Consider the following 89,171-nt stretch of genomic DNA (forward strand, 5'->3'; position numbering starts at 1 on the left):
GCCAAGGTTGGAGTGAACAAACGGTCAAACTGGCGGGTAAAGATATTGGCGGTTTACACCAGCGACCTGAACATAATGTTCGGCTAAGTGATGTTCCCCAGACAAAATGTTTTGCTGATCTTACTCAGTTTGATCCAACCATTTGGCCAGCCAATTTCGAAACAGAAAAGCTCCAACGAAAACTCATCAAGCAATTTGAAACCGTATTTAGCCGAAACATTTGGCACATCACTATGCCCAGCGGCACGCTTATAGAATGCGTTTTAGATGAAGGTTATGTTGAATCAGGTGAAAACAAAACGCCTATTTGTGAGATCGAACTTGAGCTTGTTAAAGGCAATGTCGCTGACATTTTCAATCTAGCGCAATTTTTGGTTGTTCACTTACCACTGCGGTTTGGCAGTCTGAGTAAAGCCGCGCGCGGTTACATGTTAGTTAATGACAAAACGTTAGAAAGCTACAATTTGGAAGCGATTAATGTCGAACACGACGTGACTGTTGAGCACGGAATGATCCAAATGTTGAGCGAAGGATTAAAGTTTGTTCAGCATCATGAAATGGTCTTTGTTGAACAACATTCATTAAAGGCACTTCGTCGCACCATCGACGGTTTTTCGCAGTTAATTCATATTCTACAATTGTTCTCAAAAGTATTGCCGGTAGCAAGTGCAGAACAGTTAATTAAAGGGTTTAAACACTGTCGAAAAACTCTGAGCTGGGTTGATATCTTTTATCAATTCAAACAGCTCACTAACCGCCCTACACCCTACCGAAACAAGATTAAAGACAGTGAATCGCTAAGCGAATTATTACGACGCCAAATGACTCATGAAGAGCAAATGGCCGACGCGTCAGCTTTTTTCCAAAGTCCAGAATATAACTTGTTGATCCTTAATCTGATCAATTGGTTAACCCATAAACAGTGGCGAACGGAATTGTCGCTAAATCAAATATCAGAGCTAAACCAACCGATCAGAAGGATATCCGAACAATGGTTGGATAAAGCATGGAGCAAATTAAAGCCGCAGTTACTTGAATTAAAAGATGTTACTCAAAGCTCCTATATCGAAAAACTGTATTGGCCGCTTGCAACAGAGCTGTTAACTGGATTGTGTGTTGGCCGCTTGTATGACACCGAAGATTGGCATAGTTTTAGAAATCCTTTAGTTGATCTTTTGATCGGCTGTGAAGAACTTATGCTGTTAAATACATTGGAAAAACTCGTTGATGAAAATTTGGCGACACATCCGAAACTCGAAGTGCATAAAAGTTGGATCGCAAGCAAACAACAAAGTCTGTTAATTGCCGTTAGCGCATCGACTAAAAATTGTTGCAAACTTAAGCCTTATTGGTAATTTAATGAAAATAAACACATTGTACGATACTCAGTTAGCCGCTCAGAGACTGAGTGAATTTGAATCGCAGCATGAGCAAATAACAGCAGCATCAGAAATAATAAGAACCATCGGATATCTGTTTGCTCGCAGTGAGTTTATTTTTCAAACTTGTTTAAAATACCCCCAAGTTTGTTCGGAATTATCTGAACATTTAGCACATGGTAAATCTGTTGATATTCATTTCCCAACTGAATTATTAGCAGAACCAGATGAAAAGACATTTCAAAAGCACCTGCGAGTCTTCCGACACAAAACTATGGTGCTTATTGCCGCCGACGATTTTCTTGCATTGACGTCGATTAAAGAATCGATGTTATTGCTGTCTAAATTAGCAGATGAACTGTATGTCGTAAGCCGAACTTGGTCCATTGAGTCGCTTAAACCTCGATTTGGCCAAGCCTTGAATAAAGAACATGACGAGATAGCGTTAATTGCATTGGGAATGGGAAAGCTCGGTGGTTATGAACTTAATTTTTCCAGTGATATCGATTTGATCTTTTGTTACAGCGAAAAAGGCCAAACTCAAGGCGGAAGAAAGTCCGAAGATTTCCAAATTTACTTCACCAAACTGGCGCAGAAAATCATTCAATTGTTGGATGAAGTTACCGGGGATGGGCAGGTATTCCGAGTCGATATGCGATTGAGACCATTTGGAGAAAGTGGCCCATTGGTGTCGAGTTTTGATGCCATTGAGGATTATTATCAAAATCAAGGTCGAGAGTGGGAGCGATACGCATTACTCAAGGCAAGACCGCTCGGACAGGTCGGCAGCATTTCAAACATAGAATCTTCTCAGCACCAAGTTTTAGTCAAAGTACTTAAACCTTTTGTTTTTCGACGCTACATTGATTTTAGTGTGATCGAATCGTTACGAACGATGAAAAAACAGATCCAAAACGAAGTTAAACGAAGACGAATTGTGCTCAATATTAAATTGGGCAGTGGCGGCATTAGAGAAATCGAATTTATCGTTCAAGCGATGCAAATGCTTAGGGGCGGTAAAGAACCGCAATTACAGCAAGCAAGTTTGCTAAAAACGTTACCTGAATTAGTTACCTTAAATGTATTTAGTGGCGCAGAAGGTAAAGCCCTTGCCGAAGATTATTTGTGGTTAAGGCAATGCGAGCAGTACCTCCAAGCGTTTGGCGACCAACAAACGCAAACCTTACCAACCGAACCTGAACTGCAAACTCGGCTTATCGAGTTATTTGGATTTGTAGATTGGCAGTCGTTTCTTAATCACCTTGCTGAAATTAACAAACGTGTCAGTCAAATGTTTATCAGTGTAGTCGGTGAACCGGAACAAGCAGAAGATAAGTCAAATGACGCTAAGTTGGCCAAGTGGAATGATGTTTGGGAGCAAGACGAAAAGCCTGCTGTGATGGATGATTTTGATCATGCCGAGGTCGTTTGGAAACAAAAATCGGACTTAATCAAACAAGTCAGTGGCGCAAGGGGTCGTGAACGATTAGATCAATTAATGCCTCAATTACTGATGGAATGCGCTGAGCAAAAAGTAGGTAAGGTTGAGTTTACAGAGATTTTAGTTCTACTGAAAAAGATAGCGTCTCGAACAGCCTACCTTGAGTTATTGGTTGAAAACGCAGGGGCGTTGTCGCAACTTATCAAGTTGACGTCGTCATGTCAGTTTATTGGCCAGCAAATAAGTCGATTTCCACTGTTGTTGGATCAACTCATTGATCCGAAGCAGTTATACAAGGTCCCTGATCTAAATAATTATAACGATGATCTACGTCGACAATTATTACGGGTAGAACCCGATGATTTAGAAATGCAAATGGAAGTGCTGAGACAGTTTAAGCTAACCAATCAATTGGTCATAGCAGCTTGTGACGTGGCGGGAGTTGCAAGTTTGATGCAAGTCAGCGACCACTTGACCGAGATTGCTGAAGCCTGCTTAGAACAAGCGACGGGCATTGCATGGCAACAAATGATAAAACGCTTCGGCTATCCTGAAGGCGCAACCGATGACCATAAAAACTTTGCTATTATTGGTTACGGAAAATTAGGGGGTTTTGAATTAGGTTACGGTTCAGACTTAGACATAGTCTTCATTCATGGTTGCCAGTCGTCAAAAGAAACCGACGGCAAAAAGGCAATCGATTCTCGTCAGTTCTATCTTAAGCTAGCGCAACGACTCCTTCATTTATTTACCACTCGCACGATGTCTGGTGAGTTGTATGAAGTTGATACGAGATTGCGTCCGTCAGGTGCATCAGGATTATTGGCGATTAATATACAGACGTTTTATGAATATCAAACAACCGAAGCGTGGACGTGGGAACACCAAGCACTAGTGCGTAGCCGAATTGTGGCCGGGGATGATATTTTGGCAAAACGGTTTGATCAAATTCGACTCAGTATTTTGTCAATGTCACGAGAGAATGACGTTTTGACAAAACAAATTGCAGAGATGCGAACAAAAATGCATGACAATTTGTCGAAGGAAACAGAAGAGCTATTTGACTTAAAACAATCTAGAGGTGGGATCGCAGATATTGAGTTTATTTCTCAATACTTGGTTTTACAGTTTGCTGAGAAACATCCAGAATTGACCAAATATTCCGATAATATCCGAATTTTGAATTGTGCGTTAGAACTGAAATTGATTGAACAGACAGACTTCGATTCGTTGACTCAAGCTTATATCGAATTTAGGGAGCATTATCACAAAGCTTCTTTAAACAACGCCAAAAAGTTGTTGTCGGTGAAGGCACTACCAACTCACATTGGGCAGGTGAGAAGAACCTGGACACGCCTACTTGGTTAACCTAAGTTCATTTTTCCAAGTAATGATCCGTTCTGGTAAATCTTCGCTTTCTGCCAGAGTATCAAGTTGCGTAAAACTACGAGCAATCGTCTTTTTATCCCCTATTGCTTTACTTACTTCTATCAGGCGCAAATAGGCTATTGCTTCACTAACTTTATCCTTCGATTCAACAAAGCTTCGGATAGACGTTAAATAAGTCCGTCTGGATTTAGTATATTGCTTGGCATTTTGGTAGGCCCTTGCCAAGTTAAATTCAGAGATCCCAATTTGCTGTCGGTTGGCATTTTCTTTCGCCCAAAAAATTGCTTTTTTTGAAGCTTCTATGGCAGCCGTTCGTTGATTTAATTGACCAGTGCAGTGACTCAGGTTGGTATAAAGCTCCACTTGAAAGCTGGGGTTATTATATTGGTAATAGTTCTTTTTGATGGTGAGAAGCAGTTGTTTGGTTTCTAAAAACTTTGTTTTCGACTCAGCCACTAATCCCGATTTTTTTAGACGATGTGCTTCAACTAAAATGATATTGGCATAATGGATTAAATAAATAGGGTTTGAAATAGTCGAGGTAAGTTGACTAAAAAGCCCCTTGGCTTTATCTAAATAATAGATACCTTTTTTTTCATTATTTTGCGCAAACTGAGTTTTCGCATGGTAAATACGAGTTAAAAATTGAAACTCTTTGCTCTTTATATTTTTGGAATCAACATACTTAGCCGTCGCCTCATGCAACCTTTGGGTGTAATTTAATTGAAATAGAGATTCAAATTCATAAATTTTTAAAACATACCAAAAGTCTTGGTGTTCCTTGGTCTTAATTAGTTCTGCAGGTAATCGATTTAAACATTCGACAAATTCTGACTGACAAACCGTCCTGATACTCACTTTTGGAGGTGTTTTTTTAGCGGCAATGGCTACTGGCATCGTAACGATTATCAGGATAATGAGGTAATAAAATGTTAGTAATAATTTCATAATATACTGGCTAATAGTTTCGTTGCCTTGATGATAACAAGGAATTCGTTCAATTATTACCAATTGTTTGTTGTTTTTTCCCTCGATAGAAACAAACGGCTTAGAAAGCCTGCACTCTTCCATAGTTCTTAAATCCCGAATATTCGGATTAATATGCCGAAAAAAGGCCACTTCTTGGGTTTTTTCCACTGTAAATAGAAAAAATGTAAAAAAATATGCATTAAATAGTTGAAAATGTTTCCGCCAACCCCACTTAAGTTCCAAGCAAATTTATAACCCTATTTTAATTGATGTTTTGGAGTGTAATCCCATGGGTAGAATTATTGGTATTGATTTAGGTACAACTAACTCATGTGTAGCTGTATTAGACGGTGACAAGCCTCGCGTAATTGAAAACGCGGAAGGTGATCGTACAACCCCTTCTATTATCGCCTACACAGATGAAGGCGAAATTTTAGTTGGCCAACCGGCTAAACGCCAAGCGGTAACTAATCCAAATAATACATTATTCGCGATTAAGCGTTTAATTGGTCGTCGTTTCGAAGATAAAGAAGTTCAGCGTGACATCGACATTATGCCGTTCAAAATTGTTAAAGCTGACAATGGCGACGCATGGGTTGAAGTTAAAAACGAGAAAATGGCTGCGCCACAAATCTCTGCTGAAGTTTTGAAAAAAATGAAAAAGACGGCAGAAGACTATTTAGGTGAAACGGTATCAGAAGCTGTTATCACTGTACCTGCTTACTTCAATGACTCACAACGTCAAGCAACTAAAGACGCTGGTCGTATCGCTGGTCTAGACGTAAAACGTATTATCAACGAACCAACAGCTGCTGCACTTGCTTACGGTGTTGGTAAAAAAGGCAGCGACAATGTTGTTGCAGTATACGACTTAGGTGGTGGTACGTTCGATATCTCAATCATCGAAATTGATGAAGTAGACGGCGAGCAAACGTTTGAAGTATTAGCAACAAACGGTGACACACACTTAGGTGGTGAAGACTTCGATAACCGTGTTATCAACTACTTAGTTGAAGAATTCAAAAAAGAGCAAGGCGTTAATCTTAAAAATGACCCGCTTGCTATGCAACGTGTTAAAGAAGCAGCTGAAAAAGCAAAAATTGAATTATCTTCAGCACAAAATACCGAAGTTAACTTACCTTATGTAACAGCGGATGCATCTGGTCCTAAGCACATGAACATTAAGATCACTCGTGCGAAGCTAGAGTCTCTAGTTGAAGACATGATCCAAGCGACGTTGGAACCATTACGTGTTGCACTTAAAGATGCAGACTTATCAGTAAGTGATGTTAATGACATTATCTTAGTTGGTGGTCAAACTCGTATGCCTAAAGTACAAGAGGCTGTTACTGAGTTCTTTGGTAAAGAACCTCGTAAAGATGTTAACCCTGATGAAGCCGTGGCAATTGGTGCAGCGATTCAAGGTGGTGTACTTTCTGGTGACGTTAAAGACGTATTGTTATTAGACGTAACGCCATTATCTCTAGGTATAGAGACTATGGGTGGTGTAATGACTCCGGTAATTGAGAAAAATACAACGATTCCTACTAAGCAATCACAAACATTCTCAACTGCCGATGATAACCAAGCTGCGGTTACGATTCACGTGTTACAAGGTGAGCGTAAACAAGCATCAGGTAATAAATCTTTAGGTCAATTTAACCTAGAAGGTATACGTCCGGCGCAACGTGGTACGCCTCAAATCGAAGTTACATTTGACGTTGATGCTGACGGTATCTTGCATGTATCTGCTAAAGATAAAGATACTGGTAAAGAACAGAAGATCACTATCCAAGCAAACTCAGGTTTGTCGGATGATGAGATTGAAGCAATGGTTCGTGACGCAGAAGCAAACGCGGAAGAAGATAAGAAGTTTGCGGAACTAGCACAAGCGCGTAACCAAGCTGACGGTCTAGCACATGCAACTGAGAAACAAATCAGTGAAGCTGGTGATGACTTACCAGCTGAAGACAAAGAGACAATTGAAGCTGCGATTGAAGAGCTGAAGGTTGCATCTAAGTCTGGTACGGTTGAAGATATTGAAGCAAAATCTCAAGCGTTAATGGAAGCATCTCAAAAATTAGTTGAGCTTGCTCAAGCTAAAGCACAAGGCGGCCAACCTGGTCAAGCTGGCCCAGAAGCCGGTGCTGAGCAGTCAAATGCCCAGGACGACGATATCGTTGATGCTGAGTTTGAAGAAGTAAACGACGATAAAAAATAAGATGTAATCAGTCCTGTGTTAGCCGATGCTAACACAGGCTTTTTAGGTCATTAACATGGGCGTTTTTAAAACGCCCTGTTTTGTTTTTAAAATATAGGTTAAACGTAGTCATGTCTAAACGCGATTATTACGAAGTTCTGGGAGTAGCAAAAGACTCAACGGAACGTGAGATCAAAAAAGCGTATAAACGCTTGGCGATGAAGTATCACCCAGACCGTACTGCCGGTGACAAAGATCTTGAAATAAAATTCAAAGAAGTAAAAGAAGCATACGAAATATTGTCAGACGAAGACAAGCGTCACCAGTATGATAGTTATGGTCATGCGGCGTTTGAAAACGGACGTGGCGGTGGTCATGGTCATGGCGGCGGTGATTTCAGTGACGTATTTGGCGATGTGTTTGGTGATATATTTGGTGGCGGTGGTCGTCGTGGTGGCGGTGGTCACAGACAACAACGTGGCGCTGATTTACGTTACAACTTAGAAATGAGTTTAGAAGACGCCGTTCGTGGTAAAGAACTCGAAATCAAAGTGCCAACTTGGGTAACATGTAATCCATGTAGCGGAAGTGGTGCTAAAAAAGGCTCGTCTCCTAAAACCTGTAGTACTTGTCATGGTAATGGCCAAGTGCAAATGCGTCAGGGCTTTTTTGCGGTTCAGCAAACTTGTCCAACGTGTAAAGGCCAAGGTCAAGTTATCTCAGATCCGTGTAACTCTTGTCATGGTCAAGGTCGAATTGAAAAGACCAAAACCTTATCGGTTAAGATCCCAGCAGGCGTTGATACAGGCGACCGTATTCGTCTAAGTGGTGAAGGTGAAGCTGGATTAAACGGCGCACCAACGGGTGACTTGTTTGTTCAAGTACATGTTAAAGATCATCCAATTTTTGTTCGTGACGGTAATAACTTGTATTGCGAAGTGCCAATTGGCTTCAGTACAGCTGCACTTGGTGGCGAAATTGAAGTTCCGACATTAGACGGTCGCGCTAAGCTTAAAGTGCCTTCAGAAACGCAAACTGGTAAAATGTTCCGCTTACGAGGCAAAGGCGTTAAGTCTGTTCGCAGTGGTGCTATTGGTGACTTGATGTGTAAGGTTATGATCGAAACGCCGGTCAACTTAAACGAAAGCCAAAAAGAATTGTTGCAACAGTTTAATGAAAGCATGTCTGGTAAATCGTCAAAATACCGTCCAAAAGAGCAAAGCTTTTTTGATGGTGTGAAGAAGTTTTTTGATGACTTAACAAGTTAATCAGGCTTTTATAAATTCAAAAAAACCTCGTTTATCGAGGTTTTTTTATGCCTGTAATAAAGTGCTGATGTTCAATGTGATCTTAATGGATTGTCCCAACGTACATTAATTAACGCAACAGACAGGAATTTAATTATGTACACATCAAATCAACCTAAATATGACAACGTATTAAAGCCAACGATTCTTTGTATTGCAGAGTCGTCACACTATCTTGTAGGTGTAATTGACTCAGCGCATAACCTTTTACCGCTAGATCCCCAAGGTAAAGTTATATCATGCAGTTCATTAGTAGAAGCCAAAATGCTATTACGAAATAAAGGGATTTTGGTTGCGGATATTGAATATCAAACCGCATATGACGAAATGTGTGGTAATGCAGAACGTGCACCATGCCTTCACGTTGTACAGTTGTAATAAAAGGCCTAAGTCAATGACATCTAATACAACAATACCTAATAAAACAGCCTCAATAGAAACACTTTCAAATGTAAATGGCGTAGGGCATTGCCAATATAACGCGCCAAAAAACCAAGTGAGCCCAAAAGCATTACTCAACAGTAAATGGACTAAAGTGCACGTGACTAATAAAGAAAAGCATTTTTTGGTAACGTCAGTCACGTTTGACGAATGGCAAAATGTCGTCGAGTGTAAAATTGAGGCCGTGATTTCAAACAATGAGTACTTATTGGATTGGCGAGAACTAAAGCAAGCAGATAAGTGGCGACTGGGTTGGAATTAGTCTGTTTAGATTAGGCTCAGTTAAGTTCACTCTGTTCTCGAAGCATAAGCCTTAAATACACCAACTTGTTATAGTGATAAATGCAGTCACTCACCACTCAATTGATTTTCCCTGCCAATCTAAAAAACTCAATGTTCCATCTATTTCTGTATTCGCTAAAATAGTGAAAAGTTGCTGGGCGACAAATTTAGGGGTAAACAGTTTTCCCGCAGGCACATTAGAGTGAAATGGTTTGGATAACTCAGTGTCAGTTGTTCCAGGATGAAACGAAATGATTTTGATATTTTTGGCCCGCCTAGCCAGTTCAATCGCGGCATTTTTTAGCATCATGTTTAACGCTGCTTTGGATGCCCGGTAGCTATACCAACCACCAAGTTGATTATCGTTAATGCTGCCGACCCGAGCACTAAATACAACCACTTTGCAATTATGGGCACCAGTCAATGTAGAGACTAATTGTTGAAGCCAAAGCAAAGGGGTTAGCGCGTTGACTGTGACGATTTGTTGGAACGAAGCTGTGTCTATATCCTCTAACCGCTTTTCTGGCTTTATCGTGTCGCTATGGAGTAATCCTTGGCAAATAAAGACTTGAGTAATGGGGAGATTTGAGACTTTTTGAATTTTTCTCACCGCTCGCTTTATTTCGTCAACATGGTAGTTATCAATCTCGATTTTGTGGATATGTGGGCCAATTGTATTTTCGTAAATAGCTAAATCTCGACTCACTAATATGAGTCCTTTGTCAGACTGAGAAAGTACTTCAGCGGCAAGTGCTTTAGCGATGCCGCTATTTGCGCCAATGATTAGGCTTTGTTGCTTTTGCATTACAAGCTCCGTTTTGGCAAGTATCTGTTTTGATGTTAAATAAATTTGCGAGTACTGCGGAAATGGGCTGTCGATATTTTGCGACAACAAGATAAACCCAGTGGCTTATTGGTTTAATTATTGGCCAGTTTAACGGTGCAACCCAAAAGCCCTTTCCTACAAGTGTCCATGCTCGATGGGTCACTTCAAGACCAAGTAATATCTTATCTTGATAGCGGCCATGCAATATCGCCATCGCCTTGGAGAACTCGATATCGGGGTAATGTTTAGCAAAATCCTGTTGGTGCAAGTCAACTAGGTTGATCACATCATGTGTGTCATGTTGTTTTAAATGCCGCATTTCCGATGAGCAAAGCGGGCACTGACCATCGTAAAATATTGTCATCATAAGGTATTGCCTCACTTGTCGGTGTTCTGTTTTACCCGAACTAAATTAGCTTAACTGAGTTTTTAGATTCTGGAGTTACTTCATTTTCAACAATCACATGCCATCAAGTGGAATTTGTTGAGTCATACTTTCTGGCTTGGCGTAGCTTAACCGGCTGAGTCTCTGGGTTTGGTGATAGCTGTCTAGACCAGAAATAGCAACAGTATCGATGGCTTCAATATCAATGTATCCGTCTTGTTTGATAACGGAGGTGTTACAAATAACGTTGGTTATTTTTCCGATAACAAACAAGGTGCCGTTTAATTCAATTGGAATAATTTGTTGAAGTTCTAGGCTGTATTTTAACTCACTTTCAGCAACAAACGGCGCCGAAACGCCTGCAATATAGAAAGGGCTTAGCCCGGTTTCACTAAATTCACTTTGGCTTTTGTCATATCGTGCAGACGTTTGATGTGCTTGTTGCCAAATCGAGCTATTGACTTGGTTGATAGTGTATTGGTTGGTTTGTTCAATATTTTCTAACGTATGTCGAGTGACCGTGTTTGGCCTAACGATAAAACCCATTAATGCTGGAGACGCGCCTAAATGTACCACCGAACTAATCATAGCTAGGTTGGTTTGCCCGGCGTTATCTATCGTACCGACTAAATTCGCGCTTTTATAACCAGACAAACTATTTATAAATTGCGCTCGTTGCCGTGTTGGCATTTCGCTTAATTGATTTTCATTAAAGTGGGTCATGTTGTTATGTTCGTTACCTAGTTCAAAAGTGCTGTCTTCTTACAGTATTACGCACTGGGCAAAAAATAGATCAAATTTGATCAATATGACATTGCAAAACAGTTACCAATTACGTGATAAAAGTTGCTTTGGTGACTCGAAATGAAGGTGGCACAAAGCTTAGAAGCTATTTACTTATTTAAGCGAGACAAATTATTTGGTAGGGCGTTTAAATATATTAACCAAAACCGTGGCAAAATCACCAATAGGCTTGAAGTATAAAGTTACGACCGATTGGTTTATTTTTTTATCTCTTACCCCAAATATTATTGGTTTTGAACATTCATGACTGCAGACTAATGAGTGTGTCATACGGTCCCAAATTGCCAATGTGGTACCAAAGTTTTTGTCTCGGTGGATGAAAGCGCGACTATGGTGAACTTGATGTTGAGCAGGGGAGATAAACCATTTTTCTATTGTTTTTGGCCAACTAAACCAAACATGTGAATGACGCAAATTAGCCCCCAAAACATTAAATGCAAAAATAAACATATTGGCTCCCAAAATGTCGATAACCCGCAATTGGTAGCTAAACAAATAAAATCCCAAGCCTAAAACAAGACCATTAACTAACAGCAGTCGTATGGCATAAAGTGCACTTTCCACCGGATGAATTCGATAAACCGTTACCGGTGTTAAAACCTGCGCACTATGGTGTACCTTATGAAATGCCCATAAAACGGGGATCTTATGTAAAGCTAAGTGAAGTAAAAATCGAGTAAGGTCGTCCATTAAAAAGAGCATAACGGTAAATAGCACCGCCACACCTGTTTTATTAGTGACTACAGCAGGGAGTTCACCAAAAATATTCTCCAGGCCAAACGAGACCCATATTGCAATTGGTGCAACAGCAAACAAAAATGGTGTGATAATAAGAGTTTTAATGACAATGTTAATTATAAAAATGACATAATCATGTACTGCAGAGCGGTGAAGCCAAATACGTTTGTCTAAGACATATTTTAAAAAGCTCGTGTTTTTTTTATGACGGCTACTGACGACAAAAACAATCGCCAAAGTGGCAATAATATAGCCCCAAAACAAACGTTTATTGGGGCTAGTTACGTGCGCTAGCAGGTTGTCGTTTAATAAAGCGAGCCCGTCATAAAAGGTCATAGTTTAAAATCAAAGTTGAAGTAACTTAAGTTTGTCATCTTATCAATTAAAACTGGTATTTATAACCAACAAAAAATTGTTGGGGTTTGCTTGGTCGTGCGCCAAATGGTCGACGTGATACTAAAGCAACGTCGTCTAATATATTGTCTATTTTAAGATAAAGTGTGTGCCCACCAGGCAATGAGTAATTGGCATTTATGTCCACTACTGTACTTGCATCGGTTGATAGTCCTGACAATGAAACATTGTCACCAGCCGCCTCTGGCATGTCACTCGTGTATTTTATAATTGCACTAAGCTGCCATGTTGTTGTCTCTAAGCCGACATTAAGGGCAAATTGATTGTTTGGTAAGTAAGGGACCGGATCACCTTTTTCGATGTCGCCCCACATTTCAAATGTCGAATTAAAGTCGGATTTAAACGCAGAATCGGTATAGGTGTATGTCACAGACCAAGGTAAATCTATAGTGTCGGTAATTATTACTCGACTACCCGAACTGAGCTCTAAACCAGACACTTCAACTTCACCGCCATTATATTCTTGGTCAAGAAGGGCTGTGTTTGTGCAAGACGCACTTGTCGAAAAGGAGCAGCTTTCTTTCAAGTTTTCGAAGTCATTATAAAACAATACAGCTTCAAATTTTGTTTCCCCTTTTTGATAGCGACCACCTAATTCATAATTGACACTCTTTTCTGGCTCGATGCTAGCCGCTTGCTTTGGACTTGTTGGTACATAACCTTGATGTACTCCGGCAAAAATGCCTGTGTTATTATTTAAGGTGTAAAACCCAGACAAACTATATAACCAAGTGGTTGAAGACTTTTCTAACCAGTCTTCGGTGGCGTCGACTTGCCGGTTTTGATATCGACTGTCAACCATTTCACCGCGAACACCGGCTGTTAGTTCTAGGTCATTTAACTTTAACGTATCTTCAAAGTAGACAGAAACCGCATTGCTTTTTTCATAATCGACAGTTGTAAATTCGGTCGTATCATCTATTGGCGTCATAATACCTTGAGTCATCTTAAAATTTTGTTCAAAGTGATCGCGGTCAATGCGGTCTTGATGAACACGTACGCCCGTTTTAATAACGTGTTCTATGTCAAAAATTGCCGTTGAATACGAAAGATCAGACTGCCAGCCCCGGGAATAATAACTGCGGTCGTTGGTGCCGACAATGAGTTGTTCGCTGACGGCAATCGAATCGCGTTCACCGGTCAGTATTTGATAAAAGTCTTCGTATTCCGCTGGATTAGCAATAATGTTTTGCAGCGTTGTGGTGTGATTAAACCCATTTACTTTTTGCCAAGCTCGGGTAAACGTATTGTTATAAAGGCGATTAACCCACATTATAGATTGGTTTGAGATTGAATAGGTCAACATTGACTGATTATGTTCCCAAACCATATTGCCAACCTGACTGACTGCGTAACGACGATAAGGCGTAGAGGCAAAGTCACCATCCGTTAAGCCCATGTAAGTTTCGTTACTGTCTTCATCCGACTGACTTAGTTTGAGTTCGATATAATGATCAACGTCTTCACCAAACAACTTGCCGGAGACTAGGTAATTTAATTTTGCTAAAACGTCGTTTTTGTTAAAACCACTATCTTCGTCATATAAGCTTTTTTCAGCAAAATCGATATCTTTAAAACCGTCTGCAGACAGCGAAAGACCCTCTAACATAAACCCTAATTGACCAGGACCTAAGTTAATTGAGTTGCCCCAATGGGCATGGATTTTCGAATACGCATTTGAGCCGTAGCTTAAATCAATAGTACCTTCAGATGACTCTGGAATAACCCGTGTCGTCATATTTAATGTGCCAGCAACCGTGTTAGGGCCATACTTAATTGCCGCAGGCCCTTTAAATACTTCGACGGATGTCATTAGATTTACGCTTGGAAAATAATAGGCTGCCGGTGCGGAGTAGGGCGCAGGGCCAATCAATATACCGTCTTCAAGAATATTGATCTTTTTACTGCGCTCAGGCGTTACGCCACGAAAACCTATGTTAGGGCGTAAACCGTAACCGTCTTCTTGACGAATATTAACCCCAGGCACTTGCGCTAAAATACGATGTATATCGTCGTATTCCATTTTGTCGAGTGCCAGTTCATCAATCAAGGTCGCTGAACCTGCTTCAGTTCTTAGCTTGTCGGTGCGCCCCAATATTTGCATATGTTCAGTCGCCATTTTTGACTGCTGCTTCTTAACTTCATCGGCAATTATTTGTTGCTTAACCTTTGTCTTGTTAACGTCATCAGTTGTGATGTCTTGGTTTGCTATGGCTGGAGTGTGCCCGACTATTGCCGCGCTAATAATCAGGGTATTTAAAATACGGGTCGTCATTAGTCAGCGTCTCCGGCAGATGTAATTGGCAGTTCTAATGCGAGATAAGTAATAAACAAGGATTTAAGATTATCTGTGACTTTTTTGACCGCTACATAAACGGCTTGAATTTTTTCTGGGTTAGTTGTCACAGCATCATTCATATTGCCATTTATCGCTGTAGCGGGTTGGTTAGAGACCTGAGTGTCAGCCGCTTCATTAAACTGTTCGATTAACGTTATTGCTGCGTCTATGTCGTTTGTCATAGTTGTAGCTAACTCGTCACCATCTACTTCGCGTAGAAAGTCATCAAAACCGATATCTTCAGGTGCATCACTGCCACCGACAAATAACATCCTAAACGCCACTAAATTATTACGAATGTTGGCTAAACCATAATCCGCAATATTTGATTCGACATCAGCAACACATGCCATATTTCCACAACTATTATCAGCCAATCCAATGGGAGCACCGAGTTTGCTGTCTTTGGTTATGCTGTCGATATAAAACATAGCGTCAGTAAGTGCGTTTATTGCTTTATGTGGTGAGGCAAAACTGCTATCAGATTGACCGGAGGTTAACAATTGTGATTGAAAACCGTTCGTTTCGTCAGTCCAGTTTGTATGCAGTAATGTTGCATTTTGGTTAAGGTCATTAGCGACTGCCGTTGCAAACTCACAACGTGCCTTAATTCGTTCTTCTGCTGGACGTTCATTCCAACCTGTGGGGGCCAAACTGTCCTTTGAACACGCATGAGCTAAAGAGTCGTTAAATAACAAATACTCAATAGTTGTTAAGCCTTTACGATTGCTTGTACGACGACTTATATCGTAATCTTCGCCGTTAAATTGGCCAACTTCATTGTGACCAACATCTTGATCTACCGCGCAATAATTGACTAGCGGCCATGAATAAATAACATTTCTTAAATTGTAATCATTTTCAATGAGAGGGCCTACTTGCATAACTTCAATTTTCTGCCAAGTATCCATAGTGTTGCGCCAACTATTCTGGGCGATAGCTAATTCTTCAACTGCCTGTGCTGAGGCAGAATTTGATGCGTCAACCGAGCTACAGTAGTTGTTAATATCTGCAGTTAAGGTTGTTGTATCTTGTTTAAATTGTTCGATGGAAGGTAAAAATACTTTTGTCGTAAGTCCATTTATTAATGCCAGTTGGTCAAACTCTGTTTCCACTTCTGGGGCACTTTGTCCATCTTTAAAGTCCGCTCCCTGTTCGCTCGTTAACGAATCACTGCATGCTGCTGAAACCAATAAAGTAAGACTGAGCGTGATTGATTTAATGTGAGGAACTGACAAAAAATGTCGTGAAAAATTCATCTAACCTTGTACCTTTTGTTGTCAAATTTAAAATACAAAAGGCTGACACATTGGCCAGCCTATCGCTTTTACTGATAAAACTTAAAAAACTACCAGTTTGTAACGTTTTCCGCATCAAAAGCATAAGCTGTTGCGAGTATGCCTTGAGCTTGCAACAAATCGGCTTTGTAGCTGTCTACATTGTCACTGACTAATTCAGGAGCATCGCCAATAAGTTGATTAACTTGTTCATGCTGCGTTGGTGTTAATGGCGAGAACGGACTGAACTGCAAACTGATTGCAAAACCTTTTAGTTCTGACCAGTGCTTAGCCAAATCACTATAAGAAAACGAGTCTGTTGCAAATGTCGCATAATCGCCAAGCGTATCGTTTATGTAATGCACTACTGTTGCTGCGATGGCTTTTTCCCATGCTGCAACGGCAATGTCACGTTGGGCAATTAAATCAGCCATTTGTTGATCAGTTAGTTCAGTACCGGCGGTATCAGCAAGAAGTTTTCTGCCTATTAGGAAGGCATTCATAGCATCTGAGGTAAAGTCGGTTGGCGCTGCATTAGTCACAGTCCCACGGTCACGTTTTGCAGCATTAGCGGCATGGCCAAAAATATACTCAGAAGTGAAATCAATCTCGTCATCACCATTTGTATCGTGCATGCCTTGATAATCGTCACGACCACCTTTTATGGAAATTTCGTCATCTGAATATTCCAAATAGTCACGTGCCGCACCAAAGTAGCCAAACCCTTCGTCAAACTGATGCTCTAAAGCACTGTAACTGCTACCAGCTTCAACAACGTGAGTTGACAACAAACCTTTACCATCAATGTTATTGTCTAAGTAATCATCAGTACCTTGTGAAAAGTTAACTGCACCAAGTAATATTTTTTGGATAAGCTGTTTGTAGTCTAAGCCATCGTCACTTAAATAAACTTTTGTAATGGTATCGCCAAAGGCGTCTGTACGAGCATTGCCATTGAAAAATTCTTCTTCTGCATTGTCTGCAATTAGATTAAATAGGCGAATAATTTCTTGTTCTGGCGTACGGGTTCCTTTGTCGCCAAATGCAACAAATTCTGTACTCCAATCTTTATGCTGACCAGTTGCGTCGTTACCCGCAATTTTACCGCTTAAATCTTTTAAAGAAGAAGAAACGTCGGCTAAAATAGTTTGAACGGCACTTGGTGTCGTCGCAACGGTGAGTGGGTTTTGGCTTGTCTCCAATACATATTCGTCCGAAGTCATTTTGTAAAACGACATCAATTTAGCAATAACTTCGTCACGTGTGGTTAATACATTGTTATTTAGGTCAGTCGTTAGCTGGCTGTCGATGTAATTATTAAGTTCAAGGATCAATAGCTGACGAGCAACTTGGCCGGTATAAGAAACTCGTTCACCAAAGTCATATCTGTCTAAAACGTCGTTCACATCAATAGTGAGGTCACTTGAAAACGAGTTTCCTTCGCTGTCTGTTGTTGTGACATTAACCGTTACTGTACTTTCAACTTCGTAATTTAATGCGATGTCAGAGGCAAGTGACAACTGATCGCCAGAAATTTCAAAACGGGCGTCATCGAGGGTGAAGGTATGCGTATCGTTAGAGTCAGAATCAACCGCCGTTAACTGGCCAATGACTGCGCCAACTTCGTTTTCGTCAACTGAAGTTGTCGCTAAATTTATACCGGTAGGTGCTGAGTTTTTATCATCGTCTGATGAACATGCAGTAATCGCCAAGGTATTAGCCAAAATAGCGAGTGTTACTAAAGATTTTTTCAACATCTGAGTTGCTTCCAATTTTATCGTAATGAGAATCGTTATCAATCCGAACAGGTTAATCAAAAACTTAATGAGAATCAATCTCATTATCTAGATTAGGGCATTTATTTTTTTATATGTTGAAACTAAATTGTTATTTTCTTCTGCTTTTGCGGAGGGGGATTGTTAATTAAGTTTAAAAAGTGGAGTTTTGATGTCATGAGAAATTGTAATAACGGCAAATGTAAAACGGCAGGCACAGTTTAGCTGTAACATCCATTTAGTTCCGACTAACGAAAGAATTTAATTTGATGCAAACCTAAATAAAAATAAAATAAATCTGGCTCAAAAAAATGTAATGTTATATTATATCAATCCTGTTAAATAATAAGGTTTAGTGAAATGAGAGACATCGCTGGTGCATGGTTATCTTTTTTGTGTGTATTACACTGCATTTTGCCTGTGATCTTGTTATCTGGTGGCGTTAGTTTAGGTCTAAATTTTGTTGCTGAAGAAATGCATGAAACCTGGCTACATACTGTTCTGCTATTACCTGTAATTGTTATCTTAGCTGTGAGTATTCCTAGAGCTTACCGTACTCATAAAAACCCGCAACCGGCTATGGTTGGTGTGGTTGGGATCTTAACCTTGATTTTTGGTGTCACTATTGGTGAGCATGTTGAAACTTGGTTTACGGTTGTAGGTAGTATTTTAGTAATATCTTCTCATTTACTTAACCGTCAAAGTTTGAAACGTACTTCAATATCAATGGCACAATTAGCCCAATAAAAAATGTTTAGTGCATGAAGTGAAAACGCACTAAGTAAAAGTTTTATTTCGTACAACATTGACCTAGATATCACGTTTTTTAAGCTTTAATTAAAAAACTAATACGTCGTCCTTTATTTCCGGTAATACACTTAGTTCGGCATAAATTTTACTTTGCCATTTCAAACTTATCTCTTTTAATGTGCCATCTTGTTTTATCGATAAATAAGCGTTACGCCATTGGTTGAAAATTTCTGGATCCGATGACGCAGACATGACGATATAAACAGATGAGGTATTAAGCAGGTAGGTTGGCTTAACTATTTCAATGCCTTGGTCAATCGCCTGCAGGTTGGACAATATGCCTAGAGGTTCGTGAATAATAACGGGAACTCGGCCGCGCAATAACATTTGCAAATTTTGCGCATGGTGCGTGACAGACTGTAAGTTACTAAAGCCTTTTTCAATCAACCACTCTTCTCTTATATCCCCTCTGACAACACCAATAGCATCTAGTTGTCGAAGTGAATTGATGTCTGAAATTTCTATTTGAGTGTCGGGCAAGCTATATACCTGCCAAGCCTTTTTCATGACTTTCCCGATCCATAAATATTGGTTCTGGCGAGATTTTGTTTTTGAAATACTGAACATTACGACGTTTTTGTCACTTTGCAGAATACTCAAACTGCGGGCTTCAGGTACAAATTCAATGGCAACAGCTTGTTGGTTTTCAGTCAGTAGATTAGATTGCGATTGTATGTTCAATTGCATAGCGTTGATGATCTCTGTGACATAGCCATCGGCTTGACCAGACGAGTTTAAATAGTTCGCAGGGGCTTCTTCAACGGTAATGATACGGACTCGTTGCACGGCAACAGAGCTTGATGCCCAAAGCGTAAGCGTCGCAAAAAAAAGGATGAGTTTCATAACATTTCCCCAAGCCACTATGTTTTAAATATAGAAAAGGAAATGGAAATACGCCATTAGATTGGCGCGTAAATAATAGTGTTAATTTAACTTACTGTTAACCTGAGTTATGACTCGTTGCCAGTTGTCGCCGGCAGAGAAAGTAACCGTGCTAGTTTGTCCAGCATTTTCGACATTTACCGCATTCATCTGTTCTCGCCACAACTCAGTGAGTGCCAATTGTTTTATTTCAATCCATTTGAATTGTCTGGTGAGTTTATAATCTTGATAAATCCAAAAGTAACCAGCGTCGTTTTGAGAGCCGACAAAGTTCAGGGGAATTGGCTGTTTTTTTTCATCTCTAATCTGAAAGTTAGACATAATGTAATCGGCAAACTTCTGTTGGGTTTTTGGATCGTCAATAATATCAGATTTACCTTTAAATAATTCCTGAGCCGCTTCTTCTGCATCATGAAGTGAATAGCGGTGCATCACTTCCAGAAAGCCAGTCCGTTCATTAAATAATACAATACTAAAAGCAGACTTCAGTTTATGGGCCGCTGCAGAATTAGACATGAGTAATACAATTAAAAAAGGGATTAATGTAAACCAGCGATATGTCATGAACGTTCCAAAAGTCAGAGAAAAAATAAGGGTTAGATGATCAAAATCAATGTAACTAAAAATGCCCGATAATTATCGGGCATTTGTAATTAAAAACAATCGTTAATAACACATCTTTAAACACAGATTACTAACGATAGTTAAAACCAAAGGGTTTATTCGTCAGACGTATTGTCGTCAGATTTTTTCTCAGTTTTAAGTTCAGTTTTTATGTCTTGCATGATATCACGATACACTTTGCCATCGCGCTTTTTGCTTTTGTAAGCTTCAACACGTGATTTGATAAACTGTTGTGGGTAACGGTTGTTTGCTATATCAACGTCAGCCGTTTCCCAATGTGGATCAATTTGCACACTTGCCAGCTTCTTCGATTTATCCGTCACGATAAGCTTCTTAACGGCTTTTGGTGTGCGTCGCCAAATTTCGGCTGGAATATATTGTTGTTCAATTGAACCATCTTCAAACGTCAACTCAAGCAAGATAGGCATAACTAAGCCACCGAGGTTAGAGAAGTCGATAACATAATAGTTTTTATCTTCTGCTACAGCGCGTTCAAAAGTCGCTTTTTCCCAAGGTTTAAGTTCCTTCAACCATTTTTGATATTTGTTGCGTTCTTTATTTGTCACGGTAAATCGGTCGTTTTCGTCGTAAAAATCGGTCACGTCTTTGTTGGCGTCAACCCAAGTCGTTTTACCTTCTTGTTGATTACGTACTTCAAACAATGGTGTTGGCTTGTCATTTTCTATGTCGCGTAAACGAGCGTAATCAATATCTGGATTTTGAGTGTCTAAACGTAATTGGTATACGCTCTCAATTGCGATATCAACGTGGTCAGTTGTATAGAACCAACCATGCCAAAACCAATCTAAATCGACACCAGAAGCCTCTTCCATGGTTCTAAAAAAGTCAGATGGAGTCGGGCGTTTAAACTTCCAACGTTGCGCGTATTCTTTAAATGCAAAGTCAAAAAGATCACGGCCTAAGATAACTTCACGAAGAATATTAAGTGCAGCCGCCGGTTTTGAGTAAGCATTTGGACCTAGTTTTAATACACTGTCTGATTGCGTCATGATTGGCACTTGCACATTGCCTTTCATGTAATCAGTGATATAACGAGGTTCAACACCCCATGGAATTGTAGGATCCCACTCACGACAAGCGATCGCATCTAAAAAGCTATTAAGACCTTCATCCATCCAAGTCCATTGGCGTTCGTCTGAGTTAACTGTCATTGGGAAATAAATATGACCGATTTCATGGATTACGACGCCAATTAGAAAGCGTTTTTCTGCCTGTGTATAAGTACGACTGCCATCTTTTTGCAAAGTCGTCCGTGGACCATTAAATGTGATCATTGGGTATTCCATACCCCCAACCGGTCCATTTACTGATTGCGCTGTAGGGTATGGATAATCGAATGAATACTTTGAGTAGACTTCCATTGTATGAACAACGGCTTCAGTAGAATATTTCTCCCAAAGTTCGCCACCTTCTTTCGGGTAAAACGACATCGCCATGACTAATGGCTGGTCATCGCCACCTTGGTGATAACCTTTAGCATCCCACATAAATTTACGTGAAGATGCCCAGGCAAAGTCTCGTACGTTTTCTGCTTCAAAGCGCCATGTTTTAGACTTTGATGTACCTTCTTTTTCGTTTTCAAGTGCTTCTTCTGCTGTAACAATAAATACCGGACGCTCAGCATTTTTCGCTTTCTCAAAACGTTTACGTTGAGTTTTAGTTAACACGTCTTTTGGATTATCAAGTTCGCCTGTCGCTGATACAATGTGGTCAGCTGGAACTGTGATTTCAACGTTGTAGTCGCCAAATTCTAGAGTAAATTCGCCACGGCCAATAAACTCTTTGTTGTGCCAACCTTCATAGTCACTAAATGCATGTAAACGTGGAAACCACTGCGCTAGCAAAAATATGTCATTGCCGCCTTTACGAGCGTCGTCTGGGAAGTGTTCGTAACCCGCTCGAGCAGATACAGCATCTTCTTCAACAATATTAAAACCAAAGTTCATCTTGATTGTTGTTGATTTACCCGGTTTTAATGGACGCTTAAGATCAACACGTAAGTTTGTGCCGACGACCGTCATCTTAAGCGGTTTGCCATCACTATCTGAAACTGACAATACGTCGTAACCTAATTCATGGTCGGTCAAAAATTGTTGACGACGCAATTCACCTAGGCTCAATTTAGCTGGCGTGTTTGCATCGCCGGCTGAAGTCGCTGGACCTCTGCGGCCAATTCCAGCAAATGACGTCCCCGCTTCGGCAATTGAATCCGCTTTGTATTTATTCTGTTCAAGTTGCAACCACAGATAGCGAAGGGTATACGGAGAGTTGTTTTGGTACTCAATCGTTTGTTTCGCGTCTAACCTGCGTTTGTCTTCATCAAGTTTAACTTTTATGTCGTAGTTGACTTGTTGTTGCCAATATTTTTCACCGGCTTCGCCAGTGGCTGCTCGATAAACATTTGGGGTCGGTAAGATTTCGTCTAATTGACGGAATTTGTCTTCGAAATCACCTTTGGTTTGTTTAACTGCAGATGCGAATGCATCTGTGCTTGTAATAATTGCCGTTGTTAATGCAAATGATATGCAAAGGACGTGGATCAATTTACTGCTACTACTAGTCATGTTACCTCTAGGTGGTTCAGTTTGGTTTCAGGGGCTTGATTTTGTACAAAATTTTAACAAACTGGAATGAGGATTAAAGGACTCTTAACGTGTTGGTTAGGTTGTTCATCGTGAATATGAACAGAAGGGAAAGTAAGGCTAGCTAGGTTGTATGTATTTTATACAGCTTTAACTCGCCTTGACTCTAGAGTTCAAAACTAGCGCATTTTCATATTTTGTAGCGCATAAATTTTACTCTCGTATTTTTCTTTATCGAGATAATCATCCGCTAATGAACGCGCGCGTTCTAAATAATAATTAGCACGTTTATGCTCACCTAATTGCCAATAATTTTGTGCCAGTCCAAATAAAAACTGATGCTCTTGATTATTTAGCTTTAACGCCTTTTTGAAATGACTGATAGAGGCACGATAATGCCCTTTGTCAAATGAGGTCTTAGCTAACATTGCGAAATAGTAAGGGTTTTTAGTTCGTACTTTTCGAATTTTGGCAAACAAGTCGTTGGCAAGTTCTTGACGACCCGTACTTTGATAAAGGTACGCTAGGCTCTCTTGCAGATTTAAATTGCTTTTATCGATACTAGATGCGTATTGCAATATGGTTTCAGTTTCAGCAATAAAGCCTTTACGTGTGTACAAACTCGCAAGATTACCCCAGGACTCTGTGATTGTGGGGGCCAAAATGGTTGCTTGTTTAAAGTAATGGTATGCTTTGTTTAATTCGTTATTAACCAAAGCGTTAGCACCTTTGTTATTGTAAAAAAGGGCGATAATGTCATTTTTATATAACCTTTTAGACGATCTTTTTGGACCATTTAACATTGGTAAGAAGTCGACGACATAAGTTGACTCATTTTTAAGTAGGATAGAATGAATGATCGGCTCTTTGATATGCAAATTTACATGGCCATTTAACATGCGGACACCATTGTTGTAAGTCCAGTTTTCCTGCACTTTGACATCCATGAACTTGGCTTCCATTCTTGCTTCTTGGGCTAAAACATAAGACAGAATTGTAAGTGACAAACAGTTGGCGGCTCCCTGTTCAAAGGCTTCTGAGGCAGTTAAGTCGGCATTGTGTACGTATCGAATATCTAGTTGATTGGGGTCAAAGAGATCTTGGATCATTTTTTTGGTTCTTGCTGGTATGTCACGAATTGGCTTGAGACGTAGGTAGACGTAACGTTCCATCTGTTCAGTAATTTTGAAAATTTCCTGCTCAGTTTCCAGTGCCGGTGCTGCTCCAAACTCATGATCTAAATAGATATTTTTAGGGGCTTTTGCTTTAAATATAGGTGTGTGTGTTGCGCATCCATACATTAAAACACACGAAAAAATGAGTATGGCGTACTTTATGTGGTTCATATATCACTCCCTAGTTTCCAAATGAGAAACAGTTAGCTACGCTGTAACAAACGTATAATTAAGTATTAGTCGGGAATGACCAAAATGGCAAAAGTTGTTGGGATAGGTGGCGTGTTTTTTAAGGCAAATGACACAGAAAATCTGAATCGTTGGTATCAGGAGGTTTTAGGTATAGAAATAGGCGAATATGGTGCGACGTTTGCGCCGGACAAAATCCCTAAAAATGCGTATACCGCGTTTTCATTATTTAAATCGACAACCGATTATTTTGATGTACCGGGTAAATCGCAACAGCAGGGTTTTTTAATTAATTTCTTAGTGGATGATTTATATGGCGTATTGGCTAATGTAAAACAAAATGGAGGCACCTTAATTGGTGAACCTGAAGAGTTCGATTACGGCAAGTTTGGCTGGTTTGCAGACCCTGAAGGCAATAAAATTGAGTTGTGGCAAGCGATGTAAAGCAAATCGAACAATTTATGCAAATCGGTTTTCGCTTTTAAATATTGATTAATGCCGCAATCAATTTGAAATTTTAATGGTCTTTTCACCTTGTTTTAGTAGAATCGCTTCCTAATTTTTTGCGCTAACACGAAGAGACTATTATCAGCATGGTTACCATTGGGATTGATTACGGCACGTCTAACTCTGAAGTTGTATTATCTGACGGCAAGCACCACCAATTTGTTGAGCTTGATTCTGACTCAAAAACCCCTTTTAAAATTCGTTCTTCAGTTTTTATTTATTATGAAGACGATTTACCAATGCCTCCGGTTGAGGTGATTGAAGAAAAAGTTCAGCACATCAAACGTGGTATTTCAGCGCAGCTTGATAAAGCCAAAGACAAATATGAAGAAGCCACAACGCCTGCGGAGCAACGTCGCTATTTAACTCAAATTGACCAACTTCGTGGTGAATTCCATAATACCCCTAAGTTACAACGTCGCGCGATTAATGAGTTATTAAAACATCAATCAGTAGATGACTTGCCACTTTATAAAATGGTTGAAACCGGTACATTTCTATTCGGTGAAGCTGGCTTTAAACAGTATTTAAAAACACCTGAAAAAGGCCGTTTGATTTACTCACCTAAAAATTTCTTAGGAGCAAGTTTACTGTCAGGTCAACGAGATGCCTTTGTTGGTCTTATTGCCAAACAACTTGGTTTTTTTAAAAGCAAGGCGGAAGCGCAACTGGGCAAGACGGTAGAGGGGGCTGTTGTTGGTCGTCCGGTAAAATACCACGGAACTCGTGGCGAAGATGGAAACCAGCAAGCCATTAGCATTATGCGAGATGCGGCTACCTTAGCCGGATTTAAAAAGATAGATTTCCTAGAAGAGCCTATTGCCGCGGCATACCGTATTGAACAGCAATTAACTGAAGAAAAAGTCGCGCTGGTGGTGGATATCGGTGGCGGTACAACGGATATTTGTTTAATTCGTTTAGGTACGCAACAGCAACATCAATATGACCGACAGCAGGATGTATTGTCAGTAACCGGCACTCGGTTAGGTGGGATGGAATGTGATAAAAACTTAATTTTAAAATCCATTGCTCCATCTATGGGGTTAGGCTCTGAAACCACAAATGGTATTCCAGTACCTCCTCTGTATTACAATGACATGGTTGCAGTAGACGACATTCCTCGTTTAAACAGCTTTTTCTCTGACGAGATGGGATTAGAAATCGCGCAAACGATGTCGGTAGCCAAAGAACCTGAGAAATTAGAGAAGTTGTTAACGGTGCAAGAAGAAAAGTTGTCGGCTCGTTTAGTTAACTCTTCGCGATTAGCAAAAGAGATGTTGTCGGCAAAACCACACATTGTCTTGCCGCTTAAATATATCGATCCTCAATACCAGGTTGAATTAACTGAAGCAGATTTAAAACGTTCGATGATTGGTTGGATGGCGCGTGTAAAGTCATTGATCACAGAATGTTTGAAGAAAAGTCCTGAACAGCCAGAAATACTGTTTATTACAGGGGGCATGAGTTTGTCGCCGGTAGTACAAGCTGAAATCAAAGCGATGTTTCCAAACTTGCCTGTTGTTGAAGCCGATGCGTTTAAATCGATTTCTGAAGGCTTAAGCATTCAAGCAACACGACTTTAACTTAATGTTTTTGGGCTGGCTAAGTATGTATTAGCCAGCTTTTATGTGTAATAACGTCTATGTTAGGAGCTGCGAGCTTCACTCTTTTTTTTCAATTTAAAGCGGCGCGACTTCACTGGCAATCAGTTGTAAGGTTCGATTTCCTCTAAACTCATTGATATCCAATTGATACACCACACGGACTTGTCGAATCGAGTTGTTAGGCCAAACGCCTAAGTCACAATTAAAATGAATGGCATCGATGACGATACCGGTCTCATTGGTTAAAACGAGTTTTAGATGTTTTGCACCAACAATTCGATGACTAATTACGTCAAATTTATCGTCAAATGTCGGCTCGGCAAACCCCTGACCCCAAGGTCCTGCTAGGTTAAGCTGTTGACTAAACTCTGTGGTAAAACAATCACTTGGCAATTCGCCATCAGTTAATGTCACCTGAGTCAACACTTCTTCAGATAGATGTTGGGTTAAAATTCGATTAAATTCAATTTTGAACGCTTCAAGGTTTTTAAGGGGTAAACTTAGACCAGCGGCCATAGCATGACCCCCAAACTTACCAATTAACCCCGGATTTTGAGTATTGACTTGGTCTAACACATCACGAATATGTATGCCTTGAATCGACCGCGCAGAACCCTTAATTTGTTGGTTTTCACCTTCACCATCACCTAATGCAAAAGCCACGGTAGGGCGGTAATACTTGTCTTTTACGCGCCCCGCGACAATACCTATCACACCTTGATGCCAATCTGGTGCAAAGACACAAATACCATTAGGCAAGTCACCGTCTTTAAGTTGCAGGGTATTCACAGCCGCTTCTGCCTCAATACGCATGCCTTGCTCAATTTCTTTACGTTCAGTATTCAAGCCGTTTAAGTCCTCGGCGATTTTTAATGCCTGGCCGTAGTTTTCGGTTAACAAACAGCGTATGCCATAAGCCATATCGTCAAGGCGCCCCGCGGCATTAAGCCTTGGCCCAATAACAAAACCAAAATCTGTGGACTTAACTTGCGTCAGCTCTTTATTTGCAATTTGCAACAGGGCTTTAATACCAGGGCGACATACCCCTTTTTTAATTCGAGCGAGTCCTTGATGAACCAAAATACGATTGTTGCTATCAAGAGGTACTACGTCGGCAACCGTACCTAACGCTACTAGGTCAATAAACTCTGCCATATTAGGCTCAGAGATATTCTGAGATGCAAACCAATCCTGTTGGCGTAAATGATGGCGAAGACCTAATAGTAAATAAAACGCGACGCCAACCCCGGCCAAATTTTTACTGGCAAACTCACAATCTGGTTGATTGGGATTAACAATAGCATCGGCATTAGGAAGCTGTTTACCCGGTAAGTGGTGGTCGGTAACCACCACTTTAACTCCAGCGGCCTTGGCGATTTCGATACCTTCTAAACACGAAATACCATTGTCCACCGTGATGATTACATCGGTACCATCATTGACCACTTCTGTTGCCAATTGCGGACTTAAACCATAGCCGTAATCAAATCGATTAGGGACATTATACTTAACGTTTTGAAACCCAAGCTTGGCAAGACCAAGCATCATCAACGCTGTACTTGTCGCACCATCTGCGTCGAAGTCACCAACAATAGTAATTCGTTGTTGCTTTTTTAGTACATCAAACAATAGTTGGCAGGCGACATCTATGCCTTTCATTGACGAAACGGGTAGCAGTTGACCGGCACTGCGTTTGATATCGGCAATATCAGTAATACCGCGGCCGCGGTAAATGCGTTGAATGACTGGGTGTAATTGTTCGAGACCGACAGACGGAGCGTCAATGTCACGACGTTTGATATTTAACATGGGATCCTAAGTCACGCCGTTTATTGGCGTGACTGGTAAAAAATTGTGTAACTTTAGTAATTAGTTGAGTTCTAAAATCTGTGCTAATTCGCTAGGCGGCTTGTAACCTGGGATCATAGTACCATCTTCAAACATAATGGCTGGAGTGCCTGTTACACCGGCTGCTTGACCTAAATTATAGTGACCAGCGATAGGAGCGCTACATAACGCTTTAGCCACTTTTGAACCTGCCTTTGCGTCAGTCATGGCTTGCTTTTGGTCTTTAGAACACCAAACCGCACTGATATCTTCAAACGAACGGCTGTTCAGTCCGCCTCGAGGAAACGCTAAATAATTAACGGTAATACCTAAATCATTATAATCGTCGATTTGGGCGTGTAACTTACGACAGTAACCACAGGTTGTATCGGTAAATACTGTGATTTGGGCTTTTTCGTTTTTCGCTGGAAATACGATCATCGAATCTTTAAATTCTTTCATGCCATCAATACGCAATGAACTTAGCGCGGTTTCTGTCAGGTTCGTCATGTTGTCGTCGGTATCAAATAATCGTCCTGCAATAAAAAATTGGGTATCTTCAGACATATAGAATACACCGCGGTTGGTATAAATTTGTTTTAAACCTTTTACGGGAGCATCTTCAATTTTTGAAGCAACTAAACCTAATTTCAACATTTTTGCCTGAATTTTGGCATCGACATTAGATGGTGCTGCTTGAACTGTATTGGCAATTAACAAGCTAATAGTAATAACACTGGTGACGATTAGAGACTTTAACAACTTCATTTTAATTCCTGTTATTCCGGTAATACCTATATGACCGGATAATCCGAAAATAGTTTCCGAATAATTATCCGCGAGGGTGATGGTCACGATGTAAGGATTTTAACCTTTCTTTTGCAACATGAGTATATATTTGTGTGGTTGATAAATCACTATGGCCTAGCAACATTTGCACAACTCTAAGGTCAGCGCCATGATTTAACAGGTGAGTTGCGAATGCATGACGTAAAGTATGGGGGGATAGATGACCACGGATCCCAGCTCGGATGGCATATTCTTTAATTCGGTGCCAAAAGGTTTGTCGGGTCATTTGTTGCCCGCGCCGGGAGGGGAAAACTACGTCAGAGGGGGTTGTTAGCAACTCTGGCCGGCCTTCTTTTAAATAGACAGCAAGCCATTCAGCGGCAATTTCTCCCATAGGCACTAAACGTTCTTTTTGACCTTTACCAATTACTCGAACCACATTTTGCATCAAGCTAATATTACCTAATTTTAATGACACTAATTCGGTAACGCGCAGGCCCGTCGCATAAAGTAATTCAAGCATGACCTTGTCTCTGAGTTCAATAGCGATGTCGTGTTGTTGGCAGTTAAGAAGGGACTCGACGTCTTGTTCGGACAAAACACTTGGTAAGGTTTGACCCAACTTTGGCGCTTGCGTCATCGCCGTTGGGTTAGTTGCGCGGGTTTTGGTGGCAACTAAAAATAGAAAAAATCGCTTAATTGCGCTTAGCGATCTGGCAGTAGAACGTGGTTTTAAGCCAAGGTCGGTTCGGTGTGCTAAATAAGACTCAATAGTAAATTCATCGCATTGCAATAAATCGGTATTTTGTGCCTCGATAAATTGATGAAATTTGAGCAGATCGGTTTTGTAAGCCGACAACGTATTGTCACTAAGGCCTTTTTCTAACCAAAGATGTTGCAAAAACAGATCGATTTCGTCTGGTAGCTGTTGGTTTTTATGATCCACAATAATGATTCGACTTCTTTGTTTAAAGGCATTTTGCTAGACTTGCCGGCAATTTCATAGCCTTTTTAAAGAGAAACGTAATGAAGATTGGCTTGTTCTATGGCTCAACAACTTGTTATACCGAAATGGCCGCAGAAAAAATACAACTAAAACTTAACGAATTGTTTGGTTTCGAGTTAGTTGATTTGTACAACATCAAAGACAACGGGTTTGATCACATCACAGAATATGACTTACTTATATTAGGCATATCGACGTGGGATTTTGGTGAGTTACAGGAAGATTGGGAAGCTAAGTGGCAAGATATTGAGACACTTGAGCTTAATAATAAAACGGTTGCACTGTTTGGCCTTGGCGACCAAGATGGTTATGCTGAGTGGTTCCAAGATGCACTCGGTATGTTACACGATGTTGTGGTAGCCCAGGGCGCATCTCCCATTGGATATTGGCCAAACTCTGATGAGTATGACTTTATTGCGTCAAAAGCATTAACTGAAGACCAAAGTCATTTTGTTGGTTTAGCTCTTGATGATGAAGGGCAATACGATAAGTCTGAATTACGAATTAGCCAGTGGTGTGAACAACTGCTGACAGAACTCGCCTAATAGGAATAAAGGGATATGATAAATTTAGTTAACGTTAAAAATCTTACCAAGGTCGCAATGATGTGTGCGACTGTTGGCCTTGTGGGCTGCAATGCCGTTGGTTTAGGCGGTACAGCAAGCGAAGTTAAGTCTGCAGTCGCGCAGTTACCTGACAGCACTGAACAACTTGATAAGGCATTTGCACAATACAGTGAAGCTTTTATAGAGCGTTTCTGGCAATTAAATCCAACCTACGCAGTTTATGTCGGTTATTACAAATACGATGACAGCTTGCCGGTGCCAAACAAACTGAAAATGGCCAAAGAGCTGAACGTGTACCGAGCTGAATTAAAAGCGCTTGAGCAATTTAATGTGGACAAATTGTCGCCACGTTACGCCAGTGATTATTACATTCTTAAAAACCAATTAGAGTCTTATATTTGGTGGTATGAGTCGTTAAAGGCTGATACTTGGGACCCATCTAATTATAACGTGGCCGGTGGTTTTGGCGTGATCTTAAATACCGATTACAAACCGTTGAATGATCGACTCAAAACCATTATCAAGCGCATGGAAAATATTCCTGCCTATTATGAAGCGGCGATTAATAACTTAACCTCACCAACAGTTACCCATACGGAGCTTGCTATTCAGCAAAATAAAGGGGCGTTGGGCTTATTTGAAGGCGCGATTAAAGACCAAGTTCATGGGTCGGAACTCAGTGCCCAGGACAAAGCTGATTTTGACTTAGCATTGCAAAAAACAACGACGGCGATTAATGGTTATATTCAGCATCTAGAGCAGTTGTTGCCGAAATTAAAAGCGGACCCAAAAACGCGTGACTTTCGTATTGGCAAAAAACTCTATGACAAAAAGTTTGAGTTAGATATCTTCTCAGGTTACACAGCCAAACAATTGTTTGATAAAGCGGTGTCTGAGAAATCTCGAGTTCACAAAGAAATGGCTAAAATTGCCGATACGCTTTGGCCCAAATATTTCCCTAATAAAACAGCACCTTCTGACTCACTAATTAAGATCAAAACCTTAATTGATCATGTCTCAGTCAAACATGTTAAACGTGATGAATTTGTATCAAGTATTCGTGAGCAAATCCCAGAGCTAGAAGCTTTTGTGATGGAACATAACCTAATTACGATGGACAAAGACAAACCGCTTGTCGTACGTGAAACACCTAAGTATCAGCGTGGTTTTGCCGGAGCATCTATTAATGCACCTGGGCCATATGACGCTGAAGCAAATACGTATTACAACGTAACACCACTGGATAACATGGACGATGAAGGCGCGGAAAGCTACTTACGTGAATACAATCACTGGTTGTTGCAAGTCTTAAATATTCACGAAGCTGTCCCAGGTCATTACACTCAGTTAGTTCATAGCAACAAGTCGAAAAGCCTAGTTAAAGCTATTTTTGGTAACGGCGCTATGGTTGAAGGTTGGGCAGTCTATACTGAACGCATGATGTTAGAAGAAGGGTACGGCGACTTTGAACCAGAACTTTGGTTGATGTACTACAAATGGAACTTACGCGTGATCATGAACTCAATTCTTGATTACAGCATTCAGGTGCTAGGCATAGACGAAAAGCAAGCCATGGACATGATGGTAAATCAAGCGTTCCAAGAACAGGCTGAAGCGCAGGGAAAATGGCGCAGAGCGACCTTGTCTCAGGTGCAGTTAACAAGTTATTTCACCGGGTATTCGGAAATTTACCAATTGCGCGAAGAATTGAAAGAAGCGACGGGCGACAAATTTAGCCTTGTTGATTTCCACAATCAATTTTTAAGTTATGGTAGCGCACCGGTGCCAATTATTCGTAAATTGATGTTTGACGACTACGTAGCGTCGCATAAATAGCTTAAATGGGTAAATGTCAGGAGAGTGAATTGCTCTTCTGACAAACTCCCATTTAAATCAAACAAGTATGCAAAATAAATTGTTTTAAAATTAAGAGAGAGATAAATGGCACGTGCATCGGCTTATCATATTTTGGTGAAAACCAAAGAAGAAGCGATAAAAATTAAACAGCAATTAAACAACGGCGCTCATTTTCAAGAAATGGCAAAGAAGCATTCTATTTGTCCGTCGCGCAAAAAAGGCGGTGACCTTGGCGAATTTGGTCAAGGCGATATGGTTAAAGCGTTTGACGATGTTGTTTTTAAAAAGTCTTTGTTAGAAGTGCACGGACCGGTAAAAACAAAGTTTGGCTTCCATCTGATCAAAACGGTTTATCGTAGTAAATAATTCGATAAGGGGTCACTTACCCAAGGCATCATGCTGATATCACTAAGTAAATTTAGAGTGGCATTAGACGTTAGAGCAACCTGAGCGAATTTGCATCAAGGTTAAAATTTGACATTCTGAGATGAACCGTTAGTCTCAATTACAGCAACCATATTGGAAGGAGTCTGCTGTAATGGCGCTGTTTATGACGACCAAATTAAAATTTATTATGCCGTTAAGCATAATATTATTACTTATCAGTTGCGGCGATAACTCAAGTAAATCTAACACCGAACCTGTTGTAAAGATCATCCCTGAGCCTGAATCTCCTATCAATGCGGCAAATGCGTCTCGCCTGCTTAACCAGCTCACATTTGGTGCCACACTCGAAGATATAAACTACTTAGTTGAGATTAATCGTAAAGCTTGGTTAGAAGAACAATTTGACGTTACGCCATCTTTGCATGTTCCTTTAATAGAGCCGTTTTCTGACCGCGAAGATTTTTGGCGAAAGTACCGGATGGCAGCTTGGTTTGAACGAGCCATCTATGCCCCTGATCAGTTACGACAGCGTATGGCATTTGTTCTTAGCGAGATTTTTGTTATCTCAGAGTTTAACGATGTTTTAGGCAACGACCCCAAAGCGGTCGCTAATTATTATGACCTGCTCGTCACCCATGCTTTTGGTAATTACCGAGACCTATTAGAAGCCGTTACTTTGTCTCCTGCAATGGGCATTTATCTCAGCATGTTAGGTAATGAAAAACCAGATACTTCCCGCAATATTCGTCCTGATGAAAACTATGCCAGAGAAGTAATGCAATTATTTACGATTGGTTTGGTTGAGCTGGAAAATGACGGTAGCATCAAACTTGACGAAAATGGGGCTCCGATATCGACCTACGATCAGGCCACAATAAAAGGTTTTGCCCATGTATTTACTGGCTGGCATTACAATGGTACTACGGAAGATACTTGGTTTCGCTGGTGGGATAATCAAGATCTTTACGGCACTATGGTGCCGGTTCAGGCCTTTCATGACACTGCTGAAAAAGCGTTATTTAGCGGTGTTTTGTTACCCGCTAATCAAACCGCAGAACAAGATTTAAAAACTGCGCTAGATGCGCTGTTTAATCACCCTAATGTTGCGCCGTTTATTGCTAAACAACTGATCCAAAAATTTATTACCAGCAATCCAACACCTGCGTATGTTGAGCGAATTGCGAATGTTTTTATCGACAATGGCGCTGGCGAACGAGGTGACTTAAAAGCAGTTGTGAAAGCCCTTATTTTAGATGAGGAAGCGATCAACGGGCATATTAGTGCACCAGATACCTTCGGTAAAATGCGTGAACCTATTTTAAAGGCTACCCATTTATGGCGAGCGTTTAATCTAACAACCGACAATGAAATTATCGATATGGGATGGCCTGACTATTATTTTAATCAAGCGCCATTAGCATCGGCGTCAGTTTTTAATTTTTACCGTCCAGATTACAGCCCACCGTCCTTAAAAAACGCTACAGGTTTAGTAGCCCCAGAGCTACAAATAGCAACTGAAACGGCAGTAACTCATACGTCGAACTTTGTCGCATGGCTTGGTATGTGGCACGCATTCAGTGGGGATTTTAGTGAAATAGAAGAAGATAAACGGCAACAGCTTTGGATTGATCTTACCGAATATGTCCCATTAGCTGAAAGTGATCCAAGGCAAATCATTGAGCAACTAAACCTAATTTTAACCGGCGACATATTAACGACCGACGCCATTGATCTACTGGTGGATTATTATGGTGAACTTGAATGGGCTCCAACCCATGAAAGGATCTCTAATATTATCTTTCTAATCATGTCTTCACCTCAATATTCGGTCATACGATAGGAGTTTCCATGGATCGTCGAGCATTACTAAAATCATTGCTGGCCGCGGGTGTGGGGGCAACAACGTTTGGCGCAACCGCAGGGCAAATGAAGTTGCTCAATACGTTTGCTCAACAGCAACGTTTTGATGACTACAAAGCGTTAATCTGTGTGTTTTTATATGGTGGCAACGACTCTTACAATATGTTGGTGCCAACCGAGTCATCAGATTATGGTCGGTATTCGGTTGTAAGACAAAACCTTGCTGTACCTCAAGAATCACTTATTTCATTGAATACAACTTCGTCACTGCCCTATAGCTTGGGTGTTCCGGACTATATGACACCCATTGCTGATTTATTTCATAACCAGCAGCTCGCTTGGATCAACAATGTTGGGCCACTTGAAGCGCGCGTGAATAAGTCTGAAATTAAAGCTAAAACCGCATCTTTGCCACCGCAATTATTTTCCCATAACGACCAACAAAAGTTATGGGAGCGGGCCGACAACAACTTAACCGGTTTATCAGGTTGGGCGGGACGTATCGCTGACTTATTATCGGATGTCAATCCAGCAAGTCCAATCCCATTGAACATTTCCCTTGCGGGCAATAACGTATTGCAAACTGGAGAAACTAAACCTTCTTATGGCATTACCGCTGATGGCGCAGATATGTTTGGAGGTTTAGACCCAAGACATAATTGGAACGATAAACGCATAGCGGTATTCGACCAACTCATCGCCATGGACAAGCATAAAATAGGCGGAGCCTATCGTGATATTGTCAATCGCGCACGTAGTAACGCATTGGTGATAAACCAAGGATTAGAGTCGATACCAAGATTAACGTCGACATTTAACGACAATCGATTTGAAGACGAACTGCACATGGTCACTAAGATGATCAGTGCCCGTGAAACTTTGTCGATGCAACGTCAGGTCTTTTTTGTAGGACTAGGAGGTTGGGATACCCACGACCGACAAAACGACGCTCACCCTGAACTTTTAGCACAATTATCTAACGGTTTAAATTCACTAAACAAAGCGCTTGTTGAATTGGGGGTTAACGATAACGTAACGACATTTACCATGTCTGAATTTGGACGGACCTTAACCAGCAATGGCGACGGAACTGACCACGGTTGGGGCGGGCATCAAATGGTTATGGGCGGAGCGGTCAATGGCGGCCAACTTTATGGCCAAATGCCATCACTGGAGTTAAACAGCGAGGACGATTACGGCGATGGTCGAATTATTCCCACCACCGCAAGTGAGCAGTATTCTGCAACATTAGCTAAATGGTTTGGATTATCAGATGCCGAAATTGCCATGGTATTCCCACATCTGAGCCGGTTTGACTTGGCCGATCTCGGATTTATGGGGTGAGGATTCTACCCGACGCCGTTTTATGTCTAAACGGTGGTTATTGCGCTTTTTCAAAATCGAGAACATAAAAAAACACCAATCAAACTGATTGGTGTTTTCTCAAAAACTTGTAGTAATTATTAAGCTTGTTTTTTAGATCGAAGCGATACTAAACCAATCAACCCCATTGCGAATATAGCCAGTGAAGTCGGCTCTGGAACTGCGTTTATTTCAGCAGTAATGTTGTAACTATAATTACGACCTAAGCCATTATGATAAGTGCTTGAACCGAATGTTGGTGCATTTCCAACACCTTGACTTAAATTACCAGAATGATTATTACTACCACCGCCAGTTAAAAATACCGGGTCACCGCCGATATAAGGGATTACGCTACCAGCGCTAACGCCGTTAACGTCGGCATCTAGAAAACCAGAAGTGATAGTTTCACCTGCCGCTAAGCTAAATTGGCTCAAAGTAGTGGAGAAATCTAAACTTAGGTTACCTGTACTAAAATAATCAACACCTGAATATCGTGTATCACCAATAGCCATAATCGTAAAATCATTGGACGCTGCATTATTAATTTTTACAACAAAAGGTGTTACCTGGCCACGGTTATTTCCAACAGTGAAATTAAAATTATTTAAAGTGACAAGTTCGTCAGCGCCTGAAGTATTTGTATAGGCATCATACTCATTGATAATCATTATGGACTGCCAAGAATCGACAACGCCGCCAGAAAGTGTATCACCTAGAGTGATAATTCCAGCATGACTAACACCAACAAAACAATTCGCAGAGAGGATTAGTCCGATTAAACTGGTTTTTAAAAATCTAAATTTCATTAGTAATTCCTATATAACCCAAATCTAAATCGATGGGTAATTCTAAAAAGTTAATATGTTTAAATCACGATTTATGCCAGTATGTAAAGTGTAATTATTTCAATTGGTTATGTTTTTTTTCGGATTGGAAAATAGATTTTTGTATAATAACCTGACACATTTTTGATTATTATATAATCGTTATTTTTTCTAGCCTTTTTGGGCTGCATCAACGCCAGAAACTAAAATCTGGCCAACCGCTAGTGGGGGTTTTTAAATATCGCAATTTATTGTGCAGGTCTTGTGTGCGATTGGTGTGAAGTAGATTAATTTGGTACTAATAGACAAAGTGCGGTGGTTACGCGTTTGAAGCGGCTCACTTATCCACATTTAAGTGATTACGATATAGCTAACATCAGATGGAGATTGGTATGAAATTTTTAGTTTTCTTGGGGACGGTTCGTGATAGTACTCCTCCAAAGCCTGCTCGTTTAGGGGTAAGAGTTACTGAGGCGATAATAGCGTGTCTTAAAAGCCGATATGAAGAACATGAAATTGAATTGGTCGATGCTTTGGATTACCCACTCGACACCGTTTTTAAGCCTCACTTTGCTTATCCTAAAAGTAAGGCGCCTACCGAACTCAATGACTTAGCGGCTAAAATAGAAGGTGCTGATGGGTATATTATGGTTAGCCCTGAATATAATCATTCAATGAGTCCTGCGCTTGCTAACCTTTTGAATCATTTTGGCAGCTCTTTGTTCTCCTATAAGCCGAGCGCAATTGTGACTTATTCTGCAGGGCAGTGGGGTGGCATGCGGGCTGCAATCGGAATGCGAGCTTACTTGTCTGAACTAGGCTGTTTACCAGTGTCAGCAATGATCCATGTACCAAAGGCTCAGAAGGTTTTTGATGATAATGGAATAGTGCACGATGGCGAAGATCAAAACTCCTGGTTTAATTATTTTGAACGAACACTCAACCAACTGGTTTGGTGGTCACAAGCCGCCCAAATTCAACGAGCAGAATTAGATCCCCATAAGTTTGTTCGTGATTTCAAATCGAGCCCTTCAGAGCGAAATGCGCCTTAATAACTTTTGACATGGTCAATTTTCTACAGGGTTTGAGTCAGTTAATTTGTCGCGGACTCAGCACTCGATAGGGGAGCCCAAAAATCACTTGGGCCGATTAATATTAGCAACTAAGGCAATGTTGTTTTGTTCTGCATGTTAAGTATTGGAAGCGTAAGTTTGGTAAAGTAAATCGTCGCTTGCTTAGCATACCGAGAGGGTAGGAAATACGCCCTCATACGCTGCGTTTGAACCTCGTAATTACGAGCCTCATCCGGTATTATCTAAACCAATAGAATCTGCTTGAACTATGAGAACAAAGGTATGAAGTACTGTGCAATATTGTCGATGGACAGTTTGGAAGATTTTGAAGCGTATGATCATCTAATCGAACCCCATTTGTTAGCTCGTGGGTGGCAAACAAGTACAGTATCGTGGCGTAAAAAAAACGTCGACTGGTCACAATATGATGTTGTATTAATTCGTACGCCTTGGGATTATCAAGAAGATGCAGACGCGTTTTTGGCGGTATTAACTGACATCGAACAATCAACCGCACGACTTGAAAACAGCTTTGAGATGGTTAAGTGGAATATCGACAAGATTTATCTGCAACAACTGGAACAGCAAGGTGTACCTCTAGTTCCAACCATTTGGCAGTCCCGGTTAGGCAATAATGCTATCAACCAAGCGCAATTAGACAGTTGGTTTAGTGAGTCAGGTTCTGAGCAAATGGTATTAAAACCACGAATAAGTGCAAATTCCGACAATACCTTTTGGCTTAAAAAGAGTGAAAGTTGTTACGACATTGAACAGCTAAATAGTGCATTCAGTGAACGTGATTTTATGATACAGCCTTTTGTTCCTGCCGTAATAGAAGAAGGTGAGTATTCACTATTTTATTTTAATGGTGAATACAGCCACGCGATTTTGAAAACGCCAAAAGATGAGGACTTTCGAGTACAGGAAGAACATGGCGGACGTTTAAAATTGATCACGCCAGAGGCTAAGTTAATCGCAAGTGCTGACCACTGCATGTTTGCCATAAAACAAACGCACGAAATGCCACTGTATGCGCGCCTTGATTTGATCAGGTTTAAAAATGATTTTGTCTTGATGGAAGCTGAGATGATTGAACCATCCCTATATTTTAATATGGACCCAGCTTCAGCGGAACGATTCGCTGAAGCATTTGTAACTCGGATGACGGCTCTTTTGAGCTAAATTGAATTAAGTTAAAAGGCGGCTATGCCTAAGTACAATTGGTAACTAAATACCAAATAAGTCTGGATGTGCAATTAGGTTTTAACTCAAAACTTTATGATTGGTTATTCTTTAGGGCGATTGCTTTTTTTGCCCCATTTACGCCTAACGAGCTGAATTTTGGATGGATCTTTTTTCCAGCTTTGGTATTGATTATGAACCCCTTTGGTTAAGCGTTGTGAGTAGCTTTCTAACAAGTCCACACCAACTAATATGGCAACCACTACAAACGACATTAAAATCGCGGCACCAAACGTACCTTTGGCTACTATTACGCCAATAGCGGCTAATACCCAAATGGTCGCGGCAGAGGTTACGCCAACTACAGCCCCATCTTTTGCCAACATGACACCGGCACCTAAAAAGCCAACGCCGGTAATAACTTGGCCAATAATACGAGAAGGATCAGACATCTCGACCGAAACGCTGTCTGCGGCGGCAACAAATATATAGGTACCTACGACGATGAGAGATGAGGTTCTTATGCCCACAGGTTTACCACGGTATTGGCGTTCAAAGCCAATCACAGTGCCACAAAGGACAGCCGTTAATACGGCAAGCCAGCTGTACGGTGATATATCGAAGATCTGTTCAGTTATCAAAATAAGCTTTTTAAAATTAGTGGGTAACGGAATAGGAAACTTTTTTCCCAAATAAATTATGCGACGGTATTTAACTACGAAAGATAAAACTCATTTACGCTTTACGTTGCAATTGTAAATAAGGCGGTTGAATGAGAAACACTCGACACCGCCTGTATACTAATATTGTCTAATTAACGACTTACTCGATCAATTATAGTTATCGTAATCATCATCAAACAGGTCACGTCGTTTTTTTGCTTCAATCTTTTTACGAGCGGCACTGTTGTGTAAACTGCGATAACGCTTTGACTGGTGATGCAATGACGAGTCAAACTCATCATTAAAATCTTCATTTTTCGACGACCAGGATATGTCACTATTGGTTTCGTTGGCTTGTCTAAAATTTCTACTCATTAAAGTTCTCTTAAAATAAACGTAAGTCATTTACGTACTGTAAATAATGAAGACTGTTTGTTAAAAACAAAAGCAATATATATTTATTCGTACGATTAAAATTGTTTGTCGATAGGTTATTTGGGTATAGCCCAAAGTTTATATTCGGTCAAAAAATCGTCACTTTTATTTAATGTTCGACAATAAAAATTGATGCTTATAACAAAAAAAAACAGTTGGATTATTGACCCCACATATGGAATTTTATACGCCTATTATTACTTGCAAATGACTAAGTTTGCATCGAAAAACAATTTTAATTTAAGAGTAAAAGTTAAAGATGACTACCGACAAATTAATGTCTACAACTGAGTTTTGCCACGACCGAGTTTCGGTATTTAATGTTGGAGACGAATTTTGTTCTGAAACCGAAATACAAGCGGTTAGCACCGAGCAACCACAAACACGTTTTCGTGACGCGGTGCGTGTTGTTGCTGATCAGGGCGAGTATTGGTTATTTGATTATGGCGTTGTTGTATTTTGGGGCATGGATGAAGAAGAGATTAAGCGTCTAGTCGCTAAATTTGTAAAACAGTCGGAATCTAACTTAGAAAAAATCGAAGAACACTATCTGTTTGGTTTCGCCAATGAAATAAAAATAAGCAAAGATTTTATTACCTTGCCTGACAATAATCCGTTATCACGTTTGGCGGTTTCACATGCGTTGGCGCAGTCGATTAAGTTGGTAGAATTTGAGCAAAATGCGCAAAATACCATAGTGAATCATTCACATTTACCCGAAACGTTAGCTAAGTCGGGTAAAATCGCTTTGTCTCGTAAACACATCGCCAAAATTCGAGGCATGTTGTTCCGCACAAAAAGCGACATTATTTTGCACTATGGGTTGCTCGATACCCCAGAGTTCTTTTGGGAATACCCAGAGTATGAGCATATATATAATGCGCTCGCTAAATACATGGATATTCATCCGCGAGTTGAATTGTTATCTAAAAAGCTCGAAACCATTCATGAATTGTTTGAAATGTTGGCCGATGAGCAAAAACATCAACATTCGTCGTTTTTGGAGTGGATTATTATCATATTAATCGCTATTGAGATTGTGATCTATTTTGTTGAATTAGCAGCGTAATTTGCCCCTAATGCGACTTTGATTTTTTGGAATAGTACCAGAAAACAAAGTCGTTTTTTTGTTTCTAGGCCTTGTTTAACCTTAACGGCATTGAGCCTATTCGCTATTGAAATGTCCTATAAAAACTAGCAACTTCCACCCCTGACTAAAAGTTTTCGCTGTCTAAATCGTTGAACTAAGAAACTCAGGCTTTACCCGAATAAACGTCATCTCATCACGTCATCTTAAGCTGAATATTTGATTGTTAAAAAAATATTCAAATTCCCCTTGCTTTAAATCTAAATGATAACTATTCTCATTTGTGTTGGGTTGATTTTGATATGTGAGGCATTGATCTCAGCATTCAAGCTCAATGCGGTGGCCACTAACTGGTTTTTAGTATTAAGTCTGCGGACGGTGGCTCGATGAAATTTGTTAAATAATGGATATTGTAATCAGATGCTAAATAAATTTTTATGTGCACCTCATCGTCAGGAACTTACGGATAAACCAGAAAAAGCGAAAGCCTATTGCTGGAAGGGGTTGGAGACAGGTCAAAACTTGTCGGCTTTTGGTCATAAACGTGACGCACTTGCTCACTTTGGCTGTGCTTTCGAAACAGCTGAGATTGTAATGAGCAGTAGGGTAATGCCAGCCCTCGATGCAATTGGAATATTTAATGCGACATCTTGTGCATTTATAGCTTGTTTAAAAGAATTAGGTTATCACGAACAGTCTCAAGCGGTTTTAAATATGTGTATTGACCGACTGTTTGCTGAATCATTGGCTTTTCCCAGATTGACGCCCACTATTCAAACCTTAGTTATTTCATTACAGGACTTTTCACTGCGAAATCGTCGGAGCAGGGAGCAGGTAAGAAAAGAAATTGGTTTTGACTATGATAATTTAAATTACAGTTTTCCTGTTCAATCTACAGCGACAAAGTTACTTCACTAAAAGAGGCCCTAGAATGAATACACATCCTCAAACTGAACAAACCGTTAGTTTACAAATAAATACATCGACATTGCTTAGATTAATTCGAGAAAACGGGGTTAGACTTAACGACATTCATTGTTTGGACAAACAGTCCAAAGAAACGGTTCGACAGTCATTTCTTCAAAGTATGCTGCGCCAAACGACGTAGCCTAAAACAAGATTTTGATAACAGGAATTTGCAATGAAAAAACCAGAGGTTTGGCCGTAAGTTGCAGGTAAAGAGAAGCAAATAAGAGAAGTAAATACGAGAAGAGAAGAGAAGTGCTAAAGCAGCGGCAGAATGTTAACACTGCGGAACGGATCACTCTAATAGTGGTTATTAGGATATTACTCGACTCATTAAATTTCCTGCTAAAACAAGTCGAGTCATAAAAATGTAGGCTAACGCTTTTGGTATCGCGTTAAACCTACTTTTTATTGTAACCTTGAGGTCAAACTACGCTTCAACAGGCTTCTTGAGTGTTGCATTGAGTACGAGATAACCGATTATTCCCGATAACAAGGAACCGATTATTATCCCAAGGCGTTCATCGAACAGCAGATTAACGCCGGTTTCTTCAAATGCTAACGACCCAACAAATAAACTCATGGTAAATCCAATACCACAAAGGGCCGCCGTACCATATAGTCCGCCCCAGGACATGCCCTTAGGTAATTGAGCAAAATTCATCTTGATGCATAACCAACATAAACCAAATATCCCAATTTGTTTACCAGCAAACAAGCCTAATGCAATGCCGATAGGGACATTATGAAACATCTGTTCAGTAGTGACGTTGGCAAAACTTATCCCTGCATTGGCAAAGGCAAAAACAGGTAATACAAAAAAAGCGACAATGGAATGTAGATCGTGTTCTAGTGATTTTAAAGGACTGTGTTCAGGATCGTCTTTGGATCGCATAGGTATAAACATAGCCAGAACAACACCAGCTAACGTGGCATGGACGCCAGATTTTAATGTGGCAATCCACATAATAATACCAATCAAAATATAGGGGCTATTCGAGACGACATTCCGTTTATTTAGTATCGCCAAAATTGGAATACAGAGTGCGACAACAATTAGCGCCAGAAGTGAAATTTTTGACGTGTAAAACAGCGCAATGATGATGATGGCACCGATATCGTCAAAAATGGCCAGAGAAGTTAAAAATATCTTTATGGAAATGGGTACTCGTTTGCCCAACAAGGTTAAAACACCCAACGCAAATGCAATGTCCGTTGCCGCAGGGATTGCCCAACCTTTTGCCGCTACTGGATCCGCACCGTTAAAATAAAGGTAAATAGCGGCAGGCACTAACATACCGCCAATAGCACCCGCGCCAGGAAGAATAATGTTGCGCTTATCAGACAATTCACCTTCAACTAATTCGCGTTTTAATTCTAACCCAACGAGGAAAAAGAAGACCGCCATCAACCCATCATTTATCCACAATAACAGCGGTTTAGCTATTTCTAATGCGCCCACTCTGACTTCGACTGGGGTTGATAAAAAGAGTTGGTAATAAGGTTCTAATGGCGTATTGGCGATGATGATTGCTGCTGTAGCTGCAATAAAAAGTAAAATACCACCGGCGGATTCCATTTTAAAAAACGACGTTATAGAGCTGTGTAAGGGGTTAGACATTTGGGTTCCTTTAATAGATATGCCAACTATAAATAACACATATGTGGAATATAAGACACTTTAATGGCGATGTGTTAAATGTATTTAACGTTAAACCGCATTAATTGGCTTTATCTCAAGTTTAGATTATTTTTGAGTAAGTACCTAAAGTGATTGATAAATATATTAGATGATTTGGTATTAATGCTTACCTGTACAAATGAACTGTCGTATCATTTGGACAGACTTTACAGTTTAACATTCATTACTAAGAAGAAGCTCGATAGCATGACACAAATAAAAAGCATCTTAATCACCGGCTGTTCAACAGGCATTGGCTTCGATACCGCAACAACGCTCCACGGTATGGGTTTTGACGTTTATGCAACGGCTCGCAAAGCGCAGGACGTCGACAAATTGCGAGACTTAGGATTAAAGGCAAAATTATTGGATTTGGCCGACGAGGCAACTATTAAAACATCCGTTCAGTGGGTACTTGATCAAACCGACGGAAAACTCGACGCACTGTTTAATAATGGTGCTTATGGTCAGCCGGGGGCCATCGAAGATTTGCCAGTAGAAGCATTGCGAGCACAATTTGAAACTAATTTTTTTGGCTGGCATCGATTGACCCAAATGGTCTTAAAAATAATGCGCGAGCAAGGTTATGGTCGCATTATCCAAAATAGCTCAGTACTCGGGTTAGTTGCTATGCCTTATCGAGGGGCTTATAACGCATCAAAATTTGCAGTGGAAGGTTACACTGACACCTTACGTTTGGAACTTAGAGGGACAAACATTCAAGTAAGTTTAATTGAGCCGGGGCCAATCGATACTGAGTTTCGAGCCAATGCACTTGAGAAAATTAATGAATATATCGATATTGAAGGTTCAGTTCACAGCAAAGCATACAAACCGCAGGTAGAGCGGTTAGCTAAAAAACAGGTTTCTACCGCGTTTACATTGCCGCCGTCGGCAGTCACTAAATCGGTTATTCATGCTATTACGGCTAAAAAAGCGAAACGCCGCTATTATGTCACCACACCGACTTACTTAATGGCTTGGTTTAAACGCCTGCTACCTACATCATGGTTAGATGCGATACTAGCAAAGAACTAATGTCATGCCGCTTATTTGTGGCGGCAAACAGGACAGTCAGAGCGGCGATTTAATTTGAATTTTTGAGTCGCCATGCCCCAGGCATCAAACAACATAAGTTGATTCAAATTGTTGTACTCGCCCAATATTAAACGCAATGTCTCGGTGGCTTGTAAGCTTCCTAAAACCCCCAAAATAGGGCTAAAAACACCAGCGGTTGAACAGTTTTGTGGGGCGTCAACCGACTCTGGGAACAAACATTCGTAACATGGCGAGTCCGCTGTTGAAAAATCAAAACTAATTAATTGGCCACTCGCTTGAATAGCAGATGCTGAAACAAGTTGTTTCTGGTGTTGTTTACAAGTCGCGTTAATTAAACGCCTGGTTTTTACATTGTCAGTGCAGTCTAAAACCACATCGTGACGTTCAATTAAAGCGGCCAAGTCAAAATTGAATATTGACTCTGCGATAGCGTTAATCACAATTAAAGAGTTTTGTAAGGAGAGCTTTTGCTGAGCAACAATTGCTTTTTTCTCGCCAATGTTATTTTCACCATATAATATCTGACGCTGCAGATTACTGCTTTCAATAGTATCGTGGTCTACCAAAGTTAAGGTGCCAACACCTGCAGCTGTTAGATATTGAGCAGCAGGGCAGCCTAAGCCGCCCAACCCAATAATAAGTACTCGGCTATTTTGGAATGCCAACTGACCTTGCTCACCAATTTTTTCCACCATCAGATGGCGGTGATAACGCAAAAATTGTTTGTCCGTTAGATTTGCCACCGAGTTATCCTTTTGCCAATAACTTATTAAATGCAACTACCGCTTGTTCTGGATCATCCGCTTCGGTAATTGCTGTGACAACGGCAATTGAGCCTACGCCCGTTTTAATTACTTCGGTAGCTCTTTCTAATGTTATCCCACCAATGGCAACCATCGGTATATCGAGGTTAAGTTCAACCAATTTTGCTAAAGTATCGACGCCTTGTATTTGACCGGTCATATCTTTTGTGCGGGTCGGAAAAATAGCGCCAACAGCAAGATAAGAGGGTTGGTATTCTTGTATTTTTAACATTTCGTAATGGCCATGGGTACTCACGCCAAGCTTAATACCGGATTGCTTGATGGCATGTAAATCAGCCATCTGAATATCTTCCTGTCCAAGGTGAACGCCATAAGCTTTGTGCTTAATTGCTAATTCCCAGTAGTCGTTAATAAACAAACGAGCTTGGTATTGTCGGCCCAGTTCTATGGCTTGTATAACAGACTGTTCAAGGTCCCTACCAGTTAAGATTTTTTCGCGATATTGAATGGTTTTAATGCCCGCTTTGAGTAAACGTTCAATCCAAGCTAAGTTATCTACGACGGGATATAACCCCAGTTTTTGCTCGTCTATTTGAGCGAAACCTGAGGTAAAAGTATCAACCGGATGGGCGCTAAGTGCGGGTTCCCAATCAAGCTGCAATGCCAAGTCACTATTTGAAACTAGCACCTTAGGGTAGTCTTGGCGTTCACGCGGCCAAGGTCCTTGCCAAATCGGGCCATACGGACCTTCATAGTCTTTAGCCAGTCTTAACCCCTGATTGATATAGGCTTTTGCAATAGTAAACGCGTCGCGTAACAAATAACCTTGAGCCATCAAACTGGCTAAGGCAGAGGCAAAAGTGCAACCGCTACCGTGGGTATGTTCGGTATCTATTTTGGGACTCGCAAGCCAATAATGTTGATAACCATCGTGGCAATAATCGACGCAGTAACGCTCGTCAATATCGATGTGTCCGCCTTTGATCAAAACCGAGCTTGGGCCTAAATTAAGGGCTTGTTGCGCGGCGTTTTCCATGCAATCCCACGAGAACACATAGACGCCAGTGAGTTGCTGCAACTCTTTGTTGTTGGGGGTGAGTACATCAACAACAGGCAGTAAATGTTGTTTTATTGTGGGGAGTATGTCGTCTTCCGTTAAGTTGCCGCCATTTGAGGCAACAGCAACCGGGTCGTAAACAACAATAGGCGCAAAGTCCCATGTGGTTTTGTAATGGGCGATTTTCTCTGCAACTAATTTGACTTGCTCGGCATTGGCTAAAAGACCAATTTTAATGACGAGAGCCGGCTTCTCTTGTTCGAGAGCGTCAAATTGAGACTGCATTACGTCAATGGAGACGGCATTAATCTCGATAACCCCAGCGCTATTTTGAGCCGTTACTGCGGTAATTATTGAACAGGCTTCAGCGCCCAAATTATGAATGGTTTTGCAATCGGCTTGGATCCCGGCACCGCCGGTACAGTCGCTTCCGGCTATGGTCCAAACAATTGAATTGGATAACACTGACATTACTCCTGATGCCAAAACGGCATACCCATTGTGGGTGTGCTGGGTTGGGCAATTTGTTTTTCTGGCATTCTACCAGCTAAAAACCCTATGCGACCAGCATCGGCAGCATATTTAAATGCCGTCGCCATTAACACCGGATCTGTTGCCTGTGCAACGGCACTGTTTAATAGAATTGCATCGTAACCTAATTCGAACGCCTGCACCGCATGGGATGGTAAGCCTATACCTGCGTCAATGATAAGTGTGGTATCGGGTAAACGATGACGAATGGTTTCTAGCGCATAAGGGTTAAGTAAGCCCTGTCCTGTACCGATTGGCGCACCCCAGGGCATAATGACTTCACAACCTAAATCCGCTAATCGGCGGCACAAAACCAGATCGTCAGTACAGTAAGGGAGAACTTTAAAACCATCCTTGAGCAAAATATCGGTTGCTTTAACTAACTCAAATGGGTCGGGTTGTAAGCTGTATTCGTCGCCAATTAATTCCAATTTTATCCAATCGGTTTGAAACAATTCCCGCGACATTTTTGCCAGATTCACCACTTCTTTTACCGAATGGCAACCTGCTGTATTTGGCAATAAAGTGACATTCAGTTCTTTAATCTGCTGCCAAAATTGTTCGCCACCATTATCTTGAGGAGATTGTCGGCGTAGCGATAAAGTGACAATTTCACTGCCACTTGCTTCAATCGCCTGCCTCATCACTTTAATTGACGGATAAAGTGCGGTACCAATTAATAGGCGACTATCAAACGTATCACCGTAAATAGTGAGTTGAGACATACGTAGTTATCCTCCAAAAATAGGTGATACAACATCGACCTTGTCATTTTCTTTTATCAAGGTTGTTTGATAGTTGTTGTTAGCAACAAATTCGCCATTTAACGCAACGGCAAAAGGTGGCTTAACCGCAAAATGGACCAAAATGGACGATAAGCTTAATGCAGATTTTGTATCTAGTTGTCTTTGATGACCGGCCACATCGGCTAATTCTATCGAATGTGGTTCACCATTAAAAAACAGTTTCATGTTGTTAACCTTTGTATATGATCATCGACATTGATTTGTTACTGGCGCGAAAACAGCTCAATAGTTTCGCCTTGCTCTTCCAATAGTCGTAGAGTTTGATCAACCAAACAGGGCGTTAATAAATAGCCATGACGGTACAAACCGTTAATTTGAATATGCTTAGACTTTATGATTATCGAAGGTTCATTGTCGAGTAACGTTGGTCGTAGTCCGGTTTGAATTTCTATCACTTCCGCTTCAGCAAATCCTTTGTGAATACTATACGCAGCACTTAATAATTCTAAAGTAGAACGTACACTCGGGGCTTTGTTGTCTTCTGATTCTATTTCAGTGGCACCGATGACATATTGGTCGTCGGATTTAGGCACAATGTACAGGGGATATCTAGGGTGCATTAGACGAATTGGACGTGTTAATGTTACTTCAGGCGCTCTAACTCGAACGACTTCACCGCGAACACCACGCAGGGGGTTGTCAGGTTTTAATAAAGTGTGTTTTGCACCTAAACCACGGCAGTCGATGACCCAGTCAAATTGCCATTGTTGCAGGTTATTATTCACATCCGATACTCGATTATCGTCAATACGAACCTCTGTTTCTTCAGAGCATGTGACCTTACTTGATAACAATTTTTTTTCGAGTTCTTGGTACAAGAGTCGATTATCAATATGACCTTCATTTGCTAAGAACAGTGCGGAGCTAAAGTTTGGGGGGATTTCCGGCTCAATTTCTTGTATTTGCTCATTGCGTAATGTCTGGATGTCCTGTGCGTGTCGACACCTTACCCGTTGTGTAAAATGTCGCAGGTCATTAACGTCTTGTCTGTGAGCTAAAATCAATGTTCCGGTTTGTTGGAATTGCGTTTCTAAATCCAATGCGTTTAACATTTGAGGCCATAATGTCAAAGACTGATGACCCATTTCGACGATGTTGGCCGACGCCACAACCGATTCAGCTGTAGGGGCAACCATAGCCGCAGCTATTCTTCCTGTGGCACAAGCATCTGCCAAGTTGCCCTTTTCAAACAGGGTAACTTGGTGAGTTTGACTCAATGACAAAGCGAGGAACCGGCCAACAAGGCCAGCCCCCACAATCGCAATAGTAACCAAAATATCCGCCCTATTTGGCTAGTTGATAAATTTCAGATCCTTTTGATCTAAATTCATCCGACATTTTTTGCATGCCTTCCTGGGCGGCTATTGCGTCAATTGCTTCATTTTCAGCGGCGATTTTTAACTCTCGATCAGCTTCAAAGTCTACCATTTTGATATCTATGTCAGCTTCTAAGCCTTTTGCATAGTCACGCACTTCCTGGCTTATCTTCATTGAACAGAACTTTGGACCACACATTGAACAGAAGTGAGCAACTTTGCCTGACTCCTGTGGCAAGGTTTCATCGTGATATTCACGTGCTCGGTCTGGATCTAAACCTAGGTTAAATTGATCAAACCAACGGAATTCAAAGCGGGCTTTTGATAACGCATTATCACGAATTTGCGCACCTGGGTGGCCTTTTGCAAGGTCTCCGGCGTGTGCTGCAATTTTGTAAGTGATCAAACCTTCTTTTACGTCTTCTTTATTTGGTAAGCCTAAGTGCTCTTTAGGTGTTACGTAACACAACATGGCACAACCGTACCAGCCTATATTTGCCGCGCCAATGCCCGAGGTAATGTGGTCATAACCCGGTGCAATGTCTGTTGTCAGTGGGCCTAAAGTATAAAAAGGCGCTTCATCACAGTGTTTTAATTGCTCTTCCATGTTTTCTTTAACCATGTGTAATGGCACATGACCCGGACCTTCGATCATGACTTGTACATCGTGTTGCCACGCGATTTTGGTCAACTCACCTAACGTTCTAAGCTCGCTAAACTGCGCTTCGTCATTGGCGTCGGCAATTGACCCTGGACGCAGACCGTCACCAAGTGAAAACGAAACGTCGTATTGTTTACAGATTTCGCAAATGTCTTCAAAGTGAGTGTATAAGAAGTTTTCTTGATGGTGGGCAAGGCACCACTTGGCCATTATGGAACCACCACGGGAAACAATTCCGGTAACGCGTTTTGCCGTCATAGGGACAAATCGTAATAAAACCCCGGCGTGGATAGTGAAATAGTCCACTCCCTGCTCGGCTTGTTCTATTAACGTATCGCGGAAGATTTCCCACGTGAGGTTTTCTGCAACACCGTTAACTTTTTCAAGGGCTTGGTAGATAGGGACAGTTCCAATTGGTACTGGTGAGTTACGAACAATCCATTCGCGCGTTTCGTGGATATAACGGCCAGTGGATAAATCCATTACCGTATCCGCGCCCCATTTGGTAGACCAAACTAGTTTTTCCACTTCTTCTTCAATAGAAGAAGTGACCGCAGAGTTACCAATGTTGGCGTTGACTTTAATTAAGAAGTTGCGGCCAATGATCATCGGCTCCGCTTCTGGGTGATTGATATTGGCCGGAATAATAGCTCGACCTCGGGCGACTTCGTCTCGGACAAATTCTGCGGTGATCTCATCAGGCATATCTTTACTGCCAACTACCGCACCAAAGCTTTGGCCGGGGTGTTGCTGAGTAAGTGTTTCGTCTTTAAATTTTTGCAGTTTTAGGTTTTCACGAATGGCGATGTATTCCATTTCAGGTGTGATAATCCCCTGTTTTGCATAATGCATTTGGGTGACGATTTTACCGTCAATGGCCCGACGAACTTTTGGCAGGTTTTCAAATCGAATGTGGTCTAAACCTTCATCCGCTAACCGTTGCTGACTATAACCAGAAGTTGCGCCTTCAAGTACATGAGTATCGTTGCGCGCCGCAATCCATTCATCGCGTAGTTTAGGTAAGCCGACATGCACGTCGATATTGGTATCTGGGTCAGTGTAAGGTCCTGATGTGTCGTAAACACGGATGGGTTCATTCGGTTCCAAAATTGGATTTTTTTCATCCCCGCCCACTAAAGAATCGGCAAGGGCAATTTCACGCATACCAACTTTGATATTGTGCGTTGCACCTTCTACGTATACTTTTTTTGAATTTGGGAAGTTTTGATCCGAGCAATTTTTTAGAAATTCTTCGGCTTGAGCACGGCGCTCACGACGAGTTAATTTAGTCATTTTTTTCTGCCTTAAGTAATGGTTTACAAAAGACGGAGTGTAGATCTCAGGTAGGACAAATTGTTTTACCCTTGTTTCCTTCGCTGAAATTACTCAGATCAGGTTCTACGGATCCCGCTACAATGCGATCTCAGCCCATGACAAAATAGGGCACTCCGACAAGTCAAAATCATCTTACGATATAGAACGCAGTGAGGGAAGACCTAATACGTTATTAATCTGCTATAACTCATTACTAATTTACTGAATTGTAGAGGATTAATTTTTTATTTTGATTCGGCAGAGTAGAACTAGCTTGTCGCTGTAACTAACACATGATTAGTGATTTAGGGGATTGAGATTTTGCAATTGCAGGCGCTGTCGTTACAGATTACATGATTGTTGCAAACAATCAGGTTGGCGTTGATAACGACTGGCGAGTTATCAACGCAAATCTTATCTACTTTACTACGACATTAATGCTGTCGTTTGTTAGACGGATATTAATGTTTTCTCCGGTCACAACCTGCTTAGGTGATTTGATCACCTCGCCATTGTCTTTCATTGCGATGGCATAACCACGGCCTAGTGTGGCGAGGGGGCTGACAATGTTGAGTTTTTCTGTCACTTTTTCAAATTGCTGTTGAGCTCTTTCGAATCGGCGAACGAGCAAAGATTGTAGTGAATGTTGCATGTCGACCAGTTTTTGCTGTTCATTTTTAATCAAATTTGTCGGGTTTTGCGATAAAAGTCGTTGTTGCGAATGTTCTACCCGTCGAGCTTGAGTCGAAAGCTGGGTTTGGATTATTCGTGTCATGCGCATTTGCAATTCGTCGGTTTTTTGTTGCGACAGTTGAATTTTATGGCTTGGATGTAACAACGACAATGACTTGTTGAGCTCTGATAACTGTTGCTTTTGGGATTTGTAATTGTGCGTATAAGCCAGTAACAGCCGAGAGTAAAGTCGGTTTACTTTTTCAATTACGTCTGTCATGTCGGTAGACACAAGTTCTGCGGCGGCTGATGGGGTTGGTGCACGAAGGTCTGCGACAAAATCGCATATCGAGAAGTCAACCTCATGACCTACCGCAGAGATAATTGGCAACGCAGAGTTATATATAGTGTGGGCTAAGGCTTCGTCATTAAAGCTCCAGAGATCTTCTAATGAACCACCACCGCGACCGACAACTAATACATCAACTTCTTCACGATAATTTGCGGCGTTTATTGCCCAAATCAAATTTTGAGCGGCGTGTTCACCTTGAACCATAGTGGGGTAAATAATCACCTCCGTTTGCGGCGAACGTCGTTTTAGAACCGTCAAAATGTCATGCACCGCTGCACCCGTAGGGGAGGTGATTACTCCGACACGTTTGGGGTTTTGTGGAATAGGGCGTTTAACGTCTTGGTCAAACAGGCCCATTTGACCAAGCTTTAATTTTAACGCTTCAAATTGTTGTTTTAATAGACCTTCACCGGCCGGTTCCATTGTCTCGACAATAAATTGATAATCGCCACGAGGTTCATAAAGACTGATCCGCCCACGCACTAAAACTTGAGAGCCATTGTCGATAACACCTCGAACAGAGCGATTATTGCCTTTAAACATAGCCGCTTTTACTTGAGCGCGGTTATCTTTGAGTGAAAAGTACCAATGACCGCTAGAGGCGCGAACTAGGTTAGAAATTTCCGCTGAAATCCACACATTCACAAACTCTGCTTCTAACATCATTCTAACTTTCTGATTTAATTCAGAAACCTGATATATTTTTTGTTGCGGTGAAGAATAAGATTGCAGCACGAAAATATTGTCCTTTGCGTGGTTTGAGAAATAAAAGAGTCGAGATTTAAAATAATACAAACTTTAACAAGTTTTTTTACGAAAGTCAGTTTACCTTAGGCAAAGTTTCGATTAAAATGCGGCCGCAACATATAGACTTAAATAGCCTCAAAATTCGGTTTCTATTTCGTACTATACTTACGAATTGGACAAAGCCGCATTTCGAGGCTATTTAGGTATTAAGTCCTTCCATATATTAAGTTAAGGTAAATTTTCATGTTGCGCATAGCTAAAGAAGCTCTCACTTTTGATGACGTATTACTGGTTCCCGGTCATTCGACTGTCCTTCCACACGAAGCGAATTTAAAAACACGTTTAACCCGTAATATTGAGCTGAATATTCCAATGGTATCATCTGCCATGGACACAGTTACTGAAAGCCGACTCGCTATTGCTCTTGCCCAAGAAGGCGGTTTAGGTTTTATTCATAAAAACATGTCAATCGAAGCGCAAGCTAATGAAGTTCGTCGTGTAAAAAAATACGAATCAGGCGTGGTATCAGATCCGGTTACTGTGGCAAATAATGTGACAATTGGTCATGTAATGGCATTGGCTGACGAACATGGATTTTCTGGTTTCCCAGTTGTAGATAAAGATAACAACCTTGAAGGTATCGTAACTGGGCGTGATTTACGTTTTGAAACTAATCTTCAAAATCCAATTACTACGGTAATGACGCCTAAAGAAAAATTGATCACAGTTAAAGAAGGCGCGAGTCGCGAAATCGTTTTAGCTTTGATGCATGAAAACCGTATTGAGAAAATTCTTGTTGTTGACGATGAATTTAAGTTAACAGGCATGATTACCGTTAAAGATTTCCAAAAAGCTGATAGCAAACCAAACGCTTGTAAAGATTCATTAGGACGACTTCGTGTTGGTGCAGCAGTAGGCGTTGGTGCTGGAACTGATGAACGTATAGCCGCATTAGTTGAAGCGGGTGTTGACGTATTGTTAATCGATACTTCTCACGGACATTCACAAGGTGTTCTAGACCGGGTTGCGTTAACTCGTAAAACTTACCCAGATTTAGATATTGTTGGCGGAAACGTTGCAACAGCGGCTGGTGCATTGGCATTAGTTGAAGCAGGTGTTAATGCGGTTAAAGTTGGTATCGGCCCAGGTTCAATTTGTACAACTCGTATCGTGACGGGTTGTGGCGTTCCACAAATCACAGCAATTGCTGATGCAGTAGAAGCTGTATCTGGAAAAGACATTCCTGTTATTGCCGATGGCGGCATTCGTTTTTCTGGCGACATTGCTAAAGCCCTTGTTGCTGGCGCAAGCTGTGTAATGGTTGGTTCAATGTTAGCAGGTACGGAAGAAGCACCTGGTGAAGTTGAACTATATCAAGGTCGTTATTACAAATCGTACCGTGGTATGGGAAGTTTAGGCGCTATGAATCAAAGTCATGGTTCATCTGACCGTTATTTCCAAAAATCTGACAACAAAGAAAAATTGGTGCCAGAGGGAATTGAAGGTCGCGTTGCTTACAAAGGACCAATTGAAAACATCATTCACCAACAACTTGGTGGTATTCGAAGTGCAATGGGTCTTACGGGTTGCAGCACAATTGAAATTTTGAATACAAAACCTGAATTTGTGCGCGTAACGTCTGCCGGTATGGGTGAGTCTCACGTACATGATGTTCAAATTACAAAAGAAGCGCCTAACTATCGTTTAGGCTAGGCTTTAAAGCGTTAATTATTTTGGCAAGCCGAAGTTATCTTCGGCTTCCTTTTTTCAGTCAGTTTGAAAAAACAGACAATATCCACAATTATTTAAGAAGGCTAAAACATGTCAGTTAATCAAGACATTCACCAGCATCGAATTCTCATTTTAGATTTTGGTTCACAGTACACTCAACTTATCGCTCGACGCATTCGTGAAATTGGCGTTTATTGTGAGCTATGGGCTTGGGACGTTACTGAAGAACAGATCAAAGGTTTTAATCCCAACGGGATCATCTTAGCGGGCGGACCTGAATCAGTAACCGAGCATAATTCGCCACGTGCACCAGAATATGTATTTAATGCAGGGGTACCTGTATTAGGTATTTGCTACGGCATGCAAACTATGTCTGAACAACTTGGTGGTTCTGTCGAAGTTTCTGACGAACGTGAGTTTGGTTATGCGCAGGTTGAAGTTGTTAGTGAATCTGCACTTCTTAAAAATATTGAAGATGCGATTACATCAAATGGCAATGCATTGTTAGACGTTTGGATGAGTCATGGCGACAAAGTTAATGCAATTCCTGCCGACTTTACAACAGTTGCAAAAACAGAATCTTGCCCGTTTGCTGTAATGGCGAACGAAGAAAAACGTTTTTATGGTGTTCAATTCCACCCTGAAGTGACCCATACAAAACAGGGTCTTCGTTTGTTGGAAAACTTTGTTTGCACCATTTGTGAATGTGACAAGTTATGGACGTCGGCGACAATTATTGAAGACGCCATTGCAAAAATGAAAGAACAAGTTGGCGACGACGAAGTTGTTTTAGGTTTATCAGGTGGTGTCGATTCATCTGTTGTTGCCATGTTATTGCACCGCGCAATCGGTGACAAATTGACCTGTGTATTTGTTGATAATGGTTTACTTCGTTTAAATGAAGGTCAGCAAGTTATTGACATGTTTGGTGATCATTTTGGATTGAACATAATTCATGTTCAAGCTGAAGACCGTTTCTTGGAGCGTTTATCAAATGAAAATGATCCTGAGAAAAAACGTAAGATCATCGGTAATGTATTTGTCGAAATTTTTGACGAAGAAGCAGGCAAACTTAAAAATGCGAAATGGTTAGCCCAGGGCACTATTTACCCTGACGTGATCGAATCAGCAGCTTCTGCAACAGGTAAAGCACATGTTATTAAGTCTCACCACAATGTGGGCGGTTTACCAGAGGATATGGAGTTAGGTTTAGTTGAACCACTTCGCGAACTATTTAAAGATGAAGTACGTAAAATTGGTCTTGAACTTGGCTTACCTTACGACATGCTTTATCGTCATCCATTCCCTGGACCGGGCTTAGGTGTTCGTATTTTAGGCGAAGTGAAAAAAGAATATGCCGACTTATTACGTCGTGCTGACGCAATTTTCATTGAAGAGTTACACTCAGCTGATTTGTACAATAAAGTGAGTCAGGCGTTTACCGTGTTCTTGCCAGTTCGTTCAGTTGGTGTAATGGGAGATGGCCGTAAATACGATTGGGTTGTGAGCTTACGAGCTGTAGAAACTATCGACTTTATGACGGCACATTGGGCACATTTACCATATGACTTCCTTGGTAAGGTATCTAACCGCATCATTAACGAAATTGATGGTATTTCACGTGTTGTTTATGACATCAGTGGTAAGCCACCGGCAACGATTGAGTGGGAATAACGCTTTATCCGTTAGCTAAGTGAAACAAGAAAGCGCCTTTTAGGCGCTTTTTTGATCGTGGACGTTATACATTAAAGCTAAACATAGGTTTACGTTTTAGGCATTACGACTCATTTGAACAGAGGGCTCATTTGTCCGAGCTATAGTCCGAGCTATTAAGTTCTAAATCGATAAAAGCAATAATATAGCCGTATTGGCGGTCTGACAAATTTCCAGAGGCATGTTCACTCTTGGCATAATTATGGGTCCATTTTCGATCCCTTCCTGGGCTTGGAACCCTAATGTCGACATTAAGTAACTTTTGATTAAGCACTGTGTAGCCTTTCTCTTGAGCTTTTTGGGCACAATAGACAAGTACGTATTCCACGGCATATTTATCGACGCTAGGTAACCAGGTGTACTCGGTGTGGCAGGCTTCTTTTAACACACCGTTTTTATCTTTGTATTCAAGGTGACCACGAGTACATGCCGATAAAAGAGCACAAAAAAACACAACTAACATCAGTTTAGATTGAAGAGTAATTCCCATTGAATAGGTTAAAGTGAATCTATGTCGCGCTTTAGACCAGCGTTATCATCAGTCGCTATTTTCTCTAAAACTTCGACCCGTTCTTTTAACGCGGATACCTGAACTTTTAAGGTTTCTATTTCAAGTTTGTCTTGATTACCTAATTTACTTTCTTCTTTTAAATTATTCACCGAGTAAATTAACCAACCTGCAATAATTAGGAATATAAAAGTCATGTTTGACCCCTTGTTTTGTTTGCTCTAGCCTGTTTTTCTAAGCGAATCTATTTCTTTTTTCAAGTTGTAGCTGTCGTCCGTCACAATTTTTTCAAGGACTTCAATTCGTTCTTTTAACGCGGCCATTTGCTGCTGGGTTTCTGAATCTTGTTGATTGTTATTCTTACTAATTTGCAACTTAACGTGTTGCTCGTATGCGGCATATAGTAAACCACCAATAACCGAAACAAGTACAATAGTTAAAACTGAAATAGGCATTATTTTATTCCTTCAATAAAGTTGTGAATTTCTACGACAAGTTATATATCAATATATGTACCAAAAGATAACGCATTGAAAATAAACAATTAATATATTTAAAGTTGAATTAACTGTTGTGAATATCGCTGAATATTAGTCTAATTAGCTAACTTTTATTAGGTTGTTAGAAAATAAACATGTCCGATTCGGAACTTGATGTCAAATGGATGCAATACGCTATGGCGCTTGCTGAGAAAGCAGAAGCCCAAGGCGAGATACCTGTAGGTGCCGTAATTGTAAAAGAAGATGAAGTTTTAGGGGAGGGCTGGAATCAGCCGATTACCTTGCACGACTCAACTGCTCACGCTGAAATTGTAGCGATTAGAAATGCTGGAAAAAACATTGCAAACTACCGTTTAGTTGGTAGCACGATATATGTAACATTAGAACCTTGTCCTATGTGTGCCGGTGCTATTATTCACAGCCGGATAGCACGACTTGTTTATGGTGCGCAGGATTATAAAACAGGGGCCGTGGGCAGTGTAATGAATTTGTTGCAGCATGATAGTAATAACCACAAAGTCGACTTTACTTCTGGTCTACTTGAGCAGCAGTGCAGTCATCAAATATCCGCTTTTTTTAAAAAGCGGAGAGTAGAAATTAAAGCCGCGAAAGAAAATAAAACTTTGAAAGATGATGTCAACATTGACGATGACCAAATTGATTAAGCGGTGTTAGTTAAAGGCACAACGTAATTAGATTATTTCTTCTGGATCGGCGTTGGATTCGCCCATTCGAATCGTCGTTTGTTTAAGTCGTCGACTTAGCAAACGATTTGAAATTGTTTTTCTCGCTATGCGTCTACGTGTGTTGTTAAACATACGGCTTTTCAATTTTAATTTTATGTTTCTTCTTCGTCTAAACATATTTTGTCCTTTTAAAACGTCAGTAACAGATCATGCTAACTAGGATTAGTTTAGCGGGCTTCAGTTTCAATTTTAATCAGTGCTTGTTTCTGTTTCGGTGCTTACAGAGTGGACTTGGTCCATCAAGGTATCAATTTTAATTTGTTGTTCAGCTTTATCATCAATCCAAATTAAGGTGTCGTAATATCGGCGGATATTGGCAACATATTGCACCGCTTCATCACCTCGAGCAAAACCATAACGAGTTGTCTTGTAATGTCTTTTTTGTCGTAACAGTGGCAGGTATTTTTTAACATCAACCCACTTGTCAGGATCACCGCCCAATATTTTAGTTAGTTTTCGTCCATCTTGAACATGTCCCCAACCTAAGTTGTACGCAGCGAGCGCAAACCAAGGTCGGTCAAATTCAGATATTCTTGCTGGGATACGCTTCAATAATTGACTTAAATATTTGGCGCCGCCTTTAATATTTGATTCCGCATCTAGTCTACTTTTTACACCTAATTGCTTGGCCGTTGGTTGTGTAAGCATCATGATGCCTCGCACTCCCGTTGGGGATTTTGCTCTTGGATCCCAATGGGATTCTTGATAGCTTTGGGCTGCTAATAAACGCCAATCTAAATCTCCGGCATATTCCTTAAACCAGTGTTGGTAATCTGGAAGTACTTTGCCAACCGCATTCATGAATAAACGAGTATCGACATAATTAAAGTGCTCGACATGTCCAAAGTAACGTTCTTCTAACGCAATAAGTTCACCGGATTCGTGCATGTCGCCAAAAAAATCAATTAAGGTTGCAAATAATGAGTCGTCACGATTTTTGGGTAACAACCAAGTAAGAGGTTGTTCATTTGCCAATGTAAAGGCCACAGAAATATCTGGGTAATATCGTCTAACTAAGGCGAGGTTATGTGAATCGGCGACAGTAAACTCAATTTCGCCGTCCATTAACATTTCAAGTAATTCGTTTGAATCAACGTTATCGACAACTTGGATTTGAAAGTCGAGTTCTTCAGTTTGTTGTTTTCTTAGATTATCTAAATGACTCGACTGTGAAGAAACAACAATAGGTAAATCGACTTCAGAGAGATTTGTGGGCCGCTCTCTACCTTGTTTAAAAACAACTTTTTGGCTGACATGATAATAAGGCGGTGACGTTCTAAATTGTTCAAGTATTTCAGTTGTAGGGGAAAATCCGCCGACAAGAAGGTCGACTTGACCAGTTTCAAGCTTTGGCAGTAACTCTGCTATATGGTAGCTAGGAATGAGGTTAACCTCGACTCCTAAATAATCGGCAAAAGAATGAACTAAATCATGTTCAAACCCAGCAGTACCGTCGGCGTCTACATAGTAACTTGTGGGATTAAATAAAATACCGACATTAATAACCTGCTTTTTGTCTATTTCAATAATCTTGGGGGCAGGCGGTTTTGGCTCACAAGCAGTGATAAAAAAACAAACAATAAAAAGCAACAGACCACTTGGGACCTGTTTTGTTTGTGTTGTGAGTTGAGACAGTATTTTTTTCATCACTGGCTTTATATCAAATGATCCTCATTTAGTCATCAAACAACTGGCATAGAGGGATTAAAAAGTCATTGGCTGGAGGTAATTAGTTGAAGAGTCTACAAATCCTAGTAATTGGTTGCATTTTAAGTTTAATTTTTTGTGGGTGTCTAGGTTAAGTTTGACCGGACGTTTACGTTAAACCTTCATGTAAATCGACTTTATTTTGTTATCTGATATCAGTGTCTTAGATGGAATTATTTTTTGGTAATGCGCTAGATAGAAAAAGTTGCAGGAAAACGACGTCGCAATCTATATATTGGGGCTATTTGAGTATATAATGCGCGCCTAATTTTTTTCCTTTCAAAATGAATGGTGAATTGGCATATGTTAATCCTTCGTGGTGCACCAGCTTTATCCGAATTTCGTGTTAAAAAATATTTAGCCGCATTTGCTGCTAAAGATCTAAACGTTACTGACATTTATGCGGAATATACGCATTTTGCGGATGTCACAGCAGAATTGTCTGATGATGAGTTAAGTAAACTTAATTCACTTGTAGAATACGGTCCGTCAATTGCGCAACATCAACCTGAAGGTGAGTTGTTCTTAATTACACCTCGTCCAGGAACAATTTCTCCTTGGTCAACTAAAGCAACAAACATTGCTAATAACTGCGGGCTAGACAAAGTAAAACGTGTCGAACGTGGAATTGCGTTTTATGTTGTTGGTGATCTTAACGAAACACAAAAATCTGATTTAGTCGCTGAATTACACGACCGAATGACAGAAGTTGTGTTTAGCGAATTAAACCAAGCATCACAATTGTTCGTAGCCGAACAACCAAAACCATTCACGTCAGTTGACGTAATTGCAGGCGGACGCGAAGCGCTTTCAAATGCTAACTTAACAATGGGTTTGGCATTAGCCGACGACGAAATTGACTACTTAGTTGAAAACTTCATTCAACTTGGTCGCAACCCAAACGACATCGAATTATATATGTTTGCTCAGGCAAACTCTGAGCATTGTCGTCATAAGATTTTTAACGCCGATTGGACAATCGACGGCGTTGCACAGCCAAAATCATTATTCAAAATGATTAAAAATACGTTTGAGCATAATAGCGAATTTGTAACCTCTGCTTATAAAGATAATGCTGCGGTAATGCACGGTTCTGTTGCGGGACGTTTTTTTGCTGAGCCAACGACAGGTTCTTACAAGTTTTATAATGAAAATATCGACATTCTAATGAAAGTCGAAACTCATAATCACCCAACTGCTATTTCGCCTTTCCCTGGTGCTGCGACGGGTTCGGGTGGTGAAATTCGTGATGAAGGTGCTACTGGTCGTGGTTCAAAACCTAAAGCTGGTCTTAACGGATTTACCGTTTCAAACTTACGTATCCCAGGTTTTGAACAACCTTGGGAAATTAACTACGGCAAGCCGTCTCGTATCGTTGAAGCTCTCGACATTATGGTAGAAGGACCATTAGGTGGTGCGGCATTTAATAACGAATTTGGTCGCCCGAATATTTTGGGGTATTTCCGTACATACGAAGACAAAGTAAATAGCTTTAATGGCGAAGAAGTTCGTGGTTACCACAAGCCTATTATGCTTGCTGGCGGATTAGGTAACATTCGTCGTGAACATACCGAAAAAGGCATTATCCCGGTTGGCGCTAAATTAATTGCGCTGGGTGGACCTGCGATGAATATCGGTCTTGGCGGTGGTGCCGCATCTTCAATGGCGTCTGGTCAGTCAAATGAAGATTTAGACTTTGCATCAGTACAACGTGAAAATCCAGAAATGGAACGTCGTTGTCAGGAAGTTATCGACAAATGTTGGCAGCTTGGTGACGAAAATCCGATTGCCTTTATCCACGATGTAGGTGCTGGTGGTTTATCAAACGCATTCCCAGAGCTTGTTAACGATGGCGAACGTGGTGGCGTATTTGAACTTCGCGACGTACCTAATGACGAACCTGGAATGTCGCCACTGGAAATTTGGTGTAACGAATCTCAAGAACGTTATGTCTTAGCAGTCGCTCCTGAAAATTTAGAAGTTTTTGAAAATATTTGTCAACGTGAGCGCGCGCAATATGCTGTTGTTGGTGTTGCAACAGAAGAACGTCATCTAACATTAAATGACGAACATTTTGACAACAAACCGATTGATATGCCATTGGACATCTTATTGGGTAAAGCTCCTAAGATGCATCGAGATGTAGCGGCTAAACACGTTGCTGGTAGCGAATTTGACATTTCAAAAATTGAAATCGCTGACGCGGCGGAACGTCTACTGCGTTTACCGGCGATTGCTGAAAAAACGTTCCTTGTGACGATAGGTGACCGTTCGGTAACTGGTATGGTTTCTCGTGACCAAATGGTTGGCCCGTGGCAGGTCCCAGTTGCTGACTGTGCCGTTACTACAGCATCACTAGACAGTTATTTCGGTGAAGCGATGTCTCTAGGCGAACGTACCCCAATCGCATTGCTAAATTACGGCGCCTCTGCTCGCATGGCCGTCGCAGAGTCTATTACCAATATAGCCGCGACAGATATCGGTAATTTAAACCGGATTAAAATGTCGGCGAACTGGATGGCAGCAGCCGGACACCCGGGTGAAGACGCTGGTTTATACGAAGCAGTTAAAGCCGTTGGTGAAGAATTATGTCCCGCATTAGATATCACTATTCCTGTGGGTAAAGATTCAATGTCGATGAAAACAAAATGGCAGGAAGAAGATGGGACTGATAAATCAGTTACCTCGCCACTGTCGTTGTTGATCACCGCATTCGCCCGTGTTGAAGATGTTCGTAATACGGTGACTCCAGAACTACGCACTGATAAAGGCGAAACGTCACTCATATTGGTTGATCTTGGTAGCAAGCAAAACCGTATGGGGGCAAGTTGTCTGGCTCAAGTTTACAACAAACTCGGCACTGAAGCGCCAGATGTTGATAGTCCTGAGCTGTTAAAAGGTTTCTTTAATTCAATCCAGAGCTTGGTTAAATCTGAGCAATTGATGGCATATCACGACCGTTCAGACGGTGGTTTGTTTACATCTGTTGCTGAAATGGCATTTGCTGGTAAAGCCGGTGCGGTTGTTAATTTAGATGGACTCGGAGAAGACGCGACGTCAATTCTTTATTCTGAAGAATTAGGTGCAGTTATCCAGGTCAGTAAAGCGGATGAATCTAACGTATTGTCAGTGTTTGCTGCCAATGGATTAGCGGCTAATGCGCACGTTATTGGTTCAGTAAATAGTGAAGACAAGTTGTCGTTTAGCTTTAATGGCGAAGTTGTTCTTGAAAATACCCGCACGCATTATCGTACAGTGTGGGCAGAAACTACATTCCACATGCAGTCTATGCGTGACAACCCAGAATGTGCAAAACAAGAACATGACGCTAAATTTGATGCAAACGACAAAGGTCTAAATGTTGAATTGTCATTCGACATAAATGAAGACGTTGCAGCTCCGTTTATAGCTAAAGGTGATAAACCACGTGTTGCTATCTTACGTGAGCAAGGGGTTAACTCACACGTAGAAATGGCAGCTGCCTTTACTCGTGCTGGTTTCGACGCAATAGACGTTCACATGAGCGACTTACAAGAAGGCCGCTTGTCACTAGAGTCATTTAAAGGTTTAGTGGCATGTGGTGGGTTCTCATACGGAGACGTATTAGGTGCTGGTGAAGGTTGGGCAAAATCAATATTGTTCAACGACAAACTAAGTGAAATGTTCAAGACCTTCTTCCACCGCGAAGACACCTTTAGTTTAGGTGTCTGTAATGGTTGTCAGATGATGTCTAACTTACGTTCACTTATCCCAGGTGCTGATCACTGGCCTCGTTTTGTGACAAACAAGTCTGAGCGCTTTGAAGCTCGTTTTAGTTTGGTCGAAATCCAAGAGTCTAACTCTGTATTTTTCCAAGGTATGACAGGTTCACGTATGCCAATCGCGGTATCACACGGTGAAGGGCGTGCAGAATTTACAGCCGATAGTGCTGTTCAAGCAGCACTTGCATCAAATACGGTTGCCATGCGTTATGTTGATAATAATGGTGAGTTCACTGAAACCTACCCGGCTAACCCAAATGGGTCGCCAGAAGGGATTACGTCTCTAACGACGACAGACGGACGTACCACGATTATGATGCCGCATCCTGAGCGTGTATTCCGTGCCGTTACAAATTCTTGGCATCCAGACGAGTGGCTTGAAGATAGCCCTTGGATGCGTATGTTCCGTAACGCACGCAAGTGGGTCGGTTAAATTTCGATTACAGATAAGTCGAATCAATCTCATAAAGCCAGTTATTTATTAACTGGCTTTTTTTATTCTTGCCAGAAGCAAAAGCTATGTTTTACCAGTTAAAGCGGAAAATAAATAATCAAAGAGTTTTATTTTTGAGACAAAGGAAAGCGTAAAATTGACCGCCTTTTAACTGTCTTACTTTTGTACTTTATTGGTGTAGCCCTTATTTTAAATGATATTTTTACAGTCTGTAGGTGCTTACCATAAAAAAATAAAGTTTTTACTTTAAAAATAGGTTCAGCTTGATAAAGTGTATTTGCGAAAAAAGGAAGGTTAGGGATCTGCCGTTTTTGTACAAAAATAAATTTGATGTTTTATTAATGCCCAATTTGTTGTTGTAAAAGCCAGCTCAGCCAAGGAATGAGCAAAATAATAATTCTAATAAGGTTCGAGCAAAGAACCGGGTTCTACAATTACTACATTAAACATATTTCCCTCTTTCAGGAGTAGGCATGAAAAAGACTAAAAATACACTATTTAAACATAGCGTAGTTTTTGCGGCGCTCAGCACCGCAATATATCAGCCACATAGTGTGGCAGCAGAAGAAGAAAGCGCCAATGAAGGCATCGAAGTAATTCAAGTAACCGCTACGCGTCGTGCAGCCTCCGTTCAAGATATTCCTGTAAATATTACCGCATTAGATGGCGATATTATGGCAGACCAAAATATTGGCGAATTAACTGATGTTGCGCGTTGGGTTCCGGGTTTGACGATACAAGACCAAGGTAACCGTAGTCGTTCTCCAATTATTGTACGTGGCTTGAACACCGACTCATCAGGTCCCGGTGCTGACGGTGGCACAGTTGCGGTTTATGTCGGTGAAAGCCCGTTAACGGTTGACCTAAAAATTCTCGATGTACAGCGTGTTGAAGTATTAATTGGTCCACAAGGCACATTATACGGTGCAGGCTCACTTGGTGGGGCAATTCGATATATTCCGAACAAGCCCGTATTAGATGAAACCTCTGGTCGTGTTTATGGTGGTGTTAATTCAGTTAATAAAGGTGGCACAGGTCATGAAGTTGGCTTTATTGTTAACATGCCACTTATTAGTGATGAATTAGGTTTTAGAGCCGCATTTCAGCAACAAAAAAATGCCGGTTACATTGACTACAATTATCTCGTTAAAGAAAGCGGAATTTCATTACCAGATCCAGATTGGTCAGATGCCAGTCAAGTAAGCGCGAATATTAAACAGTCTGCTGATGCGAACTACGACGATACGTCAACGGCTAAGTTTATGTTACGTTGGATGCCAACCGATAAGGTCGATGCAGTATTATCGTATACCTATCAGCAACAGGAAGTCGGTGGGCGCTCTATTGTTCATCATAATGCACTTGCCCCAGATCATGCGTTGACAGATATTGTAGGTAAATATGAATCTGCATATCGTGTTGAAGAACCAATGGATAAAACCACAGATTTATTGGCGTTAGAAATAACGGCCGATCTTGGATTTGCTGAGTTAACATCAGCAACGAGTTTATCTTCATTTGAATCCCTCGGACAACGTGATCAAACTGATTTGTTGATACGTCTTGCTTATTCTTATGAAGAATTCCCAGCATTCAGCTCGTATACACGTGAAGATGCAGAGAATGAGTCGTTTGTTCAGGAAGTTCGTTTAGTTTCAACGGGTGAATCAGACCTTTCGTGGATTGTTGGTGGGTATTACAGCAAATTTGATTCTTTTAACACCAGTGAAGAGTTTACACCAGGTTTTGACGAATATGCGATAAATGAGTGGGGCGTTGACGGTAATCTTCGACCTGATTCGTTAGAGTATTATTCTGTTGGGGATGTTGAATTAGTGGAATCCGCCATTTTTGGTGAATTAAGTTACCAAGTCACGGACGCATTAACCACTACTTTTGGTTTTAGACATTATCAATATGAAATAAACAGCATGTCATCTTATGACTTACCGCTATATAACTCGGTATTTGGTGGCGCAGCGAGCGACGCAATTGACCTTGATGGCAATCGTGAGTTTCAAGATGCAAAAAATGACGGTACGTTGTTTAAAGTCAATGTGAGTTATCAAGTCAATTCAGACTTGTTGACATACGCTACTATAAGCGAAGGATTCCGTATTGGTGGTTCAAATGGGGTTGCAGCTTGTACTCCTGAAGACATCGCAAACCCTGGACAAGTGTTGTGTGCATTACCACATGAAGTAGATTTTCGACCAGATACAACCGTAAACTATGAAATTGGGATGAAGTCGACCTTGTTTAACAATCGTTTACATCTGAATGGTGCTGCTTTTTATATTAAGTGGGAAGATGCCCAAATCGGTGGTGCTACACAAAATGGTCAAATTCCAATAATTGCCAATGCCTCTGGTGGTGCAGAAAGTTCAGGTCTTGAATTATCCGCACGGGCAATGTTGTCTAACGAGCTGTCGTTGTTTGGTAGTTATTCGTTAGCCAAAGCAAAATTAGCGGGAGATGCTCCTTATTTGTTTGGTGTTGTTGATGACCCAGCCCGTCAAGCATGGAAGGACGGTGAAAAAGGCGATCGACTGCCTGGCGCACCTGAACATCAGTTTGCGTTAGGAGCGAAGTATTCAACCGAAATTTTGGATGACAAAATGTTGGATGTTAACTTTGGTTATACTTACCAGAGTGAATTGATTACACGCGTCGGCTTAAAAAATGATGGCCAAACAATTGATGGTTATGGTCTAGCAAATCTTTCTGCATCGTTATCCGATGAAGCTTGGTCAGTTACCTTGTACATCAATAATTTGTTGGATGAATATGCGGTAACTTCTGTTCGTCGTTCTCAAGCGGATATCGGTAGTGCAAAGTTTGATGCGGATATTGCGAACCGTACAGATTTACAACGTAACTTCGGTTATTTTGTCAGCACACCTCGAACAGTTGGTGTTAAATTCGATTATAAATTTGAAAGCTTCTAATCAAGTACTAATCTAAATCGATATGTTAAAGGCACCATTTGGTGCCTTTTTTATTGTCCTAAAGTTTGCTTATTGAGGTATTACTCAGCTCTTAAATTCGATAAGCTAACCGATTGAATAGCGCCTTAAATTGAAATACAAAAAGATAATCAATGTCAGAAAAACACTTACACCAAACCGCGATACAAGCGATTAACAAAAAGCAATTTGATGTAGCCCAACGTGCTTTAATTCAAATCTTGAACAACAATCACAGTTTTTATGATGGCTATTTTTTATTGGGGGTAATTGAAGCTGAACTTGGCACTTATACAAAGGCCGTAGCATTGATGTCAAAAGCCGCGCAGATGCATCCATGCGCAGAATACTTTGCGCACTTAGCTAGGTGTTATGCCCTGATTGGAGATAGTAACAAAACGCATGAGGCGATTTCTCAAGTTCAACAATTCACCTTAGACAATGCATTAACGATTGATACGATTGGCGTTGCGTTGTCACGGATTGGCGATCACGACCAGGCGATAGAATATTTCAAACGCGCGATAAAGCTTAAGCCTGACGCGTCTTTTTATTATAATTTAGGGTCGTCGCAAACCTTTGCTGGCCTGTTTGATGACGCACGAAATTCTTATGAGCTAGCTATCAAGTTAGAGCCGACTTTTTATCAAGCTCATTCATCTTTGAGTCATTTAGGCGGTACGGACAAAGAGCACAATCACATTGACCGGCTGCAAGCTTTATTACCTAAACTGACAAGCGTTAATTCCAAACTGCATATTGCCCATGCGTTAGCGCGGGAGTTAGGGAGTGTCGATGAATTCGGTGCTGCCTTTTCGCAACTCGAGATTGCTAAAGGTGAAAAAGCCAAGTCGCTAAACTACCAGTTTTCTCAAGACCAATTGATTTTTGAGACATTAAAAACATGCTTTACGGAAGAATTGATTAAGGAGATTAATCGCAATAATAGTAAAAAACAAAAGACCAACACTGATCTTGATTTTGCTCCTATATTTGTCACTGGCATGCCGCGCTCTGGTACGACGCTTATTGAACGAGTGTTAACAAATAACAACATAGTTAAGTCTGCGGGTGAGTTGCAGGAGTTTGCAATTGCTATTAAGCGAATTGCCAAAACATCCAGCCAATATATTTTGGACCCCGCGACAATTAAGGCAGCGATAACCTCGGATTTGTCAGAAATTGGCGAACTTTATCGACAATGCGTTAAAAATATCGTTAAAGGTGCCTCACGATTTGTTGATAAAATGCCGCTAAATGTCCTAAATGCCGGTTTTATTATTGGTGCAATTCCTACCGCGAAAATTGTTTGTGTTATTCGTAACCCAATGGACACGATATGGGGTAATTACAAACAACTGTTTTCGCTCACAGACTCATATTATAACTACGCTTTTAGCCAAGTTGATACCGCTAAATATTATTGTGAATTTGTTCGTTTAGCGGAGTTTTGGCAAACCGCTTTTCCAGATCAGTTTAAAATTGTTCGCTACGACGATTTTGTACAACAACCCGAAATAATTGGGAAAGAATTTGTTGAGTTTTGCGGTCTAGTATATGACAGCAAGATGTTAGAGATAACGAACAACAAGTCAGCTGTTGCCACGGCAAGCTCGGTGCAAGTGCGGTCTAAAATTAGCACAAGCTCCTTAGGGCAGTGGCTAAAATATCGGTCGTTTTTACAACCTGCTTATAACGAAGTTATATCACAGGGGATAAAACTCGATTGATTTACAAGCAAATGATCGGGTTTAGTGAATATTTATCGGGCAATACCTTTAAATTTGGCTAAGATGACTCCATACACATCTTCTAGTGCGCACGTCCGCTTTTAAGGAAAGGTTGTATTTTGACAACAGTACATGACAAGTTAGAGCAGCTTAAGACTGCTGAGTTCTCCACCGCGATTAAAAATATTAAACGTGGTATAGAGCGTGAAGGTTTACGAATTACCCCTGAGGGCAAACTATCTCAGCTAGACCACCCGCAAGCATTAGGTGCGTCACTTACTCATCCTTATATCACAACGGATTATTCTGAATCCTTGATGGAGCTTATAACGCCGCCATCTAACAGCATTCAAGAAACGTTTAATCAACTCCAAGACGTGCACAAATTTGTACTCGAAAACATAGGCTCAGAAATGTTATGGCCTATGAGTATGCCGTGTTTTATCGGTGATGAGTCTGATATTCGAATCGCCCACTATGGCACGTCTAATGTGGCCCAAATGAAGTCGACATATCGTCAAGGGTTAAAAAACCGTTACGGTTCGATGATGCAGGCAATTGCTGGGATCCATTACAATTTTTCGCTGCCAGAAGAGTTTTGGCAAAAATACCAAGAGTTATTAGGCGACACAAGTGAAAGTAAAGACTTCCAGTCTGCGCAATATATGCACATGGTTCGCAATATTAAGCGTTTTGTCTGGGTGGTTACCTATTTATTTGGCGCGTCGCCTGCAATGTGTAAATCGTTTTTAGGTGGGCGCGAAAGCCAATTTGAATTCGAAACGTTTGGCAAAGGTTCTATTTACTTACCAAATGCAACGTCGTTAAGAATGAGTGATCTCGGTTACACGAATAGCGCTCAATCGGCTTTAAATATTGAATATGGTTCATTGACTCAATATATCGAAAAGCTTCGTAAAGCCATTCATACTGAGTCTGAGCAATATAAAAACATTGGTGTCAAAGTTGACGGCAAATACAAGCAGCTAAATCACAATATTCTTCAAATAGAAAATGAACTGTATGCGCCTGTTAGACCAAAACAAGTGGCTAAATCGGGTGAAAAGCCGACAGATGCATTAGAGAATCGTGGTGTAATGTATGTTGAATTACGTGCGTTAGATGTTAATCCGTTTTCACCATACGGTATAACAATGGAGCAGATGCGTGTTCTAGATGTTTTCCTTTTATATTGTTTACTTGAGCCTCAAGAAATCTTAACCGACCAACAACAGGCTGAAGCCGAAGAAAATCAAGATAAAGTTGTAGTTGACGGCCGTCGTGACGATCTTACGCTTAGCCAAAATGGACAAGTCGTAAGCCGAGAAAAATGGTTAGAATCAATGTTTGTTGATTTTACTGAAATCGCGAAATGGTTAGATCAAAGTTACGGTGGTGAAGAATACGCAAAGGCCGTGAGTAACGTTAGTGAAACGGCCAGTAATCCCGACTTAACTTTGTCTGGAAAATTAATGACGGAGTTACTCACGCGAGGAATAGACAATGGTAAGGTCGGAATGGAATTGGCCGCATATTACAAAGACGCCATTCTCAAAACACCAGCAGATACCTTTACTCGTCAATATATGGTCGATAAAGGACGTCAGTCTATAATTGACAGAGAAGCAATTGAAGCAGCGGATAACGTTAGTTTTGATGAATTTTTAGAACAATACTTTAAAACAAATAGCTAAAACTAACTTGATTCGAACATGGCTCGAAGTGGCCATGTTCGGTTAGATTTTACAAACAGATTAGTAAATACCTCTGCCGATTTTTATTGCCCTCATCACCAATATTACAAGCGCGAAGAAAAGCCAACACTAACTATTAGCCGATATTGAACTTTCAATTGAAATACAATGTTATGGTTTTAGTTTTGGGTAAATTCTGGATTAGACGAGGCTTTAAATGGGTGTTCGACAATCACGTTTTAACACTATGTTTCGAAATGTTAAGCAATCTATCATTAATTAAATATGATCCAGTTTTGGATCATTTGCAGCTTTAAAGCGCGGTATTAGAGAGCTGTATCAAAGAGCGATATCCATCAAGTTTCTTCGCCTTCCTCAAGTGGAGGATAAATCTTAGCTTGATAAACCTTGTTGTCTTTTATTTCAACAATTTCAATAGGGTAATCTGCAATTTGAATCGAAACGCCAGGTTCTGGTATATCTTCCATATACTCTAGAATAAGGCCGTTAATCGTTTTTGGACCATCAGTAGGCAATGACCATGACATATCTTTGTTAATATCTCTAATTGAAGCACTACCGTCGATAACGTAGCTTCCATCTTTCTGTTCTTCAAGTTCAAAACTCGAATCAACTGTCATGCCAGTAGTAAAATCACCTACAATTTCTTCCAAAATATCTTCTAGGGTAAATAAGCCTTGAATATCGCCATATTCGTCTACGACTAAGCCAATTCGTTCTTTATTCTGTTGCAGTTTTTGTAACAGAGTAAACAACGACGTACCTTCAGGTGTAAAGTAAATCTCACGAACGGCACGTAATAAGGAATTTTTACTAAAGTCTTCTTTGGCCAATAATCTTAATGCGTCACGTACGTGAATAAATCCGACAGCATCATCTATGTTATCCCGATACAACAACAGGCGGGTATGCTGCGAGTTAGTTAACCCCTTTAAAATATCCTTCCAATCGTCATTAATATCTAGCGCATAAATTTCATTACGCGGGATCATGATGTCTTCTGCTTTAATATTTTCGATATCTAGTAGGTTAACCAACATGTTTTGGTGATTGTCTTGTAACAGCCCACCGCTTTCATTTACAACGGTTCGGAGTTCTTCGGTACTTAAACTATGTTCAGCGCGGTCTTTAGCACTAATACCCAAAAGAATAAGCAGTCCATTAGTTATATAGTTAACACTTAGGACAAATGGATAAAGTACCTTCATTAGAATGATCAGGACAATTGAGCTCGGAAATGCAACCTTTTCAGGGTGCAAAGCAGCCAGTGTTTTAGGGGTGACTTCTGCAAAGATTAAAATGATAAATGTAAGTGCAAACGCCGCTACAGCTAAACCAACGTCACCGTAGAGTCGTTGCCCAATTTCGGCAGCTAAAAATGATGCGCCGATATTAACAAGGTTGTTCCCAATTAATATGAGACCAATAAGCTGATCAGGACGTTCCATCATTTTAGAAACACGAACCGCGCCTTTATGCCCTTGGTTTTCTAAATGTTTTAAACGATATTTATTGATCGCCATTAAGCCTGTTTCAGAACTCGAAAAGTAGGCGGAGATAAAAATGAGTACCGCAAGCGCGATAAACAGGGTACTCGTAGATATGGCGTCCAAAAATTATTTTCCTGTGTTGCTAATTGAATTATATAAGTATGATCGATTCACTTAAGTGTCAAGGGATCTACGACTAATTAAGTAGTATCTCTCGAACAAATCGACTGCCAAAATAGGCCAAAGTTAAGATGAAAGCCGCAACAATAGTGGCAATAGCACTGTTGTTTCCGCGCCATCCATATACTTTGTGACCAATAGCTAGTGTTAAAAAGATGGCCCATGCGACGATAGACAATACCGTTTTGTGGGCATATTGATTAGAAAACATGTTGTCTAAAAAGGTAAATCCGGTGACAAGTGCCAAAGTCAGTAGCACTAATCCGATAGCCATTAATCTAAAGTGTTGGGCTTCAACGCTACTTAATGGGGGCAAATGACTGTGTAGAGAAAGTGTTTTTGCTTTTAGTTTTGAGTCGATATAACGAAATTGGATGGCATAAAGTGAGGCGATAACAAGAATACAATAGGCTGCAACCGACAGTAAAATATGGACAAGAGTCGCGGTCGATACTGTAAACTCGGGTCCTATATAGGCTAGTGATGTATTAGGTACAAACATCAGTAATATCGTTAGGAAGCCTGAAAAACCGAAACTAACTAACATCAGCATTGTATTTAGATGTGACAAGGAGCGGATGACGATCACAATATTTATCAATGCACTGATGATTAAACACATTGAAACAAGAGATAGATGGATCCCACCTGAAACATACAAAAGTTGCTTGGCAGTAACAAGTTGAAGCAATATGGCGACTAAGGCAGCGCTAAATAACAGTTTAAAATTCATGTTCGATTTACCGACTAGTGTTCTAGCACATAAACCCGCAGCGAACAGGAATACCAGGCAAGATAGGAACAATCCCAACTCGATGGACATCACGTTATTTTCCTTATAGTTGTTATCAATGATCTAATGACATTAATTATGAGCGAGAACTTTACCATAAAATATCATAATGGCTCATCCTAAAGGCACGATCTGCACATTTTTATTCGTTATTTTCCGCGAACATGGATATATGCACATGAAGTGCAGCTTGATTTCTGTATTTTACGTCTACACATGTATATAATCCGCTACTTATTGTGCGTATTCCTTTTAGATAATTTAAGAGCGACAAGTTCCCTATGTTTAACAATTTATCCGAACGTTTATCAGAGTCGTTGAAAAAAATCAGCGGCCGTGGCCGACTGACTGAAGACAACATTAAAGACACACTACGCGAAGTTAGAATGGCGTTGTTAGAAGCCGACGTTGCTTTGCCAGTGGTTCGTGAATTTGTTAAAGCCGTTAAAGAACGAGCTGTTGGTGAAGATGTTGGCAAGAGCCTAACGCCTGGCCAAGTCTTTGTTAAGATCGTGCAGGGCGAACTTGAAAAAGCCATGGGCGAGAAAAATGAAGATTTAAATCTTGCCGCTCAACCGCCAGCTGTTGTTTTAATGGCCGGTTTACAAGGTGCAGGTAAAACCACTTCAGTTGGTAAACTTGCGAAGTTTTTAAAAGAGAAAAAGAAAAAGTCTGTTTTAGTTGTGAGCGCCGACGTTTATCGTCCAGCGGCAATAAAGCAGCTTGAAACGTTAGCAGCCGAAGTTGATGTTGAGTTTTTCCCAAGTTCAATCGAACAGAAACCAATCGACATTGTTAATGGCGCTATTGACCACGCTAAACGAAAATTCTTTGATGTTTTGTTAGTCGACACCGCCGGACGTTTGGCTGTTGACGAAGCTATGATGACGGAAATTAAAGACCTACACGCCGCGATCAACCCAATTGAGACATTGTTCGTTGTTGATGCCATGACAGGTCAAGACGCCGCAAATACTGCGAAGTCATTTAATGAAGCACTGCCGCTTACCGGTATTATTTTAACGAAAGCAGACGGTGATGCACGAGGTGGTGCTGCGCTATCAATTAGGCACATTACGGGTAAACCAATTAAGTTTATCGGTATGGGTGAAAAGATTGATGCGTTAGAACCTTTCCATCCTGAACGTATTGCGAGTCGGATTTTGGGGATGGGGGATGTTTTATCCCTTGTCGAAGAAATTGAATCTAAGATCGACCGCGAAAAAGCAGAAAAAGTCGCTAAAAAAGTGATGAAAGGCAAGGGCTTCGATTTAGAAGATTTCCGTGACCAACTTTCACAAATGCAAAACATGGGCGGCATGTCGTCATTAATGGACAAAATGCCGGGTATGGGCAAGATCCCAGATGCCGTTAAAAACCAAGTGAATGATAAAGAGTTTCTCCGAATGGAAGCTATTATCAATTCAATGACACGCAAAGAGCGTCAGTACCCAGATTTAATCAAAGGCTCTCGTAAACGTCGTATCGCGGCCGGCAGCGGCACTCAAGTGCAAGATGTAAATCGTCTTTTAAAACAATTCATGCAAATGCAAAAAATGATGAAGAAGATGAAAGGCGGCGGTCTGATGAAGATGATGCGCGGTATGGGCGGTGGTATGGGTGGCGCTATGGGCGGAAAAATGCCTGGCGGTTTCCCTCGTTTAAAATAATTTAATTATCCTTAAACAACACTGAACACAGTGACAAAATCGTCTCTTAAACAGCAGAACAGCTCATTGCAAAATGAGCTGAGTTTCGCTGAGCAAAAAGAAGATTACTTTTCAGCAATTGACATTATCGACAGATTAATTGCATTACAATCCACGTTAAAGCCCGACTTAAAACACAAAGACTTACCTAACTGGCTATTAAAACATGCTCAGTATTGCGTTCAGGTTGGTAATACCGACGGGGCTATTAAGTCGTTTGATGCCTGCGAAATCTATCGTAGCCAGCTGCCGTTTTTAGATCTAAACCGGGGTCATTTATACAAAGCGTTGGGCAATAGCGAATACGCAGCTGAGTGCTACAATCAACTTATCACTGAGTATCCTCAATACGTCGGTGTTGGCTTTTGGTCGTTGGCAGATTTGAAAGACCGTAAATTGCAAAGTTCTGAATTGTCGCAAATCGAATCCTTACTGCATGCTCCTTGTACTGAAGGCAATCAGGCATTATTAAACTTTGCTCTGGCCAAAGGACTTGAAGCTGCAGGTGATATTGAAAAGGCATTTGATGCGTTAAGTGTGGCAAATCACATTATCGCTAAACACCGCCCTTTTCCTGGCAATGCTTATGCCGACTTAATTCGTCAGCAAATACAAAGCTTCAATCGCGGTAACGCGTCAGGCCTAAACTTGCAAACTCAAAGTAAAAAAACAAATGGTGAATTAGCAACTGAGGCACCGATTTTTATTGTCGGCATGCCGCGCTCGGGCTCGACCTTATTGGAACAGATATTGGCTAGTCATTCATGGGTTGATACAACAGATGAGTTACCCTTTATCGAACGACTTGCGATAGATATACAACAACTCGGTGGGTACCCGTCTGCTATTTCCCGTTTAACAAACGCGCAATTAGACACACTTAGGCGGACTTATTTACAGCAGGCTAGGCAATATACACTTAATGATACCGGCGTTTTTATAGATAAGAACCCTAATAATTTTATGCATATAGGGTTAATTAAAACGTTATTCCCAAATGCCAAAGTCATTAATGTGGTAAGAAATCCTCTGGATAATGCGCTTAGTGTTTATAAGCAGTATTTCTCGGCCGGGCATCATTATTCTTATGATATAAATCATATCGGCTTTTATTGGCAGGGGTATTTGCATTTAAGTCAGTTTTGGCAGCAGACATATGGCCGTGGTGTGTATTTGGTTAGCTATGCCAAGCTTGTTGAATGTCCTGAAGCTGAAATTAGACGAATGTTAGCTTACTGTGAACTCCCGTTTGAATCGCAGTGTTTGACCTTCTATCAATCTACAAGAGCAGTATTGACCCCAAGTGTTTCACAAGTACGCCAACCTATAAATAGCCGCTCGATTGGCTCTGGATTAAAATATAAGGAATGCTTAACCCCACAACAGGTCGCCACATTTGATAAGCTTTGTGAGGACGTAGAGACATTCTTCACAACCTCAATGTAGCTTTATTCACCAGCGTTAAGTTATTTCTGAAGCCAATGAGCCTTTTGCTTTTAATCCCCTCCAAAGATAACCTTAATAAATGCAGTCCGATAAATCCTTAGTCAGCCAAAACACCTTAAATCGTTTCCAAACATACTTGAAGCACGTATATCGTGAGCATGATTAGTAATTAACGATTAAACTGTGCGACTTCTGGATTGAAACATGGGTCAATTAGGCAATGGATAAGCATTTTTGTTGATGGACTTTCATTGGTCAATTGAAGCGTTTCGGCAGTTTCGCGACAACGGTGAAATGTGCTGTCGCGCAGTTGATGATAATAGTCCCACCCACCCTGAGCCTCGCCGTAGATTGACCAAATTTGACGCCAATCTTGATAAAACGATGCGAGAAGATCTGATAGTGTATCAATCGCGCTCATTTCATTGCCATCGACCGATTTAACTTCACTTATCAATTCTGTGATCATGTGATTAACTTCTTCTGGACGCATTACCACTGGCGTATTAACACGTTCACATCTAATTGGCCTTTGAGCCCCCTCAACAAACGGTAGGGTTGGAAATTGACTTACTTTTTGGATGAACTCTTCGCCTAGCGCCTTACCTAGAGGACTCAAATTGTCGATATTAATTCCTTGTTTTACCCAGTTCCAAAATCGTGATGAGCCGCTGATATCAACAACTAAATGGACACGCGTTTTATCTGAAGCATTTACAACACGGTGGTTTTTCCATGAATCGAAGATCCAAGCATCTCCCTCAGCCATATGGACTTGTTTGTCGCCGCAATAAAAGATCACCTGCTCGTCAGTAACGATTGGGATATGGATCCTAACTCGGTCGTACCAATGGTAATTAATGTCACTGTGCAAAGGCACTTCAGCGCCTGCTTCTAAACGCATTAGGCGAGACCGACCAACGATTTCATTAAATGATGCGATTACCTGTTGTAAGTAAGGCGAGCGTTTTAATGCCACAGTGGGCGCAATAGGCCCTGAGAACAAGTTGTTCTGACCGCCTTGAACACTGAGCAACGGAATAGCTGAATTCCCTTTAAACCCTTCATGATGTGCGACCCATTCATTTTCTGAAAACTGAGTCACTTCCTTTTGAAGAGCTTCAATATCAAAAGTTATCGGGAGTTGAGTAAATTCGTGTGGCAATTTCATCGATTAAAATCCAAATTGATTTGGCTGGAAGCACTGGCAATAAGATGTTCATTTACGTTGTTGACTAACGGTTGGAGTTGCGGCGCGTATTGCAGAATGTCGTCAGCGTGTTTGTGCCATTTTACTTCGTTAGGCTTTGAAACCGTATAGCGCGATGTTGCAAGGGGTTGCGTCACCTTCGCCTCTAAATGTTGGTCTAAAACGAGGCCGGAGAATTGTAAGAGTCGATTAACCATCTCTAGCGGGTTTGCGAGTAGGTCAGCGTAATTAATTGTTATTTTTCTATTTTCGCTAATATTTTTTAGACTTTCTGTAATTGAATGATTACAGGCGTGCCATTGGAAGCTCGCAATTTTTTCCACCGGAGAACCGACCATGGTCTGCCAATTGTCTGGCAATAATAACGACCATTCGCCATTAAACCCTGGCAGTTGCGGATATGTTCGAAACCTGCCCGATTGCCATGCTTCTATTATACTGCTGATGTTCGGTAAAGGGTCACGGACTAAATGAATAAATAAAGCGTCAGGAAAAACGTGATTTAAGAATTCGACTCGCAACGCATTTTTAGGGGTCTTTTCTAAAAATCGAACCGCCTGTTGTTTATTCGGTGGTCGTCCATCTCGGTCGCGTAAACCCATTGAGAACCGTTGTTTCAATAAAGACGTTACGGCGCTAGTCGCGTGGTTTTTGGTCAATGTATTGGAAATATAACCGTTTGCAACTGTGCTTAATTCAGGGATATGTTCGATTACGGCGTGGCTTTCTCCACCGATAGAATAAAGGTTTTTTGTCGCCATTAAGGTTTCAAATAACAGTGTGCTGCCGGAGCGAGGTGCTGCAAGTATGATGATGGGTCGGTCAAAGTTCATATAAAAGATAATTTATCACGCATTTAAATGAGTAAATGCCATGATAATCAAATACGCGAAAAAAACCAGACATCGCCACATTCTAAGTAAGATCTAAGCTAGATATCTGCCTAACAAGATAATCCGCTATTAATAGTCAATTACAACTTGAAATTTAACTCAAAATCCGTACAATTGCGCGACCTTTTTTGGGGTGTCCAAACTAGGGGGCGAGTAATTCGCCGTAACTAAAAGTAATAATTGAGGAAATTATGGTATCTATTCGTTTAGCTCGTGGTGGCGCGAAAAAACGTCCATTCTACTCAATCGTAGTTGCAGATAGCCGCCGTTCACGTGACGGTCGTTTCATCGAGAAAATTGGCTTCTTCAACCCGATTGCAGCAGGTCAAGAAGAGAAAGTACGCATTGACTTAGATCGTATCGAATACTGGGTTGGTGTTGGCGCGCAGGTTTCTGATCGCGTTGCTAAAATCGTTAAAGACGCAAAAAAAGCGGCTTAATCAATACGATTATTAGCAGAAAGTGAAGGTAATAAAATGAGTCAGTCTCAAAACGAAGAATACATTCTAGTTGGAAAAATTGGTGCATCATATGGCATCAAAGGCTGGTTTAAGATTAACGCCTACACTGAGGTCCCTGAAGGGATCTTTGATTACGTACCATGGCGTGTAACGCTTAATGGCAGTAATCGTTTTGTGAAGGTTGCCGAGTGGCGCCGACACAACAAGGGTTTGATTGCGAAGTTTGACGGTGTTGACAACATGAATGATGCTGAGGCTTGGCTTCATGGCGAAATTTATGTAACAGCCGACCAACTGCCTGAATTGTCTGATGACGAGTTTTATTGGCGTGACTTAAAAGACATGTTAGTAAAAACCGACAAAGGGTACGATTTAGGAAAAGTATCTGGCCTTATGGAAACGGGATCAAATGATGTTCTTGTAGTGGATGCAAATCCGACCGACGCATTTGGTAAAACCGAAAGGTTAATCCCATACATCCAGGATGATGTAATACTTTCAGTTAACAAGGAAGAGAACACCATTACGGTGGACTGGGATCCGGGTTTTTGACATTGATGGTTTTAGGATCGTGAATTGTCAATTATGGTTAGGCGTAATAACGCTTTTTCCAGAAATGTTTGATGCCATTACCCAACAAGGGGTAATTAGCAGAGCCATTAAAAACGGTACGATTGACTTTAATGCGTGGAATCCTCGTGATTTTGCCCATGACAGACACAGTACAGTGGATGACCGACCTTACGGTGGTGGTCCAGGAATGTTAATGATGGTGCAACCTTTGACCGATGCAATTCATGCTGCAAAGCAGGCTGCTGGTGAAGGGGCAAAAGTGATTTATCTTTCTCCTCAGGGACGAAAGTTAGACCATGAAGGCGTAAAACAGCTTAGCCAACATAATAAATTAGTGTTGGTTGCGGGTCGATACGAGGGAATAGATGAACGAGTTATTCAATCGGAAATTGACGAAGAATGGTCGATTGGTGATTTTGTTCTGAGCGGCGGTGAACTACCGGCAATGACACTGATAGATGCAGTGTCGAGGATGATACCTGGTGTGTTGGGACATAAACTCTCAGCAGAGCAAGATTCATTCGCAGATGGTTTGCTAGATTGTCCGCATTATACCAGACCAGAGGTTCTGGATGGTCAACGGGTACCTGACGTGTTACTTAGCGGTAATCATGAAAAAATCCGTCAATGGCGATTACAACAATCGCTTGGAAGAACTTGGTTGAAAAGACCAGATTTAATTAATCATCTAGCTCTGACTGACGAACAGCAGAAGTTGTTAGCCGCGTTCCAAACCGAACACGACGAAACAAAATGTGAAGCTAAGTAGGACAGTGAAACTAGAAAAGTGAGAATATAATGAGCAAAGTAAGTCAAAATATCATTAAAGCTCTTGAAGAAGAGCAAATGAAAACTGATGTCCCGGCATTTGGCCCTGGTGACACGGTAGTTGTAAAAGTTAAAGTAAGAGAAGGTGCTAAAGAACGTCTACAGGCGTTTGAAGGTTTCGTTCTAGCGAAGAAAAATCGTGGTCTACATTCTGCTTTTACAGTTCGTAAGATTTCTAACGGTGAAGGTATTGAGCGTACATTCCAAACGCACAGCCCTGTTATCGAAAGCATCGAAGTTAAACGTCGTGGTGATGTACGTCGCGCTAAACTTTACTACATGCGTGAGCGTTCTGGTAAATCAGCACGTATCAAAGAGAAGTTGCAAAAAAGATAAGAACTTCTTAGCCGATGCACCTGCGTGGCAACAATTGCGGCGCAGCAAAAAGCTAATTATTAAAGGAGCACATAGTGCTCCTTTTTTTATGCTTGGCATTTAAACCAAGATTACAGACTTTCATTTTAAATACGTCTAACTTGTATTATATCCATCACCGCGCAGAATATTCAGTTGCGATCAGTAGTTTACTCAACTAAAAAGACGGCTCTGTCGCGCCAGATTGGATAGAAATGGTTGGGCTAGGTGAGCAACGTTGTCTCTAAGATAATAGATCACTATTCATTTGTTATCAGAAACACGTCTTAAAAAAATGACTACGTAAAAAGCCCCTTGGTGACCGCTAGTATTGAAATTCTGGTGTGGCTATGGAGGTTTCTCAAGTGTTAAGCGCTAATGAGCTATTTTGGAATTTTTTCGGTTATGGGAAAGAAACGGTGAAACTCGTCAATTTTATTTAAGCTGTGAGTCTTAAATTCTATGTACTATATGATGTGAATCGTTATATTTTATTGATAATCAAGTATGCAGTTATCTTTAAGTCTATTTTTTGGCTACATAGATCGCTGTAAATACTAAAGTTATTCAGTTCTAAGTAAAATAGTTTTGAGGGGATGAGGTATATTGTTATGTTGGATAATGTTTGTGCTAAATTGCTGTTTAGACAAATGTTTTTAAACGAAAATTTCAAATATAGATAAAACATTAAAATAGGAAAGTTTATGAAAAAGTGGTTATTAGTCAGTTTATGTTTTGTATTCTCGACCACCGTCTTTGCTCATGGGGATGCAAAAGAGTTAGATTTGAAAAAATTTGCTCAAACTTATTTCGACACTATGGTAAAGACTCAGTTACCCGGTACGACTCCCGAAGCACTAGAAGATTATTTAGCCTTGCTTAAAGATGATATTGGTCATTCACATCTTCCGTATGTCACCGACGATTCGCGTCAACCAGATGGCAAACAAGCGATGAGAAAGGGCATGACGTTCTATATGGGCGCGCATACAGAATACAAAGCTGAATTGTTAAATGTATTTGTCTTTAATCACTCTGCAATCGCGATTAGGTACAAGAATTCCGTAAAAGGAATCCACCCGCAAAATAATCAGGAAATTGCCTATTCGCAGGTTATGATGGAAGTGCTTGAAATTGAAGATGGAAAAGTCGCTGTTATTCGAAAATATCACGAATAATATCAAGTAACTTAAAATAGCGCTGTTTTCAATGCAGAAACTGGTTTTGAATTTTGTGTAGTTTATTAATTCACAAAACAATCATTTTAAATGGTTGGAAAGTTATTTAGAACCTACTCAAAGCTCAAAATGAGTGGCAAAAATAAAAAGGGGAAGTTTCCCCTTTAAATTAGAATAACGTATAGATAAAGGTTGCTAAAGCTGATTGCTGTGTTGCAACTACTAACCCGCCAAGCAGACTTAATATGACAATGATAGGCATGAGCCAGATCTTTTTGCGGACTTTTAAAAATGCCCAAAGGTCAGTTATAAATTCAATCATTAAAACGGATTCTCCAAATTGTTCTTACTCGATTCTGCCTCAGGTTTGACATAATTTGAAGTTGCATTCGTTGGCATTTTTGATTTGTATTGAAGTTTTCCAAAATAGCGCAGTACAACCCCTAAAGGGGCGATCAATATATAAAAGCTTAAACTCAAAATAATTCGAGTATTAATCCATCCCATTACCCCACCAATCACACTCCAAAATTTAAATGGGTAATAAATAAAACTCGGTTTGACTAAGTACAACGACATTAAAACAACAGAGATAGCAAAAGGCCAAAGTTGCCAGTTATAGGAAAATAACCAAGGCAGGAACGCCCCAAATATGACAGGAAACGCCCAGCTCATTGTCAATGCAAATGACTTGAGTTCATTTAAGTCGGGTCTATTCATAGATTCATTCCCTCTATTTTGCTAAAGATGGGTAGGACTGTTAAATAATTATCATGGGTGTCCAAGTTATTTGCGGCATTAATTACCGTCGAATTTGCATGGGTGTCCATGTTATTTACTGGATTAATTACCGGCGGGTTTGCATGGGTGTCAACGTTATTTACTGGGTTAATTACCGTCGGATTTGCATGGGTGTCAACGTTATTTAACGGGTTAATTACCGTCGAACTTGCATGGGTGTCAACGTTATTTATTACCGTCGAATTTGCGTGGGTGTCCATGTTATTTACTGGGTTAATTACCAGCGGGTTTGCATGGGTGTCAACGTTATTTATTACCGTCGAATTTGCGTGGGTGTCCATGTTATTTACTGGATTAATTACCGGCGGGTTTGCATGGGTGTCAACGTTATTTACTGGGTTAATTACCGGCGGGTTTATATGGGTGTCTATGTTATTTTCTATGTTATTTACCGGGTTAATTACCAGCGGGTTTGCATGGGTGTCAACGTTATTTACTGGGTTAATTACCAGCGGGTTTGCATGGGTGTCCATGTTATTTACTGGATTAATTACCGTCGAACTTGCATGGGTGTCAACGTTATTTACGGGGTTAACTACCGGCGGGTTTGCATGGGTGTCCATGTTATTTGCTGGCAAATTCATGTAAGTGTTTGCGTTATTTTTAAGATTAAACCTAATTCTGCTACACCGAGGCGAATCGTATTTATCAAAGGTGGATGAGTGAGTTTTATTTGTCATCAGAGAAAACATCGTTTAATCCATATCAAATTTAATAGATTTAGCGACATCTATTGCAGACTGCGGCTGATCAGTTTTAGCTAGTACAATATTGTTCATTACCAAGTAGTCCATTTCTGTAGCCAAAAAACATCGAATAGCATCTTTTGGGGAGCAGACAGGTGGTTCGCCACGAACATTAAATGACGTATTAACCAATACACCACATCCTGTTTTTGCTTTAAATGAAGATAACAAATTATGGAATTCTGGATTGGTATCTTCATGAACCGTTTGTATACGGGCACTGTAGTCCACATGGGTAATCGCCGGCAGTGTCGAACGTTTTTGATTTAGTTTGTCTATACCAAATAGCGCGTTGTCGGTTTTAAGCTTTAGCTCACTTTTAATGTCTGCGACGAATAACATATAGGGACTTTCAACATCGTGGTCAAAATATTTTGCGACGTCAGTGGCTAATACGGCGGGAGCAAAGGGGCGGAAAGACTCTCTGTATTTTATTTTTAAATTCATTGTCGACTGCATTGCTACATTTCGCGGATCACCAATAATAGAACGGTTACCTAAGGCACGCGGACCAAATTCCATTCTCCCCTGGAACCAACCAATAACATTTCCCTGCTCGACTAATTTTGCAACATGATCATAAAGATTTTCATTGCTTATACTGTTCGCAACTAACTTTTGCTTCTCAACTTCTGCATTGATTTGTTCATTTGAATAAGATGGCCCTAGATAGCTTCCAAACATAGCGTCGTTCGAAGAGTCAATTAATCGAGGTTGCTCAAAATAATGATGCCAGGCAACTAATGCGGCACCTAATGCGCCGCCGGCATCACCCGCAGCCGGTTGGATCCATATGTTTTCATAAGGACCATCTCTAAGTAATCGACCATTAGCAACGCAATTTAGGGCGACGCCACCGGCTAAACAAAGGTTTTTTGAAGGCACAAGTGTATATAAATGTTTGGCAATTTTAAGAACGATTTCCTCAGTGACAACCTGTATTGAACGGGCTAAATCCATTTCTTTTTGGCTTACTTCGGAGTCACTTAAACGAGCGGGCCCGCCAAATAGTTTATCGAACTTACTGTTTGTCATACGATCGCCCACGGCATAATCGAAGTAAGACATGTCTAAGTCGAAACTGCCGTCGTCATGAACATTGATAAGTTTATCTAGAATTTTGTCAACGTAAACAGGTTCACCGTAAGGTGCCAAACCCATTAGTTTATACTCTCCGGAATTAACCCTAAATCCACAGTAGTAGGTAAATGCCGAATAGAGGAGTCCAAGAGAATGTGGGAATTGAATTTCCCAAATAGGTGACAGTTTATTTTCTTTTCCTGACCAGGCTGTTGAGGTTGCCCATTCCCCAACACCATCCAAACATAAAACTGCCGCTTCTTCATATGGCGATGGAAAAAATGCTGAGCCAGCATGTGAAAGATGATGTTCGCTAAATAATAATGTTGGTAGTTTGGCTTTTTTATCCAATCCGGCCAAATTCCTCAATTCTCGACGCAAAATGCTCTTTAAATACAGTTTTTCCTTTAACCAAATAGGCATTGCGCGAATAAATGAACGAATACCAAAGGGAGCATTGGCAAAGTAGGTTTCTAATAACCGCTCGAATTTAAGTAAGGGTTTGTCATAAAAAATGATCGCGTCTAATTGCTCTAAATTGCAATTAGTGTCATCTAGGCAAAATTGAATTGCTTGTGCAGGAAAGTTGGGGTCATGCTTATTGCGGGAAAAACGCTCTTCTTGCGCGGCAGCAATAATTTTACCGTCTTCGATAATCGCTGCAGCACTGTCGTGATAATAAGCTGAGATACCGAGAATTTTTTTTGTCATAGATGTCTTAGTTGGCAATTTATGCATTCGTATTAACTAATGAGTCTAGCACTTTTACCTTGCGGCAATCGACCTCATTCGCTACCGTTGCATACCTATGTATTGAATTAATTGGTAGTATTTCCTTTTGACGACACGAACGACTCGGCCTGTTTTTTATCTCATCGCGATCATTATTCCATTTGTATTGTTGGGATTGGCTGAAGTTGGTTTACGAACGTTTGGGTTTGGTAAGACCGTTCCGTTGTTTGTTGAAAGTGCTGATATGCCAGGCTATCTCCAACCTAACCCAAATATAATCCAACGATACTTTGCAAATCCAAATGCGGCTCCAAATGTCAGTCCTGACACCGTATTCTTTCAAAAGAACAAAGCTGAAACTACTTTTCGAATTGTTGTGCAAGGAGGAAGTACAGCAGCTGGATTCCCATACGGCCGGTTTGGCTCCCTGCAAGGTATGTTAGAGCAACGATTTAAACGGACGTATCCTCACAAAAATATTGAAGTAATTAATACCGCAATGGCTGCTGTTAACTCATATACTTTGATGGATTTTGTTGATGAGATTATCGAAATTGAGCCTGACCTTATTTTGATCTACGCCGGACATAATGAGTATTTGGGCGTAATGGGCGTAGGCTCTACATTTGCTGCTAGAGGTGGGCGAAGTGCAACGTTGGCATTTTTGCTACTTAAAGACTTGCGACTGTATCAACTCGCTCAAACTGTGTATACATGGTGGAATGGAGAATTATCCAAAGATGGCAATGAGCCATCTCGCTCTTTAATGTCGAAAGTAGCGAAGGGGCAACATATCGCGTACGACAGTTCGCTATATCATAAAGGTATTGAGCAATTTCGGGATAATTTGAAAGTTATACTGAGCAAGTATAAAGCACAACAGATCCCCGTTTTGTTGGCGAACTTAGTCAGTAATGAGCAGGACCAGCCACCGTTTTCGAGTATTGGGAAGGTTGATTGGCAGCAAGCGGTCAAGTCGAGTGACTTATCCACTGAGCAAATTCAGTTGTTAAATAAAACCGATGATGACGCAAGTAAAGCTTATCTTTCTGCATTATCATTTGTTAGTAATCGTAAATTTAATGAGGCTTTGGAGCAATTTATTAATGCAAAAGACCTCGATCAGCTTCGATTTAGGGCACCGAGTGCGTTTAATCAAGTCATCAGCGACCTCGCGGCTGAAGACGGTGTCAGTCTAGTTAATGTAGAACAGTTGTATCGGCAAGATTCGAGGTTAGGGATCATTGATCAACAACTTATGTTAGAACATGTACATCCGACTTTGAGAGGTTATTTTATTCTGGCTGAAAGTTTCTATACGGCAATTAAAAATACCGGTTTGATTGGGGATGAATATACTTCCGTAACACGCCAAAAAGCTTGGTTGGATGTCCCTGTAACTGAATTTGATGAAGCATGGGCGCAACTAAAAATTAAACAATTAAAGAGCGATTATCCATTTAAAGTAAAATTTGAGCCGTTACCTGAGTTCACGCCAAGATCAGAAATAGATTACCTTTTGATCGAACGAGCACAAGGTATAGATTGGATAGCCCAACAAAAGAAATTAATATCAATTTATAAAGCAAATAAACAGTTAGGACAGGCAGCTAAAGTATATGGTGTATTGTCGGACGCGCTAATAAACTCACCAATTGCGGCAAATGATGCAGCGTTAATCTACCGACAAATTAGCGACATACCAATATCAACATTTTACCAACGACGAGCGTTAAAGTTGGACCCAGATAATCAAAATTATATATTAAATCTAGCCCATAATTATTTTCTGTTGAAGCAGTTTGATAGCAGTTTAAGTTTGTTAATTAAGGCGAAAGCAAAGTTGAAAGATACGAGTAGAGTGGATTTTTTTATCGGAAAAGTTGAACAAGCAATAAGGCTAAAAAATGAAAACTAAAACTTGGGTGTTTCGAGTAATTGCTTTTTTAATACCAATATTATTTTTTGTTGCCATTGAGTTTGCGCTTCGATTTTCTGGATTTGGTAAGTCGATACCTTTATTTATTGAAAACCCAGCCGCGCCTCATTATTTGTTACCCATGCCGCAAGTTGTCGGACGTTATTTTGCCAACGATAAATTAGCACCGAACGTCACGATTGAACCTAATTTCTTTTTGAAGAAAAAACCCAAAGACGGGATTAGACTATTTGTTCAAGGGGGTTCAACAGCCGCCGGCTTTCCATATGGGTTAGGGGCTTCGATTGCTGGAATGTTGGATTATCGACTAAAACAAACCTTTCCCGAACAAACCGTTGAAGTGGTGAATACTGCACTTTCCGCGGTAAATAGTTATACATTGCTGGATTTTGCCGATGAGATCATTGAGCAAAAACCGGATGCAGTACTAATTTATGCGGGTCACAATGAGTATTTGGGGATTCTCGGTGTAGGGAGCAATTACACGGCGGCCAACTCACGAGGAGCGACCTTAATGTACCTTAAACTCAAGGACTTAAGAATATTCCAATTGATGCAGCGCATTTATTATTGGTTTGCTCAACCTGAGATGGATCAATCAACGGGAACGTCACGTACTGTAATGGCTAAAGTAGCCAAACACAAAAATATTGAAGTGGATTCAGACCTATTTAACGCCGGTTTAGCACAGTTTGAAGGCAATATGGCACTGTTACTTGGAAAATACCAACGTGCTGGTATCCCTGTTTTTATTAGTTCTATAGGCAGTAATCTTGTCGACCAAGCCCCCTTTGTGTCAAAGCCCATCTCTGTCGATTATGTTGTAAACGCTTTAGCTTCAAAAAAAGTGAGCTCTGATAATTATCAAGACACCCAAGCAAATTTAAATCAAGAGACTCAAGATAATTATCAAGACACCCATTCAAATTTGAATCAAGAGACTCAACAAACAAACATCAGAAATAGCGTAGACACCCACCGTAGTATTAATGGAACTGAAGAGATTAAATTAGCATTAGCTCGTTTTGCATTAACGCAAAACGCGAAAACCCAAGCGCCTATGTTGCAACAAGGTGAACTTGAAGTTTTACACGCAATGGCAAATCTACGTAGCGCTAACGCACATTACTGGCTAGGGCAATACAATTTGTCGAAATTCAACATTCCACTAGCGAAACAACATTTTGAAGCCGCGCGACAAAATGATTTGCTCAGGTTTCGAGGTCCAAATGAAATTAACGGTATTATTAAAAAGTTAGCGGAAGAGTTTTCGGCAATCTTTGTGGATGCAAATTTGGCGTTAGAGCGGGCATCTCCACAGGGAATTATAGATGAGAGTGTTATGATCGAACACTTGCATCCAACAGTTAAAGGTTACTTTGAGATTTCAGATGTATTTTATACTGCATTAAAAAAGTCTGAATTATTTGGTAAGTTCCGGAACGAAATCCCACGTAGCCAAGCCCAAAGTGACATCCCTTTATTGCGAGCTGAGGTGTATTGGGGTGCTGCTAAAATCGCGGGTCTTATGGCAGATTACCCGTTCACTGATGAACCTAAACGAGTCGTGTTACCGCTCAAAATTAACGAACTTGATGAAATTGGCTTTGCCGCTTATAAGAAAAAAATTGACTGGATGACGTTAGCGACTGAAACGCAAAAACTAGCGAAGAAAAACAATGATGTTGAATTATATTTACGCACCGCAAAATTGTTGGCTGATGCAATTCCAAATGACTCTGAGAGGAGTTTTAACACAGGGATTCAGCTTATCCAGGGGAATAAACCGCTTGAAGCAATTCGTTTTTTAAAGCGGGTGTTAATCGAAAACCCAAAAGATGTAAACGCGCGGCTTGCATTAGCTCATGCTTATTCAGAAGTAGGGAAATTAAACAAAGCTTTAACTTATTTAGAAGCTGCATTGGAATTAGATCCGACTAATAAAACGGCTTTAGAAAACATTCCACAGATTAAACGCCACTTAAACTAAGTAAATTGTGAGGGTGTTATCAGGACACCCAC

Annotated in this window: 75 protein-coding genes and 1 riboswitch (1 of these 76 only partly in view); of the genes, 36 read left to right on the plus strand and 39 right to left on the minus strand. The window is 40.7% G+C overall.

Going from position 1 to position 89,171, the window contains the following annotated elements; translation table 11 throughout:
• Both KO525_RS09085 and glnE read left to right on the plus strand, forming a co-directional pair.
• Window positions 1-1,355, plus strand: partial view of an inorganic triphosphatase gene (locus KO525_RS09085; protein ID WP_215963491.1) — the 3' portion only. The gene continues 193 nt to the left of window position 1, outside the view; 1,355 of the gene's 1,548 nt are visible here — the last part of the coding sequence; its start codon lies beyond the left edge, outside the window; it ends in the stop codon at window positions 1,353-1,355.
• Between the two features lie 4 nt (window positions 1,356-1,359).
• Complete coding sequence (glnE, locus tag KO525_RS09090; RefSeq protein ID WP_215963492.1) at window positions 1,360-4,188, plus strand: bifunctional [glutamate--ammonia ligase]-adenylyl-L-tyrosine phosphorylase/[glutamate--ammonia-ligase] adenylyltransferase; 2,829 nt, start codon at window positions 1,360-1,362, stop codon at window positions 4,186-4,188.
• On the opposite strand, the gene KO525_RS09095 is transcribed toward glnE, so the two are convergent.
• The gene (locus tag KO525_RS09095) at window positions 4,177-5,157 is read right to left on the minus strand and encodes a hypothetical protein (RefSeq protein ID WP_215963493.1); all 981 of its coding nucleotides are present in this window, start codon (window positions 5,155-5,157) and stop codon (window positions 4,177-4,179) included. The genes glnE and KO525_RS09095 overlap by 12 nt on opposite strands.
• Before the next feature lie 310 nt (window positions 5,158-5,467).
• On the opposite strand from KO525_RS09095, the gene dnaK reads away from it, so the two are divergent.
• The 4 genes from dnaK to KO525_RS09115 all read left to right on the plus strand — a co-directional run bounded on the left by dnaK (window position 5,468) and on the right by KO525_RS09115 (window position 9,388).
• Window positions 5,468-7,399, plus strand: a complete 1,932-nt coding sequence (gene dnaK, locus KO525_RS09100) for a molecular chaperone DnaK (RefSeq protein WP_215963494.1) — start codon at window positions 5,468-5,470, stop codon at window positions 7,397-7,399.
• Between the two features lie 110 nt (window positions 7,400-7,509).
• Complete coding sequence (gene dnaJ, locus KO525_RS09105; RefSeq protein WP_215963495.1) at window positions 7,510-8,646, plus strand: molecular chaperone DnaJ; 1,137 nt, start codon at window positions 7,510-7,512, stop codon at window positions 8,644-8,646.
• A gap of 135 nt (window positions 8,647-8,781) precedes the next feature.
• The gene (locus KO525_RS09110) at window positions 8,782-9,063 is read left to right on the plus strand and encodes a DUF6482 family protein (protein ID WP_215963496.1); all 282 of its coding nucleotides are present in this window, start codon (window positions 8,782-8,784) and stop codon (window positions 9,061-9,063) included.
• Window positions 9,064-9,079: 16 nt separating this feature from the next.
• Window positions 9,080-9,388, plus strand: coding sequence for a TIGR02450 family Trp-rich protein (locus tag KO525_RS09115; protein ID WP_215963497.1), 309 nt, complete (start codon window positions 9,080-9,082; stop codon window positions 9,386-9,388).
• 90 nt (window positions 9,389-9,478) lie between these two features.
• Here the strand turns inward: KO525_RS09115 and KO525_RS09120 are convergent, their stop codons facing one another.
• The 7 genes from KO525_RS09120 to KO525_RS09150 form a co-directional block, all read right to left on the minus strand.
• Window positions 9,479-10,213 (minus strand): SDR family NAD(P)-dependent oxidoreductase, encoded by a 735-nt coding sequence (locus KO525_RS09120; protein ID WP_215963498.1) that lies wholly within the window; start codon window positions 10,211-10,213, stop codon window positions 9,479-9,481.
• On the minus strand, window positions 10,176-10,601 hold the full coding sequence (locus KO525_RS09125; RefSeq protein WP_215963499.1) for a thiol-disulfide oxidoreductase DCC family protein: 426 nt from the start codon (window positions 10,599-10,601) through the stop codon (window positions 10,176-10,178). Before KO525_RS09125 ends, KO525_RS09120 begins: the two co-directional genes overlap by 38 nt.
• A gap of 93 nt (window positions 10,602-10,694) precedes the next feature.
• Window positions 10,695-11,342 (minus strand): flavin reductase family protein, encoded by a 648-nt coding sequence (locus KO525_RS09130; RefSeq protein ID WP_215963500.1) that lies wholly within the window; start codon window positions 11,340-11,342, stop codon window positions 10,695-10,697.
• A gap of 192 nt (window positions 11,343-11,534) precedes the next feature.
• Complete coding sequence (locus KO525_RS09135) at window positions 11,535-12,497, minus strand: sterol desaturase family protein (protein ID WP_215963501.1); 963 nt, start codon at window positions 12,495-12,497, stop codon at window positions 11,535-11,537.
• A gap of 46 nt (window positions 12,498-12,543) precedes the next feature.
• The gene (locus KO525_RS09140; protein WP_215963502.1) at window positions 12,544-14,850 is read right to left on the minus strand and encodes a TonB-dependent receptor domain-containing protein; all 2,307 of its coding nucleotides are present in this window, start codon (window positions 14,848-14,850) and stop codon (window positions 12,544-12,546) included.
• Window positions 14,850-16,172 (minus strand): imelysin family protein, encoded by a 1,323-nt coding sequence (locus tag KO525_RS09145; RefSeq protein WP_215963503.1) that lies wholly within the window; start codon window positions 16,170-16,172, stop codon window positions 14,850-14,852. The genes KO525_RS09140 and KO525_RS09145 overlap by 1 nt, the downstream gene beginning before the upstream one ends.
• Window positions 16,173-16,261: 89 nt before the next feature.
• Entirely contained in the window at window positions 16,262-17,947 is a 1,686-nt protein-coding gene (locus tag KO525_RS09150; RefSeq protein ID WP_215963504.1) for a DUF4856 domain-containing protein, read from the minus strand.
• A gap of 378 nt (window positions 17,948-18,325) precedes the next feature.
• Between KO525_RS09150 and KO525_RS09155 the strand changes: the two genes are divergently transcribed.
• A complete protein-coding gene (locus tag KO525_RS09155) occupies window positions 18,326-18,712 on the plus strand; it encodes a MerC domain-containing protein (RefSeq protein WP_215963505.1) in 387 nt (128 codons plus the stop codon).
• Window positions 18,713-18,802: 90 nt separating this feature from the next.
• Here the strand turns inward: KO525_RS09155 and KO525_RS09160 are convergent, their stop codons facing one another.
• From KO525_RS09160 to KO525_RS09175, 4 genes are all read right to left on the minus strand, one after another.
• Window positions 18,803-19,618: an ABC transporter substrate-binding protein gene (locus KO525_RS09160; protein WP_215963506.1), complete on the minus strand. Its 816-nt coding sequence runs from the start codon at window positions 19,616-19,618 to the stop codon at window positions 18,803-18,805.
• Window positions 19,619-19,699: 81 nt separating this feature from the next.
• On the minus strand, window positions 19,700-20,221 hold the full coding sequence (locus KO525_RS09165; RefSeq protein ID WP_215963507.1) for a DUF6702 family protein: 522 nt from the start codon (window positions 20,219-20,221) through the stop codon (window positions 19,700-19,702).
• Between the two features lie 155 nt (window positions 20,222-20,376).
• Window positions 20,377-22,866, minus strand: coding sequence for a M1 family metallopeptidase (locus tag KO525_RS09170; RefSeq protein WP_215963508.1), 2,490 nt, complete (start codon window positions 22,864-22,866; stop codon window positions 20,377-20,379).
• 197 nt (window positions 22,867-23,063) lie between these two features.
• The gene (locus tag KO525_RS09175) at window positions 23,064-24,230 is read right to left on the minus strand and encodes a lipopolysaccharide assembly protein LapB (protein WP_215963509.1); all 1,167 of its coding nucleotides are present in this window, start codon (window positions 24,228-24,230) and stop codon (window positions 23,064-23,066) included.
• Window positions 24,231-24,314: 84 nt separating this feature from the next.
• On the opposite strand from KO525_RS09175, the gene KO525_RS09180 reads away from it, so the two are divergent.
• Both KO525_RS09180 and KO525_RS09185 read left to right on the plus strand, forming a co-directional pair.
• Window positions 24,315-24,692: a VOC family protein gene (locus KO525_RS09180; protein ID WP_215963510.1), complete on the plus strand. Its 378-nt coding sequence runs from the start codon at window positions 24,315-24,317 to the stop codon at window positions 24,690-24,692.
• A gap of 149 nt (window positions 24,693-24,841) precedes the next feature.
• On the plus strand, window positions 24,842-26,338 hold the full coding sequence (locus tag KO525_RS09185; RefSeq protein WP_215963511.1) for an Hsp70 family protein: 1,497 nt from the start codon (window positions 24,842-24,844) through the stop codon (window positions 26,336-26,338).
• A 96-nt stretch (window positions 26,339-26,434) separates the two neighbouring features.
• Here the strand turns inward: KO525_RS09185 and recJ are convergent, their stop codons facing one another.
• The 3 genes from recJ to xerD all read right to left on the minus strand — a co-directional run bounded on the left by recJ (window position 26,435) and on the right by xerD (window position 29,921).
• Window positions 26,435-28,168 carry a single-stranded-DNA-specific exonuclease RecJ gene (gene recJ, locus KO525_RS09190; RefSeq protein ID WP_215963512.1) on the minus strand — a complete coding sequence of 578 codons (1,734 nt, stop codon included), beginning with the start codon at window positions 28,166-28,168 and terminating at the stop codon, window positions 26,435-26,437.
• Between the two features lie 60 nt (window positions 28,169-28,228).
• Window positions 28,229-28,954 carry a bifunctional protein-disulfide isomerase/oxidoreductase DsbC gene (gene dsbC / locus KO525_RS09195; RefSeq protein WP_215963513.1) on the minus strand — a complete coding sequence of 242 codons (726 nt, stop codon included), beginning with the start codon at window positions 28,952-28,954 and terminating at the stop codon, window positions 28,229-28,231.
• A 64-nt stretch (window positions 28,955-29,018) separates the two neighbouring features.
• Entirely contained in the window at window positions 29,019-29,921 is a 903-nt protein-coding gene (gene xerD, locus KO525_RS09200; RefSeq protein ID WP_368668248.1) for a site-specific tyrosine recombinase XerD, read from the minus strand.
• Window positions 29,922-30,001: 80 nt separating this feature from the next.
• Between xerD and fldB the strand changes: the two genes are divergently transcribed.
• The 5 genes from fldB to KO525_RS09225 all read left to right on the plus strand — a co-directional run bounded on the left by fldB (window position 30,002) and on the right by KO525_RS09225 (window position 35,995).
• Window positions 30,002-30,526 (plus strand): flavodoxin FldB, encoded by a 525-nt coding sequence (fldB, locus tag KO525_RS09205; protein ID WP_215963514.1) that lies wholly within the window; start codon window positions 30,002-30,004, stop codon window positions 30,524-30,526.
• Between the two features lie 15 nt (window positions 30,527-30,541).
• Window positions 30,542-32,383: a DUF885 domain-containing protein gene (locus tag KO525_RS09210; RefSeq protein ID WP_252736622.1), complete on the plus strand. Its 1,842-nt coding sequence runs from the start codon at window positions 30,542-30,544 to the stop codon at window positions 32,381-32,383.
• 105 nt (window positions 32,384-32,488) lie between these two features.
• Window positions 32,489-32,770: a peptidylprolyl isomerase gene (locus tag KO525_RS09215; protein WP_215963515.1), complete on the plus strand. Its 282-nt coding sequence runs from the start codon at window positions 32,489-32,491 to the stop codon at window positions 32,768-32,770.
• A gap of 184 nt (window positions 32,771-32,954) precedes the next feature.
• Window positions 32,955-34,631 (plus strand): DUF1800 family protein, encoded by a 1,677-nt coding sequence (locus KO525_RS09220; RefSeq protein ID WP_215963516.1) that lies wholly within the window; start codon window positions 32,955-32,957, stop codon window positions 34,629-34,631.
• Window positions 34,632-34,639: 8 nt separating this feature from the next.
• On the plus strand, window positions 34,640-35,995 hold the full coding sequence (locus KO525_RS09225) for a DUF1501 domain-containing protein (protein ID WP_215963517.1): 1,356 nt from the start codon (window positions 34,640-34,642) through the stop codon (window positions 35,993-35,995).
• A gap of 119 nt (window positions 35,996-36,114) precedes the next feature.
• On the opposite strand, the gene KO525_RS09230 is transcribed toward KO525_RS09225, so the two are convergent.
• Window positions 36,115-36,822, minus strand: coding sequence for a PEP-CTERM sorting domain-containing protein (locus KO525_RS09230; RefSeq protein WP_215963518.1), 708 nt, complete (start codon window positions 36,820-36,822; stop codon window positions 36,115-36,117).
• 410 nt (window positions 36,823-37,232) lie between these two features.
• Between KO525_RS09230 and KO525_RS09235 the strand changes: the two genes are divergently transcribed.
• Together KO525_RS09235 and KO525_RS09240 are read left to right on the plus strand one after the other, a co-directional pair.
• Window positions 37,233-37,892: an NADPH-dependent FMN reductase gene (locus tag KO525_RS09235; protein ID WP_215963519.1), complete on the plus strand. Its 660-nt coding sequence runs from the start codon at window positions 37,233-37,235 to the stop codon at window positions 37,890-37,892.
• A 303-nt stretch (window positions 37,893-38,195) separates the two neighbouring features.
• Complete coding sequence (locus tag KO525_RS09240) at window positions 38,196-39,095, plus strand: RimK family alpha-L-glutamate ligase (RefSeq protein WP_215963520.1); 900 nt, start codon at window positions 38,196-38,198, stop codon at window positions 39,093-39,095.
• A gap of 104 nt (window positions 39,096-39,199) precedes the next feature.
• On the opposite strand, the gene KO525_RS09245 is transcribed toward KO525_RS09240, so the two are convergent.
• Together KO525_RS09245 and KO525_RS09250 are read right to left on the minus strand one after the other, a co-directional pair.
• A complete protein-coding gene (locus KO525_RS09245; RefSeq protein ID WP_215963596.1) occupies window positions 39,200-39,739 on the minus strand; it encodes an MgtC/SapB family protein in 540 nt (179 codons plus the stop codon).
• A 186-nt stretch (window positions 39,740-39,925) separates the two neighbouring features.
• Entirely contained in the window at window positions 39,926-40,132 is a 207-nt protein-coding gene (locus tag KO525_RS09250) for a hypothetical protein (RefSeq protein WP_215963521.1), read from the minus strand.
• A 319-nt stretch (window positions 40,133-40,451) separates the two neighbouring features.
• Between KO525_RS09250 and KO525_RS09255 the strand changes: the two genes are divergently transcribed.
• The 3 genes from KO525_RS09255 to KO525_RS09265 all read left to right on the plus strand — a co-directional run bounded on the left by KO525_RS09255 (window position 40,452) and on the right by KO525_RS09265 (window position 42,387).
• On the plus strand, window positions 40,452-41,261 hold the full coding sequence (locus tag KO525_RS09255) for an RMD1 family protein (RefSeq protein ID WP_252736620.1): 810 nt from the start codon (window positions 40,452-40,454) through the stop codon (window positions 41,259-41,261).
• A 438-nt stretch (window positions 41,262-41,699) separates the two neighbouring features.
• Window positions 41,700-42,197, plus strand: coding sequence for a hypothetical protein (locus KO525_RS09260; protein WP_215963522.1), 498 nt, complete (start codon window positions 41,700-41,702; stop codon window positions 42,195-42,197).
• Between the two features lie 13 nt (window positions 42,198-42,210).
• A complete protein-coding gene (locus KO525_RS09265) occupies window positions 42,211-42,387 on the plus strand; it encodes a hypothetical protein (protein WP_215963523.1) in 177 nt (58 codons plus the stop codon).
• Between the two features lie 288 nt (window positions 42,388-42,675).
• Here KO525_RS09265 and nhaA read toward each other — a convergent pair whose 3' ends face one another.
• A complete protein-coding gene (nhaA, locus tag KO525_RS09270) occupies window positions 42,676-43,866 on the minus strand; it encodes a Na+/H+ antiporter NhaA (protein WP_215963524.1) in 1,191 nt (396 codons plus the stop codon).
• A 267-nt stretch (window positions 43,867-44,133) separates the two neighbouring features.
• Between nhaA and KO525_RS09275 the strand changes: the two genes are divergently transcribed.
• Window positions 44,134-44,964 (plus strand): SDR family oxidoreductase, encoded by an 831-nt coding sequence (locus tag KO525_RS09275; RefSeq protein ID WP_215963525.1) that lies wholly within the window; start codon window positions 44,134-44,136, stop codon window positions 44,962-44,964.
• A gap of 11 nt (window positions 44,965-44,975) precedes the next feature.
• On the opposite strand, the gene KO525_RS09280 is transcribed toward KO525_RS09275, so the two are convergent.
• The 7 genes from KO525_RS09280 to xseA form a co-directional block, all read right to left on the minus strand.
• Complete coding sequence (locus KO525_RS09280; protein ID WP_215963526.1) at window positions 44,976-45,728, minus strand: HesA/MoeB/ThiF family protein; 753 nt, start codon at window positions 45,726-45,728, stop codon at window positions 44,976-44,978.
• A gap of 4 nt (window positions 45,729-45,732) precedes the next feature.
• Entirely contained in the window at window positions 45,733-47,271 is a 1,539-nt protein-coding gene (gene thiE, locus KO525_RS09285) for a thiamine phosphate synthase (RefSeq protein ID WP_371744397.1), read from the minus strand.
• Window positions 47,272-47,276: 5 nt separating this feature from the next.
• Window positions 47,277-48,062, minus strand: a complete 786-nt coding sequence (locus KO525_RS09290) for a thiazole synthase (protein ID WP_215963528.1) — start codon at window positions 48,060-48,062, stop codon at window positions 47,277-47,279.
• Window positions 48,063-48,068: 6 nt separating this feature from the next.
• A complete protein-coding gene (thiS, locus tag KO525_RS09295; protein ID WP_215963529.1) occupies window positions 48,069-48,308 on the minus strand; it encodes a sulfur carrier protein ThiS in 240 nt (79 codons plus the stop codon).
• 38 nt (window positions 48,309-48,346) lie between these two features.
• Window positions 48,347-49,417: a glycine oxidase ThiO gene (gene thiO / locus KO525_RS09300; RefSeq protein ID WP_252736619.1), complete on the minus strand. Its 1,071-nt coding sequence runs from the start codon at window positions 49,415-49,417 to the stop codon at window positions 48,347-48,349.
• A gap of 10 nt (window positions 49,418-49,427) precedes the next feature.
• On the minus strand, window positions 49,428-51,413 hold the full coding sequence (gene thiC, locus KO525_RS09305; RefSeq protein WP_215963530.1) for a phosphomethylpyrimidine synthase ThiC: 1,986 nt from the start codon (window positions 51,411-51,413) through the stop codon (window positions 49,428-49,430).
• Between the two features lie 58 nt (window positions 51,414-51,471).
• Window positions 51,472-51,581: riboswitch (TPP riboswitch) on the minus strand.
• Window positions 51,582-51,852: 271 nt separating this feature from the next.
• On the minus strand, window positions 51,853-53,124 hold the full coding sequence (gene xseA / locus KO525_RS09310) for an exodeoxyribonuclease VII large subunit (RefSeq protein WP_215963599.1): 1,272 nt from the start codon (window positions 53,122-53,124) through the stop codon (window positions 51,853-51,855).
• 324 nt (window positions 53,125-53,448) lie between these two features.
• Between xseA and guaB the strand changes: the two genes are divergently transcribed.
• Together guaB and guaA are read left to right on the plus strand one after the other, a co-directional pair.
• Entirely contained in the window at window positions 53,449-54,918 is a 1,470-nt protein-coding gene (gene guaB, locus KO525_RS09315) for an IMP dehydrogenase (RefSeq protein ID WP_215963531.1), read from the plus strand.
• A 108-nt stretch (window positions 54,919-55,026) separates the two neighbouring features.
• Entirely contained in the window at window positions 55,027-56,610 is a 1,584-nt protein-coding gene (guaA, locus tag KO525_RS09320; protein WP_215963532.1) for a glutamine-hydrolyzing GMP synthase, read from the plus strand.
• 127 nt (window positions 56,611-56,737) lie between these two features.
• Here the strand turns inward: guaA and KO525_RS09325 are convergent, their stop codons facing one another.
• Genes KO525_RS09325 through KO525_RS09335 form a run of 3 tightly spaced genes read right to left on the minus strand, consistent with a single transcriptional unit; the run spans window position 56,738 to window position 57,612 of the window.
• Window positions 56,738-57,103: a hypothetical protein gene (locus KO525_RS09325; protein WP_215963533.1), complete on the minus strand. Its 366-nt coding sequence runs from the start codon at window positions 57,101-57,103 to the stop codon at window positions 56,738-56,740.
• Between the two features lie 44 nt (window positions 57,104-57,147).
• Entirely contained in the window at window positions 57,148-57,354 is a 207-nt protein-coding gene (locus tag KO525_RS09330; RefSeq protein WP_215963534.1) for a hypothetical protein, read from the minus strand.
• Window positions 57,355-57,378: 24 nt separating this feature from the next.
• Complete coding sequence (locus tag KO525_RS09335; RefSeq protein ID WP_215963535.1) at window positions 57,379-57,612, minus strand: hypothetical protein; 234 nt, start codon at window positions 57,610-57,612, stop codon at window positions 57,379-57,381.
• Window positions 57,613-57,791: 179 nt separating this feature from the next.
• On the opposite strand from KO525_RS09335, the gene tadA reads away from it, so the two are divergent.
• Window positions 57,792-58,322: a tRNA adenosine(34) deaminase TadA gene (gene tadA, locus KO525_RS09340; protein ID WP_215963536.1), complete on the plus strand. Its 531-nt coding sequence runs from the start codon at window positions 57,792-57,794 to the stop codon at window positions 58,320-58,322.
• A gap of 27 nt (window positions 58,323-58,349) precedes the next feature.
• On the opposite strand, the gene KO525_RS19800 is transcribed toward tadA, so the two are convergent.
• Both KO525_RS19800 and mltF read right to left on the minus strand, forming a co-directional pair.
• Window positions 58,350-58,475 (minus strand): hypothetical protein, encoded by a 126-nt coding sequence (locus KO525_RS19800; RefSeq protein ID WP_256448310.1) that lies wholly within the window; start codon window positions 58,473-58,475, stop codon window positions 58,350-58,352.
• A 117-nt stretch (window positions 58,476-58,592) separates the two neighbouring features.
• Window positions 58,593-60,050, minus strand: coding sequence for a membrane-bound lytic murein transglycosylase MltF (gene mltF / locus KO525_RS09345; protein ID WP_215963537.1), 1,458 nt, complete (start codon window positions 60,048-60,050; stop codon window positions 58,593-58,595).
• Between the two features lie 363 nt (window positions 60,051-60,413).
• Here mltF and purL point away from each other — a divergent pair, with 363 nt between their 5' ends.
• From purL to gshA, 4 genes are all read left to right on the plus strand, one after another.
• Complete coding sequence (gene purL / locus KO525_RS09350) at window positions 60,414-64,304, plus strand: phosphoribosylformylglycinamidine synthase (protein WP_215963538.1); 3,891 nt, start codon at window positions 60,414-60,416, stop codon at window positions 64,302-64,304.
• 494 nt (window positions 64,305-64,798) lie between these two features.
• The gene (locus tag KO525_RS09355) at window positions 64,799-67,273 is read left to right on the plus strand and encodes a TonB-dependent receptor (protein ID WP_215963539.1); all 2,475 of its coding nucleotides are present in this window, start codon (window positions 64,799-64,801) and stop codon (window positions 67,271-67,273) included.
• Window positions 67,274-67,425: 152 nt separating this feature from the next.
• A complete protein-coding gene (locus KO525_RS09360; RefSeq protein ID WP_215963540.1) occupies window positions 67,426-69,021 on the plus strand; it encodes a sulfotransferase in 1,596 nt (531 codons plus the stop codon).
• A gap of 119 nt (window positions 69,022-69,140) precedes the next feature.
• Window positions 69,141-70,715, plus strand: coding sequence for a glutamate--cysteine ligase (gshA, locus tag KO525_RS09365; protein ID WP_252736618.1), 1,575 nt, complete (start codon window positions 69,141-69,143; stop codon window positions 70,713-70,715).
• A gap of 356 nt (window positions 70,716-71,071) precedes the next feature.
• Here the strand turns inward: gshA and KO525_RS09370 are convergent, their stop codons facing one another.
• Both KO525_RS09370 and KO525_RS09375 read right to left on the minus strand, forming a co-directional pair.
• A complete protein-coding gene (locus tag KO525_RS09370; RefSeq protein ID WP_215963541.1) occupies window positions 71,072-72,349 on the minus strand; it encodes an HlyC/CorC family transporter in 1,278 nt (425 codons plus the stop codon).
• Window positions 72,350-72,422: 73 nt separating this feature from the next.
• Window positions 72,423-73,139 (minus strand): inner membrane protein YpjD, encoded by a 717-nt coding sequence (locus KO525_RS09375; protein ID WP_215963542.1) that lies wholly within the window; start codon window positions 73,137-73,139, stop codon window positions 72,423-72,425.
• Window positions 73,140-73,480: 341 nt separating this feature from the next.
• Here KO525_RS09375 and ffh point away from each other — a divergent pair, with 341 nt between their 5' ends.
• Window positions 73,481-74,869, plus strand: coding sequence for a signal recognition particle protein (ffh, locus tag KO525_RS09380; RefSeq protein WP_215963543.1), 1,389 nt, complete (start codon window positions 73,481-73,483; stop codon window positions 74,867-74,869).
• Window positions 74,870-74,899: 30 nt separating this feature from the next.
• Complete coding sequence (locus KO525_RS19975) at window positions 74,900-76,354, plus strand: sulfotransferase (RefSeq protein ID WP_215963544.1); 1,455 nt, start codon at window positions 74,900-74,902, stop codon at window positions 76,352-76,354.
• Between the two features lie 169 nt (window positions 76,355-76,523).
• On the opposite strand, the gene KO525_RS09390 is transcribed toward KO525_RS19975, so the two are convergent.
• Both KO525_RS09390 and KO525_RS09395 read right to left on the minus strand, forming a co-directional pair.
• Window positions 76,524-77,525 carry an aspartyl/asparaginyl beta-hydroxylase domain-containing protein gene (locus KO525_RS09390; RefSeq protein WP_215963545.1) on the minus strand — a complete coding sequence of 334 codons (1,002 nt, stop codon included), beginning with the start codon at window positions 77,523-77,525 and terminating at the stop codon, window positions 76,524-76,526.
• The gene (locus KO525_RS09395) at window positions 77,522-78,397 is read right to left on the minus strand and encodes a sulfotransferase (RefSeq protein WP_215963546.1); all 876 of its coding nucleotides are present in this window, start codon (window positions 78,395-78,397) and stop codon (window positions 77,522-77,524) included. Before KO525_RS09395 ends, KO525_RS09390 begins: the two co-directional genes overlap by 4 nt.
• Before the next feature lie 251 nt (window positions 78,398-78,648).
• Between KO525_RS09395 and rpsP the strand changes: the two genes are divergently transcribed.
• The 5 genes from rpsP to KO525_RS09420 all read left to right on the plus strand — a co-directional run bounded on the left by rpsP (window position 78,649) and on the right by KO525_RS09420 (window position 81,851).
• A complete protein-coding gene (gene rpsP / locus KO525_RS09400; RefSeq protein ID WP_215963547.1) occupies window positions 78,649-78,897 on the plus strand; it encodes a 30S ribosomal protein S16 in 249 nt (82 codons plus the stop codon).
• 36 nt (window positions 78,898-78,933) lie between these two features.
• A complete protein-coding gene (rimM, locus tag KO525_RS09405; RefSeq protein ID WP_215963548.1) occupies window positions 78,934-79,470 on the plus strand; it encodes a ribosome maturation factor RimM in 537 nt (178 codons plus the stop codon).
• 19 nt (window positions 79,471-79,489) lie between these two features.
• On the plus strand, window positions 79,490-80,260 hold the full coding sequence (gene trmD, locus KO525_RS09410; RefSeq protein WP_215963549.1) for a tRNA (guanosine(37)-N1)-methyltransferase TrmD: 771 nt from the start codon (window positions 79,490-79,492) through the stop codon (window positions 80,258-80,260).
• 29 nt (window positions 80,261-80,289) lie between these two features.
• Window positions 80,290-80,655: a 50S ribosomal protein L19 gene (rplS, locus tag KO525_RS09415; protein ID WP_215963550.1), complete on the plus strand. Its 366-nt coding sequence runs from the start codon at window positions 80,290-80,292 to the stop codon at window positions 80,653-80,655.
• Between the two features lie 722 nt (window positions 80,656-81,377).
• Entirely contained in the window at window positions 81,378-81,851 is a 474-nt protein-coding gene (locus tag KO525_RS09420; protein ID WP_215963551.1) for a nuclear transport factor 2 family protein, read from the plus strand.
• Window positions 81,852-82,020: 169 nt separating this feature from the next.
• Here KO525_RS09420 and KO525_RS09425 read toward each other — a convergent pair whose 3' ends face one another.
• From KO525_RS09425 to KO525_RS09440, 4 genes are all read right to left on the minus strand, one after another.
• On the minus strand, window positions 82,021-82,173 hold the full coding sequence (locus KO525_RS09425) for a DUF5989 family protein (protein ID WP_215963552.1): 153 nt from the start codon (window positions 82,171-82,173) through the stop codon (window positions 82,021-82,023).
• A complete protein-coding gene (locus KO525_RS09430) occupies window positions 82,173-82,571 on the minus strand; it encodes an SxtJ family membrane protein (protein ID WP_215963553.1) in 399 nt (132 codons plus the stop codon). Before KO525_RS09430 ends, KO525_RS09425 begins: the two co-directional genes overlap by 1 nt.
• Window positions 82,568-83,236: a hypothetical protein gene (locus KO525_RS09435; RefSeq protein WP_215963554.1), complete on the minus strand. Its 669-nt coding sequence runs from the start codon at window positions 83,234-83,236 to the stop codon at window positions 82,568-82,570. Before KO525_RS09435 ends, KO525_RS09430 begins: the two co-directional genes overlap by 4 nt.
• Before the next feature lie 111 nt (window positions 83,237-83,347).
• A complete protein-coding gene (locus KO525_RS09440; protein ID WP_215963555.1) occupies window positions 83,348-85,189 on the minus strand; it encodes a carbamoyltransferase in 1,842 nt (613 codons plus the stop codon).
• Window positions 85,190-85,316: 127 nt separating this feature from the next.
• On the opposite strand from KO525_RS09440, the gene KO525_RS09445 reads away from it, so the two are divergent.
• Both KO525_RS09445 and KO525_RS09450 read left to right on the plus strand, forming a co-directional pair.
• A complete protein-coding gene (locus tag KO525_RS09445) occupies window positions 85,317-87,128 on the plus strand; it encodes a hypothetical protein (protein WP_215963556.1) in 1,812 nt (603 codons plus the stop codon).
• On the plus strand, window positions 87,118-89,139 hold the full coding sequence (locus tag KO525_RS09450) for a tetratricopeptide repeat protein (RefSeq protein WP_215963557.1): 2,022 nt from the start codon (window positions 87,118-87,120) through the stop codon (window positions 89,137-89,139). The genes KO525_RS09445 and KO525_RS09450 overlap by 11 nt, the downstream gene beginning before the upstream one ends.
• Window positions 89,140-89,171 lie beyond the last annotated feature (32 nt).

This window comes from Psychrosphaera sp. B3R10, assembly GCF_018861025.1.
Classification (GTDB): Bacteria; Pseudomonadota; Gammaproteobacteria; order Enterobacterales; family Alteromonadaceae; genus Psychrosphaera; species Psychrosphaera algicola.

What these genes read in the sequence shown, in the direction of transcription:
- glnE (WP_215963492.1), top strand. Translation starts at nt 1,360, where the DNA reads ATGAAAATAAACACATTGTACGATACTCAGTTAGCCGCTCAGAGACTG.
- KO525_RS09095 (WP_215963493.1), bottom strand. Translation starts at nt 5,157, where the DNA reads ATGAAATTATTACTAACATTTTATTACCTCATTATCCTGATAATCGTT.
- dnaK (WP_215963494.1), top strand. Translation starts at nt 5,468, where the DNA reads ATGGGTAGAATTATTGGTATTGATTTAGGTACAACTAACTCATGTGTA.
- dnaJ (WP_215963495.1), top strand. Translation starts at nt 7,510, where the DNA reads ATGTCTAAACGCGATTATTACGAAGTTCTGGGAGTAGCAAAAGACTCA.
- KO525_RS09110 (WP_215963496.1), top strand. Translation starts at nt 8,782, where the DNA reads ATGTACACATCAAATCAACCTAAATATGACAACGTATTAAAGCCAACG.
- KO525_RS09115 (WP_215963497.1), top strand. Translation starts at nt 9,080, where the DNA reads ATGACATCTAATACAACAATACCTAATAAAACAGCCTCAATAGAAACA.
- KO525_RS09120 (WP_215963498.1), bottom strand. Translation starts at nt 10,213, where the DNA reads ATGCAAAAGCAACAAAGCCTAATCATTGGCGCAAATAGCGGCATCGCT.
- KO525_RS09125 (WP_215963499.1), bottom strand. Translation starts at nt 10,601, where the DNA reads ATGATGACAATATTTTACGATGGTCAGTGCCCGCTTTGCTCATCGGAA.
- KO525_RS09130 (WP_215963500.1), bottom strand. Translation starts at nt 11,342, where the DNA reads ATGACCCACTTTAATGAAAATCAATTAAGCGAAATGCCAACACGGCAA.
- KO525_RS09135 (WP_215963501.1), bottom strand. Translation starts at nt 12,497, where the DNA reads ATGACCTTTTATGACGGGCTCGCTTTATTAAACGACAACCTGCTAGCG.
- KO525_RS09140 (WP_215963502.1), bottom strand. Translation starts at nt 14,850, where the DNA reads ATGACGACCCGTATTTTAAATACCCTGATTATTAGCGCGGCAATAGTC.
- KO525_RS09145 (WP_215963503.1), bottom strand. Translation starts at nt 16,172, where the DNA reads ATGAATTTTTCACGACATTTTTTGTCAGTTCCTCACATTAAATCAATC.
- KO525_RS09150 (WP_215963504.1), bottom strand. Translation starts at nt 17,947, where the DNA reads ATGTTGAAAAAATCTTTAGTAACACTCGCTATTTTGGCTAATACCTTG.
- KO525_RS09155 (WP_215963505.1), top strand. Translation starts at nt 18,326, where the DNA reads ATGAGAGACATCGCTGGTGCATGGTTATCTTTTTTGTGTGTATTACAC.
- KO525_RS09160 (WP_215963506.1), bottom strand. Translation starts at nt 19,618, where the DNA reads ATGAAACTCATCCTTTTTTTTGCGACGCTTACGCTTTGGGCATCAAGC.
- KO525_RS09165 (WP_215963507.1), bottom strand. Translation starts at nt 20,221, where the DNA reads ATGACATATCGCTGGTTTACATTAATCCCTTTTTTAATTGTATTACTC.
- KO525_RS09170 (WP_215963508.1), bottom strand. Translation starts at nt 22,866, where the DNA reads ATGACTAGTAGTAGCAGTAAATTGATCCACGTCCTTTGCATATCATTT.
- KO525_RS09175 (WP_215963509.1), bottom strand. Translation starts at nt 24,230, where the DNA reads ATGAACCACATAAAGTACGCCATACTCATTTTTTCGTGTGTTTTAATG.
- KO525_RS09180 (WP_215963510.1), top strand. Translation starts at nt 24,315, where the DNA reads ATGGCAAAAGTTGTTGGGATAGGTGGCGTGTTTTTTAAGGCAAATGAC.
- KO525_RS09185 (WP_215963511.1), top strand. Translation starts at nt 24,842, where the DNA reads ATGGTTACCATTGGGATTGATTACGGCACGTCTAACTCTGAAGTTGTA.
- recJ (WP_215963512.1), bottom strand. Translation starts at nt 28,168, where the DNA reads ATGTTAAATATCAAACGTCGTGACATTGACGCTCCGTCTGTCGGTCTC.
- dsbC (WP_215963513.1), bottom strand. Translation starts at nt 28,954, where the DNA reads ATGAAGTTGTTAAAGTCTCTAATCGTCACCAGTGTTATTACTATTAGC.
- fldB (WP_215963514.1), top strand. Translation starts at nt 30,002, where the DNA reads ATGAAGATTGGCTTGTTCTATGGCTCAACAACTTGTTATACCGAAATG.
- KO525_RS09210 (WP_252736622.1), top strand. Translation starts at nt 30,542, where the DNA reads ATGATAAATTTAGTTAACGTTAAAAATCTTACCAAGGTCGCAATGATG.
- KO525_RS09215 (WP_215963515.1), top strand. Translation starts at nt 32,489, where the DNA reads ATGGCACGTGCATCGGCTTATCATATTTTGGTGAAAACCAAAGAAGAA.
- KO525_RS09220 (WP_215963516.1), top strand. Translation starts at nt 32,955, where the DNA reads ATGACGACCAAATTAAAATTTATTATGCCGTTAAGCATAATATTATTA.
- KO525_RS09225 (WP_215963517.1), top strand. Translation starts at nt 34,640, where the DNA reads ATGGATCGTCGAGCATTACTAAAATCATTGCTGGCCGCGGGTGTGGGG.
- KO525_RS09230 (WP_215963518.1), bottom strand. Translation starts at nt 36,822, where the DNA reads ATGAAATTTAGATTTTTAAAAACCAGTTTAATCGGACTAATCCTCTCT.
- KO525_RS09235 (WP_215963519.1), top strand. Translation starts at nt 37,233, where the DNA reads ATGAAATTTTTAGTTTTCTTGGGGACGGTTCGTGATAGTACTCCTCCA.
- KO525_RS09240 (WP_215963520.1), top strand. Translation starts at nt 38,196, where the DNA reads ATGAAGTACTGTGCAATATTGTCGATGGACAGTTTGGAAGATTTTGAA.
- KO525_RS09250 (WP_215963521.1), bottom strand. Translation starts at nt 40,132, where the DNA reads ATGAGTAGAAATTTTAGACAAGCCAACGAAACCAATAGTGACATATCC.
- KO525_RS09255 (WP_252736620.1), top strand. Translation starts at nt 40,452, where the DNA reads ATGACTACCGACAAATTAATGTCTACAACTGAGTTTTGCCACGACCGA.
- KO525_RS09260 (WP_215963522.1), top strand. Translation starts at nt 41,700, where the DNA reads ATGCTAAATAAATTTTTATGTGCACCTCATCGTCAGGAACTTACGGAT.
- KO525_RS09265 (WP_215963523.1), top strand. Translation starts at nt 42,211, where the DNA reads ATGAATACACATCCTCAAACTGAACAAACCGTTAGTTTACAAATAAAT.
- nhaA (WP_215963524.1), bottom strand. Translation starts at nt 43,866, where the DNA reads ATGTCTAACCCCTTACACAGCTCTATAACGTCGTTTTTTAAAATGGAA.
- KO525_RS09275 (WP_215963525.1), top strand. Translation starts at nt 44,134, where the DNA reads ATGACACAAATAAAAAGCATCTTAATCACCGGCTGTTCAACAGGCATT.
- KO525_RS09290 (WP_215963528.1), bottom strand. Translation starts at nt 48,062, where the DNA reads ATGTCTCAACTCACTATTTACGGTGATACGTTTGATAGTCGCCTATTA.
- thiS (WP_215963529.1), bottom strand. Translation starts at nt 48,308, where the DNA reads ATGAAACTGTTTTTTAATGGTGAACCACATTCGATAGAATTAGCCGAT.
- thiC (WP_215963530.1), bottom strand. Translation starts at nt 51,413, where the DNA reads ATGACTAAATTAACTCGTCGTGAGCGCCGTGCTCAAGCCGAAGAATTT.
- xseA (WP_215963599.1), bottom strand. Translation starts at nt 53,124, where the DNA reads ATGATGTTAGAAGCAGAGTTTGTGAATGTGTGGATTTCAGCGGAAATT.
- guaB (WP_215963531.1), top strand. Translation starts at nt 53,449, where the DNA reads ATGTTGCGCATAGCTAAAGAAGCTCTCACTTTTGATGACGTATTACTG.
- guaA (WP_215963532.1), top strand. Translation starts at nt 55,027, where the DNA reads ATGTCAGTTAATCAAGACATTCACCAGCATCGAATTCTCATTTTAGAT.
- KO525_RS09330 (WP_215963534.1), bottom strand. Translation starts at nt 57,354, where the DNA reads ATGACTTTTATATTCCTAATTATTGCAGGTTGGTTAATTTACTCGGTG.
- KO525_RS09335 (WP_215963535.1), bottom strand. Translation starts at nt 57,612, where the DNA reads ATGCCTATTTCAGTTTTAACTATTGTACTTGTTTCGGTTATTGGTGGT.
- tadA (WP_215963536.1), top strand. Translation starts at nt 57,792, where the DNA reads ATGTCCGATTCGGAACTTGATGTCAAATGGATGCAATACGCTATGGCG.
- KO525_RS19800 (WP_256448310.1), bottom strand. Translation starts at nt 58,475, where the DNA reads ATGTTTAACAACACACGTAGACGCATAGCGAGAAAAACAATTTCAAAT.
- mltF (WP_215963537.1), bottom strand. Translation starts at nt 60,050, where the DNA reads ATGAAAAAAATACTGTCTCAACTCACAACACAAACAAAACAGGTCCCA.
- purL (WP_215963538.1), top strand. Translation starts at nt 60,414, where the DNA reads ATGTTAATCCTTCGTGGTGCACCAGCTTTATCCGAATTTCGTGTTAAA.
- KO525_RS09355 (WP_215963539.1), top strand. Translation starts at nt 64,799, where the DNA reads ATGAAAAAGACTAAAAATACACTATTTAAACATAGCGTAGTTTTTGCG.
- KO525_RS09360 (WP_215963540.1), top strand. Translation starts at nt 67,426, where the DNA reads ATGTCAGAAAAACACTTACACCAAACCGCGATACAAGCGATTAACAAA.
- KO525_RS09375 (WP_215963542.1), bottom strand. Translation starts at nt 73,139, where the DNA reads ATGAATTTTAAACTGTTATTTAGCGCTGCCTTAGTCGCCATATTGCTT.
- ffh (WP_215963543.1), top strand. Translation starts at nt 73,481, where the DNA reads ATGTTTAACAATTTATCCGAACGTTTATCAGAGTCGTTGAAAAAAATC.
- KO525_RS09390 (WP_215963545.1), bottom strand. Translation starts at nt 77,525, where the DNA reads ATGAAATTGCCACACGAATTTACTCAACTCCCGATAACTTTTGATATT.
- KO525_RS09395 (WP_215963546.1), bottom strand. Translation starts at nt 78,397, where the DNA reads ATGAACTTTGACCGACCCATCATCATACTTGCAGCACCTCGCTCCGGC.
- rpsP (WP_215963547.1), top strand. Translation starts at nt 78,649, where the DNA reads ATGGTATCTATTCGTTTAGCTCGTGGTGGCGCGAAAAAACGTCCATTC.
- rimM (WP_215963548.1), top strand. Translation starts at nt 78,934, where the DNA reads ATGAGTCAGTCTCAAAACGAAGAATACATTCTAGTTGGAAAAATTGGT.
- rplS (WP_215963550.1), top strand. Translation starts at nt 80,290, where the DNA reads ATGAGCAAAGTAAGTCAAAATATCATTAAAGCTCTTGAAGAAGAGCAA.
- KO525_RS09420 (WP_215963551.1), top strand. Translation starts at nt 81,378, where the DNA reads ATGAAAAAGTGGTTATTAGTCAGTTTATGTTTTGTATTCTCGACCACC.
- KO525_RS09425 (WP_215963552.1), bottom strand. Translation starts at nt 82,173, where the DNA reads ATGATTGAATTTATAACTGACCTTTGGGCATTTTTAAAAGTCCGCAAA.
- KO525_RS09430 (WP_215963553.1), bottom strand. Translation starts at nt 82,571, where the DNA reads ATGAATAGACCCGACTTAAATGAACTCAAGTCATTTGCATTGACAATG.
- KO525_RS09435 (WP_215963554.1), bottom strand. Translation starts at nt 83,236, where the DNA reads ATGAATTTGCCAGCAAATAACATGGACACCCATGCAAACCCGCCGGTA.
- KO525_RS09440 (WP_215963555.1), bottom strand. Translation starts at nt 85,189, where the DNA reads ATGACAAAAAAAATTCTCGGTATCTCAGCTTATTATCACGACAGTGCT.
- KO525_RS09450 (WP_215963557.1), top strand. Translation starts at nt 87,118, where the DNA reads ATGAAAACTAAAACTTGGGTGTTTCGAGTAATTGCTTTTTTAATACCA.